Annotated in this window: 106 protein-coding genes, 1 tRNA gene and 1 pseudogene; 71 read left to right on the top strand and 37 right to left on the bottom strand. The window is 48.1% G+C overall.

Going from position 1 to position 115,343, the window contains the following annotated elements:
• Positions 1–861: 861 nt before the first annotated feature.
• A complete protein-coding gene (locus PPRES148_RS04185) occupies positions 862–1,083 on the top strand; it encodes a hypothetical protein (protein WP_149453377.1) in 222 nt (73 codons plus the stop codon).
• A gap of 1,801 nt (positions 1,084–2,884) precedes the next feature.
• Here the strand turns inward: PPRES148_RS04185 and PPRES148_RS12860 are convergent.
• A complete protein-coding gene (locus PPRES148_RS12860; protein ID WP_187820569.1) occupies positions 2,885–3,721 on the bottom strand; it encodes a hypothetical protein in 837 nt (278 codons plus the stop codon).
• 1,351 nt (positions 3,722–5,072) lie between these two features.
• Positions 5,073–5,231: a hypothetical protein gene (locus PPRES148_RS04175; protein WP_187820568.1), complete on the bottom strand. Its 159-nt coding sequence runs from the start codon at positions 5,229–5,231 to the stop codon at positions 5,073–5,075.
• 293 nt (positions 5,232–5,524) lie between these two features.
• On the opposite strand from PPRES148_RS04175, the gene PPRES148_RS04170 reads away from it, so the two are divergent.
• A complete protein-coding gene (locus PPRES148_RS04170) occupies positions 5,525–5,911 on the top strand; it encodes a hypothetical protein (protein ID WP_149453376.1) in 387 nt (128 codons plus the stop codon).
• Between the two features lie 196 nt (positions 5,912–6,107).
• Here PPRES148_RS04170 and PPRES148_RS12255 read toward each other — a convergent pair whose 3' ends face one another.
• The 4 genes from PPRES148_RS12255 to PPRES148_RS04165 form a co-directional block, all read right to left on the bottom strand.
• Positions 6,108–6,263, bottom strand: a complete 156-nt coding sequence (locus PPRES148_RS12255) for a hypothetical protein (RefSeq protein WP_223127936.1) — start codon at positions 6,261–6,263, stop codon at positions 6,108–6,110.
• Positions 6,264–6,612: 349 nt separating this feature from the next.
• Complete coding sequence (locus tag PPRES148_RS10940; protein WP_187820365.1) at positions 6,613–6,786, bottom strand: hypothetical protein; 174 nt, start codon at positions 6,784–6,786, stop codon at positions 6,613–6,615.
• Positions 6,787–6,852: 66 nt separating this feature from the next.
• A complete protein-coding gene (locus PPRES148_RS12855) occupies positions 6,853–6,987 on the bottom strand; it encodes a hypothetical protein (RefSeq protein WP_281289913.1) in 135 nt (44 codons plus the stop codon).
• A 346-nt stretch (positions 6,988–7,333) separates the two neighbouring features.
• Positions 7,334–8,665: a hypothetical protein gene (locus PPRES148_RS04165; protein WP_149453375.1), complete on the bottom strand. Its 1,332-nt coding sequence runs from the start codon at positions 8,663–8,665 to the stop codon at positions 7,334–7,336.
• Positions 8,666–9,520: 855 nt separating this feature from the next.
• Here PPRES148_RS04165 and PPRES148_RS04160 point away from each other — a divergent pair.
• Positions 9,521–9,772 (top strand): hypothetical protein, encoded by a 252-nt coding sequence (locus tag PPRES148_RS04160; RefSeq protein ID WP_149453374.1) that lies wholly within the window; start codon positions 9,521–9,523, stop codon positions 9,770–9,772.
• Between the two features lie 691 nt (positions 9,773–10,463).
• On the opposite strand, the gene tadA is transcribed toward PPRES148_RS04160, so the two are convergent.
• Genes tadA through PPRES148_RS04145 form a run of 3 tightly spaced genes read right to left on the bottom strand, consistent with a single transcriptional unit; the run spans position 10,464 to position 12,637 of the window.
• Positions 10,464–10,961: a tRNA adenosine(34) deaminase TadA gene (tadA, locus tag PPRES148_RS04155; protein ID WP_425468237.1), complete on the bottom strand. Its 498-nt coding sequence runs from the start codon at positions 10,959–10,961 to the stop codon at positions 10,464–10,466.
• Positions 10,928–11,818 carry a metal ABC transporter permease gene (locus tag PPRES148_RS04150; RefSeq protein WP_149453373.1) on the bottom strand — a complete coding sequence of 297 codons (891 nt, stop codon included), beginning with the start codon at positions 11,816–11,818 and terminating at the stop codon, positions 10,928–10,930. The genes tadA and PPRES148_RS04150 overlap by 34 nt, the downstream gene beginning before the upstream one ends.
• 9 nt (positions 11,819–11,827) lie before the next feature.
• Positions 11,828–12,637, bottom strand: coding sequence for a metal ABC transporter ATP-binding protein (locus tag PPRES148_RS04145; protein ID WP_149453372.1), 810 nt, complete (start codon positions 12,635–12,637; stop codon positions 11,828–11,830).
• A gap of 1,040 nt (positions 12,638–13,677) precedes the next feature.
• On the opposite strand from PPRES148_RS04145, the gene PPRES148_RS04140 reads away from it, so the two are divergent.
• Positions 13,678–13,959, top strand: coding sequence for a hypothetical protein (locus PPRES148_RS04140; RefSeq protein WP_149453371.1), 282 nt, complete (start codon positions 13,678–13,680; stop codon positions 13,957–13,959).
• 104 nt (positions 13,960–14,063) lie between these two features.
• Here PPRES148_RS04140 and PPRES148_RS04135 read toward each other — a convergent pair whose 3' ends face one another.
• The gene (locus PPRES148_RS04135) at positions 14,064–14,498 is read right to left on the bottom strand and encodes a hypothetical protein (protein WP_149453370.1); all 435 of its coding nucleotides are present in this window, start codon (positions 14,496–14,498) and stop codon (positions 14,064–14,066) included.
• A gap of 451 nt (positions 14,499–14,949) precedes the next feature.
• On the opposite strand from PPRES148_RS04135, the gene PPRES148_RS12850 reads away from it, so the two are divergent.
• Complete coding sequence (locus PPRES148_RS12850; protein ID WP_281289912.1) at positions 14,950–15,072, top strand: hypothetical protein; 123 nt, start codon at positions 14,950–14,952, stop codon at positions 15,070–15,072.
• Between the two features lie 304 nt (positions 15,073–15,376).
• Positions 15,377–15,556 (top strand): hypothetical protein, encoded by a 180-nt coding sequence (locus tag PPRES148_RS04130; RefSeq protein WP_149453369.1) that lies wholly within the window; start codon positions 15,377–15,379, stop codon positions 15,554–15,556.
• Between the two features lie 27 nt (positions 15,557–15,583).
• Here PPRES148_RS04130 and PPRES148_RS04125 read toward each other — a convergent pair whose 3' ends face one another.
• On the bottom strand, positions 15,584–15,925 hold the full coding sequence (locus PPRES148_RS04125) for a hypothetical protein (RefSeq protein WP_149453368.1): 342 nt from the start codon (positions 15,923–15,925) through the stop codon (positions 15,584–15,586).
• Positions 15,926–16,367: 442 nt separating this feature from the next.
• On the opposite strand from PPRES148_RS04125, the gene PPRES148_RS04120 reads away from it, so the two are divergent.
• From PPRES148_RS04120 to PPRES148_RS04105, 4 genes are all read left to right on the top strand, one after another.
• On the top strand, positions 16,368–17,306 hold the full coding sequence (locus tag PPRES148_RS04120) for a LysM peptidoglycan-binding domain-containing protein (RefSeq protein ID WP_149453367.1): 939 nt from the start codon (positions 16,368–16,370) through the stop codon (positions 17,304–17,306).
• Between the two features lie 57 nt (positions 17,307–17,363).
• Positions 17,364–18,494 carry a phosphotransferase gene (locus PPRES148_RS04115; RefSeq protein WP_187820565.1) on the top strand — a complete coding sequence of 377 codons (1,131 nt, stop codon included), beginning with the start codon at positions 17,364–17,366 and terminating at the stop codon, positions 18,492–18,494.
• 307 nt (positions 18,495–18,801) lie between these two features.
• Positions 18,802–19,008 carry a hypothetical protein gene (locus PPRES148_RS04110; protein WP_149453365.1) on the top strand — a complete coding sequence of 69 codons (207 nt, stop codon included), beginning with the start codon at positions 18,802–18,804 and terminating at the stop codon, positions 19,006–19,008.
• Between the two features lie 286 nt (positions 19,009–19,294).
• The gene (locus PPRES148_RS04105; protein ID WP_187820564.1) at positions 19,295–20,314 is read left to right on the top strand and encodes a CPBP family intramembrane glutamic endopeptidase; all 1,020 of its coding nucleotides are present in this window, start codon (positions 19,295–19,297) and stop codon (positions 20,312–20,314) included.
• Positions 20,315–20,563: 249 nt separating this feature from the next.
• Here the strand turns inward: PPRES148_RS04105 and PPRES148_RS04100 are convergent, their stop codons facing one another.
• Positions 20,564–21,901 carry an IS256 family transposase gene (locus PPRES148_RS04100; RefSeq protein ID WP_149453363.1) on the bottom strand — a complete coding sequence of 446 codons (1,338 nt, stop codon included), beginning with the start codon at positions 21,899–21,901 and terminating at the stop codon, positions 20,564–20,566.
• 1,103 nt (positions 21,902–23,004) lie between these two features.
• Here PPRES148_RS04100 and PPRES148_RS04095 point away from each other — a divergent pair.
• Positions 23,005–23,637: a hypothetical protein gene (locus PPRES148_RS04095; protein WP_149453362.1), complete on the top strand. Its 633-nt coding sequence runs from the start codon at positions 23,005–23,007 to the stop codon at positions 23,635–23,637.
• Between the two features lie 553 nt (positions 23,638–24,190).
• Positions 24,191–24,979 carry a hypothetical protein gene (locus PPRES148_RS04090; RefSeq protein WP_149453361.1) on the top strand — a complete coding sequence of 263 codons (789 nt, stop codon included), beginning with the start codon at positions 24,191–24,193 and terminating at the stop codon, positions 24,977–24,979.
• A 558-nt stretch (positions 24,980–25,537) separates the two neighbouring features.
• On the opposite strand, the gene PPRES148_RS04085 is transcribed toward PPRES148_RS04090, so the two are convergent.
• Positions 25,538–25,735 (bottom strand): hypothetical protein, encoded by a 198-nt coding sequence (locus tag PPRES148_RS04085; RefSeq protein WP_484237561.1) that lies wholly within the window; start codon positions 25,733–25,735, stop codon positions 25,538–25,540.
• A 187-nt stretch (positions 25,736–25,922) separates the two neighbouring features.
• Positions 25,923–26,369: a hypothetical protein gene (locus PPRES148_RS04080; RefSeq protein ID WP_149453359.1), complete on the bottom strand. Its 447-nt coding sequence runs from the start codon at positions 26,367–26,369 to the stop codon at positions 25,923–25,925.
• Between the two features lie 884 nt (positions 26,370–27,253).
• Here PPRES148_RS04080 and PPRES148_RS04075 point away from each other — a divergent pair.
• Positions 27,254–28,561 (top strand): hypothetical protein, encoded by a 1,308-nt coding sequence (locus PPRES148_RS04075; protein WP_149453358.1) that lies wholly within the window; start codon positions 27,254–27,256, stop codon positions 28,559–28,561.
• An 843-nt stretch (positions 28,562–29,404) separates the two neighbouring features.
• Here the strand turns inward: PPRES148_RS04075 and PPRES148_RS04070 are convergent.
• The gene (locus PPRES148_RS04070) at positions 29,405–29,590 is read right to left on the bottom strand and encodes a hypothetical protein (RefSeq protein ID WP_149453357.1); all 186 of its coding nucleotides are present in this window, start codon (positions 29,588–29,590) and stop codon (positions 29,405–29,407) included.
• Positions 29,591–30,248: 658 nt separating this feature from the next.
• On the opposite strand from PPRES148_RS04070, the gene PPRES148_RS12845 reads away from it, so the two are divergent.
• Positions 30,249–31,091: a hypothetical protein gene (locus PPRES148_RS12845; RefSeq protein WP_187820562.1), complete on the top strand. Its 843-nt coding sequence runs from the start codon at positions 30,249–30,251 to the stop codon at positions 31,089–31,091.
• Between the two features lie 490 nt (positions 31,092–31,581).
• Here the strand turns inward: PPRES148_RS12845 and PPRES148_RS04060 are convergent, their stop codons facing one another.
• Positions 31,582–31,764 carry a hypothetical protein gene (locus PPRES148_RS04060; protein ID WP_149453355.1) on the bottom strand — a complete coding sequence of 61 codons (183 nt, stop codon included), beginning with the start codon at positions 31,762–31,764 and terminating at the stop codon, positions 31,582–31,584.
• Positions 31,765–32,411: 647 nt separating this feature from the next.
• Between PPRES148_RS04060 and PPRES148_RS10925 the strand changes: the two genes are divergently transcribed.
• From PPRES148_RS10925 to PPRES148_RS04040, 4 genes are all read left to right on the top strand, one after another.
• Complete coding sequence (locus tag PPRES148_RS10925) at positions 32,412–33,257, top strand: hypothetical protein (protein ID WP_187820560.1); 846 nt, start codon at positions 32,412–32,414, stop codon at positions 33,255–33,257.
• Between the two features lie 807 nt (positions 33,258–34,064).
• The gene (locus PPRES148_RS04050; RefSeq protein ID WP_149453354.1) at positions 34,065–34,520 is read left to right on the top strand and encodes a hypothetical protein; all 456 of its coding nucleotides are present in this window, start codon (positions 34,065–34,067) and stop codon (positions 34,518–34,520) included.
• Positions 34,501–34,758, top strand: a complete 258-nt coding sequence (locus PPRES148_RS04045) for a hypothetical protein (RefSeq protein ID WP_149453353.1) — start codon at positions 34,501–34,503, stop codon at positions 34,756–34,758. Before PPRES148_RS04050 ends, PPRES148_RS04045 begins: the two co-directional genes overlap by 20 nt.
• 589 nt (positions 34,759–35,347) lie before the next feature.
• Positions 35,348–36,088, top strand: coding sequence for a hypothetical protein (locus PPRES148_RS04040; RefSeq protein WP_149453352.1), 741 nt, complete (start codon positions 35,348–35,350; stop codon positions 36,086–36,088).
• Between the two features lie 965 nt (positions 36,089–37,053).
• On the opposite strand, the gene PPRES148_RS04035 is transcribed toward PPRES148_RS04040, so the two are convergent.
• From PPRES148_RS04035 to PPRES148_RS04025, 3 genes are all read right to left on the bottom strand, one after another.
• A complete protein-coding gene (locus PPRES148_RS04035; protein ID WP_149453351.1) occupies positions 37,054–37,398 on the bottom strand; it encodes a hypothetical protein in 345 nt (114 codons plus the stop codon).
• A 164-nt stretch (positions 37,399–37,562) separates the two neighbouring features.
• The gene (locus PPRES148_RS04030) at positions 37,563–37,892 is read right to left on the bottom strand and encodes a hypothetical protein (RefSeq protein ID WP_149453350.1); all 330 of its coding nucleotides are present in this window, start codon (positions 37,890–37,892) and stop codon (positions 37,563–37,565) included.
• A gap of 630 nt (positions 37,893–38,522) precedes the next feature.
• Positions 38,523–38,654, bottom strand: a complete 132-nt coding sequence (locus tag PPRES148_RS04025; protein WP_149453349.1) for a transposase — start codon at positions 38,652–38,654, stop codon at positions 38,523–38,525.
• 1,336 nt (positions 38,655–39,990) lie between these two features.
• Here PPRES148_RS04025 and PPRES148_RS04020 point away from each other — a divergent pair.
• Together PPRES148_RS04020 and PPRES148_RS04015 are read left to right on the top strand one after the other, a co-directional pair.
• Positions 39,991–40,344 (top strand): hypothetical protein, encoded by a 354-nt coding sequence (locus PPRES148_RS04020; protein ID WP_149453348.1) that lies wholly within the window; start codon positions 39,991–39,993, stop codon positions 40,342–40,344.
• A 213-nt stretch (positions 40,345–40,557) separates the two neighbouring features.
• Positions 40,558–41,556 carry a CPBP family intramembrane glutamic endopeptidase gene (locus PPRES148_RS04015; RefSeq protein ID WP_223127945.1) on the top strand — a complete coding sequence of 333 codons (999 nt, stop codon included), beginning with the start codon at positions 40,558–40,560 and terminating at the stop codon, positions 41,554–41,556.
• Positions 41,557–41,866: 310 nt separating this feature from the next.
• On the opposite strand, the gene PPRES148_RS04010 is transcribed toward PPRES148_RS04015, so the two are convergent.
• On the bottom strand, positions 41,867–42,109 hold the full coding sequence (locus PPRES148_RS04010; RefSeq protein WP_149453346.1) for a hypothetical protein: 243 nt from the start codon (positions 42,107–42,109) through the stop codon (positions 41,867–41,869).
• A 341-nt stretch (positions 42,110–42,450) separates the two neighbouring features.
• Here PPRES148_RS04010 and PPRES148_RS04005 point away from each other — a divergent pair, with 341 nt between their 5' ends.
• The 24 genes from PPRES148_RS04005 to PPRES148_RS03890 all read left to right on the top strand — a co-directional run bounded on the left by PPRES148_RS04005 (position 42,451) and on the right by PPRES148_RS03890 (position 70,237).
• The gene (locus PPRES148_RS04005) at positions 42,451–44,616 is read left to right on the top strand and encodes an ABC transporter permease (RefSeq protein WP_149453345.1); all 2,166 of its coding nucleotides are present in this window, start codon (positions 42,451–42,453) and stop codon (positions 44,614–44,616) included.
• Positions 44,617–45,225: 609 nt separating this feature from the next.
• Complete coding sequence (locus tag PPRES148_RS04000; RefSeq protein WP_149453344.1) at positions 45,226–45,591, top strand: hypothetical protein; 366 nt, start codon at positions 45,226–45,228, stop codon at positions 45,589–45,591.
• A 48-nt stretch (positions 45,592–45,639) separates the two neighbouring features.
• Positions 45,640–48,315: a valine--tRNA ligase gene (locus tag PPRES148_RS03995; RefSeq protein ID WP_149453343.1), complete on the top strand. Its 2,676-nt coding sequence runs from the start codon at positions 45,640–45,642 to the stop codon at positions 48,313–48,315.
• Positions 48,312–49,598, top strand: coding sequence for a bifunctional folylpolyglutamate synthase/dihydrofolate synthase (locus PPRES148_RS03990; protein WP_149453342.1), 1,287 nt, complete (start codon positions 48,312–48,314; stop codon positions 49,596–49,598). Before PPRES148_RS03995 ends, PPRES148_RS03990 begins: the two co-directional genes overlap by 4 nt.
• Before the next feature lie 131 nt (positions 49,599–49,729).
• A complete protein-coding gene (gene murC / locus PPRES148_RS03985) occupies positions 49,730–51,130 on the top strand; it encodes a UDP-N-acetylmuramate--L-alanine ligase (protein ID WP_246142893.1) in 1,401 nt (466 codons plus the stop codon).
• Positions 51,127–51,885 (top strand): SCO family protein, encoded by a 759-nt coding sequence (locus PPRES148_RS03980; RefSeq protein WP_223127944.1) that lies wholly within the window; start codon positions 51,127–51,129, stop codon positions 51,883–51,885. The genes murC and PPRES148_RS03980 overlap by 4 nt, the downstream gene beginning before the upstream one ends.
• On the top strand, positions 51,872–52,699 hold the full coding sequence (murI, locus tag PPRES148_RS03975) for a glutamate racemase (protein WP_149453340.1): 828 nt from the start codon (positions 51,872–51,874) through the stop codon (positions 52,697–52,699). The genes PPRES148_RS03980 and murI overlap by 14 nt, the downstream gene beginning before the upstream one ends.
• A 96-nt stretch (positions 52,700–52,795) precedes the next feature.
• A complete protein-coding gene (locus PPRES148_RS03970) occupies positions 52,796–53,941 on the top strand; it encodes a GerMN domain-containing protein (protein ID WP_223127943.1) in 1,146 nt (381 codons plus the stop codon).
• A 55-nt stretch (positions 53,942–53,996) separates the two neighbouring features.
• Complete coding sequence (gene rph, locus PPRES148_RS03965) at positions 53,997–54,737, top strand: ribonuclease PH (protein WP_149453338.1); 741 nt, start codon at positions 53,997–53,999, stop codon at positions 54,735–54,737.
• A gap of 52 nt (positions 54,738–54,789) precedes the next feature.
• Positions 54,790–55,455 (top strand): RdgB/HAM1 family non-canonical purine NTP pyrophosphatase, encoded by a 666-nt coding sequence (gene rdgB, locus PPRES148_RS03960; protein ID WP_149453337.1) that lies wholly within the window; start codon positions 54,790–54,792, stop codon positions 55,453–55,455.
• Positions 55,456–55,466: 11 nt separating this feature from the next.
• The gene (locus tag PPRES148_RS03955) at positions 55,467–56,015 is read left to right on the top strand and encodes a YfcE family phosphodiesterase (RefSeq protein ID WP_187820556.1); all 549 of its coding nucleotides are present in this window, start codon (positions 55,467–55,469) and stop codon (positions 56,013–56,015) included.
• A gap of 111 nt (positions 56,016–56,126) precedes the next feature.
• A tRNA-Arg gene (locus PPRES148_RS03950) sits at positions 56,127–56,200 on the top strand.
• A 146-nt stretch (positions 56,201–56,346) separates the two neighbouring features.
• Positions 56,347–56,517, top strand: coding sequence for a hypothetical protein (locus tag PPRES148_RS03945; protein ID WP_223127942.1), 171 nt, complete (start codon positions 56,347–56,349; stop codon positions 56,515–56,517).
• The gene (locus PPRES148_RS03940; protein WP_149453334.1) at positions 56,511–58,163 is read left to right on the top strand and encodes a trigger factor; all 1,653 of its coding nucleotides are present in this window, start codon (positions 56,511–56,513) and stop codon (positions 58,161–58,163) included. Before PPRES148_RS03945 ends, PPRES148_RS03940 begins: the two co-directional genes overlap by 7 nt.
• 27 nt (positions 58,164–58,190) lie before the next feature.
• On the top strand, positions 58,191–58,802 hold the full coding sequence (clpP, locus tag PPRES148_RS03935; RefSeq protein WP_149453333.1) for an ATP-dependent Clp endopeptidase proteolytic subunit ClpP: 612 nt from the start codon (positions 58,191–58,193) through the stop codon (positions 58,800–58,802).
• A 189-nt stretch (positions 58,803–58,991) separates the two neighbouring features.
• Positions 58,992–60,260 carry an ATP-dependent protease ATP-binding subunit ClpX gene (gene clpX, locus PPRES148_RS03930; RefSeq protein WP_149454223.1) on the top strand — a complete coding sequence of 423 codons (1,269 nt, stop codon included), beginning with the start codon at positions 58,992–58,994 and terminating at the stop codon, positions 60,258–60,260.
• The gene (locus tag PPRES148_RS03925; protein ID WP_149453332.1) at positions 60,257–60,460 is read left to right on the top strand and encodes a hypothetical protein; all 204 of its coding nucleotides are present in this window, start codon (positions 60,257–60,259) and stop codon (positions 60,458–60,460) included. Before clpX ends, PPRES148_RS03925 begins: the two co-directional genes overlap by 4 nt.
• A 68-nt stretch (positions 60,461–60,528) precedes the next feature.
• Entirely contained in the window at positions 60,529–62,871 is a 2,343-nt protein-coding gene (lon, locus tag PPRES148_RS03920; protein ID WP_149453331.1) for an endopeptidase La, read from the top strand.
• Positions 62,855–63,454 carry a ribosome biogenesis GTP-binding protein YihA/YsxC gene (yihA, locus tag PPRES148_RS03915; RefSeq protein WP_149453330.1) on the top strand — a complete coding sequence of 200 codons (600 nt, stop codon included), beginning with the start codon at positions 62,855–62,857 and terminating at the stop codon, positions 63,452–63,454. Before lon ends, yihA begins: the two co-directional genes overlap by 17 nt.
• 37 nt (positions 63,455–63,491) lie before the next feature.
• Complete coding sequence (locus PPRES148_RS03910) at positions 63,492–64,640, top strand: D-alanine--D-alanine ligase family protein (RefSeq protein WP_187820555.1); 1,149 nt, start codon at positions 63,492–63,494, stop codon at positions 64,638–64,640.
• Between the two features lie 192 nt (positions 64,641–64,832).
• On the top strand, positions 64,833–65,123 hold the full coding sequence (locus PPRES148_RS03905; RefSeq protein WP_149453328.1) for a hypothetical protein: 291 nt from the start codon (positions 64,833–64,835) through the stop codon (positions 65,121–65,123).
• Positions 65,120–67,054 carry a DNA primase gene (dnaG, locus tag PPRES148_RS03900; RefSeq protein ID WP_187820554.1) on the top strand — a complete coding sequence of 645 codons (1,935 nt, stop codon included), beginning with the start codon at positions 65,120–65,122 and terminating at the stop codon, positions 67,052–67,054. Before PPRES148_RS03905 ends, dnaG begins: the two co-directional genes overlap by 4 nt.
• 28 nt (positions 67,055–67,082) lie before the next feature.
• Positions 67,083–68,201, top strand: coding sequence for an RNA polymerase sigma factor RpoD (gene rpoD / locus PPRES148_RS03895; RefSeq protein ID WP_246142891.1), 1,119 nt, complete (start codon positions 67,083–67,085; stop codon positions 68,199–68,201).
• A gap of 512 nt (positions 68,202–68,713) precedes the next feature.
• Complete coding sequence (locus tag PPRES148_RS03890) at positions 68,714–70,237, top strand: M1 family metallopeptidase (protein ID WP_149453325.1); 1,524 nt, start codon at positions 68,714–68,716, stop codon at positions 70,235–70,237.
• Between the two features lie 43 nt (positions 70,238–70,280).
• Here the strand turns inward: PPRES148_RS03890 and PPRES148_RS03885 are convergent, their stop codons facing one another.
• Together PPRES148_RS03885 and PPRES148_RS03880 are read right to left on the bottom strand one after the other, a co-directional pair.
• A complete protein-coding gene (locus PPRES148_RS03885; RefSeq protein ID WP_149453324.1) occupies positions 70,281–70,904 on the bottom strand; it encodes a hypothetical protein in 624 nt (207 codons plus the stop codon).
• 303 nt (positions 70,905–71,207) lie between these two features.
• On the bottom strand, positions 71,208–72,200 hold the full coding sequence (locus tag PPRES148_RS03880) for a hypothetical protein (RefSeq protein WP_149453323.1): 993 nt from the start codon (positions 72,198–72,200) through the stop codon (positions 71,208–71,210).
• A 634-nt stretch (positions 72,201–72,834) separates the two neighbouring features.
• Between PPRES148_RS03880 and PPRES148_RS03875 the strand changes: the two genes are divergently transcribed.
• A complete protein-coding gene (locus PPRES148_RS03875; RefSeq protein ID WP_149453322.1) occupies positions 72,835–73,026 on the top strand; it encodes a hypothetical protein in 192 nt (63 codons plus the stop codon).
• A 317-nt stretch (positions 73,027–73,343) separates the two neighbouring features.
• Here PPRES148_RS03875 and PPRES148_RS03870 read toward each other — a convergent pair whose 3' ends face one another.
• The gene (locus PPRES148_RS03870) at positions 73,344–75,086 is read right to left on the bottom strand and encodes a coiled-coil domain-containing protein (protein WP_149453321.1); all 1,743 of its coding nucleotides are present in this window, start codon (positions 75,084–75,086) and stop codon (positions 73,344–73,346) included.
• A gap of 208 nt (positions 75,087–75,294) precedes the next feature.
• Between PPRES148_RS03870 and PPRES148_RS12250 the strand changes: the two genes are divergently transcribed.
• Positions 75,295–75,456, top strand: coding sequence for a hypothetical protein (locus PPRES148_RS12250; RefSeq protein ID WP_223127941.1), 162 nt, complete (start codon positions 75,295–75,297; stop codon positions 75,454–75,456).
• A gap of 606 nt (positions 75,457–76,062) precedes the next feature.
• Here the strand turns inward: PPRES148_RS12250 and PPRES148_RS03865 are convergent.
• Positions 76,063–76,785, bottom strand: coding sequence for an LPXTG cell wall anchor domain-containing protein (locus tag PPRES148_RS03865; protein ID WP_149453320.1), 723 nt, complete (start codon positions 76,783–76,785; stop codon positions 76,063–76,065).
• 38 nt (positions 76,786–76,823) lie between these two features.
• On the opposite strand from PPRES148_RS03865, the gene PPRES148_RS12245 reads away from it, so the two are divergent.
• On the top strand, positions 76,824–77,075 hold the full coding sequence (locus PPRES148_RS12245) for a hypothetical protein (RefSeq protein WP_223127940.1): 252 nt from the start codon (positions 76,824–76,826) through the stop codon (positions 77,073–77,075).
• 1,063 nt (positions 77,076–78,138) lie between these two features.
• Positions 78,139–78,444 carry a hypothetical protein gene (locus PPRES148_RS03855; protein WP_149453319.1) on the top strand — a complete coding sequence of 102 codons (306 nt, stop codon included), beginning with the start codon at positions 78,139–78,141 and terminating at the stop codon, positions 78,442–78,444.
• 588 nt (positions 78,445–79,032) lie between these two features.
• On the opposite strand, the gene PPRES148_RS03850 is transcribed toward PPRES148_RS03855, so the two are convergent.
• The 7 genes from PPRES148_RS03850 to PPRES148_RS03820 form a co-directional block, all read right to left on the bottom strand.
• Positions 79,033–79,716 (bottom strand): hypothetical protein, encoded by a 684-nt coding sequence (locus PPRES148_RS03850; RefSeq protein ID WP_149453318.1) that lies wholly within the window; start codon positions 79,714–79,716, stop codon positions 79,033–79,035.
• Between the two features lie 239 nt (positions 79,717–79,955).
• Positions 79,956–80,504, bottom strand: coding sequence for a GNAT family N-acetyltransferase (locus PPRES148_RS03845; protein WP_187820551.1), 549 nt, complete (start codon positions 80,502–80,504; stop codon positions 79,956–79,958).
• Positions 80,505–81,082: 578 nt separating this feature from the next.
• Entirely contained in the window at positions 81,083–81,556 is a 474-nt protein-coding gene (locus PPRES148_RS03840) for a GNAT family N-acetyltransferase (protein ID WP_187820550.1), read from the bottom strand.
• The gene (locus PPRES148_RS03835; protein ID WP_149453315.1) at positions 81,547–82,716 is read right to left on the bottom strand and encodes a YheC/YheD family endospore coat-associated protein; all 1,170 of its coding nucleotides are present in this window, start codon (positions 82,714–82,716) and stop codon (positions 81,547–81,549) included. Before PPRES148_RS03835 ends, PPRES148_RS03840 begins: the two co-directional genes overlap by 10 nt.
• 34 nt (positions 82,717–82,750) lie before the next feature.
• The gene (locus PPRES148_RS03830; RefSeq protein ID WP_149453314.1) at positions 82,751–84,133 is read right to left on the bottom strand and encodes a YheC/YheD family endospore coat-associated protein; all 1,383 of its coding nucleotides are present in this window, start codon (positions 84,131–84,133) and stop codon (positions 82,751–82,753) included.
• 15 nt (positions 84,134–84,148) lie between these two features.
• Positions 84,149–85,294 carry a YheC/YheD family endospore coat-associated protein gene (locus PPRES148_RS03825; RefSeq protein ID WP_187820549.1) on the bottom strand — a complete coding sequence of 382 codons (1,146 nt, stop codon included), beginning with the start codon at positions 85,292–85,294 and terminating at the stop codon, positions 84,149–84,151.
• Positions 85,269–86,699 carry a YheC/YheD family endospore coat-associated protein gene (locus PPRES148_RS03820; RefSeq protein WP_149453312.1) on the bottom strand — a complete coding sequence of 477 codons (1,431 nt, stop codon included), beginning with the start codon at positions 86,697–86,699 and terminating at the stop codon, positions 85,269–85,271. Before PPRES148_RS03820 ends, PPRES148_RS03825 begins: the two co-directional genes overlap by 26 nt.
• 116 nt (positions 86,700–86,815) lie before the next feature.
• On the opposite strand from PPRES148_RS03820, the gene PPRES148_RS10905 reads away from it, so the two are divergent.
• Positions 86,816–86,980 carry a hypothetical protein gene (locus PPRES148_RS10905; RefSeq protein WP_187820548.1) on the top strand — a complete coding sequence of 55 codons (165 nt, stop codon included), beginning with the start codon at positions 86,816–86,818 and terminating at the stop codon, positions 86,978–86,980.
• Positions 86,981–87,143: 163 nt separating this feature from the next.
• Positions 87,144–87,851, top strand: a complete 708-nt coding sequence (locus PPRES148_RS03815) for a metal-dependent hydrolase (RefSeq protein ID WP_149453311.1) — start codon at positions 87,144–87,146, stop codon at positions 87,849–87,851.
• A 1,064-nt stretch (positions 87,852–88,915) separates the two neighbouring features.
• Here the strand turns inward: PPRES148_RS03815 and PPRES148_RS03810 are convergent.
• A pseudogene (locus PPRES148_RS03810) lies at positions 88,916–89,194 on the bottom strand (transposase); the annotation flags it as partial.
• 630 nt (positions 89,195–89,824) lie between these two features.
• On the opposite strand from PPRES148_RS03810, the gene PPRES148_RS03805 reads away from it, so the two are divergent.
• A complete protein-coding gene (locus tag PPRES148_RS03805; protein ID WP_149453309.1) occupies positions 89,825–90,184 on the top strand; it encodes a hypothetical protein in 360 nt (119 codons plus the stop codon).
• Positions 90,185–90,670: 486 nt separating this feature from the next.
• Positions 90,671–91,669: a CPBP family intramembrane glutamic endopeptidase gene (locus tag PPRES148_RS03800; RefSeq protein ID WP_149453308.1), complete on the top strand. Its 999-nt coding sequence runs from the start codon at positions 90,671–90,673 to the stop codon at positions 91,667–91,669.
• A gap of 971 nt (positions 91,670–92,640) precedes the next feature.
• On the opposite strand, the gene PPRES148_RS03795 is transcribed toward PPRES148_RS03800, so the two are convergent.
• Positions 92,641–93,414, bottom strand: a complete 774-nt coding sequence (locus PPRES148_RS03795; RefSeq protein ID WP_149453307.1) for a hypothetical protein — start codon at positions 93,412–93,414, stop codon at positions 92,641–92,643.
• A gap of 181 nt (positions 93,415–93,595) precedes the next feature.
• Between PPRES148_RS03795 and PPRES148_RS10900 the strand changes: the two genes are divergently transcribed.
• Positions 93,596–93,736: a hypothetical protein gene (locus tag PPRES148_RS10900; protein ID WP_187820546.1), complete on the top strand. Its 141-nt coding sequence runs from the start codon at positions 93,596–93,598 to the stop codon at positions 93,734–93,736.
• A gap of 97 nt (positions 93,737–93,833) precedes the next feature.
• Here PPRES148_RS10900 and PPRES148_RS03790 read toward each other — a convergent pair whose 3' ends face one another.
• On the bottom strand, positions 93,834–94,436 hold the full coding sequence (locus PPRES148_RS03790; protein ID WP_149453306.1) for a hypothetical protein: 603 nt from the start codon (positions 94,434–94,436) through the stop codon (positions 93,834–93,836).
• Between the two features lie 1,228 nt (positions 94,437–95,664).
• Here PPRES148_RS03790 and queC point away from each other — a divergent pair.
• The 3 genes from queC (at position 95,665) to PPRES148_RS03780 (ending at position 97,648) form a co-directional block, all read left to right on the top strand.
• Positions 95,665–96,357, top strand: coding sequence for a 7-cyano-7-deazaguanine synthase QueC (gene queC / locus PPRES148_RS03785; RefSeq protein ID WP_149453305.1), 693 nt, complete (start codon positions 95,665–95,667; stop codon positions 96,355–96,357).
• 471 nt (positions 96,358–96,828) lie between these two features.
• Positions 96,829–96,978: a hypothetical protein gene (locus PPRES148_RS10890; protein ID WP_187820544.1), complete on the top strand. Its 150-nt coding sequence runs from the start codon at positions 96,829–96,831 to the stop codon at positions 96,976–96,978.
• A gap of 448 nt (positions 96,979–97,426) precedes the next feature.
• Positions 97,427–97,648, top strand: a complete 222-nt coding sequence (locus tag PPRES148_RS03780) for a hypothetical protein (RefSeq protein ID WP_149453304.1) — start codon at positions 97,427–97,429, stop codon at positions 97,646–97,648.
• Here PPRES148_RS03780 and PPRES148_RS03775 read toward each other — a convergent pair.
• Positions 97,645–97,878, bottom strand: a complete 234-nt coding sequence (locus PPRES148_RS03775) for a YtzJ family protein (RefSeq protein WP_149453303.1) — start codon at positions 97,876–97,878, stop codon at positions 97,645–97,647. The two genes, PPRES148_RS03780 and PPRES148_RS03775, sit on opposite strands and share 4 nt — an antisense overlap.
• 1,279 nt (positions 97,879–99,157) lie before the next feature.
• On the opposite strand from PPRES148_RS03775, the gene dnaE reads away from it, so the two are divergent.
• From dnaE to PPRES148_RS03710, 14 genes are all read left to right on the top strand, one after another.
• Entirely contained in the window at positions 99,158–102,166 is a 3,009-nt protein-coding gene (gene dnaE / locus PPRES148_RS03770) for a DNA polymerase III subunit alpha (RefSeq protein WP_149453302.1), read from the top strand.
• 14 nt (positions 102,167–102,180) lie between these two features.
• Positions 102,181–102,735 (top strand): phosphatidylglycerophosphatase A family protein, encoded by a 555-nt coding sequence (locus tag PPRES148_RS03765; protein WP_149453301.1) that lies wholly within the window; start codon positions 102,181–102,183, stop codon positions 102,733–102,735.
• 805 nt (positions 102,736–103,540) lie between these two features.
• On the top strand, positions 103,541–104,095 hold the full coding sequence (locus tag PPRES148_RS03760) for a phosphatidylglycerophosphatase A family protein (protein ID WP_149453300.1): 555 nt from the start codon (positions 103,541–103,543) through the stop codon (positions 104,093–104,095).
• The gene (locus tag PPRES148_RS03755; RefSeq protein WP_149453299.1) at positions 104,061–104,387 is read left to right on the top strand and encodes a hypothetical protein; all 327 of its coding nucleotides are present in this window, start codon (positions 104,061–104,063) and stop codon (positions 104,385–104,387) included. Before PPRES148_RS03760 ends, PPRES148_RS03755 begins: the two co-directional genes overlap by 35 nt.
• Before the next feature lie 443 nt (positions 104,388–104,830).
• Positions 104,831–105,055 (top strand): hypothetical protein, encoded by a 225-nt coding sequence (locus PPRES148_RS03750; protein WP_149453298.1) that lies wholly within the window; start codon positions 104,831–104,833, stop codon positions 105,053–105,055.
• 544 nt (positions 105,056–105,599) lie between these two features.
• A complete protein-coding gene (locus PPRES148_RS03745) occupies positions 105,600–105,896 on the top strand; it encodes a hypothetical protein (protein WP_149453297.1) in 297 nt (98 codons plus the stop codon).
• A 90-nt stretch (positions 105,897–105,986) separates the two neighbouring features.
• On the top strand, positions 105,987–106,190 hold the full coding sequence (locus tag PPRES148_RS03740; protein WP_149453296.1) for a hypothetical protein: 204 nt from the start codon (positions 105,987–105,989) through the stop codon (positions 106,188–106,190).
• A 44-nt stretch (positions 106,191–106,234) separates the two neighbouring features.
• Positions 106,235–106,375 carry a hypothetical protein gene (locus PPRES148_RS12240; protein ID WP_223127938.1) on the top strand — a complete coding sequence of 47 codons (141 nt, stop codon included), beginning with the start codon at positions 106,235–106,237 and terminating at the stop codon, positions 106,373–106,375.
• On the top strand, positions 106,336–107,178 hold the full coding sequence (gene accD, locus PPRES148_RS03735; protein ID WP_149453295.1) for an acetyl-CoA carboxylase, carboxyltransferase subunit beta: 843 nt from the start codon (positions 106,336–106,338) through the stop codon (positions 107,176–107,178). Before PPRES148_RS12240 ends, accD begins: the two co-directional genes overlap by 40 nt.
• 22 nt (positions 107,179–107,200) lie before the next feature.
• The gene (locus PPRES148_RS03730; RefSeq protein WP_149453294.1) at positions 107,201–108,244 is read left to right on the top strand and encodes an acetyl-CoA carboxylase carboxyltransferase subunit alpha; all 1,044 of its coding nucleotides are present in this window, start codon (positions 107,201–107,203) and stop codon (positions 108,242–108,244) included.
• Positions 108,245–108,247: 3 nt separating this feature from the next.
• On the top strand, positions 108,248–109,222 hold the full coding sequence (pfkA, locus tag PPRES148_RS03725) for a 6-phosphofructokinase (RefSeq protein ID WP_149453293.1): 975 nt from the start codon (positions 108,248–108,250) through the stop codon (positions 109,220–109,222).
• Positions 109,223–109,249: 27 nt separating this feature from the next.
• The gene (pyk, locus tag PPRES148_RS03720; protein ID WP_246142890.1) at positions 109,250–111,058 is read left to right on the top strand and encodes a pyruvate kinase; all 1,809 of its coding nucleotides are present in this window, start codon (positions 109,250–109,252) and stop codon (positions 111,056–111,058) included.
• 401 nt (positions 111,059–111,459) lie between these two features.
• Positions 111,460–111,846 (top strand): FxsA family protein, encoded by a 387-nt coding sequence (locus tag PPRES148_RS03715; protein ID WP_149453292.1) that lies wholly within the window; start codon positions 111,460–111,462, stop codon positions 111,844–111,846.
• 174 nt (positions 111,847–112,020) lie between these two features.
• A complete protein-coding gene (locus PPRES148_RS03710; protein WP_149453291.1) occupies positions 112,021–112,497 on the top strand; it encodes a low molecular weight protein-tyrosine-phosphatase in 477 nt (158 codons plus the stop codon).
• Positions 112,498–112,916: 419 nt separating this feature from the next.
• On the opposite strand, the gene PPRES148_RS03705 is transcribed toward PPRES148_RS03710, so the two are convergent.
• Positions 112,917–113,438, bottom strand: coding sequence for a hypothetical protein (locus tag PPRES148_RS03705; protein WP_149453290.1), 522 nt, complete (start codon positions 113,436–113,438; stop codon positions 112,917–112,919).
• 249 nt (positions 113,439–113,687) lie between these two features.
• On the opposite strand from PPRES148_RS03705, the gene PPRES148_RS10875 reads away from it, so the two are divergent.
• The gene (locus tag PPRES148_RS10875) at positions 113,688–113,846 is read left to right on the top strand and encodes a hypothetical protein (RefSeq protein WP_187820539.1); all 159 of its coding nucleotides are present in this window, start codon (positions 113,688–113,690) and stop codon (positions 113,844–113,846) included.
• Positions 113,847–114,448: 602 nt separating this feature from the next.
• Here PPRES148_RS10875 and PPRES148_RS03700 read toward each other — a convergent pair.
• On the bottom strand, positions 114,449–114,958 hold the full coding sequence (locus PPRES148_RS03700) for a hypothetical protein (RefSeq protein ID WP_149453289.1): 510 nt from the start codon (positions 114,956–114,958) through the stop codon (positions 114,449–114,451).
• Positions 114,959–115,343: the final 385 nt, after the last annotated feature.

The following is a 115,343-nucleotide window of genomic DNA, read 5'->3' as shown; positions in this document are numbered from 1 at the left end:
GGTTCGTGTTTGGATTTCTATCGATGGAGATCATTTTTTGGGAATGTTTTTCCTTGGACAGGGGGGAACACGAATTGTCTTGCAATAGGAGGGGGGTACGTGTTTCTCAATCCATAACCCTTTTTCTGATTTCGCCACGGATCAGTATTTTGTAGGGAAATCCAATTCCCCGGGTATTTTATGAATCGGTATATCTTTCTCGTAGAGATGGGCATATATATTTCCAACCCGCACCTGGACTTTGTGGCCGATCTCCTCTTTTCATGGGATTACCCCTCACATATTCGAGGGTGGGTGGGGATGGCTTGTGTCGTGTGCTCATCATATCGTCACAAACGTGGCAAGGAGAGGGCTGTATGCCTAATTTGGTGTTGGTTCCGCAGGGGCCCCCTTTTTGTTATTCATTGGGGAACCCGTTTCGGGGTCTATTTTTTGTTCATTATTTGTCGAGTAGATATCCTGTATTCCCATCGAGCTTCTCATGTTCAGTAGGGTTGGCATCCCGGCCAACCCTTTCACAGAAAACCATATGTACTACCCCCCGCATGTCTTTGACGATTCCTTTTCCTCTGCATTTCAATTCATCAACCGATATCATAATTTCCTGCGCACGGGAAGTGTAGGCGGCTATAACGCCCTACCAATGGAAGGGTGGCTGATCCTAAGTGGCTGACCCCAAGGAGATACATTTTTATTTAAATAAATTTTATGTAATATTTTAATACATCATACTATTTTTATTCATATTGCTTGTTTATTTATATAAGCAATATGAATTTATATGTAAAGAATGTTGATCCCTCGGGTTCCGTTGTGATCATTTGAGCAACCATATTTATAGAAACAAGGGGGTTGATGCAGGTGTTCTATTCCATAGATGATATAAGTAATTTTCCCTATATTCATGAGGAATTAGGAAAAAAGAAAAGAAGAGAACAGGTAAGGAAAAAGAAACCCAATCCCTCAGAGAAGCTTTGGGAAGATCATGAGGACGTAGGGACAGAGGAAAAAAGACGACGATTTTATTGCAAACATATGGGCTACTATGGTCTACAACCTCCTGAACAAGGGGAAGTCAAGTAGTACTTGTAGGATTGATAAACCCTGTGTTGGGATTGTGTTGCTGCGTTATGGCTATTGGGAATTTGCGGAGTGAAGGGGAGTGAATGATGGTTATAAATAGTAATAAGGTGATAAGGGATATTATAGGGATTGCTAAAGGATTGAGTCGATCATTGTACGATAGAGATATGAGAAAGACATTATGAAAATATATTGTAAAAAACAGATAAACAATAATTTTCAACTTATTGGAACTTCTTAGTGAAGAATATCAAAAGATTATATTGTCAGTAATAAGGGGGGAATATCTTTTCTTGGATTCAGTGATTGTGCCGATAAGCCGACGGGGGTGCAAAATATTGCCATTCCTCGGAATGATAAGGGTTTTCTCCGAGGAATAGGAGTAGCTGTGGTGGCAACCATGGACGGGAAGGATACCTTAGATCCTGGCGATGGGCTCCACAAATGTAGTCGGGTTAGATCGTCTAAGCTATTGATTCAAAGCATCGACCTTGGGGTGTAGGGGCCTGGTAGCAGACAGTGCTTACGACGTATACAACCGGTTCGAATTATGGAAACAACACGGTTTGAAGTTATTGGCTGGATAGAATAAGCGAGTGGTCTAAACGTCGAACTTCATCGTCAATACGCTGCGAAAAGAGAATTTTGATCGATTACAAACAAGTAAGGGTAGGAAGCCAATGAAAAAACATTCATCGGGAGAGCACTGTTTTACAATTATGAAGCATATAATGGATCTGGATCAACATAGAACAACGTCCTATAATCGATCGTTCATGTTCATTAGTTTCATAATAGAGCGACTCTATGTTTCGATCGTGTGATCCAGAAGGGGAATAACACAGGAAAAGACCCGGGTGGACGTTGTTACTAGAAAATTTCTTGAAAGGGGAATCCATCTAATAAGGTAAAATTTTCAAAAAAATATTATGAAAATTTTTCATTCCCATCCATACTAGGGTGGTACTATTTTACATAATAAGGGAGAAAAACCCTGGAATGAACGGGATCATTTCAACGAGTATCCATTTCCCATGGTATGGAAGATTGTACCAGGGGAGTGCTCTGCTTTTGGATTGTTGTGTTCATCCCAATACAACACCCATAAACAGGGTTTTGGGTAGTATTACTCAACAGACATAAATGGGAAGGGGCTGTTCGCATCCCTCAATGGGGAAACCTATTCAGGAATTACCGGGGTTGTTCAAAGGGTCGTCTTGCTCCTTTTTCCCCTGTTGTGTACACCCCATCTTTACCATCCACTTCCATATTTGTTGATCTTATAGCTTTGTCCATGGTAATGGAACAAGGTTCCTTCATGTCCGTAATGTTAACAACATTACGGATTTTTTGTTGTTTTTGTACGTACCATAAATAGAATGGATCTTACTACAACACAATGTTCGTCTTCCGCGCAAGGATCTAGTAAAAATTTTATAAAAATTCATATGAAATAAGATAAATACCCCTGAGATACCAAAACAGGAACAGTGTCATAAAAAAATGTTATTATGTTACTCAATTGCTTTACGAAAAGGTGAGACTAGATTCATAGATAGGGCATTCCCCACAAGAAACTGCACGGTCCCTAATACTGCCTGCCTGATTCATGCAATAATTTCATACCCTAAAACCTCTGTTCATTCACCCGCTATGAACAGCGGAGACCCGGAGTAAATAGGAGGGGGCTGTTCGCACCCCTCTAGATAGCTAGATCCGATTCATGGCCCAGGGCTTCATGTTTTTTGGCGTACGAAAGCACTTGGCAGAACAAATGGGATGGTCCCATCCCAGCTTACTACTACTGGGATATGCAAATATTAGTGGAATATTGAAATACGGTAACAACAGTTTCAAAAAGAAGTACATCCAGAGAAGTAGGAATACCCGCTAACGGAGGGCCGGATGCCCAAGCTACTATTAGTTGTAGAATATTGCTTAAATTTCCTCCACCTGTATCACTCACACAAGCCAAGCCTGTGCTACTGATACCAGAGCTAGGAACATTGGGTTGAACGACGGCACCAGTAGCAACACCCAATGAATCACCATTGGTCCCCAGTGCCTGAGTGAAGGATGCACCTGTGTTGGATTGCAGTATAAAAGCTCTAATATCTCCAGCGGTGCCAGGAACATTTGAGGCAAGTCTACCCTGCAGGGAAAAACTCACCACATAGGTACCTGTCCTAGGCAGTATGATATCGGTAGTGGTAACAATGACATCACCACTTCCAAATATTGTCCCGCTAGGGGTTACTAGGGTAATCGGTGTTGTAGTATTCGGAGCAAGTGTTTGGATGTCTCCAGCAGTGGAGGGAATTACGGTAACGTCTGTTGTTATGACTGGACCGGTTGGCCCTGTAACCCCCGTAACCCCTGTAATCCCTGTAATCCCCGTAATCCCTGTAATCCCCGTGGGTCCCGTGGATCCTGTAGCCCCTGGATCACCCGTAGGTCCCGTGGGTCCCGTAGGTCCTGTGAATCCTGTAAATCCCGTGGGTCCTGTGGGTCCCGTGGGTCCCGTAGGTCCTGTGGATCCCGTGGGTCCCGTAGGTCCTGTAAATCCTGTGGGCCCTGTAATGATGCTGATATTACATATGGAGGGGAAACCGCAAGGGGGAAATAAATTTAAAATCATGTATATTTATCCCTTCTTAAATAAATTCTTATTGTTTTATTTATTTTTTTTAAAAGTAAATTCAGATAAAATAACATTTTTTTATGATGACGATTGCCGGGAATCATTCAAGAAGAGGATTTCCTGGGGATTTGGGTCCCTTGGCCGAAATCTGGATCCAAGGGATTACCCCATGTTCCCCCCTCGGACATCAAGGTCCCCCCACGCAGAAATGGACTACCTACCATGAAAATGAAATCAGCGGTCGGTATGGGATTCCTAAAAGGGGGAGTAAAGTAGTGCCTGAATTGGAATTCTCAACCGGTCACTGTCCCCAACCCCATATCTTCTCGAGAATTAAATATCTTAATTTGTAGGATCCCCGATTTAGAAAAATTTCTCCAAGTGGCCTTAGGTCCGATTCATGGCCAAGGGTTAGGATGTGACACCCCCCGGAGGATTTACTGTTTCAATATTTTTCATTTTGGTATCATTCTGATTGGATTCCAAAAATACCTAGATAGAACCACCAGTATAATGGATTCAGAACAACGGAATAGACCGGGATCTCCCCCTGGAGGGGGAAAACAAATGGGACATAAAAATTTTTCATTGGGATGGGGGGAAAGCAGTCCAATGGATGGGTTGGACAAATTAAAATACCATCCCCAAAACTCTGTTGTACTCCAAAATCGCAGGCGATTTCCCGATCGACATAAGGACGAATTTCGGAACAATCCTAATACATTACTAGTAGAAATGGCAAATACTATTGCTATATTTTGTTATCGTAACCATGGTCGATGGAAGTTATACCAAAAGATTGACCGGTGTTGTTCCTGAGCCGGCGAAATTTATTTGGAGACTAAAGATATTGTTCAGATCTTCTTCGCCCGTATCACGGGCGCAACACAGAACTGTGTTGCTTTATAGAAGAATCGTATGCCTCCATATACAAATCGGGGCCTACCCAGAATCCAACGATTTGATTGAAGGATCCGCCTGTGTTTGACTGTTGGAACCAGGCTATATAACTGCCAAAGGCACCTGGGATGAATTGTGTAGTGGGGCCGTTTACACTGACTGGTATAGTTAGCGTCTATGTGAAAGGACATCAAATAGGTTCCAGTATTCGGTAGTAGGATATCTGTGTTTCCACTGAGTTGTATATTCCCACTTCCGTATCTCTTGCCGTTACCAGTGGCTAGAATTACAGGCGTAACGGCGCCGGGGGTAATAATTTGATATTCGGGGGAGAAACTACCAACAGCTACATTTCCCCCAGCTACTATAGTCATGTCTATATTGAAATCAGGTCCGGTTGCTTCCGTGGACCCTGGGGGCCAAAACAGACCCCTGTATCTCCCCCGTATCACCCCCTGCGGTCCTTGTGGTCCTTGTGGTCCCCTTGTGGTCTTTGTGGTCCTTGTGGTCCTTGTGGTCCTTGTGGTCCTTGTGGTCCTTGTGGTCCTTGTGGTCCTTGTGGTTCTGTTGGCCCCGCTGCTCCTGCTGGTCCCGCCGGTGGGCACACACATGTTGATCCTGTTGGATTCGTTAGTCCCATTGGGCAGCATGGGCGATGTAGTAATTCATGGTTGGATACAGTTTCATACCACCTCAATTAGATAGTATTTATGACAGGTAACATTATTATGAAATTTCTATTTCATTACGTTCGCATTGTGTTTTTGTTGAGTTTGTCAAGTAGACCCGGCATTTCAGCCGAGTCCCTCACGTCGAGTAGCGCTGGCATTTCAGCCAACCTTCTCACAAAACCACACGTACTATTCTCGCATTATGTGGCTTTTATGGTCCCATAGGATTTTGCCCATTCAGAACCCCAGTCTGGTGTCACGTTCTTCGTACCTTCCTCTGCTGTGTTCTATCCAGGTTTCGATCCGATGTTATATCATGAGGGGAGGGCCTACATCAGGTTCATTCCATCTGTGTGCATCGGATGCCGCCAAGACAGTAGGTGGTTCCGCCCTCCATGGCTTCGTTCCAAGGACAAGTTCCGATACCCTTGTTTCGACATCGACTGAGCCTTTCGATGCTTTCCTCCCATGGTTCGACTTGCTAATCTCCCTGATTCACACCGGACGGGATTCTTTCGTCCTGCCTTTTCCCAGAACGCTCACCACCATTGCTCTTTACAACAAGCGTCGAGTAGACCCGGCATTTCAGCCGAGTCCCTCACAGAACTGGACGTGATACTCTCGCATCATCCAGCTCTTCTCATCCCATCCCAATCTTCAGACCCTTTAGGTCATACTTCGATTATAGGGATGTTGCTCCGAGGTTCCAGTGATCTCCTCTAGCGGATCTCCCACTAAAGTTTCATTTTACTGTCCTCCTCAGGATGAGTCAGCCCCTTCGCTCCACTTCCATTACAGAAGCTTCCACACTACTATGAGCTGATCCGACTTCGTGCACGGAACCTCGGTTTATCCTCAGTCTTTCCATCTGGCGACAGCCAGACGCCGTACGACGATCTCTCAAGTTCCGACCAAGAGCCTAAATCGGGTTCGTCGAGTAGACCCGGCATTTCAGCCGAGTCCCTCACAGATCCGGACATGATACTCTCGCATCATCCGGCTCTTCTCATCCCATCCCAATCTTCAGACCCTTTAGGTCCTACTTCGATTATGGGGATGTTGCTCCGAGGTTCCAGTGACCTCCTATAGTGGATCTCCACTAAAGTTGTCGTTTGATCTCCTCCAGCGGATCTCCCGCTAAAGTTCTCATCTAACTGTCCTCCGCAGGATGAGTCAGCCCCTTCGCTCCACTTCCATTACAGAAGCTTCCTCACTACTATGAGCTGATCCGACTTCGTGCACGGAACCTCGGTTTGTCCTCGGTCTTTATACATCTGGCGACAGCCAGACGCCGTACGACGATCTCTCAAGTTCCGATCAAGAGCCTAAATCGGGTTCATCCCGCCTGAACACCGCATGCCACCGGGGCAGTAGATAGGTCATCCCCCACGGTTCATCCCGACGTTCGGGACCCACATCGGTTTTGACATGGACTATACCTTTCGATGCGTCTTCGGCTGGTTCGCTTTCGCTGATCTCCCCGATTCCCACCTGACAGGGTCATGCCCTGCCTTTTCCCAGATCGCTCACCACCGGGGTGTTTCCACACCAGCAGCACTAGGCGGTTTGTAACCTGCTACCTATCAGCCGGTTACGAAGGGCCGAGCAACCTTCATCTCTTGAACGACTTCTTGACACACATCCCGCCTGTACACCGCATGCCGCCGGGGCAGAAGATAGGTCGTCCCCCACGGTTTATCCCGACGTTAGTGCCCCACCTCGGTTTTGACATGGACTACGCCTTTCGATGCGTCTTCGAACGGTTCGCTTTCGCTGATCTCCCCGATTCCCACCTGACAGGGTCATGCCCTGCCTTTTCCTAGATCGCTCACTACCAGGGCGCTTTACCCCAGCAGCACTAGGCGGTTTGTAACCTGTTACCTACCAGCCGGTTACGAAGGGCCGAGCAACCTTCATCTCTTGAACGACTTCTTGACACACAGCACTGGGCGGTTTGAAATCTATATACCACCTGCTGGTTTCGGGGGGCCTCTCTCCCATCCCTCATAGAGCACGACACACAGATCCCAGCCTACTACTACTGGAGTGTGCAAATACTAGTGGAATATTGAAATACGGTAACAACGGTTTCAAAAAGCAATACATTTAGAGCAGTGGGAAGAGTTGGTTCCAACGGAGGGCCGGATTCCCAAACCACTATTAATTGTAGAATATTGCTTAAATTTCCTCCACCTGTATCACTCACACAAGCCAAGCCTGTGCTACTGATACCAGAGCTAGGGGTATTGGGTTGAACGCCGGCATTAGTAGCAACACCCAATGAATCACCATTGATCCCCAGTATCCGGGTGAAGGATGCACCAGTGTTGGATTGCAGTATATAAGCTCTAATATCTCCAGCGCGGTTAGGGAGATTTGTGACAATTCTACCCTGCAGGGAAAAACTCACAACATAGGTACCCGCCCTAGGCAATATGATATCGGTATTGGTAACAATGATATCCCCACTTCCATATATTGTCCCGCTAGAAGTTCTTAGGATAATCGGTGTTGTAGTATTCGGAGCCAATACTTGCAATTCTGGGCTGTCTGGACTATTGGGAATTATAGTAACGTCTGTTGCTAGGACTGGCCCTGTAGCCCCTGTGGCCCCTGTAGCCCCTCTTTGGCCTGCTAGTCCTTGTGGTCCTTGTGGTCCTTGCGGTCCCGTTGGTCCTTGTGGTCCTTGTGGTCCTTGCGGTCCCGTTGGTCCCGCTGCCCCTGCTGCTCCCGCTGGTCCTGGTACCCCCTGTGGTCCTGGGGGTCCTGCTGCCCCTGCTGGTCCTGCCGCTCCCGCTGGTCCTGGTACTCCCTGTGCTCCCGCAGGACCTGCTGCCCCTGCTGGTCCTGCCGCCCCTGCTGGTCCTGGTGCTCCCTGTGCTCCTGCGGGACCTGCTGCTCCTGCTGCTCCAGCAGGTCCCGCAGGACCTGCTGCCCCTGGGGCACCCGGTGTTCCCGGTGTTCCTGCCGGTCCCTGTGCCCCAGGTGTCCCTGGGGGTCCTGCTGGTCCCGGTGCTCCTGGTGTTCCTGGTGTTCCTGGTGTCCCTGGAGGTCCTGCTGGTCCTGGTGCCCCTGGTGTTCCCGCTGGACCTGCTGGTCCCGCTGGTCCCGCTGCCCCCGGTGTTCCTGCTGGTCCTTGCGGTCCCTGTGGTCCCTGTGGTCCTGTTGGACCCGGTGGGCATACACATGTCGATCCCGCTGGCCCCGGTGGTCCTGGTGGCCCCTGTGGTCCTTGTGGTCCCCGTGGGCCTACTGGTCCCGGCGGTCCTGGAGGGCACACACATGTTGGTCCCGTTGGACTCGTTGGTCCTGGTGGGCAGCATGAGCAGCACGGGCAGCATGGGCGGTGTAGTAATTCATGGTTGGACATAGTCTCATACCACCTCAATCAGATAATATCCATAGTAGCTAACGTTATAACGTTATGAAATTTCTATTTTGTTACGTTACTCAGTTGTGCTTTTGTTGGATTGACAAAATGTGGTTTATTGTATCCTAATACAAGAACGGGGGTACAAAGCATTTTTAATTTAATATCATATTTTTTGTTTTATTTAAATATCAATTGCAATAGAGGTGACATCGAATTGAAAATTTCTAGTAATTTAGGATGTTCATGTTACTATGTTACATATTATTCCGAAGCATATTTTTTGTTCGTGTTAATTTCAAACTAATGCTATTATATATAATTAATGGTTTTGATATGAAGAGAAATGATTTGACAATTTATGTTCAGAATGTACGTCTCCGGAATTCAATTCTCCCCCCTAAGTTATTATAAATATTTATAAATATATTAATATGTTCGGATCATGCCTCCTCCCCATCTGTACCTCCTTAAGGAAATACATCATACCTATACTTTCTAATAAACAATTTATTCATATTATTGTAGATTCGTTCACAACATCTCTATTCAATTGGCTAAAAAAACATAGGAAAAATGCATCCATCATTGTTTATAATCCGCTCCAAATGTTTATGATCCGCTCTAAACCTGATATAGAAAAATAAAAATTTTCTTTAATGATTATTTTATATAAAAGGTTATAAATGGAAATAAAATTATAAGATATATTATAGGGATTACGAAAGTTTTTAGTCGATCATTATATGATAAAAAAATTAAAAAATATATTGTAAAAAATATATTGTAAAAAATATAGAAACAATAATTTTTAACCTATTAGAACTTCTTAGTGAAGAGGATCAGAAGGTTATATTGTCGAAAATAAAGGAAAAATATCTTTTCCTGGATCAAGTGATTGTGTCGACAAGTAGACGGGCGAAAGATACGGCCACCCTTCGGAATTATAAGGGCTTTCACAGGGGAATAGGGGTAACCGCGGTGGCAACCATGGACGGCAGGATACCGTTGGTATTGGCCATGGGCCCCGCAAATTTAGGCGAGGTTGAAGCCGCCCGGTTTACTGATCCCCGGGATATCAACCTTAGGATGTGGGAGCCTAAGTAGCAGACAGTGCTTACGACGTACATGATCTGTTCGAATTATGTAAACAACACGGTTTGAAATTACCGTCTGGATATAATAAGCGAAGAGCCAAAACACCGGACTCCATCACCAGTCCACTGCGAAAGGGGAATTTTTATCGACTACAAACAGAGGGATGTAAGAGTTAATGAAAAAATGTTCATTAGGAGAGCACTGTTTCACAATACTAAAACAATGGGGCTAGATAAACATAGACCAACGTTATATAATCAGGCATTCATGCTAATTGTTTCATATATGATGACTATATTTTTTGATAGTATGATTCAGAAAAGGAATAACATAAACATAAGAAAGTCCCCGGATAGACGGTTTTACCAGCAGATTTCCTGAAGGTGGCACCGATCTAACAATTTAAAATTTTTAAAAAAATATTAGAAGATCCCGTCCCGCACTATGATAGTAATATTTTACATAATAAGGGAGAAAAACCCTGGGATGAACTGGATAATCCCAATGAGCATCGATTTCCAATTATATTGACGATTGTACCAGGAAGGCACCTTGACTTTAGATTGTTATGTTCATCTTAATAGACTATATGTATATTTTATTTCTATAAATATTATTACACAATATCAATATCGATAAACATATTTTTGGGTAGTAATACTTATAAACGTAAATGGGAAGGGGCTATTCGCACCCCTTTTTATAGTCTTCGTCGTAAGGTAGCAAAAAAATCACGCAGGCGTTGTGCACAAGAATCTGCCAAAATACCCCCCGTAACCTGGGTTTGATGGTTGAAACGGGTATCCACCAGCAGGTTATAAAGTGTACCCGCACATCCCGCCTTAGGATCCCTCGTACCGTAGACCAGACGCCCCATCCGAGCTTGCAAAATAGCCCCTGCACACATAGGGCAAGGCTCCAGGGTTACATAGAGCGTGGTATCCAACAAACGCCAACTTTGCAATCGTTGGGATGCTTGCCGTATCACTATCATTTCAGCATGGGCCAAGGGATCTTGGGCTTTCTCGCGCTGATTGTGACCTCGCGCTAGGAGGTTGCGCTCATTCTGCACTACTACAGCCCCTACAGGGATCTCCCCTTGCCTCGCGGCCTCATCCGCCTCCTGCAGGGCCAACCGCATGAAATGATGATGCAAGGAATCACTCATACCTTCGTCCATAACCTTTGCTGTATCCATTGCCATCCGACATGAATCATTCGCATGCATAAAAATAGGACCACGGTAGTGAGCGCAATGGCCCCCCCAGAGGGCCAATCCCATATACTAGCTACCATAAGACCAAAGAATACAGAAAGTTCGGAGAAAAATAGGGAGCGTACCAGAACCCGGCGGAATCCCCCACCCCAGACGAGACTAGCAGCCACAGGTACGACCATCAAGGCTGGCGCCAGGAGAATCCCAGCCACCCTGATCGAAGAAGAGACTACCAGGGCCGTGATGACAAGTAACAAACCATGTACCAAACCACGTCGCACACCCGTAAGTATCGCATTTTCCTCATCAAACGAGAGCGCAAAGAGTTCCTTGGCAAAAAAAGTACAAAAGAAAACCGTACACGTTGTGGCCACCGTGATCAACAACAAATCATCCCGATCCACCGCTATGAGGCCCCCGAACAAGTAACTCGAAGCCTGGCTTGCTATATTCCCACCCTGATATAGAAGCACTGCACCCAAGCCAACCCCCGCTGCCAGTAAAAGCGGAATCATGAGTTCTGGATAAGCAGCTTGTTGGCGATTTCGACGGATGCGTTCTACGCTCCAAGCACCGGCTGCAGAGGTAAGAAATCCCCAGAACGTGGGGGGAATCCAGTTCCTCATCCCCTGCTTCTCCAATACCAATCCAACAGCAATCCCCACTAGGGAAAGATGGGACAGGGCCTCTGCAAACATAGATAAACGTCTCACAACAAGATGAACACCAATCAACGGGGCTGCCAAACCTACCAGGAAACCCGCCAACAAAGCCCTTTGCCCCCAGCTCTCCTGCCAAAGTGGTGCGACCACCTGCTGAATCCATGATAGGATTTCCAAAAACTCACCTCAGCCCCCCGGGTGCTGATGCCCCACAACACGAACGGCATGTCCATACGTTTGTGAGAGCAACATATCCTTATTTTCAGCGAAATCCTCCCGTTTGCCATGAAAGAAGAGCGAACGATTGAGACAAGCCACATTCTGAACCGTCGAAGAGATCACACCGATATCGTGGGTGACCAACAATAGGGTCACCCCTTTTTTCTGATGAAGACGATGCAACAGCTGATAGAACTGCACGGTGGTTTTCGTGTCAATTCCTATTGTGGGTTCGTCCAGGATCAACAATTCGGGATCCGCTACCAGGGATCGGGCGATCAACACACGCTGTTGCTGTCCTCCAGATAGGGCACTCATCATTCGTTTGCCCTCCTCCCCCAATCCCACCTGTTGCAAAGCTTCATCGACACAATCCCACCCCCAGCGGGGTATGGAATGGAACAATCCCAGCTTACCACACAAACCTGTGGCAACAACCTCCCGCACCGTTGCGGGAAAGGAGGGATTGAATCGTAAGGCGGTCTGACTCACGTAACCAACCCGCCAACCCTGTTTTCGCTTCCTTGTTGGTTGACCAAAGAGATCAATCGAACCACGAAGCGGCTTATACAGGCCAAGGATCAGTTTCAATAGCGTCGATTTCCCCGAACCATTGGGGCCCATTAGGGCTAGAAAATCCCCCCTTGCCAGTGCAAGATTCACATCCCTTAATACTTCACGACCACGGACATAGGAGAAGGAAACATTCTCAACCTCAATAGCCGGTATACCCGTTTGCGGGGGAACATTAGAACGCGGTGGCCGATCCACTTCCATCCAGGTCTATACCCTCCCAATCTTTTGCCAAGGGTTTCAAACTTCGTTCCCTCCAGTGGAGGGAATCCCGTTGGCATTTTTTTGTGTGATACGTCCCCTCGCATACAAAGGGAGGAATTTGTGCCCTCATCATAGGGGCAATCCCCTCTAGTTGGGGTACATAGGATTCCCTACCCTATGGGGTCACAGAAATGAATGGTGACATTGTGCCCATGGGAGGGGGAGGGGCTTGGGATTGCCCACAAAAGATGCATCCCTACAGCAGATATCCATAGGTAGTAGATCCTAACGATGCGTGAGAATATAGGAGCATACGACTGTTTTTTTATGGGGAAGGGGTATCTAGCCCCATCGTTGGAATCATAATTTGGGATCCCTACTCTCCTGCATAGGGGACTTGCGGGCTGAATCCATTGGGGACAAAACCCATTTTTCTTTACCATTACCCCAAGGTTAGGGCCCATGATGGGTCCGACTGGTATTCAGTACATTCCATCATGACCCGCGTCCCCGGACCAAGTGAACCCGGGCCCATGGGGAACCCCCCCCCTTGTACGTTCCAATCGTGGGTATTCATCCCACAACAAACCCCAAAATCCATTCCTTCATAAAACAGGGAATAGAACCACCACCTAGGATCTGTTGCCGTACTGTGGGCCCGATGGGATGAGGAGATCCCTTTTCTCAGGGTTTCACCCGAAAAAAACGGATCCCCAAGGGGTGATGCTCCAAGGGGATCACGACAGTCCACGAGTCCTTCACAGTGCCAAGGAATCCTTTGATTTCGGGGGTGATTGCAACCCAAGATCCATGGTAGAAGGAGTGGGATTAAAAAATCTTCACACTCCCCACTTTCATTCCCAGAAATTGCAGGGGGGATGTACCACCGTATCCACTCTTCATCCCCTGGTACGAGGACTTTCTTCCATTGTATGCTAACCACGGAAACATTCGCAATGAAAGATTTACGTAGGGGGGAGTGGGGGAGAATGGACTCGCGACAAGATCGCAAAACAGGTGGACTATGAGGGGATCCATGGATGGGTTTATGCACCACGGATGGTTTTCCTTCCATGGGTTACAAAAACGAACCGGATGTGCTCGCAATTCCTTACCATCAACCCACACGGGAACTCACAATAGGTATACGGCGCTGGTTCTTTTATCCTTGTCCTTGCGTCAGGATACACCTCTCTACTACGGCCTATTGTGTGCGCGCCAAGCTAGGTGCAGGGAGTGATGGTTTCTTGGGATTGGTCCGTAGGTTGCAAATTTCCCATCGTCCTCATGTTGTGGGTATAGGGCGTACGGATAGTGGGTGATAGGTGGGAAGAGTTCCATTTTGATAGAGAATGGATGGGCGGGGGGGAATCCGTGGAGGACGACGCATGGAACATTGGAGTCTACCTAGGCCCTTCCGAGGGGATCATGAATTGGCGTTATCCCCCATGCCAGTGCTACTACTCCCTCCTGTTCCCGGTTTTTTCCGTTCAGAGAGGGGTTCCTGAGTGGGGGGATCATGTACTACCGGGAAGGATCTACTACTGCTATAGAATGGGGGTCGAAAATGCTTCTTCCTCCATCCCCGTAGGGAGGAAGAAGACCGTCTTTGGAGCCTCCCTCCCCCCTTCCATGGTCCCGACTGTTTTGTGATTGCTCCTATTATTTTCAATAATTTTCTTACCACTGGAGGGGGGAGATTGATCAGGATCGCTGTGTAATGGAGGGGGAGTTGGTATTTTCCTTGTGGGATGGAAAATCCCTTGACATAAGGTTTTCTCGCGTACTTTCGCGAAGAGAGGGCTCGGAGGATTCTGTCCGTTTTTTGTGAGGTACGGGCCCTCTTTTTTTTATTTTTCATGGTATGGTTTTCGACTCCCCTTCCGTATCCCCTATGTCCCCTTCTGCGACTATGTTCCTTGGGATCCCTTAGATAAGGAGAGCTCCATAATGAGAGACTTTCACCTATGTCATGTTTTTCCCCATTTGCGGCCTTTTCTTCTACTTCCCTTCTTCTCCTCGTCCTGTGATTTGAATCCCTGTTTGTCTCCCTAATTCTTATCGGATGAAGAAGACGGGGCGTGCTTTTTTTTCTACCCGAGATCATCGTTCCCGCCGCCCTCCCTTCCTTATCATTCCCCCGATGAGGATTTCAGGGGGTGCCCCCTAGGGACGATCTGGTCCCGGTGACCCATGGTGATCAAGGGAGAATTCCCTTTAACCCTGTTTTTTCTGAATTGAATCGCCATAGTATGACCTGTCGATCGGGGTGTGAAATTTTCTCCCCCAGGGGTTCAGGAGGATCAACCGTAATGAATCACTCTTTTCCTTTCCATGGGTTGCATGACAAAAAACATTGGCTATGGCTCGGTTTCTCCCCCTCTACAATAGGATTGGGGTATGCAATGGCCGTTTGGGTCCTCTCCTTGGGATAGGAACCCCCCCACGGTTTCTCCCCCCCTCCCAGGGGAAGGGGGATCCTGAAGGAAGCGTGCCTGTTCATGGGATCGACGGGTATGAAGAAACTGACCTACCCGGTTGTGGTCCCAGGTACAAGGGGGGAAATCGGGGCGTGGTGGGGAATGATGTGGGTTCGGGGGGAATCCCATGGATGGGAAGGGGTTATGGAGGGGGATTCGGAATGTGTATATTTATTTACATAAAATAGTATTTATTATAAAATTGGTGTTGGTTAAATTATCATTTATTATAACAAATATAACTATATGTTGGGGGTCTGTGCCGAACTGGGGGCAGGAAGGGGGGTCCTTCGGAACCGACCGAGGACGCATCGAAAAGAGGGTTCATATCGGAACCAACCGAGAACGCATCAGAAAGGGGGGGGTCATTTCGAAATCAAAGGGTATGGATCCCTATCTCGGGATTAAGCTATGGAGGAAGACCTATCCACTGTCCTAGGGGCATGCGATGTACGGGCGGAATACACTACGGGTTTCTCCTTGTACTTAGGAACTTGTCGTGCAAACGTTCAGCGCCCCAATCGTCGGCTAGGCCGTAGAAATTGAGGGGATATCGAGGAAGTCTTTTGCACACGGAGGCAGACTGGCTCGTGGTAGCTATGGGGTGGTTCACCTGGGGTGGGTCTGGAAAGATCCAACGGGAACTCATACCAGTCCTGTAATTCACACAGTAAGGATAGGGATCCATTACCATGGATCTATGTGGAGTGGGAAAAGCCGAACCCGCGGGAGAATCCGGTTCTGTGAGGGGCCTGGTTGAAATATCGGTTCTACTCGCATGGAAATGCGCTACGTAGAAAGAATCCATGGTTCACAAGGGGGCCCCCTGTCCCTTATGAACATAACCTTACTGACACAAATCGGGTAGAAATATCTCTATGTAATGGTACTTCATCATAGAACGATGAGATCAGTATGAACGTTTCCCTTCATTGTGGCTGATTTCCTTTACTGTAGCGGGGGAAGGGTTCACCTGGGGTACAAGCGGGGTACGTCTAGGTAGGTACTGTACGGGGTACATAATAGGGTACGGCGGGGGGAAACGCGAAATTTTGGATGTCATGTGGTAAAGGGAAATTGAGTAGGCTTTTTTAGGAAGGTGACGTTCCAGTGGATCCGTACGATTTGACATGCGTTGCTATCGACTTTTACGCCATCATTGAGGGATGGCAGGAACGGAATGGAATAGGGAATTTCGGGGTGCGTAGGAGACTCCATGAGGAGGGCTAAGGAGGGCTGGGGAACTGATCATGCAAAATTCTTTTCATCAGTTGCGTTTTGATATTTCTGAGAGGGTGCAACTCCCGGCACGGCAACCGGGGATTCGTACGTTGGTAGAGCTTGATCTTTATCCGGATGTTTCGATTCATGATGAGGGTAACAACCTAAGAATTGAGGGGTCCCTCCGTCTGCATGGGACCTATGAGGCGGAGGGATCTAGTCAAGACCCTTGGGGCGAGGAGGAATTGGAATCTTCGTCGCAGGAGCTATCGCATACGGTTCCGGTGGAGATTACTCTGCCTCCCAACCGTGCTAATGTGCAACTTATGACAGCAGAGATTGAGCATTTTGACTATCAGTTGATATCTCCCACAGAGTTGCAGATCGAAGCTATTCTGCTAGTGGATGGATTCGTACCGGATGGGAGTCATCCACAAACGGCGGGGGAACCTGTGGGACTGCAGGGGCCCTCCTTGTCCATTCCCTCCAGCAGTTGTACTCTTTCCGAAAATACGGGGGATCCATCTCCCACCCGTAGCGTTACAGTCATGGGATGCGTGAATTCCGATTTGGAACCCTCGTCGGCGGAAGAGGGGGAATCCAATGGTTCCCTGGGGTCGTCTGGACCAGGGGGATCTGAATTCCCAGCCCATGAAGGGGAGGGTACATTATCTTCTGGTCCTACCACTACGTTGGAGAAACGGGGCGATGAAAGAGAGGAGGGTATGACAGAAGAAACCGAGGATTCATCGGTCACCCACCCTACCTCTTGGTTGCATTGGTTGCTGAAGGAACATGAGGAGAGCTTTACCCCCATGCGGATGGTCATTGTGCAACGGTCGGATACCCTGGATCAGCTAGCGAATCGTTATTCCGTATCGGTAAGCCAATTGTTGGATTGTAATCGTCTGGATACAAGGGAACTGAGTGAGGGGCAGGTGCTTTATGTTCCTACGGGGACATCGTGACATGGCGGGTTGTGTAGAGAGTCCTTATGGATAGGTTACTGAAGGAGGGTGACTCTGGTGCAGAGTGCCCCATGTAAAGCAGAATTTTCCCATGTTCAACAAGTGTTACAGAACTACCGATGTACACCTCGATACATACAGAAGAGTGGGAATTTATATAAAATAGTTGCTGATGAGGGAATCTACGCTCTGAAGTTTACCACCATAGCAAAGAATCGACTCCTGTCGATCCATAGTTTTCTGCGGAGGCTTCGGCAGGATGGTTATCCGCATGTATTACCTACGTTGTCTAATTCCGAAGGTAAATCCATTACCCCCACGCCCCAGGGGAATTGGTATCTGACCCCCTGGAAGGCATCCATCTCACCCGAAAAAAATCGTCCCTTGTCCGGTGCTGTTCTTGCGCGTTCCCTGGCGAAAATGCACCGCATAGCCTCCCCCCTTGTAAAACACTACCAAGACCTTGCTATGTACCCGGATAGGGCTTTCCTCCGGGGTTGGAATAGGCAGTACCAGGCCTGGGCTGCCGATCAGTCCCAATCGCAACCTGCGGGTGAATCCCCCCTCCGTCCCCTTTGGGATATGTACAAAACACGAGTGGAGCAGGCTTTCTCTTTCTCCACTCGTGGTATGGAGAAGTTTTTGTCTGCGGAGAGGGGTATGCCCCCACGTAAAACACTTTGTCATCGCCGCATCCATTCCAGTAATATTGTGCAGGGAGAGACCACCTTCTATTGGGTTGATTTTGATGATTGTGGTCTCGATAGCCCTGTTCGGGATCTCGCCCTTCTTCTCCACCGCTATTCACCGGATCGATCAGGGGGGGCTGTTCCCCAACGCCTTCTGGCTGCTTATGAGGAGGAGTGGCGTTTGCGCTCCAGGGAGAAAAAATTGTTGGCTATCTATCTCGCCTATCCGGAGAGGATTGCGAAACGGTACAAACGTTCTCGGGTGATTTCCCCTAGTGCTGCCCCGCAGGGCACTGCTGGGAGTTCCCAACAACCCCTTCCGACGGGAGATTCAAAACCTGTGGAGGTGAGTTATTCTATGGTGGGAGGGGCGTCCAAGGGGACGTTGGAAAAATCCCTAGAATCGATTTGGAAATCGGAATTGTATTATCTTGATCAGTTGCAATCTATGGTGCGGTCCCTTTGGTCTTCCCGTTCTCGCCTGGGTAGGAGGGGATAGGATATCTTCTTTGGGTTTGTGGGTGGGGGGTTCTTCCTAGGCGATTTATGAGGGAGTAAGGATGGGAAAATCGCCCCTGTACATCTATATGGGGGTTAACAGGGATTTGCACATGTTGGTCCTCCTCAGGGTGGGATGAGGAAAGGGCCCAGAGAGTTAGGGTATGATAGGGGGAGAGGTGCAGGAGGATGATAGGGGAAAGTTTGTGTATGAGTTGGATATGGATCATATAAAGGTTTGCTATAGTGGGGTTCCGTTCGAGTGCATGCGGATTATAACTTAATATTCTAAAAATAGGGAGTATTTTGTGATGAAAGGGTTCGGAATATTGGGAAGAAAAATACGGATCACTACCATACTGATGTTGTCTACGGTACTGGTTGCTTCCTCCGTAGCTGGTCCTAATACCGCATCGGCCAAACCATTTTTGCCCGTGGTTGCTGGTGCTGCTATACTCATAGGTTCGGCGGTGGGTCTTTCTGGCTGTGGTGACATTGTGATCAATAATAACTAAGATTTAAGAAAGTAGGAGGAATGATTCCTGTAATCACTCAAAAAAATTACAGGAACATGCCTGTAAGGGGGCTTTCTAGGTTGTAGGGTAAAAGCTGGTCGTCGGCTTGGTCTTCCCTATAAAATCCCCCTCGAATGGATCGAGGGGGTGGTATGTTTTTCCCTTCCCATTTCGGTCCTCCGTTTTCCTTTCCCATCGGTTGCTTTACAAATACCCCCAATCGTCTGACATTTTTTTCACCATTACAGGTATGGGGACAGAGGAAATCATTAGGGTGGTTGGAGTCATGTCGCAATGGATCACGATACCTTTTCCAGTACAAATTTTGCTCGAGGCATCACTTATTGTTTTAGTTACGGGATTCAACCCCGTTCAACATACAAGGGTACTGAACCATAGTTTTCGCCGGGAATGGTTCCAACGCTGGGGTAAGAACATTTTCTTAGCAGCCCTATATGTGGCTTGGGTCGGATATAAGGTACCCGGAGTTGTGTTTGCTGCCATCAAGAAGTGGTCGTCGCCTGAGAACTTTTTTCATATGCCTATAGTCAAGCAGTTGCCCTTTTATGGTCTTGTGATTCTCTATCTATCCTTGGGTGCGTTTTTCGTGTGGCCAGCGCTTCGATCCTATGTAATGCCCAAAGTACACCTGGATCCCCAACTATACACTCATCGTGTTGCGGTATGGTGGATGTTTTCTTGCCTCATTGATTTCATAAGTACCAAGTCTCTACAACCGCCCATGACCATCACTGATTTTTGGGATTTTATGACCCATCATCAGGTGATCCTATTTAGTAAACTTTCCTATGTGTTGCTTGCGATTCTCGCCGTAGGGGGTGGTAGTACCCGTAATGGGCGGGAAACACTAATTCGGCTAGGGCTTCATAGGCAACCCACAAAAAAAGGGATTTTATGGGTTGCTCTTTTCAAGGGTGTTTGTGTTGGGTTTATGCTGACCATAGCTCATTTCTTTCTCGAAACCGGTGAGTCTGGATTTTTCCCCCTTCCGCCCTTAGGTTGGTCGACCCTGATCCTACTAGCAATTGCACCAGCGATTGGGGAGGAGTTATTTTTTCGGGGTGCGTTCCAACCGCGTGTGGGTATTTGGATTACCAGTATTTTGTTTACTATGGCACATAGTCATTATGGATGGTATGGACTCCTCGGTGTTTTTTTGAACTCACTATTGTACGGTTGGGCTGCAAGCCGGTACTCGATCTGGTTGTCTATAGGATTGCATGCTTTACATAACTTCGTTGCTAATACTGTAGTTGCTATGGGTTTAATGGGAAAAATATGGTGATATCCCTTTTTCGGTTGTAATCTCCCCCTGGTTGACTTTCTTGGGTTCCCCATCCTTCGGAAATCATATCATCGTAATGAATTATAACCATTGACATACATAATAAAAGTTAAAATTACACAATAATTTAAAAATTATAATAAAACATAAAAAATTACTGTAAATGGCAATTATGTAAAAAAATGGAAGCCATACCCATACTCAGGGTAGGTTGGTTTTCCTGAAAATAAATGTAAGAATATTCTTTTTTTAGTGTGAAGATAGGGGATACATGGCAGGGATAGCGAATTCTCCCAGCACCCATGCGGACACAGAGTGATTATCCATCCCACTAAGTTTCTTTGCCTGCTCTAAGTTGAAATTTTTATACACGGAATCAATCACCCTTTGGAATGAATCAAGGGTAGGATAACAGCTCACTCCATTCGTATAACGTCTGGCCTCTCTGTGATTTCTCTCTAAGGAACCCGTTGTACGATTCTGAATAGCATCCGCTAGGTCGTAATCGAGATACGTTGTCACATCATCAAAGGAAGCCCATAGACCTTCAACGAGCTTGGGCAACTTGGATTGATAGTCATCACTAAAACGTATCAAGCCATGAAGGGCCTCTTTTTTGCCAAGAACATGAAAAATATCTTGATAAATCCGGCTTCGGATGGGTTCCCACTTCACTCCTTTTTTTCTCGGTCTATCCTTTCTGAAGGCCTGGTAAAGATTCACCATTTTGTGGAATTGACACCCTTGAAAACCTGCTTCGGGATATACTTGGCTCAGCGCCTTTCTGATTCCCTTATGACCATCAGCAATAAAAAGGGTATCAGGACCCATCCGTAAACCACGGTCGTAAACATTTTGGAGGGCTTCATACCAAGTTTCAGCTGTTTCGGGGGGATTTACCAAACTTGATAAAACCTCATCTGTTTTTATCCCTGATGTATTTTTCCTACTCGCTTTTATGACATAGACAGCTACTTTCCCGAATCCACGAACGGGTTTGTAGTAAGCATCCACCTTTACGGTCCTAATTTCATGCGGGTTTCTTATGGGTTCCTCATTGAATCCTCTATTCTCTTCCTTTAGATGTCCCATAAGTAATCTTGACACAGTGGAGCGTGAGATTTTTGATCGCAGAATATCATTCGACAATTCGGATATTTTTTTTATGGACATACCGGCCTTACGTAAGGAGGAAAGAATATCTATACACGACTTCGTATATTTTTTGTAGGGTTTAGTAACCGCAGATCGGAAATGCCCTTTTCTTGGCTGGGGGTCATAGTAAACCACAATTCCTTTGCTGGTGCGTTTTTTACGTTTTTTATAACCATTTCGGTCTACTTTTGGGAAATCGGGACCCCTTTGGTGTTTCCCCCGGCCACCTAAAATTTGTTTTTTAAACTGATAATTGGCTATAAAAGTATAAGCCCTCCCCATGGGACCAGGAGCCCATTCAGAATCTTCCTCGATCTCTTCCACTACATGGGGGATGGATTCCTGAAGCGATAATCCTTTCTGTTCGTAATGTTGTATACGTTCTTCTATCCTTTTTTCCATTCTGTCTATATCCAAGTCAATTGGAATCATAAAACCAACCTTTCCTATATTAAGTTTTTCATTTCAGAAACCAAGCGGTTGTCCTCTATACATTTCCCCACTCTTGTCTTGTATTTCCCTTTTCTATCTCACCTAACCCTGTTGATCATCATGCATATCGTGGAGGATCCAGAAGGGATCATGGAACAGAGTTTTTGAGTAGAGGATCGACTGTTTCCCAAGGGCAATAGTGGAAATTGCGTATGTAAAAGTGAGAAGGACTATAGGGTCGCATAGGGCTACATAAAGGCAACGACAGTCATAGAAGAACCCCCCTTCCCCACAAGGGGGAGGGATAAAGGAAGGCCATGCAGCAGCAGCGCCATTCTGGAGCCCCCACGATGGGGAAGCCAGGCGCCATTACACAATGGGCCAGGCCAACACAAACAACAATGGTGAGTTGGGGGGGGGAGGAGGGGTAGGGGCGCGAAAACCCCCTGGCCTAGGCCAGGGGGCAAGGGGAAAAGAACAAAAACACAAGGGAATCAAAACAAAAGATCAAGGGACTAAAGGCAAAAACAGAGACCAAAAACAGGGGGAGGGAGAGCTTTAGGTTCTACTGAGATTCCCGTTTCGTGTAGGAGGGACGTTTTGCTGACCTATGGATTCCTCCAGAGGGAACCCCCTGATTAAAATAAAATTATTCTGAAGATATATCTAACCACGATTCCGAGAAAAAGCACCCCTATAACGCCTTTTGTGCTATTTACAATATGATTTAACAATAAATTTCTATCTATTTATTAAAAACATAAAAACAATTGTTAATCGAAAAGACGCAAATAGGGAATTTTTAGGGACCACAGACTATCCGCTCTTGAATCTTACAGCGGAAAGTGGGATATGACCAAAAATATAGATAAAGTACGTTTATATCGATGAGCGAATGATGGGACTATCACCCCTTTGGGGTTTGTCTGTTTTTGGCTATGGTATCCCATTGTTATGATAGAGAGAAGGGAATGCTTCTTATGATTATGAAAGTTAATAGAATCCTAATGTTACCATTTGTTATTAGCGCACTATCACCGCCTGTGTATTCTAATGAGCAAGTGGTGACATCAATGGGGCCTGGGGATGTGGGAGGAATTTCTGTGGCATTGGGGGAAGAGGGAGAGCAGGAGAGTTTGTTGGCGGGTTTGGTTATAAAGGAAGTGGGGTCAGAGGAGGTTCCCGCCCAATTTAGTAATTCCGTATCTGATCAGGTGAAGGATGTTTATGCAGAAAAATTTGCGGATTCATTTAGTGGTAGGAGGGTAAGGTTGAAGGAAGGAAAGGTTCGATGGCTTCATTTTGGGATTAGGGGGGATGCCCCTCTAGGAGTTAAGCAATCCCTGTTGAAATTCCTACCAACAGGGGGGGATTTTGTATCGGTTACTGAAATTGTGGGGGCAGATGGTATGGGTGAGGCAAAGGGGATATTTCTTGTTCCAATGGGCTCCTCCTCCGCACCATCCATGGTTTTTATTGAGGAAGGGGATAGGATGGTGGCATATAAGGGTTCTGATAAGATAAGCGGGAAATCTGTGGCGCGTTTCAAGAGAGATTCTTGTAGTTTGAAGTGTTCGGCAATTTCCGGGGGGATAGGGTATGGGGTAGGTAAGGGGGCCGATTTTGCTTGTAAGCTTTTTCCTTGGACTAGATTTTGGCATCATGCGTGCGGTGTGGGACTTGGTGCGGGAACGGGTTTGCTTGGCCATTATGTTTGTGGATGGTTCTGTGATTAACGGTCAGGCTGCGGCGCAGTAGCACCGTTTATTAAATTTTGTTTCAGGTCGGGGGCGGCATCCCGTTGGGGGTGTGTGTGTCAAGAAGTTGTTCAAGAGATGAAGGTTGCTCGGCCCTTTGTAACCGGCTGATAGGTAGTAGGTTACAAACCGCCTAGTGTTGCTGGGGTAAAGAGCCCTGTGGTAGTGAAGGGTCGCCCCCCTATTTTTGTTCCACCATGGCAAAATAGGGGGGCGACCCGGTTCGTGAATGTGAATTTATGAACAAGGTTCTTTTAGGGATTTCCTCCCATTTAAGAATGTGGGAAAGTTTCCCCCGAAGGGGCCAAAAATTGGGACTAAAAATTGCCCTGAGGGAGTACAAACATTTGTCCGTACGCTGCTGGTGGAATAGGGGTAGGGGGAAATTGTTATGAACATGAGGGAAAGATTTCATGTTTTTATTTGCATTATTTCTGGGTTACTATTTTACATATTGTTATCATTTTATACTATTTTATATTTTTCTGATTTTATTTCTATGATACCCAAAAGGGGGGCTGGAGACGTAACGGTGGTCTTCCTGTCTGCAGTGGTGGCTCTTTTTTCTTTGTCCTACACATTTAGTATTTTATTTCGATATGGGATGATATGCAAAAATGTGTGTGAATGGCGGTACTATGGGAAAAAATGTCATCAGCAGGCAAGGGTGCGGGGTGTGGCTGTATGGCGCTGGTATAGTGTACCCTGGTTGGGTTTTCTCAGTTTCGTGTCTTCCGTTTTCCTCTTTCTTTGGGTTGGTTTGCATTCGGCGGAAATCTTGATGCTGGGTATGGTGTTATGGGGATTTAGTTTTCTATGGCAGACGAGGAGAAAAGGGAGATGGTGCGCACAGGCGATGTGCGAGGAAGACAGCAAGTTCGTTCGAGGGCGGGTGTCGCAGTTGTTTGTGATGTACCTAGTCCCCTTGTATGTCCTTCATTATGTTTTGGAGAGTAATGCGTGGATTGTCTCAATCTCTTTTATCCCCGCAGCCCTGCCCTTGTCCTTGATGGTACTACTTTTCGGTTCCCAGCTCGTAGCTATAGAGTGGTTCCGCCTATGGTTGGGGGAACGTTCCTTGCAGAAACCCTTTCGTTTCTGGCCGGGTATGGACCGTTATGGTTTTTTTGGGGAATTATCGTGGGATGATGATTTAAAGGTGGATTTCATAAGGAACTGTAGAGAGGGTTCCAAGAGGGAAGGAAATTTTAGCATGGTAAAGATGCTCTGTGTTATGGCAAAGGTGCTTTGTGTCTCCCTTGCTATATGGAGTATTTGGATGCTATCGGTAGTCTCTTTTATCATGAAGTATCTATGGTAGTTGCAATCGGTCCCCAGTACAACGGATACATTGTTTTTCCGGGTCCCCGGATTCTCACGATCGGGGGATGAGAAGAACTATTCTAGAGAAGCGAATCCTAAAAATTAAGGTTATATTCCACCTTGTACTGGTACGATACAAAGGCGTTCGTATCTTGGGGGGCCGTCCCAGTTTTTCTGTAGGATGCTCTTGGAACAGCACCTGCCCATTCATCTGTGTGGGGGAATCGGGGCTAGTTCGGGATTTTATGAATAGGGAAGGGATCGGCCGGTATTTTTTGGGTATACATGATCAATTTATTATCAATGGTGCCCCTGCTGAAAAAGGTATCAGACTCATTAAAATATTTTATAAATTAAATTATATGTTTAGAAAATGTTTATATTGTTAATGAATATAAAAACAGTCTGTTCGGATATTTCAGGCGTACGTGCTTTGGAGTTGAAAGGTACCCTTTTCTGGGGGAGTGCACCTGAAAATTTGGTTCCTATCTCGTCCCTTTTGCGCATACTAAAGAAGCCGACATAAAGTCGAATTTTATTTTTTATTTAAATTTTATCATATATTTAATTCTATGTAGTTATGGGTGATCTTATCCTCCTTTCCCTGATCTTCTTCTGAAGATAACGAACGACCTGAATTCAATGATAAGCCGACCCCTTTGCCATCATAGCCCGTGCCCACCCTCATCTTACCGCGCACCTTCATCTTGGCAGCCTGAAAACGATTCTTTATAGAAGAACAAACCCCCTCCACAGCCGCACAACGATTGCCCTCTTCTTTATACCCTGGTTGCTCTATTTTGTCCCGTTGTTTCGCCGTTGAATAGGACTGATCCGTAGTGCGCAGGATCCTCCCTCCTCTCTTTAGAGGTTTAGCAGCACATTATTGTTCGACAAATTTACATCCCTTGCAGGTCTCCTCATGGAAGTGGGCCACCATCTTACCCTTGTCCTTCTCTCCGGGTTGGTACGTGGTGGTGGAGTCGGGGGTCTTGCCACCAGGGGCACCGATCGATCGTTCCATCCTTTCCTCTCTTGAACCCACTTACCCTTTTTTTACTGGGATTCTCCTTTCTTCCCATCATATCGGTTGGGTGTATATCGATCGTACGTTTCTTAGCCGCTTCCCTTACCTCGTGACAGTTGTACCCTCCGTCGAAATACAAGGTCTTATCGTCCTCTGGCGCGTGGTTGGATCTATAATCGATCCCAAAATCCTTATCGGAATGAAGTGCCTTCTGGGTATTTACGTAGATGATCATACTCAATTCCTTCTCCTCATCACGGGCCTCGACAACCCTATCCATAGGGAAACCTGTTGGGGAATACCGGGCGGTGGTCCAAGGGATTGTTTCGCCCCTGTCTCCCCTACCGTACATCTCCTCCATCTTTACCCCCCTATTTTCAGACGCAGTCCACTGCCTCATATGGTTCCCATCAACGGGTTGGTTGCCCACCCAAAACCGTTCAACCGGATATCCCCCATCTCAATATCTTCGCCATTCCACCCATAAACACCGCAGTGGTAACGCTCTGCCCAGTCCATTATTTTTTCTGAATTTTAAAAAATGCGCTCAAAGGATAACTGGGGTTTCTGTGTGCGAAGTAGGATCAGACCATAATAGCGATGAAACCTCGTAATGAAGGTAGAACAGAGGGGCTGACTCATTCTGATAGGGACGGTAAAACGATAACCTTAGTGGGGAAACTTATGTGAGGGGATTACTGAAACCCCAAAGCAACATCCCCCCTAATCAAAAATAGGACCGAAATGGTTTGGGGATTGGGATAGGGTGAGGAAAAGAGTTGTATGTTGGGAGACATTATTGCGTACAAGATCTTATGAGGGGGTTGGTTCGAGATGCCAGCCCTACTTGACAATGGCTCTACCCCCCAATTCACCCATATCTACCATTCCGTCATGTCCGTAATGTTGATAACATTACGGATTTTTTGTTTTTTTGTACTTACCATGAACAGAATGGATCTTATGCTACGCAATGTTCGTTCTCCGCGCAGGCACCTTTAAAAATTTTAAAAATTCATAGTAAGTAAGATACATCCATCCGGGAATACAAAACAGGAACATTGTCATAATAATTTTATAAATTTCTTAACAAAAAAATGGAACTAGATTCATAGATAAAGCATTCCCCGCAAGAAGTTGTACGGTCCATAAAAAACACAACTAAGTAACGTAACAAAATAGAAATTTCATAACGTTATAATGTTAGCTACTATGGATATTATCTGATTGAGGTGGTATGAGACTATGTCCAACCTTGAATTACTACACCGCCTATGCTGTTCATGCTGCCCAACAGCACCAACAGGTCCAACGGGACCAACATGTGTGTGTCCTCCGGGACCGCCAGGACCAGTGGGCCCACAAGGACCACAGGGACCGGCAGGACCACAGGGGCCACCAGGACCGGCGGGATCGACATGTGTATGCCCCCCAGGTCCAACAGGACCACCGGGGCCACAAGGACCAGCGGGAACACCAGGAGCACAAGGACCACAGGGACCACAAGGACCACAAGGACCAGCGGGAACACCAGGGGCACAGGGATTACAGGGACCACAAGGACCGGCAGGAACACCGGGAGCAGCGGGACCGGCAGGAACACCGGGAGCAGCGGGACCGGCAGGAACACCGGGAGCAGCGGGACCGGCAGGAACACCGGGAGCAGCGGGACCAGCAGGACCAGCAGGGACACCAGGAGCACCGGGGACACCAGGAACACCGGGAGCAGCGGGACCGGCGGGGGCAGCGGGAACACCAGGAGCGCAAGGAGCAGCGGGACCGGCGGGAGCAGCAGGGGCAGCAGGGGCAGCAGGTCCAGCAGGTCCAGCGGGAACACCGGGGGCAGCAGGGGCAGCAGGTCCAGCAGGTCCAGCGGGAACACCGGGGGCAGCAGGTCCAGCAGGTCCAGCAGGGGCAGCAGGGGCAGCAGGTCCAGCGGGGGCAGCAGGTCCAGCAGGGGCAGCAGGTCCAGCAGGAGCGGCAGGACCAGCGGGACCAGCGGGAGCAGCGGGTCCAGCAGGTCCAGCAGGTCCAGCAGGAGCGGCAGGACCAGCGGGACCAGCGGGAGCAACAGGACCACAAGGACCGCAGGGAATACAGGGGATACAAGGAATACAAGGAATACAAGGAATACAAGGAATACGAGGAACAACCGGTGCCACAGGACCTTGCTGCGCGGTTAGTTCCGCATATTACCAAATAATATCATTCGATTCGCCCCTCCCAATAACCGATATAATTTACCAAAATGGACCAAATATTAGGAGTTTTATTGGTTCAACTGTTATTTCTCTAGCACAAAACAGAATTTATGAGGTAATTGTTGGATTTACCAATGGTAGTAATGGTGTTTTGGGTGTAATTCATCCTACCTTAAATGGTGTATTTCTACCCTTTAATGTGGGTACGCCTATTAACCAAGAATTGGAAAGATCCTTCCTTATTCCAACTCCACCTGGGGGAGATAGTTTACTGAGTCTAGTAATTACGCGCAATCAGGGATTTTTGGCTGGACGCCAAGTAGTGGTAATAGAATTACCGAGTGGTAATTGATGGGTGAAAGGTTGTGGCCGGAGGACTGTGTGTCAAGAAGTCGTTCAAGAGATGAAGGTTGCTCGGCCCCTCGTAACCGGCTGATAGGTAGCAGGTTACAAACTGCCTAGTGCTGCTGGGGTAAAGTGCCCTGGTTGTGAGCGATCTAGGAAAAGGCAGGGCATGACCCTGTCAGGTGGGAATCGGGGAGATCAGCGAAAGCGAACCGTTCGAAGACGCATCGAAAAGGCTAGTTCATGTCAAAACCGATGTGGGGTCCTAACGTCGGGATGAACCGTGGGGGATGACCTATCTACTGCCCAGGTGGCATGCGGTGTATAGGCGGGATGAACCCCCGATGTAGGCTCTTGATCGGAACTTGAGAGATCGTCGTACGGCGTCTGGCTGCTGCCAGATGGAAAGACCGAGGACAACTGAGGTTCCGTGCACGAAGTCGGATCAGCTCATAGTAGTGAGGAAGCTTCTGTAATGGAAGTGGAGCGAAGGGGCTGACTCATCCTGAGGAGGACAGTAAAATGAAACTCTAGTGGGAGATCCGCTAGAGGAGATCACTGGAACCTCGGAGCAACATCCCTATAATCGAAGTAGGACCTAAAGGGTCTGAAGATTGGGATGGGATGAGAAGAGCTGGATGATGATGCGAGAGTATCACGTCCAGTTCTGTGAGGGACTCGGCTGAAATGCCGGGTCTACTCGACGAGGGGATTTCTGAAGTTCCTCTTGCTATTATAAATTTATAAAATATATTAAAATAATTAATTTATTTGTACTCCTTTGTACTCCATTGAGATGTAATTTCCACGCTAACGTGATCAAATTCTTGGGTACTGGGTTGGTTCTGAGCTAGTGAACGACGCATTTGATTTCCCTATAAGCAACACGATCCTGTATTGCGTCCGTGATACAGGCGAAGGAAACCTGGACAATATCATTAATCTTTGAGGTAATGTTCAATTCCATAGAAACAACACCGGTCAATCTTTTGATACAACTTGCACCACCATGGTCACGATCACAAAATATAGCCATAATATTTACTATTCCTATTAGTAGTATATTAGGATTGTTCCGAAATCCGCCCTTGCATCGATCGGGAAATCATTTGCGGTTTTGGGGTGCAACAGCATTTAGCATTGTACTTTGATTCGTCCAACCCATCCGTTGGACGGCCCTTCCTTTCATCCCAACGTTGTGTCTCATTTTTTTCTTCCCTCCATGAAGAAATCCGTGAAGAAATCTGTCCATAAAAAAAACTTGAGACGGCGGGTCCAACAAAGAGTGCTACATCCCAGCTCCCTGCCATGAAAATCGGACCTAGCCACCCATAGAAATTTTTCTAAATCAGGGATCCCACAAATTGAATATTTCATGCTCGGGGAGATATGGGGTGGGGGACAGTGTGACCGGTTGAGAATTTCGATTCAAGCACTACTTCACTTACTTTTTGGGGCCTTCATATCGATCACTGATTTCACTTTTATGGTAGATAGTCCATTTCTGTGTAGGGAATCTTGATGTTCGGGGGGGAACATGGGTAATTCCTTGAATCCAGATTTCGGCCAAGGGACCAAACTCCTACGGAAATCCCCTTTTTGAATGATCCATGGCAATTATCATAAAAATATTATTTTATTTAAATTTATAATTTTAAAATAATAAAAATTTATTAAAGAAGGGATAAATACATGTGATTTTAAACTTATTTCCTCCTTGCGGTTTCCCCTCCGTATGTAATATCCCCATCATTACGGGACCCACGGGATTCACAGGACCTACAGGATCCACAGGACCTACGGGATTCACAGGATTCACAGGATCCACAGGACCTACGGGATTCACAGGATTCACAGGACCCACAGGACCCACAGGACCCACAGGACCCACAGGACCCACAGGACCCACGGGTGATCCAGGGGCTACAGGATCCACGGGTGGTACAGGGATTACAGGGATTACAGGGGCTACGGGGGCTACAGGCCCTGGTTTGAATACGGATGTGACTATAGTAGCGGGAGGAGGTGCCGACAACCAAATCATCACCCCTACCCCCAACCCAGGTCCAGGAGCTACCGGAACTGCTGTAATTCTACAAACCGGTAACGGCCAAATATACGGAAGCGGGGATATACTGCTCATTGGAACCACAGATATCCTACTACCGAGTACCGGAACCTATTTAATGTCCTTTCACATAGATGCTAACTACTCCACTACTACCGGTACTGCTCCTGCTGCCGGTGCGCAGGGCAGTTATGTAGCCTATTTCCGACAGTTCACAGCGGATTTTTTCTTCAATCAAATAGTTGCGTTCTGGGTTGGCCCCGCTCTATTCGGCGATGCATTTGATTCTTCTATAAGCAACACGGTTCTGGGTTGTGTTCGTGATATTCCACCACACGGACTCAACAACCACTTTCGTCTTGAGATACAATTTAGCAGCTTTAATCCAGCAGTACCGGTCAATCTTAATGTACAACTTCCATCCACCATGGTCACGATAACAAAATATAGCGATAGTATTTGCAGCTAATTTGTATAGATGTCGAGTAGGGCTGGCATCTCACCCAACCCTCTCACAGAACCACACGTAATACTCTCGCATTATGTGGCTCTTATGGTCCCATATAGGATTTTGCCCATTCATCAGAACCCCAGTCTGGTGTCACGTTCTTTGTACCTTCCTCTGCTGTGTTCTATCCGGATTTCGATCCCTTGGAGCAATATCCCCATAATCGAAGTATGACCTAATAAAGGGTCTGAAGATTGGGATGGGATGAGAAGAGCTGGATGATGCGAGAGTATCACGTCCAGTTCTGTGAGGGACTCGGCTGAAATGCCGGGTCTACTCGACAAGGGGATTTCTGAAGTTCCTCTTGCTATTATAAATTTATAAAATATATTAAAATAATTAATTTATTTGTACTCCTTTGTACTCCTTTGTACTCCTTTGTACTCCATTGAGATGTAATTTCCACGCTAACGTGATCAAATTCTTGGATACTGGGTTGGTTCTGAGCTAGTTAACGACGCCATTTGATTTCCCCATAAGCAACACGGTCCTGTGTTGCGTCCGTGATGCAGGCGAAGGAAACTTGAACAATATCATTAATCTCTGAGGTAATGTTCAATTCCATAGGAACAACAACGGTCAATCTTTTGATACAACTTGCACCACCATGGTCACGATCACAAAATATAGCCATAATATTTACTATTACTATTAGTAGTGTATTAGGATTGTTCCGAAATCCGCCCTTGCATCGATTGGGAAATCATTTGCGGTTTTGGGGTGCAACAGCATTCAGGATTGTAGTTTGATTCGTCCAACCCATCCGTTGGACGGCCCTTCCTTTCATCCCAACGTTGTGTCTCATTTTTTTCTTCCCTCCATGAAGAAATCTGTCCATAAAAAAAAGCTTGAGACAGCGAGTCCAACAAAGAGTGCTATATCCCAGCTCCCTGCCATGAAAACCGGACCTAGCCACCCATAGAAATTTTTCTAAATCAGGGATCCCACAAATTGAATATTTCATGCTCGGGGAGATATGGGGTGGGGGACAGTGTGACCGGTTGAGAATTTCGATTCAAGCACTACTTCACTTACTTTTTGGAGCCTTCATATCGATCACTGATTTCACTTTTATGGTAGATAGTCCATTTCTGTGTAGGGAATCTTGATGTTCGGGGGAGAACATGGGTAATTCCTTGAATCCAGATTTCGGCCAAGGGACCAAACTCCTAGGAAATCCCCTTTTTGAATGATCCCTGTCAATTGTCATAAAAAATATTATTTTATTTAAATTTATAATTTTAAAATAATAAAAATTTATTAAAGAAGGGATAAATATATATGATTTGCAATTCATTTCCTCCTTGTGGTTTCCCCTCTGTGTGCAATATTAGCAGTATTACGGGACTCACAGGACCCACGGGACCCACGGGACCCACAGGACCCACAGGACCCACAGGACCCACAGGTGATCCAGGGGCTACAGGATCCACAGGACCCACAGGACCCACAGGTGATCCAGGGGCTACAGGATCCACGGGACCCACAGGGCCTACGGGACCGGGACCCACGGGCGGTACAGGGATTACAGGGATCACAGGGGTTACAGGAACTACGGGAACAACAGGGGTCACAGGAGTAACAGGGCCCACGGGACCGTCAATAACAACGGATGCTACTTTAGTTCCTCAAACTGCTTTTGTTCTCACACCCGCAATGGGGGAAGTTCCTTTACCCTTTGGCCCGTTCCCCACAAGAATAGGTAGTGGAAACATTCTTACGAATCTTACCGGTACAAATATTATATTACCCTCCGTGGGGTCTTATGTAGCGTCTTTTAATGTAACTGCTTTTCTTATCATTAGTGCGCCAGCGGCGTTTTCGCAATTAGCCCTGATTCTCCGCTTCCAACAACTCAATACAAGTGCAACATTCAATGCCGCTGTAGTAGGATCTTCAACACAGAAAGATGCTGCAAGTATTGGTGGTTCTGCAACTTCGGTTTCTATATCCAGAACAGTCATGATATGTGTTAGTGACACAGGTGGAGGAGATCTGAATAATCTCATACAATTGAGAGTGCTAGCATTGTCTCCTTCTGGAACTGCTATAGGATTTAATATAGACAACGTTGAAACCAATGTCACCATAACTCAATATTCAGATCTTATCTGTGCTAGCTATTAAAGTTGGGAACCGTCTCAATTTTTTTGTAGGACTTCCGAAGCGTAAAAACCTGTACCCTCGCAGGGGCAGGTTTTTCATTTATTGTATGAAATATAAAAATAGTAGTGCACTGTAGGTGTCGAGCCGGTGGTGTTAAGTGGCTTAACCCCCCGTTGGCAGCATCCCGTTGGGGGTGTGAATTCCTGAACAAGATTTTCATGCTATACGCCCTTTGCGTTGCCTTCTCCCCTCACTTGTTAGGAGGAGGGGCTTGGTTCTACTTTGCGTAATCGCCCGAGTTTGACATGAATGATTTGGTTTTGATAGGATCAGGGCGATCGCTTGAGTTTGACATGAACGATTTGGTTTTGATTAGGATCAGGGGCGGTTCGTTCTGTATCAGTTTGGGTTGCGAGAATTGTGAGGAGGAAGATTGTTCTTCTGCGATCGTGATTAAAAAACTAATTTTTTTGTATAGTGTGTCAAGTTGTTGATAAAGAAATTGAAGTAAAATTTAGATTAGGCTAAACACAGCTACACGTACCTTTCATCTGGAGCACAGTGATTTTAAAAAACTGAATAAGGTTTTGTTGAGGAATATGTTTGCATGAGGTTTTAAGAACAGGCAGAAAGAATTCTTTTCTAAGTGGAAGGGGATGAGCGAGCTTGATTTCCAAGGTTGTGTATCGACGGTTATTAATGGGGTTGTGCGTTTTTTCTTTAGCCACGGGTTCTCTTAGTAGACCCCACCATGCCCAAGAATCCCTTGTAAATGACTCTGTTGGGGAAATGAACTCTGATTCAGCCTGTATGGGGGGCTCCCAGTACTTGATGGAAATTTTTGAGAGGGCACAGAATTGGTTGAATATAGAACAGATTCCCCTGCAAAATGACCCACCAAGTGACAACTTGAGGAGTCATTTTATGAAATTAAGAAATATTCTTGATGAGCAGGGAATAAGAATTAGTGAAGATGGGAGTGAGGCCCAGGTCATTCGTTTTTCTCTAAGGAGTTCTGCACCGAAATCAGTAAAAAAGGCAATGGAAGAGAAGATAAAACAACCATTTTTTACTGTGGAAGTACGCCCTGTATATAGGGATGGGCGGAAAATCGGGTATGCGAGGGAATTTTCTTCCGACATATTTGGTTTTTTAACAGCGGTTGATACTTACGTTGATGGTAAATATAGAATTATTGTTCTTAAAGAAAATGGCGAAATTGAATGGATCGATCCCAATGAAAACAGGGGCATGGGTGTCGTCGATGGAAATAGGATATACTGATTCTTCCCTACGTTTCAAAAGGGATCACTGTGCTAGGTGTCAGGCTGTGAAGAATTTCGTTTGTGGGGGTGGTCCCGTTATTTGGAGGGCCGTCAACGGTATAAAGACATGTGCAAAATATTGTCTTCGATTGGGTCCTAACGTTGCGGCGGGTGTGTGTTCTGCTATTTGTGCGGTTGTCTTGGGTTTTGGTTGTTACCTTTCCTCGGCTGATGCGTGTGATTATTGGTGCGACTGAAGCAAGCAATATGACTTAGTATACGGTCACTATTCCCATCGTTGTTTCCCTTGTCACTATTTGTTTTTTACTAGTTTTTTCAACTATTTTTTTGACATTGTGGTGTTCCGTTTGTTTTGGATATAATTTTTTGGGGATGCCAGAACCTGGGGTCTATGGTTTCGAGAACCGGTCAGGATCCGTACAACAGGGGATTTTTGATCAGATAAGAGGAAGGGTTTGGGTCGCAAAGACAGGGTGAAAAATACCACATAGTTCCCGACTTGGTCCATAGATCCTACGGGTGAATGGTAGTAAAAATAGTATGTTATATGGATAAATATAAAATTTTATATAGTATTATAAATTATTTTCAGGATAGAGTATGTAGAAAAAAACTATTTTATGGTTGAGGGGTATGGGTAGCATGCATTCATCGAAACATAGATCCAATGATTCGGGCTTTTCTGATGAATATGCAGGATATAATTTTTTTTATGCGAATGTAAGGTTTTGGTTTCTTGTTTTTATTTTTCAATCGGTATTAATTTTTTGCTCTGCACTTTATAGACCATCAGTTGATTCATCCAAAATAGGTTTATTTCCTGAAATGTGTGTTGGAGCGTTGACAAAGAGCTTAACGTATTGTGGGTTATTTTTGTTGTTACGGTTGTCTTTGCATGGTTGGGGTGGGTTTAAGGACTATTGCAGAAAAGTGGGTAGTCATTTCATTCGGTTGCGTTCTGGCAGGAAAAAGTATTTTCTATTGGCTCAACAGCAAAGCATGACGAAGTTACGTTGGTTTTCCATTTCATTGTTTGGTGTTACCTGTTTTCTCTCTTCCCTTGGCTTGTTTTTATATGTTTATTCTTCCGTTTGGATTCTTACAGCGGGAATCATAGGTGGGTGCGTTGTGATTCAATGGCAAAGATTGCGTGAGCAACGTTTGCGCAGAAAGGAATGGGATTGGGTTGCCTGTATGTGTTCTCTAAAAACAGAATTCATATTTTCCTCAGCTTTTGCCATTTTGTATATAATGTCCCTCCATACATACAATCATTACGGAAGCACTTTGTCCTCACATCTTTTTCTTTTTTCCAAGAAAGTTTTAGTAAATTTTATAGATTTCATAGGTCCTTTCTTTGTTTTCCCTTGTTGGTTGCATATGATACTTGGAAAAAAACCCTCCTTATTAGAATCTGAACGAAATATGGGTTGGTATGATGAACTTTGGGATTCTTTTGTTCCCCTTCCTTTATATTGGTTTTTGCAGGTAAATATATTTAGAAAACTGTTCTTTCTCCTGGTGGTGATTATGGCATTCTTTTTATTCATTATAATAGCTTATTAGGATAGCTGCTGAGGTATTTGAGGATTTTGGCCAAACTTCGGGCTCGGAATATCATCAGGGACTTTTGCCTAATTCTGGATTTTAAAAATGGATTAGGCGGTGGTGGTGGGCGGTTTTAGGAGAAGGCGGGGATAGAATCCCTGTTCGGTGGGGATTGGAGGGTTCAATGGGTGGGAGTGGATCGGTCATGTCGAAACCAAAGTGTGGCTTGATATGTCGGGGGAGTCACAAAAGACGACCCCTTACGTTCCATGCGGCGTTCGGTCCGGTGCACGGGAGAGAAGGACTCTGAGTTAGGCTCTCATGGGAACCACGGGAGGGTTGTGTTGCACGGACACTTGTCTTTAGCCCCAAGGTCAGGGTTGTATGGACGATGCCTACACCCTTGATTTCTAGCTAGCACCTTTCGGTGAAAAACCGTCTAAGGCGCCACGACGGTTTTCCACCGGGCAACTCCCCCCATCCGACGAGTTTTCCCACGGAACGGAGATCCCGTATTCCTCCTCAAGAATCCCACTGCCTAGTCCTGGAGTAACCTATGTGGTACGATCCTTCCAGCATCGGACTGGGTATTCGCCCATCCCAAGATCCATTACACCCCTAAATCCCGCAGTGGTAGCGTTCTGTTCGGCCCATTATTTTCTGAATTTACAATAAATTAGTGATTAAGGGAACCTTTATAAACATAAGGAATATCCCCCGAGGATACAAAAACAGGAACAGTGTCATAAAAAAATATTATTATGTCATCCAATTGCTTTACCAAAAGATGAGACTAGATTCATAGATAGGACATTCCCCACAAGAAATTGCACGGTCCCCAATACCCCATGGGGAAACCTATTCAGGAATACCAGGAGGGCTTTCAGGGACGAAACAACCCCCCTGAAAGCCCTGTTCAAGAATCTACACCCATAATGGGGTACTTGCCCGGAAACCCTATGGGGGTATCAACGTCACCTCCTCTAATTATTAATAATGAATTTGCCGTCATATCTATTGCCATTATTGCAACCAACAGATGTAAGTATCAACCCAATACCAATAGCACCGGCAACAATCGGAACGAATCGCTTAGAACGATTATGTGTTTTTCCTCCTAGATCCTCTGCAGAGGTGTCAGTGTTAGGCTGTTCATCACCTAATAAAACGTTTTCCTGATGATTTTCCACCGCTGCATATTCCATACTATCAACAGTTTTTTCAGCGGCAAACACCTGCCCAACGTTGGTAAACGACCCCAATATGCTAAAGGAGCAAACTGCAACAGCGATAACCGTCTTTCTAATGCGTGTGTCCTTAATAAACATTATTCATCATCCTTCATTATAGTATTTTAGCACCTGCCCAGAGCCTATGGAGTCAGAGAAAATTTCTGCGGATAGAGCGGATGCCACCGCATCACCAAAAACTATGCATCCCAACCCCACACTGCCCATCCTTGGAAATCTATAGCATAGATCAATCAGCAATCCTATAAGTGGTAATATTTGTGGTGGCTTTGATTGCAACCATTAACAACAATACTTAGTCCTGCTGCAAGTGCGGCAGCAGCAATAGCTGGAACGAATCGCTTAGAACGCTGGTGAACTTCTCCCTCATCCCCAACAACAGCAGTAGTAGGCAAGGATAGGTCTCCCACGGACGGGGTACTTCCCCTCGCGGCCATGCTATTTTGAATTGAAGAAATCTTATCCAATTCCTCCGCTGACACCGGTCCGAGGGAGTAAGTAAGAACGGCACCTGACAGCATTACACATGCAACGGCTTTTACTAGTCCTCTATTCTGTCCAGACAATTTCATAATGTAGACCACTCCTTCTAAATTTTAATTTTATCAGTCAATGTTAAAAAGATCGTAGTCCGTACAATGCTACAGATCGTGGTGAACTATCCCCCTCACTACTTACTATACCTAAATGTTACACCTAAACGATGTGAAAAACAGGTACAAACAAGATCGTAATATATAGTCCTATGTATTGGCAACCCAAGGAAAAAAGGGTTGGGTTCACTATTGTTATCATTAAAAATTTATTTATGTTATATAAGTATAATTTATTTATACAAACAAAATATTTTTATTTTTAATAATAAATTAATCATTTATTAAATTTTTTTTCATATGATGCAAGAAGGCCCTAATAACAGAGGCCCAACGGAACTTATTAGGATGGCAAGAAAAGAGAACTCAGGGTGTCGGGTCAAAAGTCTCTAGTGAGGCTCCCGAATCAGCGGGGTCCTATCCGGATTCCCAATCAGGATATAGTTATCTACTAAATGAAAGTACCTATGGACATCCTTATAACATAATTACATTTTTCTTGTAAGGGAATCTTTTCATATATTTTTAAAATATTTTGATTCAATGAAACGGGGTTGTGGTAAATGAAGGCAGCATCCGAACGGGAGGAAATCCCTCCCAAAATCCTGTTCAGAAATTCACACCCCCAACGGGATGTTGCCCACACTGTCTAGATACCTGGGCAATATGTTGTTCATTCTTGACTTGTTCAACCGCCTTTTGTTTGAATTCCAACGAGAATTTTTTTCGAACTGTTTTCATGTTTACCCCCCACAGGAAAGTACCCCTATTGTACCGATCAGGGTCAATTATACTAGGGGGCCTAATAGCGAGGTTCCAGTGATCTCCTCCAGTGGATCCCCTACTAAAGTTTCGTTTTACTGTCCTCCTCAGGATGAGTCAGCCCCTTCGCTCCACTTCCATTACAGAAGCTTCTTCACTACTATGAGCTGATCCGACTTCGTGCACGGAACCTCGGTTTGTCCTCGGTCTTTCATCTGGCGACAGCCAGACGCCGTACGACGATTTCTCAAGTTCCGATCAAGAGCCTAAATCGGGTTCATCCCGCCTGTACATCGCATGCCACCGGGGCAGAAGATAGGTCGTCCCCCACGGTTCATCCCGACGTTAGTTGCCTACCTCGGTTTTGACATGGACTATGCCTTTCGATGCGTCTTCGAACGGTTCGCTTTCGCTGATCTCCCCGATTCACACCTGACAGGATCATGCCCTGCTTTTTCCTAGATCGTTCACTACCAGGGCACTTTACTCCAGCAGCACTAGGCGGTTTGTAACCTGCTATCTATCAGTCGGTTACGAAGGGCCGAGCAACCTTCATCTCTTGAACAACTTCTTGACACACGAACCCCCCCAGGTCCGGAGTTTGGCCAAGATCCAAATGGCCAACCGGTGCCGTCTATACTTTTGACCCGATACCCCAATGGGTTCCGTTGGGCCTCTGTTATTTAGATCCCTCTTGCATCATATTAAAAAAATTTTTAAAATGATTAGTTTATTATTAAGAACAAAAATATGTTATTTATGTAAATAAAGTATAATTATGTAATTTAAATCAATGTTGAATGTAAACAATAGTGAACTCAATCCGTTTTTTCCTTGAGTTGCTAATACATAGGACTATATATTATGATCTTGTCTGTACCTGTTTTCTATATCTCTTAGGTGTAACATTCAGGATAGTAAGTAGTGGGGGGGATGGTTCACTACAATCTTCGGTGGAAAATTATCAGGAAAACGTTTTGTTAGGTGATGAACAGCCTCTCACTAACACCTTTGCAAAGAATCTAGGAGAAAAAACACATAATCGTTCTAAGCGATTCGTTCCACTTGTTGCTGCTTCCGTACTTGCAGCAGCAACAAGTATTGTCGGTAATGGTTGCGATCAAAGCACCCACAACCATTACCACTGATAGGATTGCTGATTGATCCATGCTATAGATTTCCAAAGGATGGGCAGTATGGGTTGGGGTGTATAGTTTTTGGTGATGCGGTGGCATCCGCTCTATCCGTAGAAATTTTCTCTGACGATATAGGCTCTAGGCAGGTGCTAAAATACTATAATGAAGGATGATGAATAATGTTTATTAAGGACACACGCATTAGAAAGACGGTTATCGCTGTTGCAGTTTGCTCCTTTAGCATACTGGGGTCGTTTACCAACGTTGGGCAGGTGTTTGCCGCTGAAAAAAATGTTGATAGTATGGAATATGCAGCGGTGGAAAATCATCAGGAAAACGTTCTATTAGGTGATGAACAGCCTCTCACTAACACCTTTGCAAAGAATCTAGGAGAAAAAACACATAATCGTTCTAAGCGATTTGTTCCGGTTATTGCCGGTGCTATTGGTATTGGGTTGATGCTTACATCTGTTGGTTGCAATAATAACAATGATTATAGTGGCACCATCGTTGTTAATAATCGAAGGAGGTGACGTTGATACCCCCATATAGGGTTTCCGGGCAAAGTACCCCCATTGTGGGTGTAGGATTCTCGAACAGGGCTTTCAGGGGGTTGTTTCGTCCCTGAAAGCCCCCCCGGTTATTCCCGAATGGGTTTCCCCACGGGGTGTTGTTGTAAACGCCTACATTCTTGCGGGCGGGGGGATTATGGTATCGGTTGGTAAACTGGGATGCGGGGGAAGGTAATGTCGCAATATATTACAATGACTCTTTTATTGAATATTATTCTCGAATTGTTACTTATTTTTTTAGTTGTGAAATTGGATCATGATCGTCATCGGTATACTATGGCGTTGGGGGACAGTTCTCGTTGGGGTTTGTTTCTGGGTCGGGATAGGATGGTAGATGTCCTATTTCTGGTTCTGTATGTTGCTTGGATGGGGTATGATCTATTCAAAAAAATTGGGTCCCTCTCCATTGGGGAGCGGTTGTTTGCCGAGGGTTTTTTTCCCATACCGATAGGGGACCAGCTCCCCCTTTATGGTCTTTTCGCCCTCTACTTATCATTGGGTGTGTTTTTTGTGTGTCCTACATTTCGATCATACATAATGTCTAAATTGTGTTTGAATCCCCAACGATACATTCATCGTATTGCGGTATGGTGGATGTTCTCTTGTTTTATCAATCTTATATACACAAAGTTTTTCATACCAGTCACTGATTACGGGGACAGAATGGAGGATATCCCGTTTTTACTGTTGACGAAATGCCAAGAACTATTGCTTGCCGTACTTGCCGTCGGGGGCGGTAGTACTCGTAATGGGAAAGAAACATGGATTCGACTGGGGATGAACAGGAAACCCACGGGGATGGGTGTTTTATTGTCTTTTTCCCTAAAGATTACACTCGATTTTTCATTGTCCATAATAAGCCAATGGGTAGGTACATCTGGTGGTGGGTATATTCATCCGACGTTGAGTTGGTTGAATGCTATTGTAATAACCATTATGCCTGCAGTTGGGGAGGAACTGCTCTTCCGGGGTGTTCTTCAACCACGCGTGGGTATTGGGGCCACCAGTGTTTTGTTCGCCGCGGCACATAGTTCGCATGATTTATTTGGAATTATTGGTGTTTTTTTAGATTCGTTGTTGTATGGTTGGATTGCACGTCGATATTCCATATGGTTGTCCATAGGATTGCATATGTACAATAATGCTGCTGCTAGTATGAATGATATCGGGTAGATCTAGATTAGGATTCTCCTTCCACAGAATCACACGTACTATGTTTGCATCATTCGGTCCCCTCTATTCCATAGGATCTGCCCCTATCAGATGCCGGTCCGGCGGGTTGGGTAGGTGCAGCAAGGTTTCCAACCACTCAACACTGCCAGTCATCCTGGTGATGAGCGGTTAGGAAAAGGTAGAATCCTTGTCCGGTGGGGATTAGGGGGCTCAACGAGGGTGGAGCGTTTGAGGACATACCGAAAAGGACCGTTCATGTCGAAACCAAAGTATGGCTTGATATGTCGGGGGAGTCACAAAAGACGACCCCTTACGTTCCATGCGGCGTCCGGTCCGGTGCGCAGAGGGAAGGACCCTGATTTAGGCCCTCATGGGAACCACGGGAGACTGTGTTGCACAGACACTGGTCCTTAGCCAGGTGAAAGGGCTTGAGGGTATACCGAGGCTTTCGTGAACCGAGTCGGATCAACTCATAGTAGGGAAGAAACCCTTGTAATGAGGGTGGAGCGAAGGAATGGTCTGCCTGGGCCAGCCAACGTACCATCCGAAGCAAAGAGATGATCGTGAGTTAGAAACTGGACGCATGATCTGAGATCAGGAGATGATCGCAAGTTGGACCAGGCAACGTCGGATCGAAACCCGGATAGAACACAGCAGAGGAAGGTACGAAGAACGTGACATCAGACTGGGGTTCTGGATGGGCAAAAATCCTATGGGATCATAAGAGCTGCATAATGCGAGAGTAGTACGTCTGATTCTGTGAGAGAGTTGGCTGAGATACCCGCCCTACTCGACGAAGATGGGAATTGATTTCGATATCACCAAATAGGGTTATGGTACAATGTATGATGAAGGTGTTCGAAAGAATTTAGTTAGGGGGCTGTCTGTAGAATTATGACATTTTTCTCGTGTGTAGTCCGTATGATTCAACGTCGTCCGCAGGCCTATATAGGTCTACTGTTGAACTCGATGATCACCTCCTCCGTCATCTTTGTCTTTGCATCGTTCTTGTTCCACCCTCAGTTGCCCCTGTCGAGGGCGTTTGTGGAGAATCTCTTTTGGATCACATTTTATATTCTTGTTTTCTGTTCCTTCTTCTCTGTTTTCTATTCTATGGCTACACTCTACAGGGAACGACAGAAACAATTTGGGACTCTTATACTCTTAGGTATAAAATCCCGACAGTTGCGGATTATGTTAGCGTTAGAAACCATGATTATAGGTTGTTTTTCGGTCCTTTGGGGGGTTGCATTCGGTATGGTTGTGAATGGGGGCCTTGGGTTTTTGATCGAGTCCCTCTTCGAGTATATAGCATTGGATTTTCACTTTTCCTTTGAAGCCCTAGGGATCACAGTGGCATCTTCTCTGGCTATTTTTCTTTTGGCTGCCCTTGTGATGCCCTTTCTCGTACGGAACCGGAAAGTAATTCAGTTACTCCAGAGCAAGAGGCGGATGGATGATAAACCAGAACCGCCGGTAGGGTTCCTCCGTGTCCTAGTATCGTTTCTCTCCTTGGGGATCGTTGTCACAATTTGTCTCTTTCTGCCTGTAGATATGAATATCGGTTTCGACAAGTTTCCAGATTCCCTCCAATATATTTTCCCCTTTTGTGTTCTATTGACTTTTGTGGGTGCTTACTTTTTCTATCGCCAGGGGAGCGTGGCTCTAGCAAGATGGTTCCGTTGGAATAGGTCCTTTTCCTGGCGCGGAATACGTCTGTTGTGGATAGGGAATATGGCCCATCGGTTGCGTGATAATTCCCGCTTCTTTTGGTTTTTTTCTATGCTTTTGCTCTCTGTTTTTTTATCGACGAGTGTTGTAGTAGCCCTTGTGAAGGGGGTTACCGAGTTCACTGCGGGGGTAGAGAAGCAGAATCCAGCACCAGCACCCCTTTTCATCTATCGCCTGGGGGAAGAGGATAGGATCAGTCCCGAGGCGCAAGGTAGGTCGCAGCGGATGGATCAGATTCTCCTCCATAGGGATAGCGGTCTGAAACGTGTGGATTCGACACCGGTTGTACGTTTGGATAAGGGAAACCCCGTCCTCATCAAAAACCCCATGGAATCTGGGGAATATGAAAAATATGAAAGGCTACAGAGTAAAAAGGCGGAAGCCCTGGCCAAGGGGGATCGATCCTTCCTCGAGGGGCATACCGAATTCCTAACCATTTCTGTGGGTGATTACAACAGGGTGATGGAAGCGTATGGTGGGGCCTTACTACGGTCCCTTAAACCCAATGAGGCAGTAGCCTTAGGATCGAAGCAAGGGGCGGCCTTGAATCCCTTACCGCGGGGCTTGGGAGCTGCGGAAGTGACCATCCCAAGTCTGGAGAAACAACCTGCACCTGTGTGTCCCCCGTCGGGATGTTTTATGAGGGGTAGTAGGATCGGAATGTATGTAGTGGGGGATAAGGTGTATTCGAAATTACTAGATTCACGGGATCCTAGCATTCGAAAGTTTCGGGATGCTAATTACATGTCGGGGCAGGGTAAAATGAATCCCCAGATTTTTCAAGCTCTGGGCAAAGCGAATTCATTGCATTCCAACGACCCGAACAATTCCCCCGAAATGATGGGTAGCGTGATCCACGATGGTAGTCAAAAATACCAAGACAAATTGATCATCGCTATCTTTTTGTTCGCCATGCTCATTGTTTGCCTTGTCTTTGTTTCCATTGCTGGTAACTTCCTATTGCTTCGCATTTATACCGATATGGAGGATCAACAGCAACAGTTTCACAATCTACTGCGAATTGGCTTTTCGATCCCAAATTTACGAAGATCTATCACAGTGCAGATTGCCTATGTTTTCTTTTTCCCCTTGCTATTGGCTGTTTTCCTAGCATCCTGTGCACTGTATTATGGGGTCCGGTTTACAGGGCTCTCAGTCTCCTTAGAAATGGGTGAGGAGATAGGTAGGGAAATAGGGGATAAGATTTCATCGGTTACACTGTTTTCCTCTTTGCAGGTGATGGCCGTATTCTTAGGCGTCCAGATGATCATGTTTCTCTTAGCCCGCTTGTGGATCTTGCGTACCATGGAAAAACGGACCACTGGATGATGGGTTAGGCACGAAGAATGGCCTAGTTTCCCCCTTTCTTTCGTTTCCCGATGCATAGGGGAAGACAGAACCCGAACGGGTGGGTTACGTTCCCTGAGCAGGGGAACCGGGACGTCCTTCGTTCTTGTACATGGAATACAAGGGACCATGAGATGCGGAATGCACAATAGGTAGGGCAACGTTAGGCTATGTACTAGGTAAGCATCCCGTTGTGGGTGCGGTGTGGATTCCTGAACAAGATTTTCATACGATACGCTCTCTTCGTTGCCCTCTCCCCTCCCTTCCTGTGGTATTTTAGGACACCAAGCCAAGCCCCAGGGTTTGGTGGGGAGTATCCAGGGTTGGATGGCCATGAACCTTTTTTGTGAAACGCCCCCATTCCATCCCCCCATGATGTGGGTTGCGTGATGGGTTACGCGATCGTCTTCATTGTGGCGAAAGTGAATCGTGATCCGGGAACCCCCCTGGAAAATCCTTAGGGCGCAGAAGAAATGGCGATGTTGATCATCCGATGAGAAGGTACTCCTCTCGTAGGACCTGTATAGGTGGGTCGTCCTGGGTATTGGTAGGAATCCGGGGCCGCGCGGACGGGAGGGATGCGAGACCGCCATGGGGGATCGGAACGACAGGTGGCTGGATCTGGGGAAAAGAACGGTGGTGCAGATCCGTATGCTCCTCCCTAGCCCCTTGGAAATCAATGGGTGTGAATCATCCCAGAATCATCCCTTTGTGTGCTCCCAACAAGCCAGTCATTTGCATTTTCCCATGGGAATGTCGTACAATGGTGGGGCGAATGGGTGGACCATGAGGATCGGGCGCGGAGACCATAGTGGCGGCGATGGGGTGGTGTGGATAACCACCAGGGACGATGAAAAGGGCTGTCGTTTTTATGAAAAAGGGCCTTTCGCTCTGGGCGGAAGGCCCTTTTTATTGTGCGATTTTTGTCGGAACGATCGTTTCCCACTTCGTCCTTGATGGATTGATTGTGGACTACATTATAAGGAAGAGAAAGGCGGGGGAGTTGTGCAAGATCGGAAGAATTTATCTGCCTCCTATCATCCCGGGCAGGTGGAGGCGAGGGCACACGATCTCTGGGATGCACAGCAATGTTTTGTAGCGAACCCGGATTCGCCGAAGAAACCGTACAGCCTCGCCATCCCCCCACCGAATGTAACGGGAAACCTGCACCTGGGCCACGCCCTGAACAACGTGCTACAGGATATTCTCGCGCGTTGGCAGCGTATGGTGGGGAGAGATGTCCTATGGCTACCTGGTATGGATCACGCAGGGATTTCCACCCAGCTGAAGGTAGAGGCTGCTCTGCAAGCCCAGGGAGTGACGCGCCAACAATTGGGTCCCGAGGCCTTTACGAAGCGTCTCTGGGAATGGAAGGAGTCCTACAGCGCCCAGGTTCGTCGGCAGTGGCGTCGTTTGGGTCTTTCCCTGGATGGGACACGTGAGCGATTCACCTTGGATCCTGATTTATCTGCCGCAGTCCGAAAGGTATTCGTACAACTCTACGATGCGGGTCTCATCTACCGCGGTCGTTATCTTATCAACTGGGATCCTGTGGCAAGGACAGCCCTGTCCGACATCGAAGTGGAACATAAGGAACTCCGGGGCCATCTCTACTTTCTCGTTTATCCCTTGGTAGGTCAGGAGGGATGTGTAGAGATTGCCACCACCCGTCCCGAAACGATGTTCGGTGACGTTGCCGTTGCTGTTCATCCCAAGGATGATCGTTACACACACCTCATTGGACAGCGGGTGCACCTGCCGGGGACGGATCGAACCCTTCCCATCCTGGCCGATGAAATAGCGGATCCCACCCTCGGAAGCGGGGTGGTGAAAATTACACCGGCCCATGACTTCAATGATTTTGCCGTCGGTCAGCGTCACAATCTACCCATGCCTACGGTCATAGACGAAGGGGGTATCATGACGGAGGCCGCTGGTGATTATGTGGGTCTCGACCGATTAGAATGTCGGCGCCGTTTGGTGAGCGATCTACAGAATCAGGGCACCCTTGTGCGTACCCAAATTCATGTTCATTCTGTGGGCCACAGCCAGCGCACCCAGGCCATTGTGGAGCCCCGTTTGTCGACACAATGGTTTTTGTGTATGCGGGAACTAGCGGCGCAGGCACAGGGGGCCCAGGAGGGCGGGCAGGGGGTGCGTTTCGTACCGGAACGCTATGAGCGGATCTATTTGCAATGGGTGAAGAATTCTCGCGATTGGTGCCTGTCCCGGCAATTGTGGTGGGGTCATCCCATTCCCGCCTGGTATTGCGCGGATTGTAAGGAAATCAATGTAGCTATGGAAGAGCCTCAGCAATGTTCCGCATGCCAGTCCCCGCATCTTAGTCAGGATCCCGACGTGCTCGACACATGGTTTAGCTCGGCCCTATGGCCGTTTGCTACCCTGGGTTGGCCCGATGAGAAAGCCGTAGATTACCAAAGGTACTATCCTACCCAGGTGATGGTTACGGGCTATGATATCATTTACTTCTGGGTGGCACGGATGATTTTCATGTCCCTACGTTTCACCGAGAAGATTCCCTTTGCCGATGTTCTCATTACGGGACTCATACGGGATGCGCAGGGGCGCAAAATGTCCAAATCCCTAGGGAATGGGATTGACCCCGAGGAATTGATCGATGAGCATGGTGCCGATGCCCTCCGTATGGCCTTGGTAGCCGGCAATACCCTGGGTCAGGATGGTCGCTTCCGTGAGGAACGGATGCTGCATGCACGTCATTGTACCAATAAATTATGGAACGCTGCCCGCTTCGTCCTCATGCAAGCCGATGTACACGATCCCGTACCCTTGGAGCCTACCTCGGATCTACTGACTTTGCCGGATCGTGCGGTTCTCCATTACCTGCAGGGGACCGTCGAGAATGCAACAAAGCAACTCGAGCTGTACCATTTCGACGAATCCCTGCGTACGATTGAGCAATTTTTCTGGGGTTTTTTCTGTGATTTTTATATAGAAACAGTCAAGGAATGTTGTCAAAGCGAAAATCCTGCCCGTCGTCGACGGGTCGGGAGTATACTAACCCATTCCTTGCATACCCTGTTGCGAATTTTACATCCATTTGCTCCCCATATCACGGAGGAAATTGCCCGGCACCTGCCCCCATCGAGTCCCCCGATGGCCAAGGCCTTGGCGGTTACGGCCTGGCCACGGGTAGAGAAGGAATGGCAGAATGAGAGGATCGCCGAGCAAATGGATGAAATGTTGGTAGCGATTCGTCTGGTGCGTAGCCTGCGGAAGGAGATCGGTTTGCCGCCGCATAAGGTCTTTCCCCTGCAAATTCTTGTACCCGAGGGAGACACGGGTCGTTCCTTTTTCCTCACAGAGAAGATGATGATGGAACGATTGTGCAAAGTAGAAATTTTCCCCTGTAGGGGGGATCAGCAACAATGGAAACGCGCCTTGACCGTCGTCTTGACGGGGGGTGTGGAGTTGCGCCTCCAGTTGTCGGTTTCCGACCGCCAATCGGTAGTGCAAACCCTACAGAAACAATCATGCCGGCTGCAGGCTGAGGTGGAACGTACGGAGAGAAAATTGCGCAATCGTGCCTTCATCGATCGTGCGCCCGCTGAGATTGTGAAAGTGGAGCAGGATAAGGGGGCCGAGTACCATGTTCAGTGGAAAAGGGTACAGACCCTACTGCGGGAGATCGGGGAAAAATGAACCCCACCCCATCTCGGAGGTCCTTGGCATACCATGAATCGGTGGGGGGATTTATTGAAATCCAGCGTCAATGGGAGCGTTGTCAGGGTACAACAGCACCGAAGATGGGCTTGGAGCCCCTTCGTGCTGCGTTGACGGCGTTGGGTCATCCGGAAAAGCGCCTTCGATTTGTACATATAGCAGGTACGAATGGAAAGGGGTCCACTGCTATTTTTTTGGCGGCGATTCTGCAAAAGGCGGGCTACCGGGTGGGTCTCTTTCTCTCCCCTGCCGTTACTTTGTGGAATGAACGCATTCGGTGGCAGGGCCTTCCTATTCCTGCAGAGGAATGCCTGTACCACTGGCGAAGGTCATGCCCCCTAATTCGGGAGCACTCCCTGGGTTTCTTTGCTTCCTGGACCCTGGTGTCCCTACGGTATTTTTCCCAACTCTCTCCTCCACCGGATCTCATCCTCTGGGAAACGGGATTAGGGGGTCGTTTGGATCCCACCAATGTGGTACTTCCCTTGCTATCGGTAATTACGACGATTGATTATGACCACATAGAGATTTTGGGGGAGACACTAGAGGAGATCGCAAGAGAGAAAGCGGGTATCATCAAACCCCATGTCCCTGTCGTTGTCGGTGCGTTGCCAGGTGTTGCGCAACAGGTCCTAGCGGAACGAGCTAGGGAGGAGAAAGCACCCCTTTACGGACCCAAGGACAGCCCCTTGGCATCCCGTATGGTGGGCTACCAACGCGAGAATTCCCGAGTCGTAGTACGGGTTCTTCAGCTGTTGCGTGACCGATATGGGTGGAGGATACCGGACCCTGCTTGCGAATATGGACTCCTACACGCCCCGCCGATTCCGGGGCGGTTGGAACGGATTACGCATCGACCCACGATCTGGTTGGATGGTGCACACAACCGATCTGGGGTGGAGGCCCTGCTTTCTGCCTTACGGGAGATGGGGGTGACGTCCTCCATAACTTGGTTACTCGCCTTTCCCTGTCATAAGCCTATCGATTCCTTTCTAGGGTTGTCCTCTGCAGCGGATTGCATCATGACGACCAGTTTGAACAGCGAACGCCCTTTCCATTCGGCTGATGCCCTGGCGGCCCTTTTTCGGGATCTTATCCCTGAATTGCCCGTCGTTGCTTATGATTCGGCCGCTCGGGCTGTGGAGGCTTGGCGTTGGAACGCCACGGCCGATAGCCATCTCGTCGTGACAGGTTCGCTCCGTTTGGTTTCTGTCGTTCGTTCCCAATGGATTTCTGAACAGGGAATGAGTTTTTCTTCGTAGAAAATCGGATTCATGAAAGGAAATCAGGCTGAGCGATGTGGGTTCATTGTGTGGATGGATGATGGGCGAGAGTGTTTTCCTCTTGTTGGGGTGATTCCTGGGGATTTTGCATAGGAGGGAGGGTGGTTACGGTGGAGTGGAAGCGGGTACATTTCGTAGGGATCGGCGGCTATGGTATGAGCGCCTTAGCTCGTGTTCTGTTAGAATCGGGTATTGAGGTGACGGGTTCCGATATTGAATCGAATGCCCTAGTGCAGGGTTTACTCCAACGTGGTGCGCGGGTGAAAATAGGTCATGCTCCGGGGAATGTAGGGAACGCCGATGCATTGGTCTATTCTTCCAGTATTACAAGGCAAAATGTGGAAATTCAGGCGGCCAGAGCGATGAATCTCCCCATATTGCATCGTTCGGAGCTTTTGGCTCGTTTGCTCAACGCCCGAAGGGGGATTGCCGTAGCAGGTGCCCATGGCAAAACCACAACCTCGGCGATGATTGCCCAAACCATGGTGCTATGCGGTCTTGATCCGACCTATGTGATTGGGGGGGAAGTGGTAGGTTTACGGAGCAATGCGCGGGCGGGTAAGGGAGCCTATGTAGTGGCCGAAGCGGACGAGAGTGATGGTACCTTTCTTGCCTATTACCCCCACATCGTGGTGATTACGAACATCGAGGCCGACCACTTGGAGAACTATGGTGGTGATTTTTCCCGATTGAGGGAGGCTTATCGCCAGTTTTTGTGCCAAATGGATCCGGATGGTTTGGCTGTCCTCTGTGTGGATGACGAACATACCCGTTCCCTGGTTCATGAAGTAGAGGGTCCCGTCGTTACGTATGCTGCGCGCTCCCCGGCCGATTATGTGATTCATCAGCCTATTTCTATGCCGGATGGAATCGGTTTTCAGATTTTTCATCATCACCAGACCCTAGGCACCCTTGCGTTGAAAAAACCTGGGATTCACAATGCAGCGAATGCGTTGGCTGCGGCGATTGTTTGTTTGCATTTGGGATTATCCCTTCCCAACATTGCGGTTGCATTGCAGAATTTCTCTGGTGCGAAACGACGTTTCCAACTGATCGGGGAAGGGGATGGGGTCGTTGTCATCGATGATTATGCTCATCATCCAACGGAGATCCAGGCCACCCTACAGGCTACCAGGGAGTGGCAAGGCGGTCGTTCCTCCTCCGGGCGACTGATTGTTCTCTTCCAACCGCAACGCTATTCGAGAACGGCCCTTTTCATGGATCGGTTTGCTGCCAGTTTTGCTCTAGCAGATCAGGTTTTGATTGCCCCCATTTATGCCCCCCCCGGTGAGCAGCCCTTGCCTGGTGTTACCTCGGAACGATTAGTGGCGGATATCGTACGAACTAGTAATGCCGCTACGCAGCTAGTGTATAACCATTCTGAGGCCGTGCAGGTGTTGTCATCCATCGTTCGGCCGGGGGATGTGGTGTTGGTTATGGGGGCGGGGGATATTTGGCGTGTAGCTTCCCCCCTGGTGCAAGTACTACAGGAAAGAAGTGTGCAATCATGACAGCAGAGGATGGCTTCACGCGTAGAAAGTGGATGATTGCCTGTCTAGGGATCGGATGGATAGCGGTCCTGGGGGGTTGTACCTCGTCTCCCTCTCCCGAGAGGAAAACTTCATCCCCGGTGGTGTCCCCCCAGGGGAGTATGCAGGATTATAAGGGTGCGGGCTGGAAGGTTCCCCCTTTTCAGGGCACAGATTCCCAGGGGAGGACTTTTCGAACCTCAGAGCAACTGGGGCGGGTTTGGGTCGCGGGTTTTATGTTCCTTCGCTGCCCCGACAGTTGTCCCATCATCACCCAAACGATGGTTCGACTGAAACAGGAATTGAGTACAGCTGGTTTGGAAGGGGTTCCTGTGGTTGCTTTTACTGTTGATCCTGCCCACGATACGACGGCCGTGTTACGGAGGTATCAAGAAGGGGAACCCGCAAAGAGGTCGTTGCGCATGGTGAGTGATTATCCTTTTGCAGACCTACAGGCTTTTGCACAAGAGGGTTTTCATGCAGATGTACAAAACAATACACCGGTGGGGGGACAAGGGGGGCATGCGGATCACAAGAATCATAAGAATCGTAGAGATCATACAGAATCCAAAGAGTCTGTAGATCCTTTGCCCTCGCGGGTCCTCCACTCCAATAATCTGTACGTCATGGACAAGGAGGGTAACGTGCGTTCCTATTTCGATGTTGCTGATGCTACACAGGGCCGCATAGGGGATGTCGTGAAGTTCATTCTCAAACTGCAAAATGAGGCAAGATAAGGGGGATGGTGGGCCCGGCGTGGACCTGAGGGCGAGTCCTGTAGGTGTCTTTGATTCGGGGGCAGGGGGGTTGACTGTCGTTCGGGAGTTATTTCGTCAGTTGCCACGTGAACCGATCCGTTATTTTGGTGACACGGCCCACTGTCCCTATGGCGTTCGTCCTATGGAGGAAGTACGGGATTTGACGTTGTCAGCAGTAGAATTTTTGCTCCGCCGTCCCCTCAAGGCCCTGTTGATTGCTTGCAACACGGCCACAGCACTCACCCCCTTGGCGGCGATCCGTGCTAGGGTAGATATTCCTGTCTTGGGTGTGATTGAGCCCGGGGCGAGGGCGGCTGTGAGAGCCACACGATGTGGCTGCGTAGGCGTCATTGGTACGCCGGGTACGATTCGAAGTGGGTCCTATGAACGTGCTTTGTCTGCATTGCATCCCGGTCTGCGTGTGTATACACTGGCTTGCCCCTCTTTTGTTACCTTGGTGGAGAAAAATCGTCACACATCGCCGGAAGCCTCTTCCCTCGTGGAAATGCAGTTGCAGCCCCTGCTCATGCGGGCTATGGATACCCTTGTTCTGGGATGTACCCATTATCCCTTGCTGGGAACGGTGATCCAGGGCGTTGTTGGACCCGATGTGGCGGTGATTAGTTCCGCGGCCGAAACGGCAACGGAACTCAGTTCTATTCTGCAACATCGCGATCAACTAGCGGCGGATCAGGAACCCGCCCATGAATTTTTCGTGACGAAAAATCCGGAACATTTTCGTCGGCTTGCGGAGGCTTGGTTGCAGCAGGACGTTCAGGTAGCGGTACCCTAGGAGAAGGTAAAAGACAGGGATATTCCCCCCATACAGCTCGTATAGTAGGGCGAGTAAAGCAGAATGGTACAATTCTGGAACGGGGAGGAATGGGGAATGCGACAGACTTGGCGGATCATCCCCCTTTTATGTTTACCATGGATCCTATCGGGTTGTGAGAGCATGTTTTCCTCCACACAGCAGGTGGACGGGATTGATCCTCCGCCGGCCAGTTTAGAGGCCGCCTGGCTCAAGGACAGGGATGCGGACCCTAGGGCCACCGTAGCCTCCGTGTCTCCTCCCGAAAATGGGCAGCCGTCCGCATCCGTAGACCGGGGGCAGGGGACCCGTGCGATGGGTATGGAGGGGGCCAGGGGAACGACGAATGTTCGTACGTCCCGTACTCGTAGGATGGAGGGTTATTTTCTCTCAGGGGAGGGTTACGTTGTTCCCTACCAGGTTCCTTGGACGGATTCATCCTCCCTCCAGGAGGCCGTTCAATGGCTCGTTCCACCGGGGGAAAACGAGGAAGGGAAAGCGGTTAAAACTTCGTCCTTACCCACAGAATTTCGTTTTCCCCTTCCGGCGGGGGTGCGGGTGTTCGGGGTTGATGTGGCAGAGGGCGTAGCGACGGTCAACTTTTCTAGGGAGTTGTTGCAGGTTCCTGCTGGGCAAGAAAAAAATATGTTGAGTGCGTTGGTTTGGACATTGACTGGGTTCCCGGAAGTGCGGGAGGTGAATCTGTCCGTAGAGGGAGAGCCTCTGCGGGTGATGCCGAAGCAAAAAACCCCCACACAGCATTTGACGCGCACGAATGTGGGCATCAACATGGAGGAGATCCTAGGGGTTCGACCCGGTGAGGGTGTACCCGTTGTTCTCTACTTTCTTAGTCAGGATCGGCAAAGTCAACATACGTATTACGTTCCTGTGACGAGAATGATTCCACGTGTGGAGGATGGTCGTAAGTTACTCCATGCTGTGATGGAGCAGCTAGTCCAAGGACCCCAGCCCAATTCCCAACTGGTCAATGCGGTGGATATCGATATGCGCGTACGTGAGGTAACGCTGCAAGAGAATGGGGCCGTGGTGGATTTCGATGAACGGTTACTGAACTACCATCCCCAAGGGATTGCGTCTCGTGAGGCTATACAGGCGATTCAATTTTCTTTGGCGGAGAATACGCCACAGCGGAGGGTAAAAATTACTGTTAATGGTCGGGAGTTGGGAGGTGGACAGCGTACCTACCCTGTTTCACAATCCTAATGAATTCGAACGCCTCGTGGGGAAAGACGAGAGGTACTTGATGGGGGGCCAAGGCGTGCGATTGGATAGTCGTGTTTGCGAGCAAATTCGTTCTGTCGAAATGGAACGGGGTTATGTTACCGCGGCGGAGGGTTCTGTTTACATACGGCTTGGTAAGACGCGTGTCCTCACAACGGTTACTGTGGAGGAACGCGTACCGTTGTTTTTACGCAACGCAGGGCGCGGCTGGGTGACGGCAGAGTATGCTATGTTGCCCCGAGCTACCCGGGTTCGTACGACACGGGAAGCAACTCGAGGTAAACAGGGCGGTCGGACCATGGAGATTCAGCGTCTGATTGGGCGTTCGTTGCGTGCGGTGATTGACCGGAAGGCCCTCGGAGAGAGAACTTTGTGGGTGGATTGTGATGTCATTCAGGCTGATGGGGGGACTAGGACAGCGGCGATTACGGGTGCCTTTGTGGCCATTGTGGATGCGTTAGTTCCCATGGTGCGCAATAAGGTACTTCGTACCCTTCCCATTCTCGATTTCCTCGCAGCCATTAGTGTGGGTATGGTCCATCGAAAATTGTATCTGGATCTTTGCTACGAGGAAGATTCAGCAGCGGCAGTCGATATGAACGTGATTATGACAGGAAGCGGGCAGTTTGTAGAAATCCAGGGAACAGGGGAGGAGACTCCCTTTACGGGTGAGCAATTGCAGTCTATGCTACAGTTGGCAAAGCAAGGGATCCGTGAATTGATTCATATTCAAAAGGAAGTTTTAGGGGAAGATGCTGAATATATCGGCAAATTATAAGGATCGTTGGGGTAAGGGAAGAGGGGCTGCGTGATGGTGGGGTGAATGAGATATGACGGCGGACAAGCGTTCTTGTTCTGATGGGGGAGGCTCCCCTACTTCGTTGGTTTTTGCCACTCATAATCATGGGAAACTCCAGCAGGTGCAGGAATATCTGCGGGGTTCCCTTTCCCTCCCCATTCGGGGTCTGGGTTCTAGTACGGCACCCCTTCCGGAGGTAGAGGAAACGGGAACCACATTCGCAGAGAATGCGTGGCTTAAGGCGAAAACGATAGGGGAAGCATTGGGGGCTGTGGTGATAGCGGATGATTCGGGTTTGGTGGTTCCTGTACTTGGTGGGCAACCGGGTGTTTTTTCCGCCCGTTATGCGGGTGAGGGGGCCACGGATGAGGAAAATTGTGAGAAAGTATTGGCAGCTCTAGCGGATGTTCATGGAGAGGCTCGTTGTGCTACGTTCGTTTGTGCTCTGGCCCTCTACCGCCCTGGATCCAGGGCTTGGATCATGCACGGTGTTTGTCATGGCTTTCTGCTGCGGGAGCCCCTGGGTCTAGACGGTTTTGGTTATGATCCCCTCTTTTACTATCCACCCTTGCGGGCCACGTTTGCTTCGCTTCCACGGGAGGAGTGTTTGGCTGTGAGTCATCGTGGGCAGGTTCTACGGGCTTTTTCCCAACATTGGAAGGAATCGTTGGCTTCTATGGGAGGGAGAATGGAATGAGGATTTTGGTCATGAGCGATTCGCATGGTCGGCAGGATTTGGTGATGAGGGCACGGGAGGAGGCGGCTCCGGTGGATCTGGTGATTCACTGTGGGGACGCCGAGGTGTTTTCCGCGGCGCTTGCTGATGCCGTGGTGGTTCGGGGGAATCAGGATCGGTTGCCATTTCAGGAAATGGAACTCCTTTCCCTGCCGTTTGGGAGGGGTATGGTGATCCATGGCCATCAACAGGGTGTCAAAAAGAGTTTGCGTACTCTAGTTCGTTTGGCGGTGGAAAAGGAGGTTATCCTGGTTTGTTTTGGGCATACCCATCAGCCCTTCTTGGGTGTTGTACAGCGGCGTTTGTTACTCAATCCGGGTAGTTTGTCTCGGCCCCGTTGTGTTCCTTTCCCCACCTATGCCGTGCTCACTTGGCGGAAGGGGGCGATTGGGTGTGCGTTTGTGCGTTTGGATCAGTCGACCTATCGACACGTATGGAAAATTCCCCTCCGGCACATCACCCAAAGATCCATATTGTATGCTGATTCCGCACATCCTTTTTTCCGTGATGCCCCCCGGTAGGTGGGTGGGGGAAGTGAGTACAAGAAGGATGCGCGGGAAACATGGGTTGCTATTGCGCTGGTACTGATCCTTCCGCTATAATGTGGAGAGGTTGGCGTGGGTACTTTTCTTGTCCCAGTAGCTCAGCTGGATAGAGCAACGGCCTTCTAAGCCGTGGGTCGGGAGTTCGAATCTCTCCTGGGATGTTTGCTTTGTGGTGGGGTTGGATACGTGCCCTAGGATAGGGAGGAAGTGTGGGTTTATGAAAGGGTTGCGTGTATTGAACTTTATGGAAGGGAAGCGTATAATGGCGTAGGGAGGTTTGGCCCCTTCTTTTTGTGGTGGAGAATTTTTGCAGCGGAGGGCTGGTTTGGTTTGTTACGGTGAGGCGGCCATTGCAGGTCCTGGGTGCCCGTTGGAGCGGGGTGGGTTTTTCCGTCGTCTCACAGGAGCGAGGGCTTTTTTGTTGTGGACGTCTCAGCACTTGCCGTATCAGCATCTGGAGGGGAAGGATTTATGGTGAAAACGCTTTGGGAGAGAATCGACGATTCAGCGGGATTTGTGAAGGTGGAATTGGGTGCCGAATCTGTGAAGGAGGCCTTCAAGCAGGCTGTGGCGACGGTGGGGCGGAAGTATCTCATACCCGGTTTTCGGCCCGGACGGGCGCCACAGGCTATTTTTGAGGCCCGTTTTGGCAAGGACATCTTGGTAACGGAGGCCAAGCATCATCTCGTCGACCGTACCGGCAATGAGGCCGTGGCCGAGGTTGTGGAACGGAGAGGTATAGAGCTCGAGAGTGCCGAGGTGGATCAGCAGTACCTCTATGATTCCCCCTTGGAAAAGGGAAAGCCGTTTCATTATCGGATTCGTTTGTCGACCCAGTCCGGTAGTGCCCCCTCCTCGGATGTGATGGTTCCGTCCGCTAAGAAGATCGTTGAGGCCTGTCAGGGTGTTTCTGTGGAGCTAGATCCACCCCTGGAGGTTACGGAGGAGGACGTGGATCGTGTTGTGGAGGAGTTTCGTTTAGCCCATGCCACCTGGCATTCCCTTGTCAAGGGGGAAACGGTTCAGGCAGGGGATAGGGTAAAGATCAGTTTTGTGGCAATGGATGACTTTGATACGGAGGAGGAGGCACGGCGGGGGGCCCAGTCCATGTTGGGTCTTATGGCTAGGAATGTGCCGAGAATTACCATTGATGTTGAGGGGGAAGGCGAGGTAGAACTGGAACTGAGGCCATCGGACTCGGGAGAATTGGATTGGGAGATCATAGATGAGGGGGTCGCCTCGCGTCTAGGGAGGGAGGGTAAGGAGAAGATTCTGCAGGGGGTAGATCTGCAGGAGAAGGTGAACGAGGCGGAGGTTGCTCTGCGGTCGTCGTCTGAGGAGGAGGAGGAGTTGTCCCCCCCCCGTTCGTCCCCGGAGGAAGGGGAGGAGGGGAATCGCCTAGGACCCTTGCAGTTTATTGTGGGTAAAGGGGCCATGGTGTGCGATTTAGAGAGGGGTCTTCTGGGTCAGAGTGTGGGGGAGATGGATACGCATGTTCTCCATTTCCCTAAGGAACACCCGGCTGTTGAATTGGCAGGTCGGTGGGTAGCGGCGATTGTTGATGTCGTGGGTGCTGATCGTCCTGAGTTGCCTGATTTGAGTGACGAATTGGCGAATGAGGTTGCTGAGGTAGAGACGGTGAGCGAGTGGCGGCAGAAGATTCGTAAGGATTTAGAGGTGAAAAGGATAAGGGATTACAACTCGACCCTGGAAAATCTTGCGGTTCGTGAGGCTAGTCAGCGATGGTTTTCTGAGGTGGAAGCCTCCTCCTTGCAGGTGGATTGGAATCGTTTGATTCAGTCCGGGTTGGATGATTTATGGAGGATGTTTGCAAAGCGATTGAGTGTGGTGGGTGTTTCCATAAGGGAGTACCTGGAAGTTACTAAGAGTGGAATGGATGATCTGAAGGAGCAACTGATACCTGTGGCAGAGCAAAAGGCTCGTCAGAATGTGTTTCTCTATTTTCTTGCAGATGCCTTAGGATTTTTTGGAGACGAAGGGGAGGAAGAGAAGGAACGAGAGGAAACAGAGCAAGGGATGGACAGGGCTGTCGACTGGCTCTTGTCGATTAGCGATCATCCTGGGAAAATTCCGGTGGATGGGGAATCGTCGGTTGGATCATAAGGATAGGGGAAGCGAGGTGGTAACGGGATGCAGCTTGTTCCTATGGTTGTGGAACAAACGAGCCGTGGCGAGCGTGCGTATGATATTTATTCCCGTTTGCTGAAGGATCGGATCATTATTCTTGGTTGTCCCATCGATGATCACGTGGCTAACCTTGTGATTGCACAGTTACTTTTTTTGGCGGCAGAGGATCCTGAGAAGGATATTCATATGTACATAAATTCCCCAGGTGGTTCGGTGACCGCTGGTATGGCAATTTACGATACGATGCAATTCATCAGGCCTGATGTGTCCACAATGTGTATAGGGTTGGCGGCTAGCATGGGGGCCTTTTTGTTGGCGGCTGGGCAGAAGGGAAAACGGTATGCTCTACCCAATAGTGAAGTGATGATCCATCAGCCGCTCGGTGGAACGCGGGGGCAGGCCTCCGATATCAAGATCCACGCGGATTGGATTTTACGAACCCGCGAGCGAATCAATAAGATTTTATCCATACGTACCCAACAGCCGCAGGAGAGAATCGAGAAAGATACGGATCGCGATTTTTTTATGGGGGCCGACGAGGCTAAGGAGTATGGTCTCATAGATAAGGTAATTGCCAAGGTGGTTGCTCCACAACGGTCCCGCGGGCCGAAGTGAGCAGGGTTTTGTTGAGTGGATAGGGGATTGTGTAAACCAGAGGGCCAATGAGTGGCAGGAGAATATGTGGTTCCATTGGTAGGGGACCTGGAAGGTGCGTATTTTTTCTGTACGTAGGGAGAATACGATCAGGGGGTTCCTGTATGTGCGTTCCTCTGGGGGCTGTAGATGAAGGAGGGGGTGTCTCCCTTGTTCAAGTTTCAGGATGGAAAAGAACAGTTGAAGTGTTCCTTTTGTAGTAAAACGCAGGATCAGGTGCAGAAGCTAGTGGCAGGTCCTCCTGTGGTTTATATCTGCGATGAGTGTATTGTTTTGTGCAATGAGATCATGGAGGAAGAATTAGGCAGTGACGAAGAGGTGGATTTGTGTGATCTGCCCAAACCAAGGGAAATTTGTTCGGTTCTTGATCAGTATGTCATTGGGCAGGATCATACGAAGCGTTCGCTCTCCGTGGCTGTGTACAATCATTATAAGCGGATCAATGCCCCGCAGAAGTCCGATGATGTGGAGTTGCAGAAGAGTAACATTATGATGGTAGGTCCCACCGGGAGTGGGAAAACCTTGTTAGCGCAGACGTTGGCAAAGATCCTCAATGTGCCCTTTGCGATTGCGGATGCTACCTCCCTTACGGAGGCAGGGTATGTGGGCGAGGATGTGGAAAACATCCTCCTGAAGTTGATTCAGGCGGCTGATTATGATGTGGAGAAGGCTGAGCGTGGGATCATTTACATTGACGAGATTGATAAGGTGGCAAGGAAATCGGAGAACCCTTCCATCACGCGTGATGTTTCGGGTGAGGGAGTCCAGCAGGCTTTGCTCAAGATTTTGGAAGGTACAGTGGCCAGTGTGCCGCCGCAGGGGGGGAGAAAACACCCTCATCAGGAATTCATACAGATCGATACATCCAATGTATTGTTCCTATGTGGTGGGGCGTATGATGGGTTAGAGAATATCATCAAGCGGAGAATTGGTAAGAAAGTGATTGGTTTTAGTACGGACGGACAGGAAGGGGCGGCGCGTCCCGGGGAATATCTGAAATTGGTTTTGCCCGAGGATCTTTTGAAATTCGGTCTCATTCCGGAGTTTGTGGGTCGTTTGCCTGTCATTTCTACGTTGGAACCGTTGGACGAGGAGGCGCTGGTGCGCATCTTGCAGGAGCCGAAAAATGCCTTAGTGAAACAGTATACGAGGCTTTTGGAGATGGACAGTGTGGAGCTCACGTTTGAACCAGAAGCCCTGCGATCCATTGCGTCAGAGGCAATCAAACGTAGAACGGGGGCACGGGGTTTGCGGGCCATCATTGAGCGTATCATGTTGGATGTGATGTTTGATCTGCCTTCCCGTAACGACGTCATCCGTTGTGTTGTTTCCAAGGATACGGTCTTGTACAACGTGCCGCCCAAGTTGATCTCCCGCGATGGGCGTGTACTCAACAAAAAGAAGGAAGAAAGCGCTTGAGGCAGTTTTTCTACAGCATCTGCTGGTTGCAGGTGCTTTTTTCTCCTTGTGGTGATGGAGGGATGGTGTTTTCCCTCCTGGGGCATGGGATACCGTTGGGTTGGGTTATCCTAGAAGGGGATCATGGAATTTTGAAGGACATTGCATGGGGGGTTGGGAAACCGATTTCCTTATACCACATAACCCATGGATCAGGATAGGAATTGCTGCTAGCTAGGTGCATACATGCTTTACAAGGATCCCGACGCGAGAGCGGTGGAGGTGCGATATGGCTACCCAGGGAGAAGAGAATGTTATGCCTTTGTTGCCTTTACGTGGACTCCTTGTTTTTCCAACTATGGTATTGCATCTTGATGTGGGACGGGAGCGGTCTGTTCAGGCATTGGAGAAATCGATGGTGGATGATAGCCGCATTATTTTGGCGACCCAACGCGAGGTGCATGTGGAGGAGCCGACGATAGAGGATATCTATCGGATAGGCACAATGGCAAGAATACGGCAAATGTTAAAACTTCCCAATGGAACCATTCGTGTGTTGGTGGAGGGTATCAAGCGGGTAGAGATTGTCCAATTTTTTGCCCGTGAGGATCAGTATGAGGTGCGGTATCGTCTGGTGGATGATGTGGATGAGGGTGGTGTGGATACAGAGGCCCTGATGAGGGCTGTTCTCACGCATTTTGGGCAGTATTTACGACTGTCCAAGAAGTTATCGGCCGATACGTACCAGTCTGTTGCAGATATGAAGGATCCAGGCCGATTAGCGGATGTCATTGCCTCTCATTTGCCGCTGAAAATTGCTGACAAGCAGGCGATGTTGGAAATCGTTGATGTACGCGAACGTCTCGATCGATTGTTGGGTGTTCTCAATGACGAACGCGAGGTTCTTGAGTTAGAAAAAAAGATCCGGACCCGTGTCAAGCGTCAGATGGAGAAAACGCAGAAGGAATACCATTTGCGTGAGCAGATGAAGGCCATCCAGCGCGAGCTAGGTGAAAAAGAGGGACGTGCTGGTGAGATTGATGAGTTACGCGATAAGTTGGCGGACCTGAAGGCGCCCGATGTAGTACGCGAGCGGGTGGAGAAGGAGTTAGAACGCTTCGAGAAGATCCCGACGAGTTCGGCGGAAGGTAGTGTGGTTCGTACCTATGTGGAGTGGTTGTTGGGGCTCCCTTGGGAAAACACTACGGAGGATGATCTGTCGTTGGAGCGGGCTGAGCAGGTGCTGAATGAGGATCATTATGGCCTTGAGAGGGTCAAGGAGCGGGTACTTGAATATCTTGCCGTTCGAAAGATGGTCAAGCGATTGAAGGGACCGATCCTTTGTTTGGTGGGCCCGCCGGGGGTGGGAAAGACCTCCCTGGCCCGTTCGGTAGCACGAGCTGTCGGGAGGTGCTTTGTACGTCTGTCCTTAGGTGGTGTCCGGGATGAGGCAGAAATTCGTGGTCACCGGCGTACATATGTAGGTGCCATGCCAGGCCGGATCATTCAGGGGATGAAGCAGGCGGGGGTGGCCAATCCCGTGGTACTCCTGGATGAAATCGATAAAATGTCGATGGATTTTCGTGGTGACCCCGGTTCCGCTTTGCTCGAGGTGTTGGACCCTCATCAGAATCATAGTTTCAGCGATCATTATATTGAGATACCTTTCGATCTTTCGCGTGTGATGTTCATTACTACGGCGAATGCCGTTCATAATATCCCTCGGCCTCTACTGGATCGTATGGAGGTTCTTTACATCTCCGGATATACGGAGTTGGAGAAGGATCGAATCGCGAAGGAATATTTGGTTCCTAAGCAAATAAAAGAGCATGGGCTTACCACAGAGAATATGATAATAGAGGATCAAGTGCTCCTTCAGCTTATCCGTTACTATACGCGGGAGGCGGGCGTTCGCAATCTGGAGCGTGTGATCGGTACACTTTGTCGAAAGGTTGCACGTAAGCTGGTGGCGGGGAATAGAGAAAAGGAAATCATTCGGGGTCCAGATTTAGAATCCTATTTGGGTGCTTTTAAGTTTCGTTATGGTCAAGCCGAAGAAACGGACCAGGTGGGTCTGGTGACGGGCCTGGCTTGGACCGAGGAAGGTGGGGATACACTATCGGTGGAGGTTTCCCTCTTCCCTGGCAAGGGGAAACTTACCTTGACAGGGCAGTTGGGGGAAGTGATGAAGGAATCTGCGCAGGCAGCCTTCAGTTATATTCGTTCCCGTGCTAAGGCCCTACAGGTGGATCTGGATTTTCATGAACATAACGACATTCATATTCATGTTCCGGAGGGAGCCATTCCCAAGGACGGCCCCTCAGCGGGTATTACGATAGCCACCGCGTTGGTTTCTGCTCTTACGGGTATTCCTGTTTCACGTCATGTGGCGATGACGGGTGAGATCACTCTGCGTGGTCGCGTTCTCCCCATTGGGGGGTTGAAGGAGAAGTCCTTGAGTGCCCATCGGGCTGGGATCACTCGTGTACTATTTCCCCAGGATAACAAGAGGAATCTTGAGGAAATACCCGAAAGTGTACGTGATGATCTAGAGATGATTCCCGTAACGCATATGGATGATGTATTGCGTCTTACGTTGACGAGGAACCCCTATCATGCGAGGAAAGACTGAATTTGTGGCCTGTGCTGCTGCGCCCCAGCAGTTTCCTCTGTCTGTTTTGCCCGAGTGGGCGTTGGTGGGACGGTCCAATGTAGGAAAATCCTCCCTGTTGAACCACCTTGTGTGTCGGCGTCGTTTGGCCTATGTGAGCAAGAAGCCGGGTAGGACACGAACGATCAATTTTTATGAGATGGGGGATCGTGTTTGTCTGGTAGATACGCCCGGTTATGGTTTTGCCCGTGTTGATCGGCGTACAAAGAATAGTTGGGATCGTTTGATGGTTTCCTATTTTGAGGCATGTGTGGGGTCTGGGACGGCTCGTCGTATGCGTGGGGTTTTGCAACTGATTGATTTTCGTCATCCGCCGATGGCTTCGGATAGGATGGCGTATGAATTTCTCTCTGAGCGGTATCGCCTGTCTGTTGTCATTGTAGCTACCAAATCGGATCGGGTTTCTAAAACGCGTTGGGGACACCATATTGCCGTCATACGAAAAACCTTGGTTCTGTCTAAGGAAGTCCCTGTACTTCCCTTTTCGGTCCGGTCCTCACGGGACAGGGAGAGTCTCTGGTGCATATTGACAGGGGATGAGTGATGGTGGAAGTGGACACATCTCAGAGGGGGATGGCTTTATGAGAAACCCATTGCGTGTAGCCGTGTTGTTCGGTGGTCGTTCGCCAGAGCATGAGGTCTCCTGTGTTTCAGCTTCCTCCGTAGTTGAGGTTATGGATCAGGAACGTTTTGCAGCTATACCCATATGGATTGATAAACAGGGAAATTGGCATGATGGTGAAACTGCTTTGCGTGTCCTCAGGCCATCACCGAATCATGGGGATGGGGGGGGGACCGTGAAGGGGTCTTCTTCTGCCGGTACGATTTTGTTGGACCAGAAGGTCGATGTGGTTTTTCCCGCTCTGCATGGACCCAATGGAGAAGACGGTACTGTGCAGGGGCTTTGTACGGTTCTCGATATCCCTTGCGTAGGTGCGGGGGTGTTGTCCTCCGCGATTTGTATGGATAAAGATTTTACCAAGCGGATCTGTGCGGAGAACTGCATACCGCAGGCCCCTTACGTGGTTTATCGGTGGTCCGATCTCTTCCCAGGGGTGTTGGATCGTCAATTTTTACAAACCTGTCGGCAGGAGCATACGACCCGTTGGGCGAAGGTATATGCAGATATTGAGGATAGGCTTTCTTATCCTGTCTTTGTAAAACCTGCCACTGGGGGTTCGAGCCTTGGTGTTTCCCGTGCTGCGAATCGTGAGTTGCTGATCGAAGCCATGTGTCGGGCGTTCCGTTATGACACCAAGGTCCTTGTGGAGGAGGCCGTTCCAGCTCGTGAATTGTTTGTTGCCTTGTTGGGCAATGAATACCAAGAGCCTAGAATTTCTGCCATTGCGGAAGTTGTTGCTTTCAATGAGTTTTATGACTATGAGGCGAAGCTCCAGGAGGAAAAACATCGTCTCCATGCCCCTGCGGATATCTCCCGTCTTGTGGAGCAGGAAGTTCAGGCGATTGCACTGCGCGCCTATCGTAGTTTGGGGATCACGGGTACGGCCCGAATGGACTTTTTTTTGCACACCAAAACGGGTGCTGTTCTCTTGAGTGAGATCAACACCCTACCTGGATTCACAAGTTGTAGTATTTATCCGGAACTCTGGGCCGTACAGGGTCTGGCTTTCGGTCGGTGTGTGGAGGAATTGATTGAATTGGCTATTCAGTCCCATACCAACAGGAAGATGTTCATGGAACAGTGGGATGCTACGATGTCCGGGGAATAGTAGGAGGGACGGGGGTCACATCCTGCCCCTATGGGACCGCTGGGATCTTCAGGTAGGGCGAAGAAAGGTTTGATATGGGCAAGGGGGAGGAGTGGGGGTTCCCACGCAGTGTGCGTGTCGGCTTTGTGTGCCATCAGGGGAGTTTTGTGACAAAGCCCTTTCGCATCCCCCCTGTCCTCGGGTCTAGGGGGGATGGAGTCATGGACAGGGACAAGCCCCGTTGTGGTTCCGCAGGGTGGGACAGGCAAAAAATTACGAATCAAGCTGTCGGTGTGGGTATTTTTTTGTAAAAAGGATTCTAAGATAGGAGTAACTGCCTTTGTCAAGGGGTTAGGCGGTCTTTTTCCGCCCCTGAATTCCTGGTGGATGAAAAGGGTCCACAAGGTAGTTTCATTGTATCGGCTGGTTCGGGTCCTATGCAAGGACCTTACTATTCCTGCCCAAGGGGAGCAAGCCGGAGAACGGAGGGAGGAAGAAGGGTGACAGCCGGGGATGGTAGGAGAAATTGGCGGGAAGGGATTCTGTCCCAGGTGGATATTGTGGAGGTTGTGGCCCGTTATGTGAGGATAGAACCCCGGGGTCGGGAGTGGTTCGGTCTCTGTCCTTTCCATGCGGAACGAACACCCTCCTTTACCGTGTCCCCCACTAAGCAGTTTTTTTACTGTTTTGGTTGCAGTATGAGTGGGGATGCGATCCGTTTTTTAGTAGAGATGGAGGGGATCTCTACAGCGGAGGCTTGTGAACGTTTGGTGGGGGGGGGAAAAGGATTTCCTGTAGGTCCCCAGGGGGCAGAGGGGGGTACGTCTTCCCGTCCGCAGGGGGGAGAGCAAGCGGAGCTCCGTTCTGCGTTGCAGTATGCAGTAGCCCTCTATCAGCAGTGTTTACTGCGATCACCCTCTGATGATGCCGTTCGGGCGCGTGCCTACGTAGAGGAGCGCCAGTTGGCGTGGGAGACAGTGTCTGCTTTTTCTTTGGGTTTTGCCTCAGGTTGTACACCCCTGTTGGTTCCATTTTTCCAGCGGCGCGGTTTTTCATTGGCTCCCTTGCGTACGTTAGGATTGTTGACGCCTCATGATCAGGAGAGGTTTGTGGACCGGCTGATCATTCCTATTCATGATGCACAGGGCCGCGTGGTGGGGCTGGGTGGACGTAGCTTACCGGGAGAAGAGGATGGGCAACCCAAGTATTTGAACAGTGTGTCCTCTCCTATTTTTCAAAAGGGGGAACATCTCTTCAACTGGCATCGTGCCCGTACATCCATCCGTACCGCGGGGCGGGTTGTGTTATTGGAAGGTTATATGGATGTACTGACGGCTTGGCAGGCGGGGATCCGGCATGGTGTTGGTGTGCTGGGTACGTCACTCAGCGATGCGCAAGCACGCAAATTGTGCCGTCTGCAAGACCGTGTGGTTCTTGCCTACGACCCAGATGAGGCGGGTGAAAGGGCCACCCTACGGAGTATGGATGTGTTGCGGCGGGCAGGGGCTTGGATGACGGTGGCTGTCCTGCCCGCCCAGATGGATCCTGATCAGCTGGTACGTACAAAGGGCGGGGAGGCGCTTCATGAGGTCTTGCAAACGGCCATCAGCGCGACCGACTTTCGTTTACGGGCCTTGCGACGGGGGTATGATTTGACACAGCAGGTGGATCGCTACCAGTATTTGCATTGCGCGATGAAAGTTCTTATGGATGCGACGGCTATGGAACGAGAGCATCATTTGCGTGCCCTATCCGAGGAGTTTTCTATACAGAAGGAGGATTTACAGAGCGAATGGGAGAGGGTACACCATTCCAGGTCTCTTCGGCCACGGGTTTCTAAACCCACAGGGGGAATGCCTCCCTCGCCTTCTCCCTATGGTAGTGATGGGGGGGGAAAAGGGGAGAAAAAATCGTATTTGTGGTCACGTATGAAGGCCTCTGAGCGTTTGTTGCTCAGTATGATGATGCGTAGTCGTTCCATTACGCTTTGGGTGCAGCAATGGGTTGGCGACGGGTTCCCCACGGATGATCATGCTGCCCTGGCTGCACACCTGTATGCCTATTATGCGGGGGAACAGGCGGAGGAGGACCCCAAGGTCTTCCTGGAAGAACTACAGAGGCATGACCCTGTGTTGAAAAAGGAAGCAGAGGTTCTACTGAGTTTGGAAGTGCCTCCGGGTGCTGCGGATCGCGTTTTGTACGATTGCTTGGATCATCTCCGTGTTCATCCGCTGTTGTGTGCGGTCGAGAAGAACGAGGAGGATCTTCGTTCCCAACAGAGAAAGGGTAACACGGATCAAGCTCTACAGCTGTTAGTCCAAAGGGTCGAGTTGCAGCGGCAGCGGATGGCCCAACAGAAAACGACCCAAGTGGGGTATGTTTCAACAGCGCCGAGCCCTCCTTCCAATCAGTGGGGCAAGAAGAGGAACAACTAATGGGGGTATTCGAAGGAGGCAAGGGAAATTGGCGAAGGAAACCAGTACGGATAGGACACTGGAAGAGAAACTAGATCAGATCAAGGAACAGTTGATTGAAGCAGGGAAAAAGAATGGTGTATTGACCTATAAGAATATCATTGAGCGTATGAGTCCCTATGAACAGGACGTTCATCAGATGGACGATTTTTTTGAGCTACTGAATGAGCAGGGGATCGAGGTGGTCAATAGTGATGAGGAGTTCAATGTAATTGTGCCCGATGTAGCGGCTGGTCAGGAGGTCTTCAGTAACGATGATCTGGCTGTTCCTCCGGGTGTCAAAATCAATGATCCTGTGCGGATGTATTTGAAGGAAATTGGTAGGGTATCCCTGTTGTCGGCGAAGGAGGAGGTAGAGCTAGCAAAGCAGATTGAGGAGGGTGATGAGGAATCGAAGCGCCGTTTGGCGGAGGCCAACCTTCGCCTGGTGGTGAGTATTGCAAAGCGTTATGTAGGGCGCGGGATGCTTTTCCTTGATCTGATCCAAGAGGGAAACATGGGTCTGATCAAAGCGGTGGAGAAATTTGATTATCGTAAGGGATACAAGTTCAGTACGTATGCCACCTGGTGGATCCGACAGGCTATCACCCGTGCCATTGCGGATCAGGCTAGAACGATTCGTATTCCTGTGCATATGGTGGAGACCATCAATAAGCTGATACGCATTTCGCGTCAGCTTTTGCAAGAGTATGGACGCGAACCTACCCCCGATGAGATTGCCTGTGAGATGGGCATTTCACCGGAGAAGGTTCGTGAAATTATGAAGATCGCCCAGGAGCCGGTTTCTTTAGAGACACCGATTGGTGAGGAGGATGATTCTCACCTAGGTGATTTTATTCCGGACGACGATGCTAAGGCCCCTGCGGATGCAGCTGCTTATGAGTTGCTGAAGACCCAGCTGAAGGGTGTTTTGAATACGCTCTCATCACGCGAACAGAGCGTTCTTCGGCTTCGCTTTGGACTGGACGATGGGCAAACCCGTACATTGGAGGAAGTGGGTAAAGTTTTTGGCGTTACGCGGGAGCGTATCCGCCAGATTGAGGCGAAGGCGTTGCGTAAGCTGCGTCATCCAAGCCGGAGCCGACAATTGAAAGACTTTCTCGAGTGAACCGAGGGACAAGGTTTGCCCATGGGTTGGCCTGGTGTGCGGGTTTCTGTTACCGTCTATGAATCCCCTTGCTTTGGGATGTTTCTTCCAAACAGGGGGTTTTTATGCTTTTTCAAAGCTATACATAATATTTCTATTGTTTTTTATGAGGGCGGAATTGTCCTATCTATTACTATTTATGTAAAAAAATAAAAAAACAATGTTGGATTACGACTCCATGATCCATGAATGTTTTCATTGTAGCCTCTTTTTCTGGTCCGTGCAAACCATCGTTTCGTGCACGGGGATGGTTTGTTTTACCAAGAAGGGAATGGGGTCGGACATCATAGATAGCTTTTTCATTATATCTCGTGGGCTGCTAGGGATCAATGATGAGGGTCGGAAGGTACTGGGTAGGAATGTATTTTATAAAAAAAAAATGTCATGTTTAATTGTGGCTTCGGTCATCCTATGCGGGACGGGATTTTTTCTATCCGATTCGGTACTACATCGGGTGGTTGAGGGGGCAGAGGATGGGTGTGGAAAAATGGATCTATGGAAGGATCGTACGACCATGGTGTAGGCGATTCCTCCTGGGTATGATGGTTGCTGGTTTCCTCTTCGGGGCGTTGCTTTCCCCCGTTGGTATGGGGGCTTCTAGGGGGGTGGCTTCCTTTGCACGACCCAAGTATCGAATCACGGCTACGTATGTTCCAGAGAAGCGCGATGTGGTGGGTCACATGGAGCTCGATTTGCCAGTGGATCTCCCGGAGGCGGAGGGGAGTGAGATTTTTTTTCGTCTCTACCCTAATGTTTTTCATAATTGGAAATATGGAAAGTTGATGAAGCCCGAGATGCCCGGCTTTCTAACGGTTCGCAATGTGAAAGTGAACGGTCAGGATGCAGCCGCACGGTTGTTGGAGGATCCAACTATTTTGCAGGTGACGCTGCCCCAGCGGGGATCGGATGCCTTGTTGCGGGTGGAGATGGATTATCATCTCCGTATACCGCAGCATGGTATGCGTTTGACACAGGATGGGGGAACGGCCTTTTTGGCGCAGTGGTATCCGATGTTGGCGGTACGTGATCCAAAGGGATGGCATTTGGATCCTTTTACTACGACGGGGGATCCCTTCTATACACGTGTGGCTGATTTCCAGGTTTCGTTCCAAATACCATCGGGTTATCGAGTGGTTTCTACGGGTAGAAATCCTGAATCCAATGGGACTATGGCAAAAACGGTTTTACAACAGCGTGTCCGCGATTTTACGGCGATGATTACCTCGGAGTATCAAGGGCTTACGAGCGTGGAGGATGGTGTACGCGTCAATCTCTGGTATCGGCCGGAAATGAAGAAATCGGCGCAGGTATTGCACCGCGCCGCTGCCTCTAGTTTGCGTTTTTTCAGTGAGAAGTTTGGTTCGTATCGTGATGAAACGATGGATGAGGTAGATGTGGTGCTGGGTGAGGCGGGATATGGCATTGCTGGTATGGAATATCCAGGGTTGATTACCTCCATAGTAGAAATGGGGGAGGAGAGGACAGGAACAGGGGAGCCTGCTGTGAATGTGGTGGCTCATGAGATGGCTCATCAGTGGTGGTATGGTTTGGTGGGTAATGATCAATCCCGTGAACCGTGGGTAGATGAGGGTTTAACCACTTTTTCTGAATTTCTCTATATGCGCGAGGTGGAGAAGAAGGATGGGATGGCCTTTTTGCGGCGGGCCTCTATGAGGGCTGATGAGGTTCATCGTGCAATGGGTTTGGCCGTGACGGAACCCATTCTCCGGTATCCCGATTCCGTTTATGCCTTGATGGTGTACCTGCGACCTGCGGCGATGATGTTCTCCCTGTCCTCCGAGGTGGGTGGTATGGACTCGTTGTTGTCGATCCTGCAGGAGTACAGTGATCGGTATCGTTATGGAATTGCAACCGGTTGTGATTTCATTCAGTTGGCGGAGTCGCGGTCTGGGAAGGATCTGCGGGACTTTTTCCAAAAATGGCTGTATCAGTTACCCCAGGGTTGTTCGGCCGTCCGTGGACAAAATAAAGGGTAAAAGGGGGGTGTTATCGATGGTGATCGATCCCAATGCGGGGTGTTCACCCCGATAGGGAGTTGTCCTTATGGGGGGAGGACATTTGGGTACGGGGTTTGCGTAGTACCATAAAAGCAGCGGCTGTACCGGTTAGGGCAAGTCCTATGAATAGGGCAAGGAGATGATTTAGGATGGTTCCGGGTTGTCCTCTGTAGCTTGAGAGTGCGGTAGTAGTGTCCCCTTTGCTGGTGGGTGTCTGTGACGCTTCTGCCGTGGCTGGGGTAGATAGAGGAAATTTGTTGTGTAGTTGAGCTACCTTTTCTGCCGATCTTGGCATTCGTCCCATGATCTCCCTCAGCCTGGGTGTTTTGCTTATGAGCTGGTCGTTTTCCCCGTACAAGGACGTGTATAGTTCGTCATAGGTTTGGTATGCCTTCTGAACCCTTTGTTGGCATGTGGTGAATTGTTCCTGGGTGAGGCGGGATGGGTCCTTTCCGCAGGGTTCTTTCTGTAGGGCGTCTAGGATGTTTCGTAGCTGTTTTTCCTGTTTTTCTATGGGTTCCACTTTCCCGGGGACTGGTGGGTTTCCCATGGTTGCCCGTTGTTGAGCATAACCGTTGTCAGAGGTCATCGGGAAGGTGGTGATCAGGGTGAGAAGGAAAATAGTTGCTGGGGATGATGGCCGCACGTTTCTCCTCTTCTTTCTGGTCATGGGATACGTTACTTGTTATGATACCATCTTTTCAAGCGTATGTAGGAGGCCAAATGCGATGGGCGTGGCTTTTTTCCGGTGGGTCGTTTGTGGTGTTCCTCGGGGCATGGATTCGTTGAGGATCTGTCATGGTATATCCTTCCCCTCCCTCTATCGGCATTTTCTGGGAATGGTTGGAAATCAAAGGCGACCCATCCATAGGATTGGGCCGCTCTTTGTGTATCTACATATGACATTTTCAATCCATGATTTGTATAGGTATGGGATCGGAAGGGTTGTTCAACCTTGTTTTCTGCTGGTGATCGCATTCCTACGACGACGGAAGAGGAAAAGGGAAATACCAGCTATTGTTGCCATGGCTGCGGAAAGGGCTATCGTTGTTGGTATGCTGGTTGCTGTGTCGGGTGTCTTTTCTGCTGCTATGGCTCCACCTTTGCTTTGTTGGGGGGGATTACTTACCCTTTTTGCGGGGATCTTGTCCTCGTTCCTTTCTTTGCTGGGGAGAGCTTGATTGTTGTTTCCAGCGACGGATGGTTGGTTTTTTTCTCCCTCTTTCTTTTGTTCTTGTTCCCATACGGGTGTTGCCATTCCATGCTGTCCTGCCGCTGGTACTAGGGTCATGACACCTGGGTTTCCCGCTGTGTATTGTACTAGGTTAGGAACACCCGACATGTGGACCAACAGGGTTCCCGACTGACATTTTTTCATCTGGCACTGCCATGCACCATCTTCCAGGTTCTTTATATCCAATTTCTTTAAGGTTTTCGTCTCGGTATCCACTTCAAGGGCGTATTTTTCCTTTCCGTATCCTACCTCGAGCGTACCTTTATCCTTGTCGTAATCGTTGAGATCAAAACCTGTCTCTGCTTTGAAATCCTTTTTCAGCTGTTCCTTTTTTTCCTTACTCACGTTGGGGTCGGAGAGTGCTTGTATCGTTGCGTCTATTTTTTTTCCCGAAAGTCCTTGGGCTAAATTGTGCGGATTGGTTTTCGTTGGGTTGTTGTTTCCTGGATTATTTTCACTATTCGACTCGCCCCCTGCTCCTGAGCTGTCTTTTTGTGTTTGTGATCCCGACAAGCTCATGTTGGGTGTTTGGTTTGTGTTATGGGTTGGTGGTTTCTTTGTGGTACTGCTTTCCGGTATTACTGATTGTTCTTTAGGTTGGACTCCTTCAGAATGGGTTTCTGCCTTCGTGTAATCGGCCAGATGGAAGGACATTCCGAGAGTAGTGGCCAGGGTCCATAGACCTATTTTTTTGTTTTTAGAATACATAAAGATATCCATCTCCTTTTTTTCTTGCCATTCAAGACACGGGCTGGGTTTGATCCATGAAATCATTTTTTCATCGTGCATTTTCTGGCATCTTTTATCCCATAGATTTTTTTTACTATCTTTGGGCGGTGTACCCTATGGATTGGGAGGGGTGTGTATCTCTATTTTGACTGGGGTCTATGGCACTCATGTGGGACTAAAAACTTTGAAGGTTCAAACTAGATCGACTAGTGAACCGGTATTTCTCCAGAAGGCCTAACAAACCGACGACGAAGGGGTTGAGATAGGGATCTTTTTATTTTGCGGGGATTGTATAGGGGGAGACAACGTGAGTCCTGAACAGTGTGGATAGGGTTGCTCAATATCCCGCGTCCTTCATCTTATACCATAAACAGTATCTATCGCAATATGATTGGAAACGATCTTTAAAATTATATGGAATGAGAGTTGGGATCATCTGTTGTTCTCAGTAGGTCTTCCATGGGATGGGAAATAGGTTGTGGATGGCGGTTGGAATGGGGTTCCTTGGTGTTTCTTGCAGTGGGATGATCTAGAAGTTTCACTGGCCCCTTTTCCCCTGTTTTTAAGGTTCATTGCAATCGATTTTGTGGTGACGTAGTGGGAGTGAGAGGGGATGGGGTGGGTACTGGGATCGTTTCGTATCTTCAATGGGGGAAAGTGTTTTCTGTTGTCCGGTTCCTTGTTTCTTCTTCTATGGGGGATGATGATAGGCTGCTATGAGAGTGGTGGGATACTCTTAGCATTTTCTTGTGCTATCGATCCTTTTGATCCAGTGATCTCTTGGACCACGGTGTCCGTAGCTTAGGGTATCCGTTGGTAGGGCAGGAGGAGGGGAATTTTTTTGGGAAGGGGCTGATGCAGAAAAACAATCTTCTCGATTTCGTATCTATTGTTAAGTGGTTGGTTCCATGGACAGGGTAAAAGGTGACGTGGACTGGAATAGCGAACGGTTTCCGTTACCATTATGTACATACCAACAATGGGAATGTTTTTTTTCCTGTGTACCCTATCCCTGTCCTCGACTGGGGGATGGTTGTTCCCATGGTCGGAATGGTCGGAATAGAAAAAGTGGCCTATCCTAAAGGATAGACCACAATTTTTTATTCCAATGATCGGGGGTGCCTAGGACCGACCGTTGTTTTTGATTGTGTTTTTTCGACGACGGATAAAGAACAGGGCAGCCACGGCTGTTATCATAGCGGTTGCAGAGAGTGCAATAGCTGTTGGCATGCTGGTGGCTGTGGATGGTACTGTGTCCCCTTTTTCGCCTTTGGGGTTCCCTGCTACTTCGCGTTTCGTACGGGTTGGACCCGGTTCGCTGCTGGGAGAGGGTTTTCCTTCTACTCCGGGGCCCTTATGGTCCCCCTTTTCTTTTCCAGTGGGTTTTGAGGAATCGCCTTCAACGGATGGTTGTTTCCCATCTGATTTTGGGCTAGCAACTTGCCCTGACGATGTGGGTGCTGCGGATGCACTAGGCGCTACTGCGGATACACCAGGTACTACTGCAGGTGCTATGCCGGTGGTGAAGGGTGAAACGGTTACTACCTGGCCCAGGGTGCCATAAGTTCCTGCCAGGTATTGTACCATCTGGAGGGAACCACCTATGTTCATGAGCATGTATTGCCCGGTCTGACACTTTGCTAGCACGCATGCTTTTGCTGCTTCCTCTTTATTATCCACGTTGATGATTTTGAGATCCCCATCCTTCGTGGATTTGAGGGTAACTTTTGCATTGTTGTAATCGAAATAGACTTCACCCTTTTCTTTATCGAACCCCTTGTACTTTAGGCCTGTTAACTGGGTGAAGTCGTTTGTGATCTTTTCATATTTTTCCTTGTCCTCTTTTGTCATATCAACTTTTTTCAAAAATTCCTCAAGGTCTTTCTTTGTAACGGGTATATTGTCTGGTGAAACCGGATGACTTGTTGATTGTTTCCCAGCTGTTTCTTGTTCTTTCGCTTTTGTTACTTTTGCTCTCGCTTCTCCTTCTTTTCTTTTCGTTTCTCTTAGCTGTTCTTGCACCTCTGCTATTTGTCTTTCCAGTTCTTGTTTTCTCGATACTGTCGCTCCCGCTAATTGTTTTCTCAAGTTTGTTATTAGTCTTTGTTTTTCTGTCGCTTCTTCTTCTAATCTTGATACTTCTGCTTCCGCTCTCTCTACTTTTCTCGTTGCTTCAATGGTTTCTGCTTGTTTTTTATAACTACTTAATTTTGTTTCCGCTTTTGTTTTTTCTTGTTCAGAATTAGTTAATTCTGTTTCCGCTATTGTTATGTCGTTGTTAAGAGCGGTTTTTTCTGCATCGGTCTTTGCTTTTTCTTTTCGTATCCTAAGATCGTCTAATTTTTCTTTTGCTTTTGTTGCTTTTTCTGTCATATCGTCTAAATTTGCTTTCAATCTTCCTATCTCTTGTACTCTTTCGTTGTTTTTCGCTTCCATTACACTATTTCTCGCTTCTGCTGCTGTATCTAGCAAACTCTCTCTTTCTTCTCTTTCTATTTCTAATTGTAGTTTCCTTTCTGTTAATTTTAAATCTCCTAATCGATCTCCTAATCGATCCATATCTTCTTTTGATACGCTTCTTGTTTTTCTTAGTCTTTGTTCTGAACCGGTTTCCGTATTCACCGACGGTAGGTTCTGGTTCTGGTTCTTACCTAGGTCCTGGTTCTGGTTCTTACCTAGGTCCTGGTTCTTACCTAGGTCCTGCTTTGGCTGGTCTGGTGGTTCATTACCATTATTAGGTATCGTTCCTGTTTCTTCATTTCCTCGCGCGCTGACTTCCATATCCACCGAGCTTGTCGTTATCATTCCAAGGGTGGTTGTCAGTGATAGTGCCAGAAGGCATAATTTTCTCTTATTGCAACGCATAGAAATTTCCATCTCCCTCTTTTTTGTAACCGAAACGGGACTTTGAATGGGATTTCACTTATACCTTGTTGTGATTGTACATTTCCCTGAAACCATTTCCTATCAGGGCTTTTTGCCTTGTTAAACAAGTGTGCCTGGGGTAGGTAGGTATATTGTTCGGGAACGGCGTGAACCCCTCGTCTATTTTTTATGGTGGGGGGTTCCATCCATGTTGGAGCTGGCTTCCCCAGAAGGGATCGAACCAAACTCCATTCGAAGTGGATATGTTCCTTCCCCAGGATTCAGCAAACCGACCAAGAGGGTAGATCAGGGATCTTTTTTTGTTCTCAAGGATTGTGGGGATAACACGAATCCCAGGCAGTATCGATAGGATTACTCAACATACTGCGCCACCTATCATATACCAAAAGTGGCATCCATTGCAATCTACCTTGAAAACAATATGCGGTACAATCACAAAATGGCTAGTTTGGGGGTATGAAGTGGGGTAGTGTTTCCATAGAGCAAAGAGTGGGTTATGGTTCCCTTTGCTAGGGAATTTGTGATCCGAAATCCTTTCTGTTGACGTACTTCTGAACCTAGTGGGGGGTGGACAATAGGAAGATACGTTTTTATTTAAATAAATTTTATATAATGCTGTATGTAATTCCAGATTTGTTCATATTTATTTTTTCAATATGGAATATGAATTTATATGTCAGGGGCTAATATTGAAAACTTTATCAGGGAAAGGCACTCTGATCCTGGATTGTTATGTCCATTGGAATAAAATATATTCTCATTTTATTTCCATAAATATTGTTACAAAGTATCCATACCAATAAACAAAGTCTTGAGTAGTAACACCGTAAATGGAAGGGGGTTGTTCACCTCCCAAGCAATTGTTCCCCTTTGTTTGGTAGCAGAGGGGTTGAAATAAGGAAAGAGACCCACCCCTGAGGTGGATCGCTTTCTCTATTCCAATGATCGGGGGTGCTTAGGCCCGCCCGTTGTTTCTGATTATGTTTTTGCGACGACGGATAAAGAACAGGGCAGCCACGGCTGTTATCATAGCGGTTGCAGAGAGTGCAATAGCTGTTGGCATGCTGGTGGCTGTGGACGGCACTGTGTCCCCTTTTTCGCCTTTGGGGTTCCCTGCCACTTCGCGTTTCGTACGGGTTGGACCCGGTTCGCCGCTGGGGGAGGGTTTTCCTTCTACTCCGGGGCCCTTATGGTCCCCTTTTTCTTTTCCAGTGGGTTTTGAGGAATCGCCTTCAACGGATGGTTGTTTCCCATCCGATTTTGGGTTAGCAACTTGCCCTGACGATGTGGGTGCTGCGGACACACCAGGTACTACTGCAGGCGCTATGCCGGTGGTGAAGGGTGAAACGGTTACTACCTGGCCCAGGGTGCCATAAGTTCCTGCCAGGTATTGTACCATCTGGAGGGAACCACCTATGTTCATGAGCATGTATTGCCCGGTCTGACACTTTGCTAGCACGCATGCTTTTGCTGCTTCCTCTTTATTATCCACGTTGATGATTTTGAGATCCCCATCCTTCGTGGATTTGAGGGTAACTTTTGCATTGTTGTAATCGAAATAGACTTCACCCTTTTCTTTATCGAACCCCTTGTACTTTAGGCCTGTTAACTGGGTGAAGTCGTTTGTGATCTTTTCATATTTTTCCTTGTCCTCTTTTGTCATATCAACTTTTTTCAAAAATTCCTCGAGGTCTTTCTTCATAACGGGTAGATTGTTTGTTTTATCTGCTTGTTTCGGGGTTCCTGTTCCTCCTGTTTCTGGAGCTGGAGCTGCTGGAGCTGCTGGATCTGCTGGACTTGCTGGATCTGCTGGATCTGCTGGATCTGCTGGACCTGCTGGAGCTGCTGGACTTGCTGGAGCTGCTGGAGCCGCTGGAGCTGCTGGAGCTGCTGGAGCTGCTGGAGCTGCTGGAGCTGCTGGAGCTGCTGGAGCTGCTGGAGCTGCTGGAGCTGGCCCCTTTGCGTTGACCTCGCTACCCACTGAGCCTGTCGTTATCGTTCCAAAGGTGGTTGTTAGTGTTAATGCCAGAAGACCTAATTTTCTTTTATTGCAACGCATAGAAACTTTCATCTCCCTCTTTTTTGTAACCGAAACGGGATCTTGAATGGGATTCCACTCATACCTCGTTGTGATTGTACATTTCCCTGAAACCCTTTCCTTATCAGGGTTTTTTACCTTGTTACTAAGTGTGTCTGGAGCAGGTTAGGTATATTGTTTTGGGAACGGCGTGAATCTCTCGTCTATTCTTTTTGTAGTGGGGGGTCCACTCGTGTTGGAGCTGGCTTCTCCAGAAGGGATCAAACCCAATTCCATTCGGAGTGGATATGTTCCCCCCGAGGATTCAGCAAACCGACCAAAAGGTAGATTAGGGATCTTCTTTCATTCTCAGGGATCGTGGGGATAACACGAATCCCAAGCAGTGTCGATAGGATTACCCAACATACCGCGCTGTCTATCATATACCAAAAGTGGCATCCATTGCAATCTACCTTAAAAACGATATGCGGCACAATCATAAAATGGCTAGTTTTGGGGGTACGAAGTGGGGTAGTGGTTCCATGGGGGCAAAAAACGGGTTATGTTCCCTTTGGCTAGGAAATTTGTGATCTGAAATTTCTTTTGCTGACGTGCTTTTGAATCTAGTGGGGGGCTGACAACAGGGGATACATTTTGCTTCTTAACATAAATTTTATATAAAATATTATATATCATTATGTTTATAATTACATTTTATTCATATTCATTTTTATGTATATATGAAATTATGAAGTTATATGTAAAGAGCGAAATGTTGAAGACTTTATCAGGTAAGTATTCCGATTTTTGATTGTTATGTTCATTTAATATAGAATGTATGCATTTATATTAAATGAATGTTATTATGAAGTATCCATACTCATAAACAAAGTCTTGGGTAGTAACACCGTAGGTTGTTCGCACTCCCCTCCAGACAATTGGTTCCCCCTGTTTGATAGTAAAGGGTTGAAATTAAAGAAAGAGACTCACCCCAGGGGGATGGACCACTCTCCTATGTCAATGATCGGGGGTGCTCAGATCCGTCCGTTGTTTTTGATGACGTTTTCGCGACGACGGACAAAGAACAGGATAGCCGCGTCTGTTATTGCGGCGGTTGCAGAGAGTGCAATAGCTGTTGGCATGTTAGTGGTTGTGGACGGTACTGTGTCCTCCTTTTTTGCTTTTGGGGTTTCCTGCCATTTCCCGCTTACGGGTTGGGCCCGATTCGTCGTTGGGGGAGGGTTTTCCTTCTATCCCAGGGTTCTTACGGTCTTTGCCTTTCCTCCCAGTGGGGGTTGTTTGGGGAAATGTCCCCGGTGAAGGTAGCTTGTCCCCATCTGGCGATGTGGGTGTACCAGGTATTACTGTAGGTGGAATGAGTGAAACGGTTACCATCTGGTTTAGAGTGCCATGAGTTCCCGCTAGGTATGGTACCATCTGGAGGGAACCGCCTATGTTCATGAGCATGCATCTGCCCGGCTTGACACTTTTCTAGCATGCATTTTTTGCTGCTTCTCCTTTAGGGTGTCGGGTCCAAAAGTATGGGTGGCATGGGTTGGGTCCATCTAGGTATCCCCTACCTTACTTTCTATTTTTGCTTCTTATGTAATCATAACATTCTATCCATTAATCCATTCATTCTATATGTAAGACTTGATATAATATGTACTTTTATTTATTTTCAAAGTCTTACTATTCGAATATAACTGTGCCCGGGTAGGGTCTATCCCTATCGTTCCCAATCTAAATCCTATATGAATGATATTCTATACACCTGTCCTCACTATGTAAGCACCGGTTCCATCATTTGTTTTTGGAGCCGAACGACATGGGAGTGTTCATTTGATTCTACGAGGAGCCTGGTTGAAATGCTGGGCTCATTCGACACACCTTTGGGTTTCCTACTACTCATCTTCTTTTCTTGTGGACCAATGTTTCCCATTCCTTCAGGTATTCTTGGTATTCCTTTCTGTACTTGAGATCCATCTCCTCAATTTCTTGATTGGAATCTTTCCTGCTAGCGGCTCTTTCTGAGCAGTCCAGATTCATCTCGGTTTCCTTCATTGTACTGATCTTTTCGTTCCGAAGGTTCTGGTAACGACTCCACAGATTGGACATTTCAATACTCAGCATCCCAATGTCATCACACATTTCCCTGTAGATTCTCATATGGTCCTCTTCATACGGTTTTGGGGTTCCCTGGTATTTGGGTGTTTCCTCTGCGGCCTCTGGGAGTGAGAGGGGAATGACGTTGGCAGTGACTTTCTTATGTAGACCCCCAATCATTCCAAAGTATACTACTATTGTGAGGGGAATTGATACTTTCCTCATCGTCTGCCTCTTCACCTCTATTTTTAGGTATTTTTCAGTATAATGGAGGAGTATGTACATTGTCATAGTATAGTGAAAGGGAGGGTAATGCAAGGGATATAGGGAGGGTGGATGAAGATAAGAGGATATACCTTTATTAAAATAATATAGTATGTTATGAATTATACTATTTTGCTCATATTTCTTGTTTCTACATACACGTACTATAAATCTGAATATCAAGAGGGTTGCTTTCTTCGGTCTTGTGGCCGGGGTAAGCAAATTCGTAGTTCCCCTACATGGTAATCATGTTCCGTTAGGGAAGATAGGGGAAAAAATTCCCTCTGGGGTACCTTCAGGCCGATCGCGAAGGGCGGATCACCGTAGATCGTGGCTTGTCTCTTTCAACGGGGGAGAAAGATCATTTCATTGGTACATTATGTGATATAATTCGTTACTTACTAATAAATATTAAAGTTTTTTATACAACAAACATTTGGATCCCAAAGCCCGATCCTTCACTATCGGGCTTTTCTTGGTGGGAGAAAGGTTTCGTGTGTTCTCGCAATAGAAGGGGTCCAGTCGAAGGTAGAAGGGGGGGCCTTACTCCCCCCAATGAAGTGGAGTGCGGGTTTTTTGGTGTCATCGCGTGTCATTTTGTAGGCAGACAAACCACAACCAAAGAAGAGATTGATACAGGGGGTATTATCAATGGCTACTTGTACATGGAGAAGATCGAGACATTGTAGGGAGGAGTGAAGCAATCTCCTGCCGATTCCTTGTCTCCGAAACTCCGGATGGACCACGATACAGGAATGATGCCCATGTTGGCTACTAGCAAATACGCCAATCAAATTTTTGTTTTCAAAGACCGTCGCCATGTATGTGCCCTTGACTTTGAGGGAGGCTGGTGTCAGGTGTCTCAGCCAACATAGGGTTGCGAGGGTGATGCGTTTCTCCCCATAACGATGGATGAAGGCCAGAATAGGTTTGTGCGCCTTTTCCCAATGGGAATGGGAAATCCGAACGAGGTGTTGTAAGGGGAGTCGTTGCTTCACGACATGCCGCATGATTCCTTCCTCCTCCATAAATGGACCCTCTGTGATTCGTGAGCGTGTTCCCCAACAGGGTTCTTTATTGCAGTCCTTGTTTTGGTTTATGTCGCGGGGAGGATAATATTCAATCATGTTTGTGCCCATGGGTAGGTATGGTATGGTTTCCTAATTTATGGGATGAGGGTGGAATAGGTGGGTACCCCCTATATATTCCATATCATATCACTATTGTTTCCGTCCTCCATGGGACGTTTGTCCCTTGATCCTATGGTAGGAAGGGCATTCCTTAGGGTATTTTGCCTGGGCTTTTGATAGTAATTTTAAATAATTTATATGTAATATGATTTTACTACAATGGGTGAATTTTCCTTTGTGTGCGCAACGATCGTAAACAGTATTGTTTTGTAATAAGACATGTTGTTATTGTATAAGGATGGGGGGAGTCTGGATGTCAGGTAATGAAATGCAAAGAGGCCCGGATCGTGGTGTCCGAGCTTTTTTATAGGGGATGGGTCTATGGAGTCCTCCGATACTAGGGTATTTTTATCAGGGGCCTGGGGGATGGAAAGGGATGATTCCATAAATTTAGAATCCTAAGGATCCAACATTATTTTGTCAAGGGAAGGAATTGCTTTGCCCCCGATGAAATGGAGGGTGGATTTTTGGGTAATACCACGGGTCATCTTATAGGCTAACAACCCGCAGCTAAAACAGAGTCTCAAGCTGGCTATGTTGTCAATGGCTACCCTGGCATAGAGGAAATCTAGTTGTTGCAGCGCGGCCTGCAGCAACTGTTCGCCGACGCCTTGACGGCGGAATCTAGGATGAACGACAACGCAAGCGTGGCGCCGACCATGTTGTTGGATGGCAAGTACACCGATCAAGGTACGTCTGTTGAACATAGCTGCTATGTAGGTTCCTTTGATTTGTAAACCAGTGGACGATAGTTTTCCCAACCAACGTCGGGTCCTATGGGTGATGCGGTCTTCCCCATAGCGCCTTATGAAGGTAAGAATGGGTGCACGTGCGACATCCCACTGGGAAGGGGATACCGCGATCAACCGCATGGTTCTGTTTCCCCCATGTTGGAGGTAATAGCCAGGCATTGATTGAGGTAAAGAGAGTATTCAATGAGATTTCGCAGGGAGCGGGCCCGAATGCCCGGTTCATCGAACTTCATGGGTTTGGCGTTCGCTTCTAGAAACCATAGGGATCCTTTGGGGTCGATCCCCCAGTCGATGGACATTTCACCGATCGTTGAGCCCTGTTGTTGTTCAATATGGCGGGCTAGTGAGATAGCGGTTAGATTGATGCATTCCTCCAGCATTTTGGCTTTAGATCCAAAGACATTGGTGAACACAACGTGAAGGGGTGCAATTTTCCCACCACGGGGCACATGGGTGGAAATGGACGTATCCCCAGCAATGCGAATGCCGGAACCGGTGACTTCCCAATCCCCCTTGCCATTTTTTTGTACCAGTGTTCGGATATCAAACGGGCGACCTTGGTAGCGGGCTAGTTCAACTCCCTGTTGAACAAGATATCCCCCCTTATTTTTTTGTTGGCGCATGATCTGTAACCATAGGGAAGAAAAACAAGTGGGTTGTTGTCGGATGTGATGCTGTCGCAGCTGATGGATCAACTCAAAACCTTTGGGTGTTGATTGTGCACGCATTAGATGGATACCGGCCCTCCCCTCGACCGGTTTGATATACAGGGTTGGGAATTTTTTTAACATTTTTTGCAAAGAGCGCGGGGTTAGGGGCATGGTGAGTGGGGTAAGCTTGCGAAGCTGGGGGGAGGCGAGGAGTTTTTTATGGATGTGCCATTTGTTGAAGAAACCCGGATTGAAGAGGTGGATATGGGGGGATTTGTGAAGGGATCGTAACAACTGTTGTGTACGTGGATGTTGTTCTATTTTTCGGTTGGGGAGACGGTTGTAGATCACGCGGGGGAGTGGTAGTAGAATAGGTGACCAATCTTGCGTACGAGGATGCAAACGGTATCCTTTTACCCAGCCATTGGAGTTTTTTCGCAGAAAGCTGCGTGGGGTGATGATCAGGACAGAAACGCCCATTTTTTCTCCGACACGGGCAATGTCAGCAAAATTTTTATGATTGCCACGAAAGAGTGTTTGGCCGTCTGCGGTGAGAATGCCGAGACAGGGGAATTCTCCGAATTTTCCTGTTTGTGGAAACGAGATAGGGATGGTATCCAGTTTCGTCACGCAAGATCCCTCCTTCCGCGGCAAAAGCACAATTTCACTGAATGAAATTAGCTAGGCGTAGGCTATAATCAGTAATACATTTGGCGGACTCCCTACCTGCCTCCCGTAAGCTGGGATGGTTGAAGATATGGCGTCCAGGCTTAGCATTGACCTCAAATAACCATACATGGCCATTTTTATCGATGCCAATGTCTAGTCCCAATTCACCCAGCGGGCCCGTGGTAGTTTGCGATTCCAATGTTTCCGCCGTCTTGATGGAGGCAGTGACGATGTTCTTGTAAACCGTTGTGGATTGAGGGCCAAAAATAGCCGCCAAGGCATCTTTGGAGGAGGTGATATGTCCCCCTGTGCGTATATGGGTCGTTATGGAACCTGGTCCAGCGATTTTGCAGCCAAGGGCGACTGCCTTCCAGACGCCCTGACGGTTCTTATGCATGTGCACACGAAAATCCATAGGTCTACCATTGTACCGAATCAGGGCAATATTTTGTTGTACAAGGTAATTCCGGAAACGTTCCGGTTGATGACCAAAATGGTGATGCAACAGCTGGTCCAAGCGTTCGAAACGGTGTAGGACCGTTCGTCGCGAGTGAAAACGACACAGATAGGAATGGTCAGGGGGTTTCGTAATACGTAGGATACCTAGTCCTAGGCTACCCCGGCTCGGTTTGAGGTAGACAATATGATGTCGTTCCAACATATCCTCAATGGTTTTCAGAGAAGGGGCAAGAAAGGTTTCCGGAATCCAAAAGTGGGTAACGGGATGTTGGCTCAATAGGCGGTGGATTACCCATTTGTCAAAAAATCCCTGATTGAATATTTGGCAACCTCTGGTTTCGCGGAGACGGAGAAGACAAGATTGGACATGCTTCAGATTTTCGGAACGTCGGTTGGGGACACGTTCATAGACAACATCGGGGAAGGGGGAGATGTATCGGACCCAACGCTTTGGTCCCTTTCCCATATGCCGATAGTACCACCCCGAGATGGAACGCTGTTTTTCGTCTACCATTTCAGGTGTGAAAACGAACAAGAAGGCATTTTCACTGGCCCCTGCCTCAAGGAACCAACGGAAAAGGGAGGAGCGTTTTCCAAATGGATGGGTCTGATTACCGGTGTAACCTGTGGTTAGAATACCAATCAGGGGTCCTAAACGCAGAATTCCCGCGTCGTAGACAATTCGTATGGGTCCCGCATAGGGGAGGAGTAGTTGTTGTGCCAATGTGTTGGAAAGGGCTAGTTGGGGCCTGTTCCCTGGGACCTGGAAAATTTGTACCTGTGTGAACCGATTCCCCAGTTTCAACAATATTTGTTTACCATGCGTGCATCCGATGCGTTTGTTGAGTGCTTTCGTTACTGTCAGTCGTTGGGCGGGTCCTTTATGGGTGAGCAGGATTTTGCAAATTGAAGCGTGCATAAGTTTCCCGTCCTCCTAGGCACCACCGTGCATCTGTGTTAGCAGGGAAGCAGCATAGCGAATGGGTAGGTGGATCGATTTCCTGCGGACAGCCCGTTCCGCCGTATGGAGAAAAATGGCCCTCCCCGGTTTGGAGTTTACTTCTAACAACCAAGCCCGTCCTCCGGGATCCAGGCCGATATCGATACCCAGTTCTACCAATTTGCCGTGAGTAGCCTCCAATGCCCCTGGAACAAGGTTTCCTATTTTTTCAAATTGTTCATAAATGGATTCGCGTAGGGAGGTGGGGTAGTGTTGGCTGAGAAAGCGGGCCAGGACCTCAACCTGTCCACCACCATGCAAGTTAGCAGTAATGGTATGGGGTTTACCAATTCGGACGCCCGCTCCTGTAATGTTGAACTGCCATCGTTCGTTTTTTTGGACGAGTAGGCGGATATCAAAGGGCTTTCCGGAGGGTGTTTGCAGGGGAAGGAAGGTTTGAACGATGTGTTTTTTGAAACGTAGACGTGAGGTGATCCATTTACGTAAGGATGCTAGACCACGTACCTTCCTATGAAAGGTCTCATTGCTGAACGTGCGTCCGCGGAGCTGAAATAGTGATTCGGATGGGTTTCCAAGGCACTCAATAGCTACCACACCCCGTCCCAGGCTGCTCATATCGGGTTTGAGGAGGGCGGATGTATGTTGTTGCAGGAATTCTATTACAGTTTCTGTATTTTCACATAACTCAGTGAGTGGCAGAAAAGGCAAAATTTCTTTCTGTGTTTGTAGCAATTGGTATGTTTTCCATTTTCCTGCTAACGGTCTACCCAGAAACCGGACCTGGGGATCCTGGCGGAGCCGTTGAATGAAGGTTCGATAACGATAGTGCTGTTCGCGACTTCGATAGTAACAACGGTCGTATAGGAGAGAGGGGAGGGGTTCACGTTGCGAAGACCATTTTTCCTTGGTTCCTGCGTTGGAATTGTGGTGCCATGCTGTAACCGTTCGTTGCTGCCAGTCAATGGAATCGGGGTGGAGAATGATTACACGTAGGTTGTGGAGACGGCCAATTGTGGTCAACTGTGAAAAAAAGGCGGCTTCAGAAAAGGGTGGTTGGAGTCCCGGACGTTCACAGGTAAGAATCCCTAGTGTTCTATTGGGATTCAGGAGTGGTGCCATATTTCTCGTGCCCTCCTTCCTTGGCTGCCATTCCAGCGAGATATAGGGTATAGGCCAGCAAACGTCGTACGGAGGGCCTTGGTGCGTTCGAAGACAAGGCATCAGAATTAGGAAGGGTTCCCTCCCCCTTAGAGGGTTTAGAGTTCACTTCAATGAGCCACCATTTTCCATGGATATCGATGCCAAGGTCAATACCGAGTTCAGCGTAGTGTCCCGTAATTTGCTCCTCGAAGGCTTGTGCTACCTGTAATGCCAGATGATGCCATACATGGGAATGGTTATGGGGTGGAAGTGATAATTGGGAGATGACTTCGGTCGTTCTCCGGATGGTTCCCCCACGTGATACGTTGGAGACGAACTGTTGGGGACCAGCAACCCGGGCCACAGAGGAGGTGGTACACCAGCTTCCCCTTCCATCCTTTTGTACGAGGACGCGTAAGTCAAAGGGACGGCCCTCGCATTGGGCGAGTTGAAGGCCTTTTTGGATGAGATAGGGCCGTTTTTTTATGTTATTTCGTATGAAACGAAGTAGGTTCGTTGCCGAGGGTGCGGTGTGATTATGGATGCCGTTGGGCAATGTGCGTTGGCAGATCCATTGCCGGGAGGGTGCGCGGAGTACACGCAGAATTCCGTAACCACAGCTTCCATGGTTGGGTTTGAGATAGAGAATGGAATGTCGTCGTAGCATTCGAAGGAGATTGGGTTTGGTGAAGGGGATCGTTTCGGGGAGTAGGGGCCGTGTATGACGATTCTGTCGGAGTTGCTCGTAAACTTGTTGTTTGCTTAAGAAACATTCATTAAAAATAGGGATACTATATTCATCTCGCAATATATGCAGTAATTTTTGTATGCGCTCCCGTAGTTCCGCATGGCGAGGGGCAATGCGGTTGTAGATGATGTCGGGAAGGGGGAGGGTAACGGGTAACCACTCCCGGTTGGCGAGAATCCAGCCTTGTGTTTGTCCACGGGAAGGATCCAGACGTTGGGTGGTGAGTATGGCCACCTGGAGGCCGGTTTTCTTGCCTGTTTTGGCACATTCGATAAGGAAGTCTTCGGACGTTCCGAAGGGTGGTTCAAAGGGCTTTTTTGTTGATTCATGGAAGAGGATGCCCAGGAGGGGTCCTAGTCGAATATGAGATGCCTTGGGATCAAAGTGTGCATGGAAGATGGAGTCTTTCTGGACCTTGAGACTAGCTGCAAGGGCGGTGCTGATGCCGAGCTTATGGGTCGGGAATGAGGGCTGTTTCCTGACTGTGGCGAGGGACACGAGTGATCCATAGGAAATGGAGATGATGGCGGGTATCTTGCCAAGCTTTTGTGTCGTAAGGGTATTGAGTAGGATATATTTCCCTTCTCCATGGAGTGTGGTGGCGACCACCTCTACTTGAACTTTTGCAAGCCCCATGCGAATCCCCTTCCCGGCCACCCCGTGGAATTGTAAATACTAGTAATCGTTGTATGGATTGGTTTGTTATGATGTATTGTCGGGGAAAGCTTTTGTGTGGGATGGAGAAAAACCCTTTGCCTTCATGGTATGCACGTAGGGGGGACGAGGTGCAGGGGGCATCCTATGGCCCACGAAAGGGTGGCCAAGTGGATGGCTTCATGGAAGGATATGCGAATCTAGACAGGTCTTGCGTCCTTGTCAATGTTTGGGATATAATTTCTCGATGCCGTGGTGGGTAGAGCTAGGGAGGTTATGTTTCGGGGGATCTTTGCTGGGATGTCGAGTGGTACTAAGGTAGATTGAATTCTATTGGTTTATGCCTAGTTTGGACGATCTGTTGTTGGGCGGGGATGGGCATGGGTGGTGTGCGGTTCGGGGGATTTTATGAAGGGGGTTGGGGTTGTGAAGGTGACATTTTGTGGTCACTCCTGTTTTTTGTTGGAACATCAGATGCACAAAATCGTGGTGGATCCGTTTCTAACGGGAAATCCGAAGGCGATATTACGACCCGACGATGTCCAGGTGGATTGGATTCTACTCACTCATGCCCATCAAGATCACTTAGGGGATACAATTGAGATCGCCAAGGCGAATGGGGCCACAGTGGTCACTATGCATGAGTTGGGAATCTGGTTGGGATGGCAGGGTGTAAAAACAAAAATCTTACATATGGGAGGAAGTTTCCAATTTCCTTTTGGTCATCTCAAAATGATACCGGCCTGGCACTCTTCCGGTTTGGTACGGGAGGAGGAGAAGGTAATTCTCCCTGGTGGGGTCCCTGTTGGGTTTCTATGGACCGTAGGGGGTCGGACTCTCTATCATGCCGGGGATACGGCTCTGTTTTCAGATATGCGCTTGATCAACCGTGGAAAGCCAGTGGATCTGGCCCTATTACCCATTGGCGATTGTTATACGATGGGGCCACAGGACGCGGTTTTGGCTGCAGAGTTTCTCGGTGCACGTGCGGTAATCCCTTGCCACTATGATACCTTTCCCGAGATTCGTCAGGATCCGGAGAGGTTTGGGCAGGCTTTACGGGAACGGGGTATTCAGCCCGTTTTGTTAAAAGTAGGTGAATCCCACACCTTGAAAACCCTAAAACAACTGTAGTGAACGTATGTGCGGGTTTTTCCGGTTCATGAGGGCTAAAGCGAAATTCATTGGGCCCTTGGGTGTTGAGTTAGATGTCCCCAGTATGGTTTCTAAATTCTCAGGGGGAATTTATTGTAATTTTTAATCAGGTATGTTTACCCACTATATGAGGATGGTACCGTGCAATTTTCTGTGCGGAATGTACTATCTATAAATATATTCATACTTTTTTATAAATAAATATGAAACATAGTAGTATCAATTAATGACAATGTTGGTCTGTACCGGCAGCATCCGAACGGTTATGTGCATTTTTCCAGGGGGGTTTCAGTCCTAATTTTTTACCTCCCCAGGGGACATTTTCATATATTTTTTGTGAAATAATTTTATTATTAATTTGTATGGATAGAAAATCCGTTCTTGTTTCTCACTCTTCTTTTGTCCATTTTAAAATATAAATGGTGCTACTGTGAAAAGAATGGTTCGACAATTTTTTCTCCGAGTATCCTTTTCTAGAATTTGATACCCTCCCCGATCATTAATAAAATTTACTAGATGTATTGGTTGGATAGTACTCGTTCTTTCATCCTGTACTCTCTTTTGGAAATATGTCGACACGGTATTTTGTAATGGATGATTTATTCATATTATTATGCATTCACACGCAATCCCTATATGTCGTTGAGTGAAAAACTATGGTAAAAGCAATGAAAAAGCCATCTGTCATTATTGTATAATATTCACTACTATAATAAAAAATATTATAAGGGGAATAGGTGACAGATGGGGCAGCATCCGGACGGGTGTGTGCATTTTTCGGAGGGGATTTTTAGTCCCACTTTTTTGCTTCCTTGGGTGACCTTTTCTTGTATTTTTTTAAGCATAATTGTCTTATTAATTTGTATAGATAGAAAATTCGTTCCTGTCTTCCAACCTCCTCTCGTCCATTCTTATTATGAATCCTATAGGGATTGGAAAAAAGGCGATTCTTACTTTACCAAATTTTCAATCTAAATCGCAAAAAACACATGATTCCATACTATTTCTGCTTTCTTCCTAATCCCTATGATTCATGCTATCCTCTAGTCCGTTGTTTCCTGCCGTTTTTGGTGATCACGGAGACAGAAGAGGGTGGATATCCGATAAGCAGCCCTGTCATCAGGATAGCAGCGAGCTTTGTTCGTAATATGTTTTAAATTACCGTTTAAATTCTCCAGGATGTTGGTACTCCGATTCGACTTCTGATGGGTAAGGTCGTGTCCGAGGTGGATGGTGATATCTCGCAGGCCCTTTCGCAATACTTTTACCGTTTTCGGGTCCACTTCTTTATAATCCTCGCAGATCCTCATGCCAACTGCATAGGTCACATAGGTAAAAAAGGGGGGGAAGAGCTAGAAAACCAAAATATACTTTTTATATTTTAATATAGTAAATTTATTTTATATAGTAGTCCATGGGAGGAGCACCTCAAATGGGGGGAAATACTCCCCCAAAAGCCCTGTTCAGAAATTCACACCCCCAACGGGATGCTGCCGGTACAAAGGGTAAACCACTCATGGGCGAAAGAACACTATATGAGAGTCGAAACCCCGTCAACTACGGGACCGGAGAAAGCAATATTCTTGAAATATAAATTCATATTGAATATATAAAGAAACAACCGATATGAATAAAAATAGAATTATATAATAAAATATTGTATAAACTCTATTTAAATAAAAACATATACACCTTTCGTTAGCCACCCTCTACTTGTTTTGCTGGGGGTTGATCTTCATTTATCAGATAAGTTACAATTTTTTGTGGTTGGTTCGTTTTTTCTTGGGGACAAGGTAAAATCTGACATCGATTGACACCGACTAGATTTTGGGCAGCATTCCGTTGTGGGTGTGAGTGTAAGTGGATTGGACGGGGTTTTCAGGTGGGATTTTACCCCCATTTTCGAGCCCGGTGATATTCAAATACTGATGTGTAAAGGGTGGTTGAGTTTAGTGTTGACTAAAGGTACCCGTATTAGAGGGACGGTTATTACTGTTGCGTGCTCCTTTCTTATGCTAGGGTCGTTTACAACAAACGTTGGGCAGGTGTCTGTTGCGGGGGAAACTATGGGTATAGGATCTATGACAGGGGAAAATCGTCAGGAAGACGTTTTGTCGGGTTCTGAACGGCCCTTTACCGGTATGTCTGAAGGGAATCCAGGAGAAAAAACACATAAGCGTTCTAAGCGATTGGTACCAGTACTCGCTGGTCTAGTTCTAACGGGAGTTACACTTTGGTCCGCCGGTTGTGAGACAGAGAAGAGATATCGGGATGGTTCATCCGAAAAGACCTTTCGGGGCGTCCGGTCCTAGAGATCTTCGAAGGAGGTAGTTTTCAAACCAGGAAGGGGGGGTCTGCCAACATAGTTGTATGGGGTTGCTATCTTTCACTTCGATAGGCGACCTCACGATTTTTTCGTTTATCTCTGGGCCATGGCATTCATTGTTTCCGGGGCACTTTTCGGAGTTATTTACCCCAAGGGAAAGGGTTATTTTGTTTTAGGCCCTTTGCAAATGAACGGATTTGTTATGTTGCTGAAGACGCTTTGTTTTGAATTATCATAATGGACCCTCTGGATTCCTTCGTTTTCATGTAGTTTATATACTGTTATTTGGGGCTGGTGCGTTCCTTTGTAGCGTGAGGGATCTACATGAATACCTTCCCTTTTCCCTTTGATTCAAAGGATTGCTAACGCAAGAACCATTGCATTTTTTACAACCTGGGGATCTAGAGACCTGGTCCGGGTTTGAAAAAGGGACTAATTCTGGGAGAATAGTGCAGAAATACGGAGGTTTATATTGTCTCAGAATATTACAATAGATCTTTTAGGAAGAATGTTGCTTGAGGTGTTACTTGTTTTGTTTGTTGTACGATTCGATCGTGTTTACTATCAGCATACAGTGGTGTTGAAGGATAGTTCCTGTTGGGAATCACTCCAAAGATGGGGTAGGGTAGTGGACATTTTCTTAGCGGTACTATATGGTGTTTGGGTGGTACACTATGTATCCACTAAGTTTATACCTGTTATCGAGAAATGGTCATTACCTGCCCATCTTTTCTATTTACCAGTCCCTGAGCAGCTCTCTCTTTGTGGCCTCATTATTCTGTACTCATCATTAGGTATATTTTTTGTGTGGCCTTCGTTTCGATCGTATATACTATCCCAATTGCGACTCAATCCCCAGCGATACCTTCATCGCATCTTGGTATGGTGGGTGTTTTCCTGTTTCATTGATTTTATATGCGTAAAGTCCTTCTACCCAAATACCATTTATGAATATTTGGATTGGATTGTGGATGGTCAGGTTGTATTGCTTACATGTTGCCAAAAAGTATTACTTGTTGTGTATGCTTTAGGTGCTGGTGTTACTCGTAACTGGGGGGAAATGCTAGTTCGGTTAGGACTGAATAGAAAACCCACAGTAATAGATTCTTTGGGGGTTTGTCTCTCTAAAATAGGGTATGATTTTTTAATATCAAAAACATATTATTTTTTATTTTTATATTTATTTTCATATAAATCTAGTAATCCTCCGATCCCATCATTGGATTGGCCGGCTCTTATAGCAGTAACAATTGGACCGGGGATTTGGGAAGAGTTGTTTTTTCGGGGCGCCCTCCAGCCGCGTGTGGGTATTTGGATTACCAGTATTTTGTTTACTCTGAAACATGTGCAGTATGATTGGCACGATCTTTTTATTGTTTTTCTTGATTCACTGTTCCTTGGATGGATTGCACGCCGCTATTCCATATGGTTTTCTATAGTGTTGCATATGTACCATAATTTTATGGTTTAATTGTAATGATCATGGTGTTCGATTGGAAAACATAATGAATTTTGGTTTTTCAATGAGGTGTCAGTTCAAAAGTATGGGTGACGCTGGTTGGCCGTTCAAGGGCCCCCGGACTTTAATGCCTACTGGAGGGGTGCAAACAACCCCCCTCTGATTTATGCCTATAAGTATCACTATTCAAAAATCGGTGATATCCCCGTTGATTTTCTGGATCTTGGCCGTATATCGGACCTGGGGATTCAGTATCAGGAGTGAGGGTTGAACCATGGTTCGATAGACCGAATGTATCGTGGTAGGTTTCTGTGTTTATATCTGCCTAGATTTGGATTCTCGGCAGCATCCCGTTGGGGGTGTGAATTTCTGAACAGGGTTTTTGGGGGAGGATTTCCCCCCATTTGAGGTGCTTCCCCCATGGACTGCTATATAAAATAAATTTACTATATTAAAATATAAAACGTATATTTTGGTTTTCTAGCTCTTCCCCCCCTTTTTTACCTATGTCACTATAGTACTTGACCCATCCTAATTCGTTAAACCTAATTCGTTAAAAATGGTAATTAATTTCCATTTTCTTTTTGTTTATTTTTCTGTTATACTATTCCGTAAAAATTGAAAATTTTATGGAATAGAGGGGGATATGGATTGATGAACCACACTACTTATACCGCCTTACCGGCCCCTATTTGTGATAAAAAAATGGAGAACGATCTCCTAGAGCGGGTACAATTATGGAGAATGTAAATTTGCCGGATTGTGTGCTTCCCAACCCCTGAGGAGAAGGGTTTTGCGCACAAAGGGTTCCTTCCAGAAAGGATACCCTTGTTTCGAGATTGATTGCGCTTTTCTCCGTGCTTTCCTCCCATAGTTTGCCCTACGAATCCCCCTGATTCACGCAAGGTAGGGCTGGCGTCTCAGCCAACCCTACCGTAGAATTGTCATACGAATTTCCCATCCAATCCCAATTTTCAGACTGTCTATGGGGTCCTATCCCGATCCGAGGGGGGTTGCTCTTGGGTTCCAGTGATCCCTCCGGGTGGTGTTTCCGTTGTACTATCCTTGCCCTTGCCAGTACGGGTCAGACTCTCATCGGAGACAGGGTTGGTGTTCTCAATCCGCCGATCTCCCCACACAGGAAAGTCCTTGCGAATGGGATATGCAACGTGCACAGTATCCCCTTCGATTGAAGATACCTGGCCTTTCTCAAACCCCGGGGGAGCCCCCTCCCAATTCATAGTCTTCCCAAGCTCTTTCAACTTCTCTTTATCGGAGACACGGAGGACGAGCTGTAGCTCCCCACGGAGTAGCCCCTCCTGGTTGTACCGATCTACGTACTCCGCTCCCTCGACAGAAACACCCTCATTCATCTCGTAGACAAGATCATAACTTATTCCTGTTCTTTTACCCTTCTCCTCCTTGTAACTAACAAAGGAAACACTCGGAGTAGCCACTATACCCCCTATTTTTATAGGGTCCGTTCCACATGTTTCAGTCTTGCCGGACAAGATACCGCCATAGTATAACCTAAACCCTCTACCCTCCCTGGTCTCTCTAGTAGGTGAAGCCGAAAGGGTCTCCCCATGATCACCGCAACGCCACGGCTCATCCATACGCGGAAGCGATTGTGAGGGGGAATCAGTTCCAGCATTGGTATTGGCCAAGGAAATTTGGGTTGATACCAATGGACCGAGCACCCCGGACAAAACAAGACCAACCTTCATATGCCATTTTCGTGTTACCCATATACTCATGAATCGTACACCCCTTCCTTTTCTAGAGGGATGGATCCCCCACCGTAACTTTATATCATAACTTTAGAAAACTATGTCCAAACGATCCTTGATTTCCCCCCCATGGATCCAAAGAGAGGAAGGAATAGCTCCCCCCATTCACGCTCCATACAGGGGTTGCGTTGATATCAGAGGGTGTCCTATGACAGGCATATATATTTTTACTAAAATAAATTTTATAAAATATTATATTGAAAAAAATGAACAAAAAATAGATTCAGGGATGGATCATCAGATAACACAGGGAGGACAAGGGGGAGACCCTCTGGAAGCCCCGACATGAAATTGGGGATGCAACCCTAACATATAACGAACTCCGAAAAAATACAGAGTATCTACAAGGCCACTCCAGCGGATATCTTCCACTAACTATCTATTTCCTATCTCCACACAGGGAAACCCTTACTAACGGGATATACAACATACACGATCTTTCCCTTGATCGAAAATATCTGGCCCTTTTCAAATCCCGGGGGAGCTCCCTCCAAATTCATCGTCCTCCTAAGCTCTCTCAACTTCCTCCCATCGGAGACACGAAGGGTGAGATGTAGTCCCTCCCTATGTGCTTCTGCATATTCCGCTTTCTCAACAGAAACACCCTCACTCATTTCGTACACAAGATCATAACTCAATCCCATGCTCTTACCATTTTCCTCTTTATAATTAACAAAGGAAAACCTTGGGGTAGCCACTATACCCCCCATCCTCATATGGTCCGCTTTGCATGCCTTTGTCTTATAGGACAAAGTATCGTAGTATAACTTGAACCCCTTACCGTTCTCGGTTTTTCTAATATCCCCCGCCCAAAGGGAATCTCCATGATCACCGCAACGCCATGGCTCATCCACATGTTGGAGGGATTGTGAGGAGGAATGGGTTCTAACGTCGGCCAAGGAAACTTGGGTTGATACCAATGAACCGAGCACACTGGATAAAACAAGACCAACAGCAGCCCTCGTATGCCACTTTCGTGATATATCCATAGATTGCACACTCCTTCTGTTTGCTAACCCAATGCAGAAAAGATCATTCGATATATTCTCATCATTGAGCCGCAGCCATTCTCACCATCAGATTCCATCTGCAATCTTAAGGATTCCGGCCGGAAATTTTCCTCTCTTGCAGGATTCCACCTCCTCATTCGCAATTCTATAACAATATTAAAAATTATGTCAAGAGGGGTGCGAATGGCCCTTTCCTATGTACTTGGTATGAAATAGTACTTCATGGTATACATATGCTTTATTGGGATGAACCCAACCATTCGAGGTCAGGGTACCTTCCTGATAAAATATTCAATACAATGAGAAAATCGATGCCCGCGGACTCACCTTCACCCCGGTGCATTCCATGTTTTTTTTCTTGTGGGGGGTTTAGCTGAAATGATGGTTTTATGAATGCACACACCCATTCGGATGCTGCCCCCAGAATAGGGGGAAATATCCCTCAAAGACCCTGTTCATAAATTCACACCCCCGACGGGATACTGCCACTTTCACAACGTTTTATTCAACATACTCTTATCTAATATAATTATATATACTGTCATTTATGGATGCTGATGATCATAGTGTCCCAGGATCTTTTTCTCATCTTGTTCTTTATACCCATTTCGGGTTATGATTCATTCGAAAGAGGGAAATATCCGCCCTATTTCCCATTATTTTCTATAGGGTGAGATACCCATGAGTCCCCGAATTTCAGAGGTAGGATTCGTGGGGTATGTGCCCTTCAAAATTTTCCTGGTAAAGGACCCTCCTCTGTTCATCTAGCTTTTTCCTGTACCGAACGGATAGGGGGATTTCAACGATTTTTCTTTATTTTCTGTAGATAGTGCTTATTTTGCAGGTGTGTTGATGAAAATTAAGGTCCCTGTACCCATCCCGAAGTTTTTCTCTATGGAATTCCTGAACATCTCCGGGTGAGGAACTCTCTGCCCCCGGGGCAAAGATTCCGCAACGATCATCATTACGATACTATTTCGTCCATTCCTCATTGTGGGGGTAGGGAAATAGCTAATTGATAGGGAATGCATGCTGGAGTGTTTGCACGAAGGCTCTGGATGTGTTTTTTCGGATTCGTTGGGTTGCTAGTGTATATTTCATAGGCGGTCTTTGTATGTGATGGTTTCCGGTTTTTTTGAGTCGCCCCGGGGTCGTTTTTTCTATTCTTTTTAGGTTGGATTTTCTCAATGGGGGGAAGGAACAGGAGATGAGCAAGCGTGCGGTTGTTTTACTGAGTGGGGGTTTGAATACTACAACTTGTATGGGAATGGCCCAATCGGAAGGGTGTTCTCTGTATCCGCTTACCTTTATCTACGGACAGCGGCATGCTCGTGAAGTTACGGCGGCTCGTGAGGTGGCAGAACATTATGGGGTTGCCAAGCAGCATCGATGGATTCCGCTTCCCTTGTGGACCGAGAGGGGATCCAGTGCGTTGACGGATCCGGGTTGCCCTGTTCCTAAGACAAGGGGTGACGAGGGCATTCCCACTTATGTACCGGGACGCAATCTTGTCTTTCTGTCCTGTGCTATAGCTTATGCAAAGATGATTCGGGCCTCTGAAGTTTACCTGGGTATCAGCGTTGTAGATGATAGTAGTGATCCGGATTGTAGTCCGACCTTCCTCGATGCTTTCCGGGTTGTAGTGAGGGAGGCAACTTGGTCGGGTCGGGGGGAACATACACCGAAAATTCATTCCCCTTTCCTGCATTGCAGTAAGTCGGAAATCATTGCATGGGGGTTACAGTTGGAAGTGCCCTATCATCTCACGATCTCATGTCATCGGGGATTAGAGGAGGCTTGTGGACAGTGTGATCGTTGTAATGTACGTAGAAAGGGTTTTACCGCATGCAACACAGAGGACCCCAGTCCTTATGCGGGTTCCCCTCTAGTTTCCCCATGACCCTTCTATTTCCGATTTGTACCCCCAAAGGATTGTCCTCTATCATTGTAGGAAGTTCCCTTGCTCTTTCAACCCTTTTTGGGACAATGCCCTATCCTATCCACCGTGGCGACTCGTTGGATTGGTTTGCGTTTTTCTAGGTCCTCCGCATCCTTTCCGTGTGTCTTGTGGTCTGCGTTGTAGGTAGTTCTCCACGATGAGGGTATGCAGGGTCCAAGTCGGCCGATAAAAATGAATTTTCATGTAATGTTCCATACCATATATCTAGTAATAAGTACCCATTGTATAATTATTAGGAATTAAAATACTTTCATAATATATGTTCCATCGTCCGTGAACCATTCCAACCACAAGTTGGACCTCGCTCTCCGTAGCCGGAATCATGACCTATGATAAAAATTAGATATTGGGCCCCCCTTACGTTACGAAGGGGGGAATTCGCAGCTGTGGAACGCGTGATCAGGGGTCCTTGTGGGTTGGAAAAACTGTAGTTCCCTCGTGCTGATTGGGTGTATTTGCAAGATGGGTTCCAATGATTTCCCGTTCCACTCTCTTCCATCGGTTTTGGATGCTACTTATGATTTCCCTACGTGTCATGAAATCAACGTCTCCCCTCTGTGACGACGGGCCCTATGCAGGGGAACCCTATGCAGGGGAACGCTACATACACATAGGTTTTTGTGGTTTAGGACTGTGGTATATCGTTTTATATAGACAGGGCCATAGGGGGGGTCCTTCCTCTCCCTTACCTGGTATTGGCAACGTTGTAGGGCCCTCATCCGTTGAAACCGTAACCTATGGGGAGGGACGGGCCCTGGATAGGGTTCCCCATTTCAGAACCGGGATCCCTATTTAGAAGGAATTCGTGGTGGGGTCTGGGTAGCGACCCTACAATGGGGTTGCATCCCAAATTTGGTGTCAGGGCCCCGCAGGGTCCCTTTTTTGTCCTCCTAGTGTCCCACGGACTTTACCTTTTATATCCATTACGAATAGTATCATTGGTAAGAAAGTATCCCCGGGGGGCGGATCCACGGGCAGCGTAAGGGGCTCAAGAGGACCCAATTTTTTTGTGGACACTGCACACTTGGGATGCAATCGTCTCTCTACCCATACGGGATCCGGAGAACCCCCCACGGACTACGGAGGTGGGGGACCGCCACAAAGAAAATCCCAGATTTTCGTAAACGATGTCACAACCGGGACACAATCCCAGGGTCTCCTCTGTGTAGAAAGGGAAAAATTAGGCAGGACGATGGATCGTTCGGGGGGTGAGTCCCTTCGCCCTGGCTAGGAGTTTCTACCGATGTGGGAAGGGGAGGAACTGTTCGTATCGGTGGTTTGATGGGTTTCTGGAATGAACCAACAACCAAGTGGGGTTCGATCAATATGGACCTCGAGCGGGATTTTGCTGAGTTCCCGTTCAATCCGGGTAGCGATTTCCTCCGATTCTGTAAAAGCCGAGTACCCTCGCTTGAGCCGCTCAATTTTTTCACGGGCAATTCTTTTTCGATTGATGATCATCGACCATAACCCCCTTTTTCCCTAATCTAAGCGGCGGCAAAAGTACCTGGTATATCACAAAGCTGAAGGACAGACCACGTAAGGAAGGATAAAATATGTTCTTGCATATTCTTCCATCCGTCTCCCCTGAGGGGGAAACGATCGGATTCACTCATTCTCTGAGATCCCCTGCATGGTATCGGATCACGGATGTCCCATGATGATCCCTGTTAGGTATAGGTGAGGTAGGATCAAACCCCATGGATCTAAAAATCAGGGGTGACGAATCCATCGTCCGATAGGGTTCCCCGGGGGGATACACCCTTCCTTCTTTTTCTTTGCTTTCTGTGGGTGGGTCCCGGTGTCCTTTTCACAGGTTTCCCACTCTGTCGGCCTACGAACCGCAAATGTATTTGTCTGGGATTTCTTGTGGAGGAATAGGTCCCATTGCGGATGGATGGTTTATGGAATCTATTGATTTACGATGATTTCCTATTTTGCGGGTTCACTAGGCCCACATCAGGGGTCCTTAGTAGTTCCATTGGCCCATGGCGTGTACTACCTTAGGGTAAAAGGGTTTCATTGGATGTTCATGAACTTCCTTGGACAACCCCCGGGCATGAAATTCAGTACTATGATTCCTGGGATGGATAGAATGGTTTTATCCACCAGCCTGTTCAGGATGCAACGATGGTATGCATAAAGTACCAGGTGGAGGAACGCAGGGGGAGGGGGCGGTTTCATCCCCTTGTAGCTTTAGGTGTTTTTATTGTATGATCATTTGGAGAGATTTTGAGATTCCTTTGCAAACGCGGAGCCCCTGGTGCATTCATGGGCCCTAAATGTAGGCAACAATGTGTACTCCTATGGTGGTGGGATATGGGTACGGAACGTGCGGACATTATGTAAAGCGGTGACCCCCCCAACGAGTAGGGTTCACTGTCCGTGAAATATCCCAATTGTATACTGTATTGTAGTATAAAACGCGAGCGGAATCCAGTTCTGCTTGGCCGGTGGGAACCGTGGCCTGTTTCTATCCCCTGTTTTGTAGAAAATAATATAATAAAATATTTGATAATGAGTGAAATATTATTATTTTCTTGCTATATGGGTTCCTCGTTTCTGCATAGTGGGAGGGATGATTTTTTCCTGAGTTTTTGGATCGCGTTTCTGTCGTCCTAGTCCTATGAGGAATTTTTATTGAGCAGGTTTGTTGTCTTAATCATACTACAGAAACTATGCATCCCTTCGGGTTTGTGCAACCTACCCATAGGGGGTTTAGGAAAAGCGGGGGGAGGGGATGAACATATCCTTTGTTCATTTGCGTGTGCACAGTGCTTACAGTTTTGGGGTTAGCATAGCACCCGTTGCATCCCTTGCCCTAGCAGCGAAGGCGGCAGGTATGCCTGCCTTAGCCCTTACGGACCATCATGGGCTCTATGGTCTCCCCGCTCTGGTGTGGGCGTGCCGTGAACACGATCTTCAGCCCATCATAGGTTGTGAGGTAAGTTTAGCGGTTGAGGTAGAGTGGGGAATGGAACGGCCCCCTCATTTTGCTCGTAATTGGGTGATACCACGTCTCATTTTATTGGCAGAAACACCAGTTGGATACCGTAATTTGCTGCAAATCGTTCAACAGCTCAGGGTACCAGAGGGGGAACGACGATCCCAGAATCCGGCACTTCGTTATGCGGTCCTAGCGAAGAATGCAACAGGTTTGATCGTTTTGAGTGGTAGTTGGGATGGTTTGCTTCCCCAGGCCTGGCTAGCGGGGGGGGAGGAGGGGGTGCGTCGTGTACTGCGTTCCCTTAGGCGGATTTTGTCCCCTCAGCAGTTACGGATCGAAGTACAGGATCATGGGTGGCCGATACAAAGAAAAATGAACAGGGATCTTCTTCAGCTGGCCCGCCAATGGGCCCTGCCTGTTGTAGCCACACATACAGTGTGTGCGGTACGGGAAGAAGATCAGGCCGCCCGTGCAGCTATGGTCGTTCATGCGGCCCGTGGTGGGGAAGCGGCCAGTTGGCGCTTTTTCAATCACGACTGCGCTTTATTGTCGGTACAGGCGATGCGGCAGAGGTTCGCTGAACTTCCTGCAGCCCTTGCGGAAACCGTTCGGATTGCTGAGCGTTGTTCCCAAGCGACTTCGTCCTTTTGTTTTTCTCCCTCCCTGCCTGCAGCCCCCTTGCCCGTGGGCAGGGAGGAACACCATCATTTACGGGATTTGTCCTATAGGGGGGCCCGTATCCGGTATGCTGATCCTTTACCCCAGGAGGTTCAGCAGCGGTTGGAGGAAGAATTGGCTACGGTATTCTCCCTGGGTATGACCACCTACCTCCTCATTGTTGCGGATGTGGTCCGATACGCCCACCGTATGGGCATTGCGTGTGGACCGGGTCGGGGTTCTGCCGCGGGTAGTCTGTTGGTTTATACCCTGGGTATTACGGACGTTGATCCCATTCAGTGTGATTTGCTTTTTGCCCGTTTTCTGCACGCTGAGCGGAAGGGATTTCCTGATATCGATTTGGATGTTGACGATCGACGGCGTCCTGAGCTCCTCTCCTATCTCAAGACACAATATGGTGAAGAAAATGTCGCGCAGATGGTTGCCTTTGGGTCCTGGACCCCTCGTCTGGCCCTGCAGGCGCTTGCCCCCCAGTGTAAGGTATCGAAGGAACTTCTGAAGCAATGGCTACAGTGGATCCCCCGTACGTCGACCACGTTGGAGGTTGCCTTTCAGTCCGCTCCGGCTTTCCGGCGTCAGTTGGAGGAACCCGTTTATACGACATTACGTACCTTTTTGCAGCATTGGGTGGGTTTACCGCGTCAGGTAGTCACCCATCCAGCGGGTGTGATCATAACGAGCCGGTCGTTGGTAGAGCAGTTCCCCCTGGAAGTGGGTACCCATGCGATGTGGCGTATTCAATATGATATGCATGTCTTGAGAAAATTGGGTTTTCTCAAATTGGATATTTTAGGACTACGTCATCTTGCGATCCTAGATTCTATTCGGTCCGTACAGTCCCATATTCCCGATGGGGATGCGGCCACCTATCAGCTTCTCGCACGGGGGGATACAGTAGGACTCTTCCAGGTAGAATCCCCCGGTATGCGTCGGTTGTTACGAACCATCCGCCCCACACGGTTGGATGACCTTATGGATATTCTGGCTTTGCACCGTCCAGGTACGCAGGCATATGCTAATCGCTACCTTCGATTTCCCAAGTCCCAGAGACCTGGATCGTCCGTGGAGGGGGGGGGTCACCCCGATGTAGCAGGGGTTCGGGATCTCCTCCGCTCTACGCGTGGGGTGCTGATATACCAGGAACAGGTTATGGCTATGGGCCGTAAATTGGCAGGTTTTTCTTGGCCGGATGCGGATCGTTTACAAGCCGCGGTCAGTAAGCGTGATCAGGATGAACTGACCGCGCTGGGAGAAAATTTTCTCCTGGGTTGCCAGGCAAGGGGTCATGATCGTGAGGATGCGATGGCCTGGTATCGGCGTCTTTGTTCCTATGCTGGTTTTACCTTCAACCGTAGCCACGCGGCTGCTTATGCCACTTTGGTGTATCGTTTGGCTTATGGTAGGACTCACTATCCAGCCGTCTTTTGGGCAGCTTGTCTCACCCATAGGGTCGGTGGGGGTCGTCGGTTGGCAGAGTTGGCAGCCACAGCGGTTCAAGGAGGGATACGCTTGCTGTCCCCCGACATCTGGCAGAGTGTGTTATCCTTCCGCGCTGAGGGGAACCCTGCAGGGAAATTCGTTCGGACAGGGTTGGGTGCGATTCGTGGCCTACCCTTCGCTTGGGGGGAAGCTTGGTTGGCTGCTCGTAGGGGAGGGGGGGAGACTTGGGAGGATTTCCTATCGATGGTACCAAATCCCAGATCGGATATTTTGCTGTCCCTGGCCGAGGCAGGTGCCTTCCTTTCCCTACCCGGGCACCGCGCTCAGCAGTTGGCTGCTTTGGAGGCTTGGCGCCCCGGGCGGAACTTCATTCTTCCCGCCCGTAAACCCATGTCCCGTCAGCAACTGTTAGCAAGGGAGGAGCAGCGGCTTGGGTTCCCTTGTTGTTTTCCCTCCCTCTATCTTAGGGTGGCTCATGATCAGGAGCGTCCAGAGATTCTGCATGCCCTGCATCGGGACTTGCAAAAGCAGCAGGGAGACCATGATGTATATCTCTTTTATGAGGGGACCGGGCGGTGTGTTCGATTGCCGCGTTCCACTTATACTGTGCAATTGCACACACAGAACCTGTCTCGTTGGCGTAGGTTGTTGGGTCAGGATGCGGTAAGGGTACATACGATCTGAGGGGGGCTCTTATCTTGTTTTATAAATATTCTTTGCAATTGTTAGAAAAACGCGGTGTTCGTATTCGTGATATAGCGGAGATTGTATATGATTTGCAAAGTCCCTATAATCCCTCCATGGAAATACAGGAATGCCTGGAGAGTGTAGAGGCCGTGCTACATAAACGGGAGGTACAGCACGCACTCATTACCGGAATCGCTATCGATATGTTGGCGGAGGAGCGTAAATTGTCGGGTCCTTTCCAAACGATTATGGATAGTGATGAGCCTTTGTATGGAATTGATGAGGTACTGGCTCTTAGTATTACAAATGTATATGGATCCATAGGTTTGACGGGTTTTGGTTATCTTGATAAGCAGAAAACGGGGATCATTAAGGCTCTGAACGATCACCCGGATCGAATCCATGTTTTTCTGGACGATATCGTAGCAGGTCTAGCTGCGGCTGCTTCTGCGCGGATTGCTCACAATCGTCCCAACAGGGAGAGATATCGCCCTGTTTTAGAGAAAATGGGTGCCATGGATGGATCCGCAGATAGGGGGAATTTAGATTCGGAGGAGGGTGGATGATGGTTGGGGGGAGTTTTTTCTCGTATTTTTTGACCTCTTTTGTTACTATGGATGTCGGTATGGTGGATGGATTAAGGATGCTGGGTACTTTTCCCCCAGAGAGGATTCCATCACTATCTCCCCCATTATGTTAGGCAAAACGTGGCGTATATGTGTTCAGGGATACCGCGATCCCTATGGATAACTTGCGGTTTTTTTGCTTTCGGTTTGAACCTGGAGACGTACATTTCAGAAGAGTTCCTATTGTGCAAGTGTGGGGCGTTTGGATCGCGGAAGTCATGATGAGTCAACGGATAGGGGGGAAACCACGGGAGCCCTTTCAACGGATTGTGGGTGGTGAATGAGACGTGGAGGATGTGGATGAAGTTTTGGCGTTTTAGTACCCACCCATAGGGTATAGATGGGTCGGATTTGGGTTGCGCTGGATCAGCGCGGAAATCCGGATTTCTATCTGGGGTTTCCTTAGGCGATAGGGTGACCCATCTGGTCGTGGCCGTCTCCGTGCGTGTGATCCATTGTTGTTCTCTTTAAGGGGGAAAACCTATCGTGCTACTCCGGGGGAAGGTAGAGAACTTCCTTGATGAGGGGTCATGGCATGGGGGATCTCTCCACGGACCTAATAGGGTGCGTAGTTTCCACAACGCCGCCCGATTGGGATAGGGATTTTTGCGGGGGCATCCGAATCGGGAATGGGAGGACCCCTTATGCCGTATCGTTGTACGCACCAGAACCTGTCCCGCTGGTGTAGATTGTGTTGGATCGGGATGCGGTAAGGGTACAGACGATCCGAGGGGGGTATTTTGTTTTGTTTTATAAATATTCTTTACAGTTGCTGGAAGAACGGGGCGTTCGTATTCGTGATATCGCGGAGATTGTATATGATTTGCAGAGCCCCCATCATCCTTCCATGGAAATGAAGGAATGCCTGGAGAGTGTAGAGGCTGTACTGCGGAAACGGGAGGTACAGCATGCACTCATTACCGGAATCTCTATCGATGTGTTAGCGGAGAAGCGTAGGTTATCAGGGCCTTTTCAAACCATTATGGATAGCGATGATCCTCTATATGGAATTGATGAGATACTGGCTCTTAGTATCACGAATGTATATGGATCCATTGGTTTGACGAGTTTTGGCTATCTTGATAGACAGAAAACAGGGATTATTAAGGCTCTGGACGATCACCCGGATCGAATTCACGTTTTCTTGGACGATATCGTGGCAGGTCTGGCTGCGGCTGCTTCTGCGCGGATTGCCCATAATCGGCCCAACAGGGAGAGATATCGCTCTGTTTTAGGGAAAATGGGTGCTGTGGATGAATCCGCAGATGGGGGAAATGGGGATTCGGAGGAGGGCGGATGATACGCATTTCCTTGGCTGGGGGGGGTTTTCCCGTTTTGAGGGGAAATGTCGTACTATCTTGGGGAAGGAAGGTAGGGAGGATAGGGGATTTTCTTTACTAGGATGGGCGTGGCGTATGAATTGGAAACGGCGGGGAATGTGTGAAATAAGGAACGCAATGGGTGGGTCCAAGGGGGACATGATTCCGTGTCCGACGTTTGGGATGGCCCGGGTAGAGGCAGGTGCTTTTTTCCCTACCCGGGCACCGCGCTCAGTAGTTGGCCGCTTTGGAGGCTTGGCGCCCCGGGCGTAAGAACTCCATTCTTCCCTAACATAAAATCATGTATTTTCAGCAACTGCCGGCAAGGAGGTTTGGGTTCCCTTGTTGGTTTCCCCCCCTATCTCAGGGTTGCTAGCGGTCAGAAGCATTTGGGGATTCTGCCATGTCCTGCATGGGGATTCGTAAACGCAGCAGGGGGACCATGATGTACATCCCTCTGTAGAGGAGGATCGGGCGGTGCGTTCGATGGCCGCTTATGCCGTGCGGATTGCGCACACACAGAACCTGTCCCGCCAGCGTAGGTTGTTGGATCAGGATGTGGTAAGGGTACACACGGTCTGAGGGGGTATTTTATTTTGTTTTATAAATATTCCCTGCAGTTGCTAGAAAAACACGGCGTTCGTATTCGTGATATCGCAAAGATGGTATATGATGGGCGGAGTCCCTAGCATCCCTCCATAGGAATGAAGGAATGCTTGGAGAGTGTGGAGACCGTGCTACAGAAACGGGAGGTACAGCATGTACTACTTCCTACTGGAATCGCTATCGATGTGTTAGCGGAGGAGCGGAGGTTACCAGGGCCTTTTCAAACGATTATGGAGAGTGATGGGCCCTTGTATGGAACGGATGAGATATTGTCTCTTAGTATTACAAATGTATATGGGTCCATAGGTTGGACGGGTTTTGGTTATCTTACATAAGCAGAAAACAGGGATTATGGAGGCCCTGAGCGATCATCCGGATCGAATCCATGGTTTCCTGAACGATATGGGGTTTGGTTGCCCTTGCGTGGATCGTTCACAATAGGCCCACCGAGGAGAGATATCGATTGGTTCTAGTAGAAGGTAGGCGCTTTGGATGGACCCGTGGATGGGGGAAATGGGGATTCGGAGGGGGATGGGTAAGGCGGGTTTTCTTGATTCGAGGAAGTTTTTTCTTGTTTTTTTTTACCATGGACACTGGTGTGATGAATGAGCGGATGCTAGGGACTTTCTTTCCAGGGGGGATTCCCTCACTATGTTCTGATCATGGTAGTCATGGTTGATCTTCACTGGCAAGGAAAGGATTCTGGCTGAATATCGGGCTTGGGAACTCTTTCGTCCCGGGAACAAAACCATGGTTCGATAGGTTCCATGTTTCGTGATAGGGTCCCGTGTTTTTACACCCGCCTAAGATGGCCCATTGTATTCCAAGGTATAGCTAGGGGGGATATGGAGAGGGAGAATCGTAGGGTGTAGGGAAAAAATGGTTCAATCCATCCTCGAAATCCGGAATGGCCGGAGCTTTTTCCATCAGGGTATGGATCGATGGGTTCAGCGGGGTGCGTTGGGATCAGCAAAAACCTGGTACCATGGGGAGTTCGGATCCCTATCCAGTCCTGGTTTCCTGGACGATAGGGTGACCCATTGGGCCGTGGTCCTTCCCGTGCGTGTTGCTCATGATCGTGTTCCTCTGGGAGAGGAAGGTAGGGATGATAGGGGAATTTCCTTGGGGGGGATGGTAGAATTTTCACCACGGAGGATCTTTTCACGGATCCAATAGGGTGCGTAGTTTCTACAATGCTAGCTAAGAAGTGTCCTAGTTTGTGAGGATTTTTGCTGGATGGGCGGGGGCGTTTGAATTGGGGATGGGATGACCCCAGAGAATTATGAAACAATAAGCGCAGTGGATCCAAGGAGACAGGGCAGGGGTGTTTGTTTTGGGGTCGAGGGGATCTACCCGGCCAGTAGGGTATGGGTGAACTCCCGCGTTCCTGATTCGATTTCCTCGTACTATGGGATCGATTGGGGAGAGAATGGATGGGGGGTGTTGCGGTGGAGTACGTTGTTTTTATAAATAGTATGTTTCTATGTAAATAAAGGATCATTCACAGAGGGGGGATGAGCTGGATGGTAAAATTTCCTCCCTACGGGGTTTATGATACAATCAAGTCAAGGCAACGGGTACGGGTTGAGCTGTTTGTGAGTGGGGTGGGTTTTGGATGGCGTTGTTCCGCAGACAGAAGCGTTATGCTACGGTAGAGATTCCGGTAGGGGCCCCAAAGCGGGAAATCCCAGAGGGGCTTATGGAGAAATGCCCCCAATGTTCGGCTATTCATTTGGCAAAGGAATTGGCCAAGAATATGAGAATTTGTAAGTCCTGCGGGTACCATTATTCGCTTTCGTCATCGGAACGGATTGCTTTGTTGGTAGATACGGATAGTTTTGTCGAGTGGGATGTCGATTTGGTATCCGGTGATCCCCTTCAATTTCCCGGTTATAGGGACAAAATAGTGGCTGATCAGAAGAAAACATCCCTCAAGGACGCTATTGTAACTGGGTTCGCCCGTATCGAGGGACAGGCAATGGCACTTGGTGTGATGGATTCGCGGTTTCGTATGGGTAGCATGGGTTCGGTGGTGGGTGAAAAGATTGCACGTGCCGCACAACGTGCGTTGGAGGCGCGTACGCCCTTCGTGTTGTGTACGGCTTCAGGGGGTGCCCGTATGCAGGAGGGGGTGCTTTCGCTGATGCAAATGGCCAAAACCAGTCTATGGTTGAGGAGACTTCATGAAGCGGCTGTACTCTATGTTGTTGTATTGACTCACCCAACTACGGGTGGTGTTTCGGCTAGTGTCGCTATGTTGGGTGATATCCATTTGGCGGAACCGGGTGCTTTGATTGGTTTTGCGGGACAGCGGGTGATTGAACAAACCGTGCGACAAAAACTACCGGAGGGCTTCCAAACGGCGGAATTTCTGTTGGAGAGGGGTCAGGTGGATCGTGTAGTTCCCCGGCGTCAGCTACGCGGTGTGTTGGGGAAGATTTTGTCCATGCATGCTTGAGAGGAGGGGGGCGGATCCATTCATGCGGAATGGGTACTTGGCATTTGAACGTCCTTTGATAGAACTTCGGGAAAAAATTTTTGAACTGAAGAGGTTTATGGATGAGAAAAAGATTGATCTAACGGAGGAAATTGCGGGGCTGGAGGAACGTGCGGAACGTCTCTCTCAGACGTTGTATGATCGCCTAACTCCTTGGCAACGAGTACAGATTGCCCGTCATCCCAATCGACCCACGGCTTCCTGGTATTTTACAAGTGTTTTTGACGATTTTCTTGAATTGCATGGGGATCGGTTGTACCGGGATGATGCGGCTATGGTGGGTGGTATTGCCCGTTTGCAGGGATTCCCCCGGCCGGTAACGGTGATTGCCCAGGAACGGGGAAGGGATACGAGAGAAAAGGTGGCGCGTAATTTTGGGATGCCCCACCCAGAGGGGTACCGAAAAGCATTGCGTCTCATGATGCAGGCAGATAAGTTCGGTCGTCCCATTGTTACTTTGGTGGACACGCAGGGTGCTTATCCGGGGGTTGGAGCGGAGGAGCGAGGGCAGAGTGAGGCGATCGCTCGCAACCTCTTTGCTATGGCTGGTTTTCGTGTGCCTATCGTTTCGATTATCACAGGGGAGGGTGGTAGTGGGGGTGCCCTGGGAATTGCGATGGGCAATCGTTTGTTGATGCTGGAGCATGCCTGCTTTTCGGTGATTTCCCCGGAGGGGGCGGCGACGATTCTCTGGCGGGATGCTGGTCAGGCGGAGGTGGCGGCGTCCAGTTTGAAGATTACTTCGCGTGATCTCCACGATTTAGGTATTGTGGACCGGGTTATCGCGGAACCCCGCGGAGGGGCGCATCATGACCCTGAGTTACAGGCTGAGAATCTGCGGGAGGCATTGTTGGAAACCTTATTGGAATTGCAGCAGCGAACGCCAGATGAGTGTATGCAGCAACGGCAGGACAAATTCGCCAAGATGGGCGTTGTGTTGACGGAGCCGGTGGAGGAAACCCAAGGCCGTATAGAGGAGGGGGGTAACCCCGCCGTAAGTGATAGGGAAGAGGAAGGAGGCGTCTAGAGGATGGGACAACGGTTGGCCGTGCTCACGAGTGGTGGGGATTCCCCTGGGATGAATGCGGCTATCCGGGCCGTAGTGCGGAGCGCCGCACATTATGATTGCGAGGTATATGGTATACGTCGTGGTTATGCGGGTTTGTTGGAGAAGGAATGGTCGCATTTGCGATTGGGTGACGTAGGGGATATTATACATCGGGGCGGTACGGTGTTGCACAGCTCCCGTTGTCGTGAGTTTCTTTCGGCTGAGGTGCGTGAACGAGCGGTAGATAGTATGTATGAGGCCGGTTTCGATGGATTGGTAGTGATTGGCGGGGGGGGAACGTTTGCAGGTGGGGCCGCCCTATCCGAATTGGAGTTTCCCGTGGTGGGGATTCCGGGTACCATCGATAACGACATAGAGGGTACGGAGATGTCGATTGGTTTTGATACTGCGGTTCGGACGGCGGTTTGCTGCGTGGATAATATTCGCGATACGGCTATGTCCCACGAGCGTACGTTTCTCATCGAAGTGATGGGTCGGACGGCTGGGAATATAGCACTCTGGGTAGGGCTCGCTGTGGGTGCGGAATCCATCTTGATCCCCGAGGAGTTGTATGCTATTGAGGATATTGTTCATCGTTTACAGCGCGGTGTCGTGCGGGGAAAAAAATACAGCATTATCATTGTAGCCGAAGGTGCTGCTAAAGTGAGTAATGTGGCTCAACAGATCGAGGATGCAACGGGTTGGGATACACGAATTGCCGTGTTGGGGCATATTCAACGTGGGGGGAGTCCTACGGCTGCCGATCGGGTCCTAGCCAGCCGTATGGGGTCTAAGGCGGTGGATATGCTGTTGCAGGAGAAACGCAAGGGCATGGTGGCCTTGCGTGGTGGTGTGGTTGTGTCTGCACCGTGGTCCAGTGGAGAGGTGAAGATTCCTAAGGGATATCCTAGGGAGCTGACGGAGTTGGCAACCTTGGCACATCGGCTGTCGATTTAGGGTGTCGCCAAACGAGGAGGGGGGAAGATGGGAATGGAAGGTCGTATGGGGGAAGAAAGAACATCTGTTATGGGGAACCATCGGCGTACGAAAATCGTTTGTACGATTGGGCCTGCAAGTTGTGATCATGATGTTCTCCAGCATATGATGCAAGCGGGTATGGACGTGGCGCGACTCAATTTGTCGCATGGTACGCATGAGGATCATGCACGGTTGATTGAGAGGATTCGGTGTGCGGCCCGTACGGCAGGATGTAGCGTGGCCCTCATGTTGGATACGCAGGGTCCGGAGATTCGAACGGGTCCATTGCGTTTGCCTGAGGTGGAGTTGCGTACGGGTGCTCGGTTGACGTTGACGACAGAGGGGTTGTCCGGTGACGCGGAACGAGTTGGTGTTACGTATGCTGGGTTGCCGCAGGATGTGGAGAAGGGTGTTCGAATTCTGGTGGATGATGGTCTGATTGAGCTGGAAGTGGAGAAGTGTACGTCCACGGAAGTATATTGTCGTGTGGTCAATGGGGGGGTGCTTCGTCCACGTAAGGGAATCAATATTCCGGGTGTGTCCGTGTGTTTACCTAGTCTGACGGAGAAGGATTGGCGGGATCTGGAGTTTGGGGTAGAACAGGGGGTAGATTTCATTGCTGCTTCCTTTGTTCGGAGATCGCAGGATGTATTGGAAATTTTACATTTTCTAGAGGAGAAAAAGGAAGATATTGATGTCATTGCTAAGATCGAGACGCAGGAGGGTGTTACGAACTCAGAGTCGATTTTGGAAGTGGCGGATGGTTTGATGGTTGCACGTGGCGATCTTGGGGTGGAAATTCCCGTGCAAAGGGTTCCCTTGGTGCAGAAGAAATTGATTCGGCTTTGCAATCAACGTGGTAAGCCGGTCATCATCGCTACGCAGATGTTGGATTCGATGCAGCGTAATCCCCGCCCGACACGTGCGGAGGCGAGTGATGTGGCCAATGCTATTTTGGATGGTACCGATGCGGTGATGTTATCAGGGGAGACGGCGAGTGGTGCCTATCCTGTTCGAGCCGTGCAGATGATGGCGGACATTGCCCTGCACGCGGAGGCTAGTATTGTCGAACCACCCGGGGTGGACTGTTGTTGGGGGGAAGAGGTCAATATAACGGATGCCTTAGGTGAGGCTGTTGTGCAGATGGTGGACCGTCTGAGTGGCCTGACAGCGATCCTAACAGCAACGGAAAGTGGTTTTGCGGCGCGAACGGTGTCTAAGTATCGTCCCCGTGTTCCTATCGTTGCGGTGACCCCCAATGAGTCTGTTATTCGTAAGTTGGCCCTGGTTTGGGGTGTTTACCCGGTTTGGGGTCGTCATAGTGGGACAGCGGAGAGTATGCTGCAAGAGGCAGTTTCTGCGGGTTTGTTAGCAGGATATGTGGAGCAAGGTTCTTTAGTTGTAGTTACGGCAGGGGTTCCTCTGGGACGGTCGGGTACAACGAATTTGTTGAAGGTTCACGTAGTGGGCGGTGTTTTGGCACGTGGTCGTGGTGTGGGTGCCCGTAAGATTGTATCGGGTCCGATAGTGATGGGGATGACGGTAGTCGAGATGCGGTCGCGGATGGTGTCGGGTGCTGTTGTGGTTGTGCCGCGGAGGATGGATGATATGGTAGAGGAAGATCTTAAGGATGCGGCTGCTATTGTGATAGAGGCTGAGGGTCTGACCTCCCATGCGGCTGTTGTGGGTCTGAACCTAGGTATTCCGGTTATAGTAGGTGTTGAGGGAGCCGTGGAGAAGCTAGGGCAGGAGGAAGCGGTGACTATTGATGTATATAGGGGCCATATTTTTTCTGGTAAAACCAGGATCCTTTAGAGCATAAAAAAAAACAAGCTTTGGAATGAAGATTCAAAGCTCGTTCTCTCGTGATGCCCAAGCGGGGGAATACCCACCAGCGGAATCTTTTTCTATTTTTTTGTTTGTTTCGCCTTTTTACATGCATTTTCACTAGCCCTCTTCCTCTCCGGGCGTTTAGTGGGGGAAAGGGATAAGGGCGGGCGTTGTGATGGAACCCGCGGTCCCTTCCTCACCCAACCCTGTTTGTTGTTGAATTTTATGGCACTGTTTCCCCGTTGGAAGGGTTGCACCAGGACGGTTTGTGAAGGGGACAGGAGAATTTTTTCCTCAACAGCCCATGTCCTCATTCTATGCCATTGGACCGGTGCAATGCAAATGGCCTTCTGTGGGCGGTAGGGGGGATCGGTAGGTGAGGTGTTTTGGGAAGGGGTTCCCTCGGTACGGTTGTGATGGGTTGGGTACTATTGGAGATTACTTTCTTTTTTTTCCTGGTTTCCTGGCTCAATTTTGCTAAGGTAGTTTTGCTTATGATTTTTATGGCTCTCTTGGGTGTTGTTGTCATTGCCTATTACGGGATAGCTGCCTTCCGGGTGGTTCGGTCGGCTCGTATCTATCTTATGCGGGGTGAATTTCCAGGGGGAGTGGTTTTTGAAGGTTTTTTGAAGGTTGTAGCGGGTTTTTTATTCGTACTACCAGGTTTCCTCAATGATGTGGTGGGTATGCTTATCTTTTTTCCCCCCGTTCGTTCAGGATGTGTCCTGTTGGGGATGCGTGTATTGAAAGCTTATGTGCGTCGTAGGTTGTAGGACCGTCATTATTTCCCAATCATATCCTTTGTTTTAATTTCCTTTTTGGGGTATCTTTTTTTGGATGGTTTTGGTTGTGCGGTAGGAGGTTCTGGATGATCCTCTGATGGGGTCTGTTCGTCGGTTTTGGAAGAATGGGTATTTCATCCCAATGTGGATAGGTGGGGGATCCCTATGATTTCTGTTCTGTTTGTGTGTTTAGGAAATATTTGTCGATCGCCTATGGCGGAGGCTGTTATGCGCCACAAGGTGGAGGAAGGGGGTTTTGCGGACCAGATTCACGTGGAATCGGCCGGCACGTGTGATCTTCACGTAGGAGAATCCCCCCACCCGGGTACGCAGGAGCGTTTGCGTGCGGTCGGGATTGCCTATGATACGATCCGTGCCCGCCATTTGCAGGCGGATGATGTGAGACGCTGTACCTACGTGGTGGTAATGGATGATAAAAATTTGGCGGATGTGCAGAAGTTGAATGATCGTTGTAAGCATAAGGTGATCCGTTTTGTGGATCTGATTCCTGATACGGAGCATACTCATGTGCCCGACCCATGGTTTACAGGGGATTTTCATACCACTTATCAGTTAGTCGAGGAGGGTTGCCGACACCTCCTGCGGCGAATTTGTAAGGAACACCAGTTAGATCTGGGGTAGAAAGAGTAACCCCCAGATCTTTTGTTTTCTAGGCTTTGGGGTGGGCGGATTGTGGTGAATAGGCGAGGTTTGTGGGTATGGCGGGAGAAAAATGGGTGCTCTCTGTGGTGATCATCCATGGTATAGACCTAAGAAATTAATTTTTTTTATATAATTTATTTGTATTGTTGGTGAATACATATTAAATATTAACAATATTATATAAAATTATATAATATATATTTTTATCTATTAGCGGAATTGCGATCATTTATAGACAAGAGAGTGCATACACCCGTCCGGGTGTTTTCCTAATTTTGAATGATTGTGTTCATACCAATAAAATATGGAATATCAATGAACAAATTGGGGGGCAGTGAACGTACATAGGAGGGGGGGTGTCCGGCACCCCTTCACTACCCCATGAATGGAAAGGGATCTCAAAGTGGGACGGAACTCAGGGGAAGCCATTGGCCCCTTGTGTGTTGATAATGAATTTTAGCTCCTGGAGATTCTAATTCCCTTACGATACTACGAATGGTTCCCTCGTCTGTATCGGTCGTAATGAAGAGGGATCCTGGTCCTTTATCGTTTGAGAGTGCAAAGGAGTGGGACATCTCCTCTACTAGCTTGTTGATCTGTTCCGACGGACTGAGATTGGCCCATTCGGGTTTCTTATCCGAAATTATTTTTTTTAAATTATTGTTGATAAAGTCTTTATTCCTCCCCATTAATCTTTTCAACATCCTTTGCTCATCTTTGGTAAGATGCTCTTCCTTCAATAACTTCTTTACTCTTCTAACATCTTCGTCTATTTGTTTTTCATCTAGATTTTCATCGTAAACGGTTGGGCTAATGGCTTCATCTTTTCCTTCAGCATATGGTATAACGTGGAATGTTGCTGTAAAAAAAGCAGTAATCGATAGTATAGAAGAAAAAATCATTTTTGTATTCTTTCCCATCCCGAATCCTCCCCTTACTCACTTCTGAATGATTCCCTATTGGAAATGATGGTAATTGTGGTTCCGTGGGTCGTTTGGGAGGAGGGTAGGTAATGAGTTCCTCCCCAGATCCTATCGGCAATCATTTCCCTTGCCTCTATAGTACTACAAAAGTACTACAAACTGGAGATTAAAAGTGACTTGCATTGTAATTTCTTTTATCCTTTCATAAATTATGAAATATTTCAATTTATGATATGAAATTTTTCAATGAATACAGGGGACGAGGTAGCTGTATCCGATAGCGTGTATGTGTGTCCCAAAGTGGTGCAGGGGGGGCTGAAGGTTGTTTGGCTTTTTGGAACCGGGCGGGGTAGGGGGGGTACCACAAGACCGTTTGGCGATGCTCTTGTAGTGGAGAAGCCCTAGTAAGTAGTGAGCGGCCTGGAAGAGGCAGGGTTTGTTGGTTCTGTTGGGTGGAAATTGGGGTGCCCAATGAGGGTGAATCGTTCGATAACGCACCGAAGGGAATAAGTGTATGTCCAAACCGAGGTGTGGCCTGATACGTTGGGAGGAGTCACGTGGGACGACCTACTGGAAGGTAGTGGCTAACGACAGGGCGATATATTTTTTATTTAAATAAATTTTATATGTTATTTTATACGTAATTCTATTTTATTCACTCTACTTGTTTTCGTATATATAAATATGAATTTATATGTAAAAAACCTTGATTGATTATGATTTCATGGTTGTCCTAAGCGAATATCGAAGATTTTATCATAGGGGGTATCCAGTGAGCTAGTGAGCGGTATGAGTGATGAAATTGGTCCCTTGGGACGTCTGGTAGGCAGCAGGATTCACACTACCTAATGCTGCTGGTGTGGACAGCGCTGGGGTTCAACACCCGTTCTCGAGACCGAATCCCCAAGCCCCTATAGTTCATAGCCAAGATCCCCCCTGTGTTCTAATTCATCAACTGGTGCCCTAATCCTACCACCCCGCAGAGTGTAAGGCAGTCCTACCGATACTCATGGGTACCTCATCCCCAGATTTATTGTGTGGATTTCCTTCTTCCATTTCTTTTTATATTTCGATGGATTCCTGCGGGCTTCTTCTGCATCCCTCATCAGAGCGGACCACAATTGCTCTTGAGCCATCTCATGAGTCATCCCATTGTCCTTACTCGTATGTCCGAAATCTTGATCCAATTCATTTGTATCTTTATTGAGTTCATCTATGAATTCTTTCAAATCCCCCTTAGATATTTCATCTGGACTCCGTATCGATTTTTCAAGCAGCACTCTGTATTTGCTATCGAATTTATCCAAAAAACTAATGAATTTATCAAGAATCAATGAATTTTTTTCCTTTTCTTCCTCTGTGTAGGATGAGTTGGGCCCATCACTTCTGTGTATATTTTCACTTAGTTCTGTATTTTTCTGATCCTCCCTTGACTCGGCAAGGATACTATTCCCTCCCATCCAAGCCAGTAGACTGGTAGAGGCGAATAGAATGCCCATTTTTACTGTTCTTACCATAACTACCTACACTCCTCCCTCTTATTTTTAGGATGACCACGATCCCTCGATAAGGATTGATATTCCCACCCACTAAATTATAGTTCTTGGGTACACATGCACCTACTATGAGTATTTGAATCTCCTTACATCATCTTTATATCATCCTGGTTGCGTTCGATCGCGTGTGTACATTTTTCGTGGAGTTTCTTCTACATGGTTTTTAGGGGGAATTACCGTAACCAGGCGGGAGCTCTTTTCGAACCCGAAGGAAGGGGATACCCAGCGAGGGAATCTCCCTTTCCCAACGGTCTTATTTCCCAGTAGGGATAACCCCAACTCTAGACGCGTGGAATCTTCGCTATGCCGGCAAGATGCCACCTACCTGGTGATTTGTGGCGGTAAA

The organism is Pasteuria penetrans (genome assembly GCF_900538055.1).
Lineage (GTDB): Bacteria > Bacillota > Bacilli > Thermoactinomycetales > Thermoactinomycetaceae > Pasteuria > Pasteuria penetrans.
This window is presented reverse-complemented; position numbering and strand designations above follow the sequence as displayed.

Bases quoted from the DNA above. Each gene is read 5' to 3' on its own strand.
- PPRES148_RS12850 (WP_281289912.1), top strand. From the start codon at position 14,950: ATGAATCACTCTTTTCCTTTCCATGGGTTGCATGACAAAAAACATTGG.
- pfkA (WP_149453293.1), top strand. From the start codon at position 108,248: ATGGGACAACGGTTGGCCGTGCTCACGAGTGGTGGGGATTCCCCTGGG.
- PPRES148_RS10900 (WP_187820546.1), top strand. From the start codon at position 93,596: ATGACAGGCATATATATTTTTACTAAAATAAATTTTATAAAATATTAT.
- PPRES148_RS04075 (WP_149453358.1), top strand. From the start codon at position 27,254: ATGTCCAACCTTGAATTACTACACCGCCTATGCTGTTCATGCTGCCCA.
- lon (WP_149453331.1), top strand. From the start codon at position 60,529: ATGGCTACCCAGGGAGAAGAGAATGTTATGCCTTTGTTGCCTTTACGT.
- PPRES148_RS03910 (WP_187820555.1), top strand. From the start codon at position 63,492: ATGAGAAACCCATTGCGTGTAGCCGTGTTGTTCGGTGGTCGTTCGCCA.
- PPRES148_RS03790 (WP_149453306.1), bottom strand. From the start codon at position 94,436: ATGGATATATCACGAAAGTGGCATACGAGGGCTGCTGTTGGTCTTGTT.
- accD (WP_149453295.1), top strand. From the start codon at position 106,336: ATGGCGTTGTTCCGCAGACAGAAGCGTTATGCTACGGTAGAGATTCCG.
- PPRES148_RS03880 (WP_149453323.1), bottom strand. From the start codon at position 72,200: ATGTATTCTAAAAACAAAAAAATAGGTCTATGGACCCTGGCCACTACT.
- PPRES148_RS03955 (WP_187820556.1), top strand. From the start codon at position 55,467: ATGAGCGATTCGCATGGTCGGCAGGATTTGGTGATGAGGGCACGGGAG.
- PPRES148_RS03775 (WP_149453303.1), bottom strand. From the start codon at position 97,878: ATGATCATCAATCGAAAAAGAATTGCCCGTGAAAAAATTGAGCGGCTC.
- queC (WP_149453305.1), top strand. From the start codon at position 95,665: ATGAGCAAGCGTGCGGTTGTTTTACTGAGTGGGGGTTTGAATACTACA.
- PPRES148_RS10925 (WP_187820560.1), top strand. From the start codon at position 32,412: ATGATTTGCAATTCATTTCCTCCTTGTGGTTTCCCCTCTGTGTGCAAT.
- PPRES148_RS04105 (WP_187820564.1), top strand. From the start codon at position 19,295: ATGTCGCAATGGATCACGATACCTTTTCCAGTACAAATTTTGCTCGAG.
- PPRES148_RS03890 (WP_149453325.1), top strand. From the start codon at position 68,714: ATGGGTGTGGAAAAATGGATCTATGGAAGGATCGTACGACCATGGTGT.
- PPRES148_RS04030 (WP_149453350.1), bottom strand. From the start codon at position 37,892: ATGAAATTGTCTGGACAGAATAGAGGACTAGTAAAAGCCGTTGCATGT.
- PPRES148_RS03730 (WP_149453294.1), top strand. From the start codon at position 107,201: ATGCGGAATGGGTACTTGGCATTTGAACGTCCTTTGATAGAACTTCGG.
- PPRES148_RS04120 (WP_149453367.1), top strand. From the start codon at position 16,368: ATGCAAAATTCTTTTCATCAGTTGCGTTTTGATATTTCTGAGAGGGTG.
- PPRES148_RS04140 (WP_149453371.1), top strand. From the start codon at position 13,678: ATGGGTTTATGCACCACGGATGGTTTTCCTTCCATGGGTTACAAAAAC.
- PPRES148_RS12250 (WP_223127941.1), top strand. From the start codon at position 75,295: ATGTTGGAGCTGGCTTCCCCAGAAGGGATCGAACCAAACTCCATTCGA.
- PPRES148_RS03830 (WP_149453314.1), bottom strand. From the start codon at position 84,133: ATGCACGCTTCAATTTGCAAAATCCTGCTCACCCATAAAGGACCCGCC.
- PPRES148_RS04070 (WP_149453357.1), bottom strand. From the start codon at position 29,590: ATGGCTATATTTTGTGATCGTGACCATGGTGGTGCAAGTTGTATCAAA.
- PPRES148_RS04025 (WP_149453349.1), bottom strand. From the start codon at position 38,654: ATGAAAACAGTTCGAAAAAAATTCTCGTTGGAATTCAAACAAAAGGCG.
- PPRES148_RS10875 (WP_187820539.1), top strand. From the start codon at position 113,688: ATGAATACAGGGGACGAGGTAGCTGTATCCGATAGCGTGTATGTGTGT.
- PPRES148_RS04145 (WP_149453372.1), bottom strand. From the start codon at position 12,637: ATGGAAGTGGATCGGCCACCGCGTTCTAATGTTCCCCCGCAAACGGGT.
- PPRES148_RS03795 (WP_149453307.1), bottom strand. From the start codon at position 93,414: ATGAGTATATGGGTAACACGAAAATGGCATATGAAGGTTGGTCTTGTT.
- PPRES148_RS04035 (WP_149453351.1), bottom strand. From the start codon at position 37,398: ATGTTTATTAAGGACACACGCATTAGAAAGACGGTTATCGCTGTTGCA.
- PPRES148_RS03700 (WP_149453289.1), bottom strand. From the start codon at position 114,958: ATGGTAAGAACAGTAAAAATGGGCATTCTATTCGCCTCTACCAGTCTA.
- PPRES148_RS03855 (WP_149453319.1), top strand. From the start codon at position 78,139: ATGTCAATGATCGGGGGTGCTCAGATCCGTCCGTTGTTTTTGATGACG.
- murI (WP_149453340.1), top strand. From the start codon at position 51,872: ATGAGGCAAGATAAGGGGGATGGTGGGCCCGGCGTGGACCTGAGGGCG.
- PPRES148_RS04000 (WP_149453344.1), top strand. From the start codon at position 45,226: ATGGGGGATCGGAACGACAGGTGGCTGGATCTGGGGAAAAGAACGGTG.
- PPRES148_RS03980 (WP_223127944.1), top strand. From the start codon at position 51,127: ATGACAGCAGAGGATGGCTTCACGCGTAGAAAGTGGATGATTGCCTGT.
- pyk (WP_246142890.1), top strand. From the start codon at position 109,250: ATGGGAATGGAAGGTCGTATGGGGGAAGAAAGAACATCTGTTATGGGG.
- PPRES148_RS03740 (WP_149453296.1), top strand. From the start codon at position 105,987: ATGACCCCAGAGAATTATGAAACAATAAGCGCAGTGGATCCAAGGAGA.
- PPRES148_RS03825 (WP_187820549.1), bottom strand. From the start codon at position 85,294: ATGGCACCACTCCTGAATCCCAATAGAACACTAGGGATTCTTACCTGT.
- PPRES148_RS03990 (WP_149453342.1), top strand. From the start codon at position 48,312: ATGAACCCCACCCCATCTCGGAGGTCCTTGGCATACCATGAATCGGTG.
- clpP (WP_149453333.1), top strand. From the start codon at position 58,191: ATGCAGCTTGTTCCTATGGTTGTGGAACAAACGAGCCGTGGCGAGCGT.
- PPRES148_RS04020 (WP_149453348.1), top strand. From the start codon at position 39,991: ATGTTTATTAAGGACACACGCATTAGAAAGACGGTTATCGCTGTTGCA.
- PPRES148_RS03870 (WP_149453321.1), bottom strand. From the start codon at position 75,086: ATGCGTTGCAATAAGAGAAAATTATGCCTTCTGGCACTATCACTGACA.
- PPRES148_RS03745 (WP_149453297.1), top strand. From the start codon at position 105,600: ATGGTTCAATCCATCCTCGAAATCCGGAATGGCCGGAGCTTTTTCCAT.
- PPRES148_RS03755 (WP_149453299.1), top strand. From the start codon at position 104,061: ATGGGGGAAATGGGGATTCGGAGGAGGGCGGATGATACGCATTTCCTT.
- yihA (WP_149453330.1), top strand. From the start codon at position 62,855: ATGCGAGGAAAGACTGAATTTGTGGCCTGTGCTGCTGCGCCCCAGCAG.
- PPRES148_RS03710 (WP_149453291.1), top strand. From the start codon at position 112,021: ATGATTTCTGTTCTGTTTGTGTGTTTAGGAAATATTTGTCGATCGCCT.
- PPRES148_RS03875 (WP_149453322.1), top strand. From the start codon at position 72,835: ATGGGGTGGGTACTGGGATCGTTTCGTATCTTCAATGGGGGAAAGTGT.
- PPRES148_RS03840 (WP_187820550.1), bottom strand. From the start codon at position 81,556: ATGCGGTTGATCGCGGTATCCCCTTCCCAGTGGGATGTCGCACGTGCA.
- PPRES148_RS03845 (WP_187820551.1), bottom strand. From the start codon at position 80,504: ATGCGGCATGTCGTGAAGCAACGACTCCCCTTACAACACCTCGTTCGG.
- PPRES148_RS04135 (WP_149453370.1), bottom strand. From the start codon at position 14,498: ATGAAAAATAAAAAAAAGAGGGCCCGTACCTCACAAAAAACGGACAGA.
- tadA (WP_425468237.1), bottom strand. From the start codon at position 10,961: ATGGATACAGCAAAGGTTATGGACGAAGGTATGAGTGATTCCTTGCAT.
- PPRES148_RS03940 (WP_149453334.1), top strand. From the start codon at position 56,511: ATGGTGAAAACGCTTTGGGAGAGAATCGACGATTCAGCGGGATTTGTG.
- PPRES148_RS12860 (WP_187820569.1), bottom strand. From the start codon at position 3,721: ATGATTTTAAATTTATTTCCCCCTTGCGGTTTCCCCTCCATATGTAAT.
- PPRES148_RS04060 (WP_149453355.1), bottom strand. From the start codon at position 31,764: ATGGCTATATTTTGTGATCGTGACCATGGTGGTGCAAGTTGTATCAAA.
- PPRES148_RS04005 (WP_149453345.1), top strand. From the start codon at position 42,451: ATGACATTTTTCTCGTGTGTAGTCCGTATGATTCAACGTCGTCCGCAG.
- PPRES148_RS12240 (WP_223127938.1), top strand. From the start codon at position 106,235: ATGAGCTGGATGGTAAAATTTCCTCCCTACGGGGTTTATGATACAATC.
- PPRES148_RS04100 (WP_149453363.1), bottom strand. From the start codon at position 21,901: ATGATTCCAATTGACTTGGATATAGACAGAATGGAAAAAAGGATAGAA.
- PPRES148_RS03905 (WP_149453328.1), top strand. From the start codon at position 64,833: ATGGAGTCATGGACAGGGACAAGCCCCGTTGTGGTTCCGCAGGGTGGG.
- PPRES148_RS04040 (WP_149453352.1), top strand. From the start codon at position 35,348: ATGTGTGTTGGAGCGTTGACAAAGAGCTTAACGTATTGTGGGTTATTT.
- rdgB (WP_149453337.1), top strand. From the start codon at position 54,790: ATGACGGCGGACAAGCGTTCTTGTTCTGATGGGGGAGGCTCCCCTACT.
- PPRES148_RS04165 (WP_149453375.1), bottom strand. From the start codon at position 8,665: ATGTCCAACCATGAATTACTACACCGCCCATGCTGCCCGTGCTGCTCA.
- PPRES148_RS04045 (WP_149453353.1), top strand. From the start codon at position 34,501: ATGGAAATAGGATATACTGATTCTTCCCTACGTTTCAAAAGGGATCAC.
- PPRES148_RS03970 (WP_223127943.1), top strand. From the start codon at position 52,796: ATGCGACAGACTTGGCGGATCATCCCCCTTTTATGTTTACCATGGATC.
- dnaE (WP_149453302.1), top strand. From the start codon at position 99,158: ATGAACATATCCTTTGTTCATTTGCGTGTGCACAGTGCTTACAGTTTT.
- PPRES148_RS04015 (WP_223127945.1), top strand. From the start codon at position 40,558: ATGTCGCAATATATTACAATGACTCTTTTATTGAATATTATTCTCGAA.
- PPRES148_RS04080 (WP_149453359.1), bottom strand. From the start codon at position 26,369: ATGGAGGAGATGTACGGTAGGGGAGACAGGGGCGAAACAATCCCTTGG.
- PPRES148_RS03820 (WP_149453312.1), bottom strand. From the start codon at position 86,699: ATGGGGCTTGCAAAAGTTCAAGTAGAGGTGGTCGCCACCACACTCCAT.
- PPRES148_RS04125 (WP_149453368.1), bottom strand. From the start codon at position 15,925: ATGGATTCTTTCTACGTAGCGCATTTCCATGCGAGTAGAACCGATATT.
- PPRES148_RS03705 (WP_149453290.1), bottom strand. From the start codon at position 113,438: ATGGGAAAGAATACAAAAATGATTTTTTCTTCTATACTATCGATTACT.